The sequence below is a fragment of the Sporosarcina saromensis genome, from assembly GCF_033253735.1.
GTDB classification, from domain to species: Bacteria; Bacillota; Bacilli; order Bacillales_A; family Planococcaceae; genus Sporosarcina; species Sporosarcina saromensis.
Map to the genome: position 1 here is coordinate 1 of NZ_JAUBDI010000011.1, position 115,343 is coordinate 115,343.

The window sequence follows — 115,343 nt, forward strand, 5'->3', positions numbered from 1 at the left end:
GGCCATGAGGTCAGCTTTATTAACAAGCTGGCCTAGCCTGCCAAGGCTAACATGTCCGCCACTCCATGTAAAATCAGCTAAATTGTTGGCTATTGTGTGTTACACATACTTCTTGACGGTACCAAGTTTTGCTGTGTTCTAACCAGTTATGCGGCGTTTGACGGAGTTTTGCCGTGTTCCAGCCAGTTATGCGGCGTTTGACGGAGTTTTGCTGCGTTCCAACGGATTATGCTCCGTTCAGGAAATTTTTCCGTCGTTTAACCGCCTAAAACAGTATGCAGCACCCGCGGTGATCGCTTATTGGAACGTATCCATCCCCATCGCGCCGAATGCCTTTGACACATCAAAAGCAATTCAGTATTATACAGTTTTTTTCCACATAAAAACCCACTGGCATGATACCAGCGGGTTGAATCAATCTTATTCTTGGCCTTCTTCTTTGAAGCCATATTTCTTGTTGAAGCGGTCGATACGTCCGTCCGCTGCAGCGAATTTTTGGCGTCCAGTGTAGAATGGGTGGCATTCTGAACAAACTTCTACGCGAATGTCCTCTTTAACAGAGCCTGTTTCGAATGTGTTACCACATGAACAAGTGACAGTTGCAAGTTTGTAATTTGGATGAATTCCTGCTCTCATCGGTCTCTCTCCTCTCGCCCTGAACCATCTGGAACAGAGTATGTTTTAAAGGTCTTGCATAAGACTGATGCCTTACACGGTCCGTATATGTCAACCGTATATGCAGCAAATTTATTGAAACCTTACTCAAATAGTATAGCAAATCTGCTTGGACGACGCAACTGTTTCCTCTTTTATTCAGAAAAGCATGTTTGCCTAATTACAACAAACCTTTGCCGTTCCGGTGCGCTTTCATTTCTTCATTCAACTTATCGAAGAACTCCTCATTCGACTTCGATTGGCGCAACTTTTTCAAGAAACGCTCTGCAAAATCGGATGCATCTGAGAACGTTTTACGGATCGCCCAAAGTTTTTCAAGTTGATTAGAAGGAATAAGCAGCTCTTCTTTACGTGTGCCCGAACGACGGATGTCGAGTGCCGGGAAGATACGACGCTCTGCCAGGCTCCGATCTAGATGCAACTCCATATTACCCGTTCCTTTGAATTCCTCATAAATGACTTCATCCATCCGCGAGCCCGTATCGATCAACGCTGTCGCCAGAATTGTCAAACTGCCGCCTTCTTCAAGGTTACGTGCAGCCCCGAAAAATCTCTTTGGACGGTGGAACGCCGCAGGGTCAATCCCGCCTGAAAGTGTCCGACCACTTGGTGGAATGACCAAGTTGTACGCACGCGCAAGACGCGTAATCGAGTCCATAAGAATGACGACGTCCCGTTTATGTTCAACGAGGCGCATCGCTCGCTCCAAAACGAGTTCCGCAACTTTCACGTGATTTTCCGGCACTTCATCAAAAGTCGAACTCACAACGTCCGCCTTTACAGACCGTTCAATGTCCGTCACCTCTTCCGGTCGTTCATCGATCAGGAGAACGATCAGTTCAGCTTCGGGATGGTTTGTTGTAATCGCGTTCGCAATTTCTTTCAACAGCATTGTTTTCCCCGCTTTTGGAGGTGCCACAATCAAGCCACGTTGTCCGAAACCTACAGGCGAAACAAGGTCCATGATCCGCGTAGATAGTTTTGAAGGAATCGTTTCCAAATTGATGTGCCGCTCTGGATAAAGTGGTGTCAACGCCGGGAAGTGAACGCGTTCACGGGCAACTTCGGGATTTTCTCCATTGACCGCTTCCACTTGCAATAACCCATAATATCGTTCGTTTTCTTTCGGCGGGCGCACTTTTCCAGTTACCTTGTCCCCGTTACGCAAGTCAAAACGTCTAATTTGCGATGCAGAAATATAAATATCCTCTGAACTCGGTGAGTAGTTGATGGGGCGTAAAAAGCCATACCCTTCCGACTGGATGATTTCTAAAATCCCTTCCATGAAAAAGAAACCTTCTTGTTCTGCTCTTGATTTTAGGATGGCAAAAATGAGTTCTTTTTTCGTAAGTTTACTGTAATACGTAATCTTGTATTCCTTTGCTAGCTCGTATAACTCTTTAAGAGTCATATTTTCCAAACTGGCGATTGTTAATATCGACATATTCCGTTATGCACCACTCTTTAGTAAATTTAGTTTTTTGAGGTCTTATCGAGTATCGGGTAGGTGAAGCTCACTAGAAGTGTGTCCGGGGATTACCGGACGATGAGGCAAGCTAGTATTGTTTTGTGTATAGTGTTTCGTTGTTTGTAAGATTTCATACGTTTCGTTACTATATTATCATTTCGGGAAGAATATAAGTAGTTATTTTTTAGAGGGCATCCGTTTGGAATGCCCTCCTTTATTATGTTGGATCGTCGCGGCTAAACGCCGCCCTCCGCTTTTGTTATCATCCAGCTGCGGGCGCTAGACTCTCGGGGTCATAAGCCCGCTTCGCTGTACGGCAAAGGGCGCCGTTTCGCGAATCCGTCTTATGCCTGTCGAGTCTGAGCAAGCGCCCTCCGCTTTTGTTATCATCCAGCTGCGGGCGGCAGGCTCTCGGGTCGCTTCAGAATTGAAATAAAGGCAAAGTGCGCCTTTTTTCAATTCTTCCGACGTACACGATGTACTAGTGCCGACGTTGCCACAGGACGTGGCGCACTTAGTCGGCCAGCGCCTGTCGAGCCTAAACGCCGCCCTCCGCTTTTGTTAGCATCCAGCTGCGGGCGCTAGCTGCTCGGGTCATAAGTCAGCTCTGCTGCATGGCAAAGAGCGCCATTTCGCATTTCTGTCTTATGCCTGAGGCCGGCACGATGCCGGTCATGCAGTCGTTGCCACAGGACGTGGCGCACTTAGACTGCAAACCTCTGTCTGAGCAAGCGCCCTCCGCTTTAGTTATCATCCAGCTGCGGGCGCTAGACTCTCGGGGTCATAAGCCCGCTTCGCTGTACGGCAAAGGGCGCCGTTTCGCGAATCCGTCTTATGCCTGTCGAGTCTGAGCAAGCGCCCTCCGCTTTAGTTTAGTCTTCCATTACCAGGTTCGGTTTTTTCTTGAGGCTGTGGCGGCCTTCTACGAATCGGATGGTGCCGGATTTGGAGCGCATGACGAGTGAGTGGGTTTCACTGTAGCCGCCTTTTAGTTGGACGCCGCGGAGGAGTTCTCCGTCGGTTACGCCGGTTGCAGCGAAGATGGCGTCGTCGCCTTTGACGAGGTCGTCCATGTATAGGATTTTGTTGACGTCGATGCCCATTTTTTCGCATCGCGCACGTTCTTCATCGTTTGATGGAACGAGACGTCCTTGGATTTCGCCGCCTAGGCATTTGAGTCCAACCGCTGCGATAACGCCTTCAGGAGCACCACCGAGGCCGAAGAGGATATCTACGCCCGTATTGTCGAATGCTGTGTTAATTGCAGCTGCAACGTCTCCATCATTGATGAGCTTGATGCGTGCGCCTGCTGCTCGTATTTCTTCAATAATTTTTCCATGACGTTCACGGTTGAGGACAGTTGCCACAACTTCATCAATCGATTTGTTTTTCGCTTTGGCTACGGCATGCAGATTTTCGGTGACAGAAGCGTCGATGCTAATCTTTCCTACCGCTTCAGGACCTACTGCGATTTTGTCCATGTACATGTCTGGTGCGTTGAGCAAGTTGCCTTTGTCCGCAATCGCGATAACTGCGAGTGCATTCCAGCCACCTGAAGCAACGATGTTCGTTCCTTCAAGCGGATCGACTGCAACGTCAACTGCCGGACCATGTCCTGTCCCTAATTCTTCACCGATATATAGCATCGGTGCTTCATCCATTTCGCCTTCACCAATAACGACGACTCCTTGCATCGGAATCGTATCAAACACAGTACGCATCGCTGTCGTCGCGGCGTCATCCGCTTCGTTTTTCAAACCGCGTCCCATCCAGCGTGATGCCGAGATAGCTGCTGCTTCTGTTACACGTACCAATTCCATCGATAAACTGCGTTCCATTATGATTGTTCCTCCCGTTATACGCTTTACAACTACAAGCTAAATAATTTGTCATTGTTCAGTATAGCATATTGTGAACGTGCCGTTTTTTGTCAATTCGCCAAGTTTTCAGCTGTTCATTCACACGAAAAACTCGACATGTTCTTTATTCGGTAATGACGGCATTTTCGGCAACGGTTTCTTTGCGAATATCCGCTCCAATGCCACGAAGCTTTTCGATAATCGAACTATAGCCTCGTTCGATGTGTACAATTTCCTGAATTTCCGTTTCCCCTTTAGCAATCAACCCTGCGATGACAAGTGCTGCGCCTGCTCGTAAATCGGAAGCACGGACGGTTGCCCCTTCCAATGGGGTTGGTCCGCTCAATAACACCGATTGGCCTTCCACTTTCCCGTCGGCATTCATTCTACGTAATTCGTCGATTTGTTTAAAACGGGCTGAATAGATGGTGTCGGAAATGACGGAAGAACCTTCTGCCTGTGTCAGTAAAACGGAGAATGGTTGCTGAAGATCGGTCGGAAACCCTGGATAGACAAGCGTTTTCACATCGACTGCCTGTAATTTATTCGCCTTCGGAATGAAGATCTGTTCTTCGCGCTCTTCAACAGTAACACCCATTTCACGAAGTTTTGCGGTCAATGCTTCGACGTGGAATGGAATGACATTATCGATTGTAATGCCGTCACCCGCAGCAGCTGCCATGATCATGAACGTTCCTGCTTCGATACGGTCCGGTATAATCGTATGTTTTGTACCGTGAAGCTTCTCCACGCCTTCGATTCGGATGACATTCGTCCCTGCGCCTTTAATGTTTGCGCCCATATTCGTTAAGAGCGTTGCCACATCAATGATTTCAGGTTCTTTTGCCGCATTCTCGATAATGGTGCGTCCTTTGGCAAGTACAGCTGCAAGCATAATATTGATCGTCGCGCCTACACTAACGACATCCAAATAGATTTTAGCTCCACGAAGTTCGTCGGCACGTAAATAGATGGCACCGTGCTCGTTTGTCACTTTTGCCCCTAACGCTTCAAACCCTTTAATATGTTGGTCAATCGGACGAGGACCTAAATGACAGCCACCTGGTAACCCGATTGCCGCATGTTTGAAACGGCCTAACATCGCACCCATTAAATAATACGATGCTCTCAGCTTTTTCACTTTACCGTTAGGAAGTGGCATTGCAATCATTTCAGTTGGGTCGATCGTCATGTTCCCATTTTGGAAATCCACTTTACCGCCAATGTCTTCAAGGAGTGCTTGAAGGGTGAAGACGTCCGAGATTTCAGGAAGTCCATCAATTGTTACGGGAGAATCTGCCAAGATGGATGCCGGGATTAAAGCGACGGCGCTATTTTTTGCACCGCTCACTTTGATAGTTCCTTGTAAAGGGTTACCGCCTTTAATTTTATAAACGTCCATGTCAGTCTCCTTTAATGAATCACTTGTTCTTTCTTGCTTCCCAGTCTGCGAGGAATTGTTGGATACCTTTGTCTGTCAACGGGTGATTGAACAATTGCTTGAGCACGTTGAAAGGAGTTGTTGCAATGTGCGCTCCAGCTAATGCTGAATCTGTAATATGTTGCGGGCTACGGATGGACGCTGCAATAATTTGTGTATCGATGTCATGGATTGTGAAGATGTCCGCAATCGTGCTAATTAGTTGGATACCTTCTTGACCGATATCATCTAATCTGCCGAGGAATGGAGAGACATACGTTGCGCCAGCGCGTGCAGCAAGCAATGCTTGGTTCGCACTGAAAATGAGTGTAACGTTCGTTTTAATGCCCTCTTGCGCGAAAACTGAACACGCTTTTAAACCTTCCGGTGTCATTGGGAGTTTCACTGTAATATTTGGGGCGATTTTTGCTAGCTCTCGACCTTCTTTAATCATACCTTCTGCGTCTAACGCAATAACTTCTGCACTGACAGAACCGGGTACGAGTGCAGTAATTTCACGTAGTCTGTCGTGGAATGAAATATTCTCTTTCGCTACTAAAGATGGGTTCGTTGTAACACCTGATAGAATTCCCCAACTATGTGCTTCTTTTATTTCCTCAAAGTTTGCTGTATCAATAAAAAATTTCATTTTTAACTTCCTCCTTCATGAATGGAAAGAAGGAGAATGCACCGATGATTCGATGCCTCTCCTCTTTTCGGACAACGTTTCTGTTCGAAAAAGCGATTATGCTTTACCTGAGCTACCAAATTCACGCATTTTGCCAATGACTGTCTTTTTAATTGCTTCGCGCATTGGTGTCAAATACTTGCGTGGATCGTATACGTTCGGATCTGCGTTCAATGTTTCACGAACCGCTTTCGTTCCTTCGATTTGATTTTCTGTGTTGACGTTGATTTTTGCTGTTCCTAATGAGATGGAACGTTGGATATCTTTCGTTGGAATCCCTGTTCCGCCGTGAAGAACGAGTGGAAGGTCAGACTGACTAGAGATGATCTCCATCTCTTCAAACCCTAAGTTCGGCTCGCCTTTGTAAGGGCCATGAACGGATCCAAGTGCAGGTGCTAAGCAATCAATGCCTGTGTTGTCGACAAGTTCTTTACACTCTGCAGGATCTGCGTAAATGACGCCTTCTGCGACAACATCGTCTTCTTGTCCACCGACAACGCCTAATTCCGCTTCTACAGAAACACCTTTTGCATGTGCATATTCCACAACTTTTTTTGTAATTTCAATGTTTTCTGCGAGTGGTTTGGATGAAGCGTCAATCATGACAGACGTGAATCCTGCGTCAATCGCTTCTTTACATTTTTCAAAACTTGATCCGTGGTCAAGGTGAATGGCTACCGGCACGGTAATTTTATAATCATGCATGAGTCCTTTTACCATGTTGACGACAGTTGTGAAACCGCCCATATAACGACCTGCACCTTCAGAGACACCAAGAATGACAGGTGAATTTTCTTCTTGCGCAGCTTGTAAAATCGCTTGCGTATATTCTAAATTATTTAAGTTAAATTGCCCGATTGCATATCCTTCTTGCTTACCTTTAATCATCATTTCTTTCATTGAAACAAGTGCCATGAAAAAATCCTCCTCTGGATTGTTGAGATGAATTGATTTATCACTATGTTATTTACCTCTTTTATCATAACAAAAACAGACAGTATTTACTACTGTCTGGCTGTCCGTCAAGCATATTCACATTTTCATGCTAACGAGTTGTTTTGTTAATTGTTTCGAGGACAGCATCGCGCACTTCATAAATGTTGAAGGGTTTCGTAAAGTACCTGATTGCTCCATGCTCCATTGCGTCTTTCGTTAAATCGATTTCACCATATGCCGTCATCATGATTACAGGAATCTCCGGCCAGTCTTTTTTTATACGTTTTAGCACTTCTACCCCATCGATGCCCGGCATTTTCATGTCCAGCAAAACACAATCCGGTTGTACTTCTGCTACCGATTGCATTGCTTCGGCACCATTCGCGGCCAACCTCGTTGCAAACCCTTCTTTTGTGAAGACTTCATTCAATAGAAGACGTATTCCGGTTTGGTCGTCTACAATTAGCAAGGTCTTCAATTGGCCCACCCCTTTTTATTAAAATAACTTATAAAGATTGAATTCAACATAAATTGATGATATCCTTCTTTTTTCTCTCGTTATTGTAAGATAACTTCCAAGATTTTAGTTTACACCGTCTAATTTGGTTTTATTTTCGATAAAAATTATAATGAATGACGAGGTGATTGAACAGATGAAAATATTGACGACACAAACCGGCGGACTTCTACAACGGGCTGGTTCAAATAATGAAGAAGCTATTGAAGAAACTGCACGTTTATTGGCGCAGGCTACAATTGGACAAGGTCGAGTCATTTTTGCAGGTTTTGATGAAATGCAAGGCGTCGCATTGAATGCCGCTCATGGCGCAGAGCCATTTAAAGGGGCAATTCCATATGAACAAGGAATGGACATTCAATCTGCAGATCGGATTTGGCTATTTGCGCGATCCGCTGCGGATGAACGTGCACTGCAATTGGCTAGAGAGCTCGCTGACCAATTCATTCCATTCGCTGTTGTTGCGGGTGAAAAGGCAGTTGAAGGGAATGAATTGGCGGAGTTGGCGTATACGTATATGGCTACTGGATTAGTGAAAGGAATTTTGCCGGCGGATGATGGATCAAGAATCGTCCAGCCCCATTTGCTCGTTGCTTTGTTTTTGTATGAAGCGGTGAAGATGGCGTATGATGAGATGATTTTTGAAGAGGATTGAGTAGGTTAATGCGGTGTTTGGAGGAGTTATGCGGTGTTCGCGTGATTTATGCGGAGTTTTGAGGAGTTATGCGGCATTCGCGTGATTTATGCGGAGTTTTGAGGAGTTATGCGGCGTTTCGAGAAGTTATGCCGCTTCCGGAAGATGTTTGCCGCGTTTCGAGAAGTTATGCCGTGTTCGGACGAAGTTTGCCGCGTTTTGAGAAGTTATGCGGCGAACGGAAGAGTTATGCCGCGTTTTGAGACGTTATGCCGTGTTCGGAAGTAGTTTGCCGCGTTTCGAGGAGTCATGCGGCGAACGGGTGACTTTTGCGGCATTGTGATCCGCGGGAGAGATTCTGTAAGGGAATGCGCTTGTCGCGCTGAATGCCTTTGACACATTAACGGTTTTGTTATCTTGCAATAATATGCTGAAGGAATGTCTTGTGTTCAGATGATGGATGTTCCTTTGGATTGAGTTATACTTATCTATCCTAGTTTTACTGCATTTTTGAAGATAAAAGACTTGATGAAAAAACAGGATTGATGTAAGAAAAAAACGGCACCGCCCTCACATTTGTTGGGCGGTGCCGTTTCTGTTTTACGCTTTTTGTGCTTCGAGTGATGCGCGAATGAATTCGCGGATTAGCGGTTGTGGGCGCGTTGGGCGTGACGAGAATTGTGGTTGGAATTGCGTGCCCATGAAGAATGGATGATCGTTCAATTCGATGATTTCCACAAGGTGTCCGTCTGGGCTTTCGCCTGCTACGACCATGCCTGCGCTCTCGAAACGCTCACGGAAAATGTTATTAAATTCAAAACGGTGGCGGTGGCGCTCGTACACAAGCTCATCGTTATAAGCTGCTTGTGCTTTCGTGCCTTCGATCAACTTACATGGGTGAGCACCTAGGCGCATATCGCCACTTGGTTGATCAACGCCGGCATGCGTTTCGAAATCATGATTGTTTTCAATGATTTGGTTTTCCGTTTCGCTGTCGAATTCAACAGAGTGCGCGTCTTGAATGCCAAGGACGTTACGTGCGAATTCCACAGCTGCTAGTTGCATACCAAGACCGATTCCGAAGAATGGAATGTTGTTTGTACGTGCATAACGCACTGCTTCCATTTTCCCTTCGATTCCGCGATCGCCAAATCCGCCTGGAACGAAGATTCCGTCTGCATCTTTTAAGGTTGCTTCAACATTTTCGCTCGTCACTTCTTCTGAATTAATCCAATCGAATTCGATATCCGTATCAAATTCGTACCCTGCATGGCGGAACGCTTCGACTGCAGAGATGTAAGCATCTTGCAATTCTACGTATTTCCCAACAAGCGCAATTTTTACTTTACGAGTTAAATGGCTTACACGGTTAACAAGTTCTTGGATTTCCGTTAAGTCTGCTTCTTTCGTTTCAAGTCCTAGGAAATCCACTACAATCTTGTCCATGTTTTGTGCATGCAAGCGAATCGGCACTTCGTATAATGTTTCTACGTCAAGCGCTTCAATGACTTCTTCCGGCTTGATGTTACAGAACAATGCAATTTTGTCTTTCATTTCTTGCGGAACTGGATATTCGCTTCGAACGACAATCATGTTCGGTTGAATGCCAAGGCTACGTAATTCTTTCACACTATGTTGTGTCGGTTTTGTTTTCATTTCCCCTGCAGCATGAAGGTATGGGATGAGCGTATTGTGGATGTACATGACATCATTTCTGCCAAGGTCTGTTTTCATTTGACGGATTGCTTCGAGGTACGGTAGGGATTCGATATCACCAACACTACCGCCGATTTCCGTAATGACGACATCTGCATTTGTTTCTTGGCCCGCACGTTTGATGAGGCTTTTGATTTCATTCGTAATGTGTGGGATAACTTGAACAGTTGCCCCTTTATAGTCGCCGCGGCGCTCTTTTCTTAACACGGAGGAATATACTTTCCCCATCGTGACGTTGGAGTATTTGTTACATTTAATGTCGATGAATCGCTCGTAGTGACCGATATCGAGGTCTGTTTCAGCACCGTCTTCCGTCACGAATACTTCACCGTGTTGGTAAGGACTCATCATACGTGGATCAAGGTTAATGTACGGGTCAAACTTTTGGTTCGTTACTTGGAGGCCTCTACTTTTTAATAGTCTGCCGAGTGATGCGGCATTGATGCCTTTCCCTAAAGATGAAACAACTCCGCCTGTTACAAAGATATATTTTGTCATGTGTAGCTCCTCCTTTTTGTTAGGGGTCGATCATGTAAATGAAAATCAAAAAAAGCGCTCCACTGTAGTCTATCTACAAGAGGAGCGCTTATACACGGATTCATGTGTCCTTTTTCAAGGAGCCCAAACAGTATCTTAAATCCTTGGACGCTCGAAGTCAAGTGGAAATGTTAAAGAATGTCTTCTTCCTCTTCTTCATCTTCCTCATCTTCGTCTTCATCATCTATATCCAGTTCATCGTCAGGTACGATTTCAAGCCCGTCTTCATCATCTTCGACAAGGTCTTCGTCGATTTCAAGGATGTCTTCTTCCTCGTCGTCTTCTTCATCCTCATCGTCATCAAGTTCGTCAAATTCTTCGTCGAACAACTCATCTTCATCAAGGAGTTCTTCTTCTTCTTCTTCTTCTTCCTCTTCGTCATCGTCATCGTAAGCCTTTTTCTTTTTCTTCTTACGAACTTTAACGACAGGAGCCGTTTCTTCCTCGATCTGGTCAACCGGGTACCATTCACGTAGTCCCCAACGGTTGTCATGAATCGCAAGGAATCTTCCATCGATATTCATATCTGTGTAAAATTGCAGAAGCTTGTCCTGTATTTGTTGTTCTGTCATGCCTGTCAGCTCGCGAATTTCAGCTAGTAATTGCTCGAGCGTCAAAGCTTCATGTCTGTCTGTTAATATGGCATAAGCGATGTCAATCATTGATTCTTCAAGGAGTTCTTCCTTCGTCAATTCATTAAGTTTCATCATACGCACATCCTTTCTCTGAACAAAAGCATACTTATCATTATATACAATGAAGTGCCTATTATGCTACCATCTTTTACTCTTCTTGACACGTTGAAATTCTTTGATGCTCAGATACCCGAGGTAAACGGATGCTAGCATGAAGGGAATTGCCCCTAAACCTGCGCCATACAGGAAAAACACGAGGGCGAGAAGCACTGCAATAATTAAAATATGGTGATACAGCTTCATCTCCCCACCCCTTTTTCGTCATTATGTCCATTATACGTTTGACCAACCATTAAAATCCACTCGCAACACGCTAGTTTGGCGTGATTTTTTTTCGGTACGTTGGAGTTCAGTTTACCTTTGACCTAACTACGTGCGTCAGTTGTTCAAGTACCCTCTCTAACTTCCTTGAAACGTGTACCAACCTTTTCATACAAAAACGAGCAGGCATGAGAAAAACGCTCTCTTTCTAGACCAAGAGCGTTTCTCTGATTTTACATATTTCTTCGGTATTGGCCGCCCACTTCGTAAAGCGCATGAGTTATTTGGCCGAGACTTGCCACTTTAACTGTTTCCATCAACTCTGCAAAAATGTTACCGCCCGTAACCGCCACTTCTTGCAATTTCCGAAGGGCTTCCGCCGAAGCGTCGCTATGTTTGGATTGGAACGCGCGTAAATTCGTAATTTGCGTTTCTTTCTCTTCTTGTGTCGCACGTGCAATTTCCATATTGTCAATGTCTTCTTCTGAAGGCGGGTTCGGGTTCAAGTACGTGTTCACACCGATAATCGGCAGTTCACCCGAATGCTTCTTCATTTCATAATGCATTGATTCCTCTTGGATTTTGCCCCGTTGGTATTGCGTTTCCATCGAACCTAATACGCCGCCACGGTCATTTAATTTATCGAATTCCTGCAGGACGGATTCTTCGACGAGGTCCGTCAATTCTTCGATGATAAATGAACCTTGAATCGGATTTTCATTTTTCGATAAGCCGTGTTCTTTCGTAATGATCATCTGAATCGCCATTGCACGGCGTACGGACTCTTCCGTCGGTGTCGTAATCGCTTCGTCATAGGCATTCGTATGGAGCGAATTACAGTTGTCTTGCAACGCCATGAGTGCTTGCAACGTCGTGCGGATGTCATTGAAGTCGATTTCTTGCGCGTGCAAGCTGCGTCCGGACGTTTGGACGTGGTACTTCAACTTTTGACTCCGCTCGTTCGCACCGTATTTCTCCCGCATTGCAACCGCCCATATGCGGCGAGCAACACGTCCGATGACCGTATATTCCGGATCAAGACCATTGGAGAAGAAGAAGGACAGATTCGGTGCAAAGTCATCGATGTTCATCCCACGGCTCAAATAATATTCAACATACGTGAAGCCGTTTGCAAGCGTGAACGCGAGCTGTGAAATCGGATTGGCACCTGCTTCTGCAATATGGTACCCCGAAATTGAAACCGAATAATAGTTCCGCACTTTTTTGTCGATGAAATATTGCTGGATATCGCCCATCATCCGAAGCGCAAATTCCGTTGAGAAGATGCACGTATTTTGTCCTTGGTCTTCTTTAAGAATATCCGCTTGCACGGTACCACGAACAACTTGTAACGTTGCATCACGCACTTCGGTAAATTCTTCAACTGTGAGGACACGACCGAGTTCTTCCTCTTTCAACTTCACTTGCTGGTCAACAGCTGTGTTCATGAACATCGCCAAAATGATCGGTGCCGGTCCATTGATCGTCATCGAAACCGATGTCGACGGTGCGCATAAGTCAAAGCCGTCGTATAGCTTTTTCATATCGTCAAGTGTACAAATGCTGACGCCTGATTCTCCAACTTTCCCGTAAATATCCGGGCGTTCATCCGGGTCTTCCCCGTACAACGTCACGGAGTCAAACGCAGTCGATAACCGTTTTGCATCATCATCTTTTGATAAATAATGGAACCGACGATTCGTCCGTTCAGGCGTACCTTCCCCCGCAAATTGACGCTTTGGATCTTCCCCTACCCGCTTGAACGGGAAAACACCCGCCGTGTAAGGGAACGAACCTGGCACGTTTTCTTTATACACCCAACGTAAGATTTCGCCGTAATCCTTGAAATTCGGCAATGACACTTTCGGGATTTTCAAACCGGATAAACTTGTCGTCGTTAACAGCGTCCGAATTTCTTTGTCACGGATTTTCGTGACAAATTCATCGCCCGCATACGACTCTTTCAACGTAGCCCAGTTATTCAGAATCCGCTTCGATTCGGCAGACAATTCATCTCGCACACCATCGGCAAGTGATTGAAGCGACGCAACCAGTGCGTCGTCCATCCCTTTTTCCTGAACCGCTTCCATTGCACCTTCCAGTTGGAATAAACGACGGGCAAGTTCCACTTGTCGCGTCGATTTCTTATGGTAATCGCGGATTGTACTCGCGATTTCACGTAAGTAATGTGTCCGGTCATTTGGAATGATGACGTTCTGTTTTTGTGTTTTTACGAAATCCGTATAGGACGTTTCCCAGTCTAGCCCACATTTTTCATTCAACTTGGCAACGAGCGCAGCGAATAAGGAGTTCGTTCCTTTATCGTTGAATTGGCTCGCAATTGTCCCGTAGACAGGCATTTTATCTAAGTCTTGATCGAACAATAGATGGCTGCGCTGGTATTGTTTTTGTACTTGGCTTCGGGCATCTTCAGAGCCTTTGCGCTCAAATTTATTAATGACGATCAAGTCTGCAAAGTCGATCATATCGATTTTCTCAAGCTGTGTCGGTGCACCGAACTCGCTCGTCATGACGTACATGGATACATCGGACACTTCCGTAATTTCTGCATCCCCTTGCCCGATCCCGCTCGTTTCAACGATAATCAAGTCAAACCCAGCCGTTTTCACAACGTCTAGTACGTCTTTGATCGCACCCGACAGTTCGGACCGTGATCCTCTTGTTGCAAGACTGCGCATGAACACACGCTCGTTAAAAATGGCGTTCATCCGGATCCGGTCACCAAGTAACGCTCCGCCCGTCTTTTGCTTCGTCGGATCAATGGATAGTATCGCGACTTTTTTGTCAGGCAGCTCCCGGAGGAAACGGCGGATTAATTCATCCGTAAGAGAACTTTTCCCTGCGCCACCCGTGCCGGTAATTCCGAGAACGGGTGTGTCTTTGGTCATCTTTCTTGCTTGCTCAATGAGCGCCTTCGCTTGTGGATCGTCTTCGTTATGCTTTTCTTCTGCATAGGTGATCAAGTTGGCAAGCACTTCCGGACATTCGGTGCTCACCTTCTCCAAGTTTGCCATTTCATCTTCCGCTTCTGTGAGGTAATCACATTCCTCTACCATGCGGTTGATCATCCCTTGAAGCCCTAGTTTACGTCCGTCTTCCGGTGAGAAAATCCAGGCGATTCCGTAATCATGCAGTTCTTTAATTTCCTTCGGTAAGATGACACCGCCACCACCGCCATAAATGCGAATGTGCGGAGCCCCTCTTTCTTGTAGCAAGTCGTACATGTATTTGAAGTATTCGACGTGTCCGCCTTGGTAGGAAGAAATCGCAATCCCTTGGACGTCTTCTTGGATCGCCGCATTGACGACTTCCTCAACGGAGCGGTTATGCCCTAAGTGAATCACTTCTGCGCCGGTCGATTGTAAAATACGGCGCATGATGTTAATGGACGCATCGTGTCCGTCGAACAAGCTGGATGCTGTGACGAATCGAACGTGATGCTTCGGTTTATAAATTTCAATTGTAGCCATTTATCACTCACCCCTTCTGTTTAAAGAACGACAACTTACGAACTTTTCACAATCCCATTCAATAACTGGTCCGTTTGAAGCGTGATGAACGCATCGATCGAGTACTGACTTTGAATCGCCCATCTTCTAAACGCCCACATTTGCCCTTGGATGACGACATGGTGCGCCGCGATGTCGACCGCCTCTTCCGTAATGCGCAGTTCCCCTGACTTCACGCATGCATGGATGAGCCGTTTAAAGAGCGACACCATTTCCATCTCTTTTTTCAGCACATATTGCAAGGCGTCTTTTGGCAATGACTTCGACTCTTGGTACATGACGACAAATTCGTCGGACATGTCGTCGATCAGATGGAAATACGTGTCGATCGCACTTCGTAATCCTTCGACATTGCCTTCTTGGTCCATCGACGTCGATAAGCGGCTTTGCACTTCATTGTAAATACTGTCACAAACAAGATAGAGAACATCCTCTTTCGTCCGGATATATTCATAGAGTGTGCCAATGCTGAATCCTGCCGCTTTCGCAATTTCTCTCGTCGTTGCACGGTGAAACCCTTTTTCCTTAAAGAGCTTCACCGCACCATCGATAATTTGTTCACGTCTTTTTTCAATTAAGTTCTCATCTTTGACGGATGATTGGACTTCGCGTTTGAACTGCATGTTGCACCCCCGATTATTTTGTTAGCATACGGGAGATGACGAGTCGTTGGATTTCTTGTGTGCCTTCATAGATTTGCGTAATTTTCGCATCGCGCATGAAACGTTCGACCGGATAATCTTTCGTGTAGCCGTAGCCGCCATACACTTGCACGGCCTCTGTCGTCACATTCATCGCCGTATCACCGGCCATCAATTTCGCCATTGCGGACGCTTTTCCATACGGTAAGTTGTTCGACTCGAGCCAAGCCGCTTGGTACGTCAACAGACGAGAAGCTTCCGTCGCTGTTGCCATGTCCGCAAGCTTAAAACCGACGCCTTGATTGGCCGCAATCGGTTTGCCGAATTGCACACGCTCTTTCGCATAGTCCGTCGCCGCGTCGAGTGCACCTTGCGCAATTCCAACAGCTTGTGCTGCGATGCCATTACGTCCACCATCCAACGTTTTCATTGCGATAATGAAACCTTCGCCTTCTGCCCCTAACAGATTTTCTTTCGGAACACGGCAATTGTCAAACATGATTTCCGTTGTCGGTGAAGAACGGATGCCGAGTTTCTTTTCTTTTTTACCGACCGAGAATCCTGGGAAATCCTTTTCGACGATGAACGCACTCGTTCCTTTATGCTTGGAATCCGGGTCTGTGACTGCGAACACGATGTAAATGTCTGCAATTCCGCCGTTTGTAATGAAAATCTTGGAACCGTTCAGTACATAGGCATCACCGTCGAGTTTTGCTGTTGTCCGCATACCACCCGCATCAGACCCTGAACCTGGTTCCGTCAAACCGTAAGCACCGATTTTCGTTCCTTCCGCCATTGGACGGAGGTATTTCTGCTTCTGTTCTTCCGTCCCATATTTAAATACCGGCCATCCGGCGAGGGACGTATGTGCGGATAACGTAACCCCCGTCGATGCGCAAACCCGTGACAATTCTTCGACTGCAATGACATACGCCAAATAATCGCTACCGATTCCGCCATACTCTTCCGGCCAAGGAATACCTGTCAACCCAAGCTCCGCCATCTTCTCGAAAATCTTCCTATCAAAACGTTCCTCTTCATCCCGTTCAGCCGCGGTAGGCGCGACTTCTTTTACCGCAAAATCGCGCACCATTTTACGAATCATTTCATGTTCTTCAGAAAGGTTAAAATTCATGTCATTTCCTCCTTGGGGTATGTAGACTTATTGCATCAACTGTTTGCTAATGACGATGCGTTGGATTTCACTTGTACCTTCGTAAATTTGTGTCACTTTCGCGTCTCGGAAATAGCGTTCTACCGGATAGTCTTCCGTATAGCCATATCCTCCGAATACTTGGACAGCTTCAATCGCGTTATCCATCGCCGCTTGGGACGCAAACAGTTTTGCCATTGAAGCTTCTTTGCCACACGGTTTCCCTTCTGCTCGAAGTTGTGCCGCCCGGTAAACAAGCAATTTGGCCGCCTCTGTCGCAGTTGCCATATCGGCTAATTTGAAGCCGACACCTTGGTTGACTGCAATCGGTTTACCAAATTGGACGCGCTCTTTTGCATACTCGGTCGCCGCTTCCAGTGCGGCTTCCGCAATGCCGAGTGATTGGGCTGCAATTCCGATGCGGCCGACGTCCAGATTCGCCATCGCAATTTTAAACCCTTCGCCTTCTTCACCGAGGCGGTTGTCCGCGGGCACTTTCATGTCTTCGAACGTCAACTGCACCGTTCGCGATCCGTGAAGACCCATCTTTTCCTCATCTTTTCCAATAATGAGTCCAGGTGTGTCTTTATCGACGATGAACGCTGTAATGCCGTATGTGCCTTGCGAAGGGTCGGTCGATGCGAAGACGATGTACACGTCTGCTTCCCCACCGTTTGTAATGAACATTTTGGAGCCGTTGAGGACATAATGATCGCCTTTGTTGACCGCTTTTGTTTTTAATGACCCTGCATCAGAACCTGAGGATGCTTCGGTCAGGCAGAAGGCGCCGATGTACTCGCCGGTCGCCATTTTCGGAAGGTATTTGGCTTTCTGCTCTTCATTCCCAAAATACATAATTGGATTCGTGCCGACGGAAGTGTGGACAGAAAGGATGACCCCCATAACTGCGCTCACTTTCGACAGCTCGTGAATGGCGATGATATACGACGTGAAATCCATGTCGGAGCCACCGTATTTTTCGGGGACGGTAATCCCCATTAACCCGAGTTCCCCCATCTTCTTTAAGATGTCACGTGGAAATTCTCCGGCTTCCATCCGTGGAATGAATGGCTCAATTTCCGCCTTGGCGAAATCCTTTACCATCGTGCGCATCATCTGTTGTTCTTCGGTGAACTGTAAATCCATATGATTAACCCCTTTGCTTGATGTGGTGACCTTCTAAACTGTAAATCCCTCCTGATTCCCCACTGAGGAAATTTCTAGCTAAAACTATGTGTAGCGTGAAGTGGCGTAGTTATCGATCATGTAGATGTTGTTATCGATTGGATAAACGTTTTTATCATTCGGATAGGCGAAGTTATCAATCGGATAAACAGAGTTATCGATCAGATAGCGAAAGTTATCGCCATTTCATGACCTTCTACCTACCATAAATCAATTGTATGTGTAAAAACCGCGTCCGGACTTTTTGCCAAGCCATCCTGCATTGACGTACTTCCGAAGCAACGGGCATGGGCGGTATTTCGAATCGCCAAATCCTTCGTGCAACGTTTCCATAATGTAGAGACACGTGTCGAGTCCGATGAAATCTGCAAGTTGCAACGGCCCCATCGGATGGTTCATGCCAAGTTTCATCACTTCGTCGATTGCTTCTTTCGTTGCGACGCCTTCGTACAAGGTGTATACCGCTTCATTGATCATCGGCATGAGTACGCGATTTGCGACGAATCCTGGATAGTCGTTCACTTCGACTGGTGTTTTTGAAAGTTTGTGCGTCATCGCTTCGACTGCCTCATACACTTCGTCTGATGTTGCAAGCCCTCGGATAATTTCAACGAGCTTCATGACCGGCACCGGATTCATGTAGTGCATGCCGATGACTTGTTCCGGACGTTTTGTGGCGGCTGCAATTTCCGTAATTGGCAAAGACGAGGTGTTCGTCGCAAGGATTGCATGCTTCGGCGCGATGCCGTCCAGTTTTGCAAAGAGTGATTTTTTCACGTCCATGTTTTCGACGGCCGCTTCAATGATAATGTCAACGTCCGCTGCGTCTGCTAAATCGAGTGACTTCGTAATTCTGTTGAGCACTGCTGTTTTGTCATCTTCCGTCATCCGTCCTTTGTCGACGTTGCGCGCAAGGTTTTTCGTAATGACGGCAAGCCCTTTTGCATAAGATTCCTCTTTAATGTCATTCAGTTTTACGTCAAATCCAGCTTGCGCACACACTTGCGCAATGCCGCCACCCATTTGCCCTGCACCAATGACCATTACTTTTTGTATATTCATGAGACCATTCCCTCCGTCTTCTTTTCTTTATTTCACTTCAATCATGACCGCGTCGCCTTGGCCACCACCTGAACAGATTGAAGCGATTCCGATTCCGCCGCCGCGACGTTTCAGTTCATAAGCAAGTGTCAAAATGATGCGTGCACCACTTGCACCAATCGGGTGACCAAGTGCAATTGCACCACCGTTGACGTTCACTTTCTCTGGATCCAGCCCTGCAATTTGCGAACTTGCGAGTGCAACTGCTGCGAACGCTTCGTTTATTTCAAACAGATCGATGTCTTCTAACGACTTCCCTGTCTTTTTCAGCAATTCCGTAATGACGAGTCCTGGCGTTTGCGGGAAGTTTTCCGGCTCGACTGCGACTTCGGCATGACCGATAATCGTTGCTAATGGTGTCTTTCCTTCTTTGGCGGCCCGCTCTTCATTCATTAGCACCAATGCACATGCCCCGTCATTGACCCCTGACGCATTGCCTGCTGTAATGGTGCCGTCTTTTCCGAATGCCGGCCGCAATTTTGCGAGTGATTCGAGCGATGTATCCCGTCGAGGGGCTTCGTCCGTTTCTATGATGAGCGCGTCCCCTTTCCGTTGGGGGATCTCGACTGTGATGATTTCGTCTTTGAATTTCCCTTCATCCATTGCAGCGAGTGCCCGTTCATGGCTGCGCAATGCCCATTCGTCTTGTTGTTCACGTGTTAATGAAAATTCGTCCGCTGTTGCGTTGCCGTACGTTCCCATATGGACACGGTCAGGTGAAAACGAACAAGAAAGGCCGTCATAGATCATGCCGTCCACTAATTGTGTATCGCCCATCTTCAATCCAAAGCGACCTTTCGGCAAATAGTACGGTGCATTCGACATGGATTCCATGCCCCCCGCAACGATCACTTCTTCGTCACCAAGCCGGATGAGCTGGTCAGCGAGTGTGACGGAACGCATGCCCGACGCACATACTTTGTTAACCGTTTCCGTTTTCACTGACCAAGGAAGCCCTGCTTTTGTCGCCGCTTGCCTGGACGGAATTTGCCCCTGTCCTGCTTGAAGAACCGTTCCGACAATGACTTCGTCCACTTCATTCGCATCCACACCTGCTCGTTGAAGCGCTTCTTTTATGGCAATGCCCCCAAGATCACTTGCCGATTTAGTCGATAAAACCCCTCCAAGTTTGCCAAACGGCGTACGTGCTCCGTCCACTATGACTGTTCGATTCATGCTAATTCCTCCCATTCTTCAAGATAACGTTTACATTTATGTGCTCACCAAGCGACTGAACGCTCGCTCGGCAACACATTGAAAGAAAAGGGAGTGCTCTGACTCCCTGGAAAGTGGAGACAAAGCCGGGTTAAGACTTTGTCTATGCTCTTATTGATGAAATTTGTCATGTATAGAAAATACTCGTTCACAAGAAACTCGTAATCTTGTAAACTCCTTAATTTTCTTAATTATATCGCTGTTCAGCGAATCACGCAATGAAAGGTGATTGTTTCTGTTATTTCGATGCTGCTTCTTCGGCCTCTTCCACTGGTGCTTGGCGCTCTTCACCGAAGATGGAACGTTCTAACAGTTCGGCGATATCATACGTGCCGACTTTCTCTTCCACTTCAATCGCTTTTGTACCGTCAGAAAGCATTGTTAAGCAGTACGGACAACCGGATGAAATGATGCCCGGGCTTACTTCCATCGCTTGTTCGGTACGTGCAACGTTGACGCGATGGCCTGTGTCTTCTTCCATCCACATGAGCCCGCCACCTGCTCCGCAACACATGCCGTCTTGGCGATTCCGTTTCATCTCGACAAGATTGACGCCTGGAATGGCTTTCAGAATTTCCCTTGGTGCATCGTAGACGTCATTGTATCGGCCCAAATAGCACGAATCGTGGAACGTGATCGTTTCATTAATTTCATGGACTGGTTTCAATTTCCCTTGCGATACAAGGTCAAACAACATTTCGGTATGATGCAGAACTTCCGCTTTGAAGCCGAAATCCGGGTATTCATTTTTGAAAATGTTGTACGCATGCGGGTCGATCGTGACAATCTTTGTAACCCCTGCTTTTTCAAATTCCGCAATATTCGCCGTCGCAAGTTCTTGGAAAAGGAATTCGTTCCCTAAACGACGTGGCGTGTCTCCGGAGTTCTTTTCTTTATTGCCAAGAATCGCGAACTTGATGCCCGCTTCATTCATAAGTCGTGCGAATGAAAGAGCGATTTTTTGTGATCGGTTATCGAACGCTCCCATGGAACCGACCCAGAATAGGTACTCGAACGCTTCGTCTGCTTTCTTCAATTCCTTCACTGTCGGAATGTGCAGTTCCGGACTAGCGTCACGCCAGTTTTCCTTCTCTTTTCGGTTCAGCCCCCACGGATTTCCTTGACGCTCGATGTTCGTCATTGCACGTTGCGCATCCGCATCCATTTTGCCTTCTGTCATAACGAGGTAGCGGCGTAGGTCGATGATTTTATCGACGTGTTCATTCATAACCGGGCACTGATCTTCACAGTTTCGGCACGTCGTACACGCCCAAATTTCCTCTTCGGTAATGACATCGCCGATAAGGGATGGATTGTAGATATCATCCATCGTCGCCCCTTCAAGTCCAGCGGCCAGTGCAATTTGGTTCCCTTTCGTGTTCTTGAAGGCAAACGTTGGTACCCATGGCTGTTTCTTCGTCACAAGAGCACCCGTATTCGTCAAGTTATCACGAAGTTTTGTAATTAAGTCCATCGGTGACAGCATTTTACCTGTCCCGGTTGCTGGACACATATTTGTGCAACGACCACACTCCACGCACGCATAGAAGTCAATCATTTGCTTTTGCGTGAAATCCGTAATTTTGCCGACACCGAGTGCTGGCATTTCATCTTCATCTTCGACTTCCTCTAATGCTTCAAAGTCGATCGGTGAAAGTTTCCCTCTGCGATCAAAGCGCATCATGTACGTATTGATCGGCCCAGCGATTAAGTGCGCATGTTTTGATTGCGGCACGTAGACGAGGAACGTTAGTAACGTAAGTAAATGCACCCACCATGCAATGAAGAAGACGACTGCCGCAGCGGTTGGCGACATGAAGCTGAAAACGCTTGCAATTGCAGACGCCATTGGCTCCGTCCAAGTCGTTTCATGCCCATGCCAGATCATGTTCATCCCATTCGATACAAGGGTTGACACCATGAGTAAACCGATGAAAATCAACACAAGCCCCGATTTCCATCCTCGTTTCAAGCGGACCAGTTTTTCGACGTATCGACGATGGAACGCCCATACGACGGCAACGAGAATCATGAAAACGACGATTTCCTGGAAGAATGTGAACGCACCATAGATTGGCCCTAATGGTAAATGCGACTCCGGCTTCAATCCTTTCCAGATGAGATCAATTGCCCCAAGTTGGACGAGCAAGAAGCCATAGAAGAACATAACGTGAATGATTCCACTTTTCTTATCCTTCAATAACTTTTTCTGCCCAAACACATTCACCCAAACTTCTTGTAAGCGGCGCGAAACATTGTTATCAAACTCTTCTTTTCTCCCCAATTTCACAAACTCTACACGCGTCCTAATTAAATACGTGAATAATGCCAATCCATACGCCACGACAGCTAAGAACAACACCCAGTTGGCGACTAATAATGCATTCATTGTCATTTCGCTCCTTCCCTAATTGCTACGATTATGAATAGTGTAGTAGATTTTAAATACTATGTCGATGTTCTACTTCCTAGTCTATGATATGAATGAGCATTCAGTCAACGGATTTTTTTATTTTGCTATACTTTTTGGACGGTTTTGCGATTTGCTGTTATATGCGGGGATTTGCTGTTATATGCGGCGATTTGCGGAGTTATGCGGCGTTTCGGAGAAGTATGAGTTGTTTGGGGCAAGTTTGCCGCGTTTGGCGGGATTATGCGGAGTTCCGGAGAGTTATGCTGCGATTCGCCGGATTCTAGGTAGTTTTCTTGAGACCGCGGGGAGTTTTTGTTGGTGGAGTTGTTGTCGCGCTGAATGCCTTTGACAAACTAACGGGTTTTATTTGCGGGGATGGATATGCGGCGATTGGTGGAGTTATGCGGCGTTTCGGAGAAGTATGAGTTGTTTTGAGCAAGTTTGCCGCGTTTGGCGGGATTATGCGGAGATTCAGAGAGTTATGCCGCGATTCGCCGGATTCTAGGTAGTTTTCTTGAGACCGCGGGGAGTTTTTGTTGGTGGAGTTGTTGTCGCGCTGAATGCTTTTGACAAACTAACGGGTTTTATTTGCGGGGATGGATATGCGGCGATTTGCGGAGTTATGCGGCGTTTCGGAGAAGTATGAGTTGTTTTGAGCAAGTTTGCCGCGTTTGGCGGGATTATGCGGAGTTCCAGAGAGTTATGCCGCGATTCGCCGGATTCTAGGTAGTTTTCTTGGGATCGCGAGGAGTTTTTGTTGGTGGAGCTGTTGTCGCGCTGCATGCTTTTGACAAACTAATGGGTTGCATTTGCGGGGATGGATATGCGGCGATTTGTGGAGTTATGCGGCGTTTTGGGCAAGTTTGCCGCGTTTCGGAGAAGTATGAGTTGTTTGGGACAAGTATGCCGCGTTTGGCGGTTTTATGCGGAGTTCCAGAGAGTTATGCCGCGATTCGCCGGATTCTAGGTAGTTTTCTTGGGATCGCGGGGAGTTTTTGTTGGTGGAGTTGCTGTCGCGCTGCATGCTTTTGACAAACAAAAGGTTTTATTTGCGGGCTGGATATGCGGCGATTGGTGGAGTTATGCGGAGTTTTAGGCAAGTTTGCGGCGTTTTGGGCAAGTTTGCCGCGTTTGGCGGGTTTATGCGGCGTTCCAGAGAGATTTGCCGCGATTCGCCGGATTCAAGGTAGTTTTCTTGGACCGCGGGGACTTTTTGTTGGTGGAGTTGCTGTCGCACTGAATGCTTCTGAAAAAGAAACGCGCACAATGTTGGGCGCGTTGTTAGCGTATGTGGAGTTTGTGGAGTGCGCCGTTGAAATGCTGTTGGGCTTGGTTGCGTTTTGTGCGCGGTACACCAACGATAACTGTTGTGGATGGGCCGGCGGAAGTATGGAGATCCAATGTGGATTGAAGTTCTATGGCTGGATCATTTGTTAGCTTCCTGAATTCCTTGAGAATGCCTGACGAGCCGACAGGCCACATTCGTTGGACGAATCCACGATGCATTGCTTCTTTGATGATGCGTAGCGAAGCGATTTCAGATTGGTTTTCGAGGACGGCCGCTCCGACAAGCGGTTTGCCGTAGGCGTACCATTCCAATTGTGAATCGTGATGATAATTGAATTTCTGTCTATCTAGGATTTCTTGATCTCTACATTGTTGATCTTTACATTCTTGATCTTTTAGGTCAATCGCATTCTCTGTTATTGTTCGCTGATGATTCTGTTCTGCAACCTCTTCGCTCACTTTTTCAGCTTCAGCTTTTCGTTTGCCGATAATGGTCACCGCCATGGCGGATTGTAGCAATTCCATATTCGTTTCCGTACTGCCGCTAATTGTCGGAACCGGACAATTTGCATCTGTGAACAGTTGTGTAACGCCATTGACGTAGGCTTTCCAGCTAGCAGGGCCACTGAAATTGTGGAGAAGCACAGCTAGCGGTTCTGCGTTGGCCGCCCATTGCTCCAGTAACGCGACACGTGTGGCGAAGTAGGCGGTCACTTCGTCGGGCACATTTACAACGTCTTCCGCTTTTTCGCCGATGCCGCCTGAATTGTCGGTCGTAACGATTAGACCATCGACTAGGTGAAGGGCGTTTCTCATTTCGACAACCTCAATCGGCCTTTTGCCACTTTCGCGAGGGCTGGCTGGACCGTAATGACGACGGCTGCATTCAGCACTGTCGCTAGCAAGATCGATGGCAACGCCGCTACAAAGAAGGCAGGAGACACGATGAAATAAAACGGAATGAGTGCTAGCACACCGTTCGCCACGATGAAGAACACCCATTTCCAAACGTGGCGCCCTGCTCTGTGCATGCGGGAAAATACATAAAGGATGATGAACATTTCAATCGCGATGACCACATGCAGAGGGCCTAGTGGGAAGCCCGCATACATGGCGGAGGCGATATGCCCGGTCATGGAGGCGAATCCGACGAACACGGGCGGCAAGAAAGATGCCGCCAGTAACGCAGGCACTGTGTCAAGCGCGAGTGAGCCGATGCCGGACGGGATTTTTATGTAGCCGCCGATGACGCAGAGGGCGGCGAATAGTGCGGTGAGTGTCAGTTTTCTAAGGTGCATGTCAGTCCTCTTTCTTTTTGTCCGTTCGGAAGACTTTGGCGCTACGGACATATTCGTTGTCTGGTACACCGAGGCGTGCATTGACGATACGTGCTGCGACGAAGAAGTAGTCGGAAAGACGGTTCAAATATTTTTGAACCGTGGCCGGGACATCTTCTTCCGCTTTCATAAGTGTGACTGTCAGGCGTTCCGCGCGACGTGTGATCGTTCGAGCGATATGCAACGTTGCGGAAGCCGGTGATCCGCCAGGTAAGATAAATTTTTCAAGTGGTGGCGCTTCTTCCATTAGGGCATCAATCCGCTTTTCAAGCACTTCAATCGGTTCGTCGGATAGTTTGTAGTGGCGCTCTTTCATGACGTTCGCCAAGTCACCGCCACCATCAAACAGTTCGTTTTGGATCGCTTCTAAGTCTTCAAGTAGGTCTGCAAATTTCTCGGCATCAAGTTCTGTCATCGCTTTCCCGACGAATGAATTCAGTTCGTCCATCGTGCCATACGCTTCGACGCGCAAACTGTCTTTATCGACGCGACCTCCGATTAAACTCGTTTTCCCTTTGTCACCTGTACGTGTGTAAATTTTCATATGCGTTCTCCCCTTTTCTTGATTGTTTGTGGTATGCCGTACCAAATTCTCGTTACTTCATCTGCACGGGCGAATAATTGCTGGTACAGCCGTCCGCACGTATCGCGCAATGCCCGTTGTTTCGCGTCCATCGGCACGATGCCTCGCCCGAAATCGGTGAGGATAAACAGCGTATTGCGTCCTTCAACAGCCGATAAAATGTGGTCAATCGCTTGTGCTTCTGGCAAATCCGTCTGTGCAAGCCACTGCTCAATCTTTTCAATTACAACAATGCCTGTTGGGTGCCAGTCCCCGAAACAATTCTCTGTATTCGAACAATTCACCCATTGGTGTGCTGTGTTGGCGAGCTGTTGCTGGACGTAGGTGCGTTTGCCGTTGTGGGCACCTCCGATAATGATGTGCATCGTCCGCCCTCCTTCATCGATGTTTCGTTTACCCACTCAAATTTCCACAGGGAGCCGTGCGGGATATGCCAAGACCAGAAATCGGCTGGTTCAGGTGAAAATCGATTGAGTGCAATACGGATTGGTCCGCCGTGGGTGACGACGAGAGAGTCGTTTGGCAAATCGTTTAACGCAGCCATCAACCGCTTTCCAACGTCCTCAAGCCCCTCTCCGCCTCTTGGTGCATGTTGAACCGGATTATCAAGCCAATTTCGGTAGTCCTTATCTTGTTCAAGGTCGGGGCATACGTTTTTCCTTCAAAATCGCCAAAATGACATTCACGAAAACGGCGATCTTCGTGGAAAATGGCATGCGGCAAGAAGAGGTTCGCGCTTTGTCGCGCTCTTCGCAAGTCGCTCCCGTAGACGATGTTCTGCTGCATACCTGACAGTCGAAATGTTTCTGGTTCAGCAATCGGTTCAATCGGTTCGTCTGTCCAACCGATATACTTTTTTGCTCGGTTTCCCGCTGTCGGCAAATGACGTATCAAATACAAAGTATGAGGACGAGCCATAACAACGCCTCCGTTCCTTCAATGAATGCACCGCATAAATCTCCCGTCACCCCACCGAATTGCTTGTAGGTCCAGTGTTGATAGATCACCATTGTACCAGCCAACACGACGGCGAATGCTACCGGGATGACAAGTGACTGAACCGCGATGCCAAGCGCTATGAGTGAAAGAAGTGCCATACTCCCTGACGTCGAAATGACCGTGCTTGTCGCTAATTTCTTCTTGAAGAAATGGGCAATTCCTTTTTCCTTTGCAAGGCGTGTCGTTGTAAAGTACACATTCATGCCGGCACGCGAGAGAAGCGGGATGGCTATGCTAACTGCCAGCAAATGTGGTGAGCGGAGCAGCAATTCGTGCACCAATGCCACTTTCCCGACGATGAGCAGAATGAGCGCCATTGTCCCGAACGCGCCGATACGCGGATCGTCCATAATTTCCATGCGCCGCCCCTTGTCGCGATACGAAAAAAACGCATCGCTCGCGTCCGCGAAACCGTCCATATGCAGGCCCCCTGTCAGCGCAATACCGACTAAAACAATTAGGAACGAGGCGAGCAGCGGACTGATGCCGATGCCTTCCGTGAGCAGTATGGCTGTGCCGTATAGGTTAAGCCCGATGACCGCGCCGATGAGCGGGAGTGCGCTGTACATGCGGGTGACGTCTTGCTTTTCCATCGGCAAGTTTTTCCGGATCGGAATGGCTGTGAAAAATTGTAGCGCCAGTAGAAATCCTGTCATTTCGGCCCACCTATGAGCGATTGGATGAACGGCCAATCGACGTGCGCTTTGACGTGCGCGGCCCATGCGTCATACACATCAATGCCAGCTGGGGCTTTTGCCGTTTCGCGATCGACGTCCTCCTCTTCGATGCCATGGTTCATCATATGCGGGAGCACCCCGACGACGCGAATGCCGGTGTGCTGTTCGAGGAACGTTACGCCCTCTCGGAATAGACCGACGTCTCCGTGGAATTTATTGATGAGAATGCCTTGAACGCGTGCGCGGTGTACCGGTTCCAATAAGGCAAGTGTTCCGACGATGGATGCAATGGCACCCCCACGATCGATGTCAGCGACGAGTAGCACGGGTACATCCGCTATGTCCGCGACGCGCATGTTGACGATTTCACGGTCATTCAAATTCACTTCCGCCGGACTGCCCGCCCCTTCGATAACAAGGACGTCAAACCGGTCAGCGAGCGTTTGTAGAGAGGACTTGATTGTTTTGATAGCTCGGTTGAAAAAACGCTCGCGATACGTCATACCATCGACCGTTTCAAAAAGTTCCCCGAGGAAACGGACTTCGGATTGCATGTTCCCGAGCGGCTTCAGCAAAATCGGGTTCATCTCAACAATCGGTTGCGTCCTCGCCGCCTCCGCCTGCAAAAATTGTGCGCGGCTCATCTCTTTGCCGTCTTTCGTTTTTTCGGAGAATCGCGACATGTTCTGCGATTTGAATGGGGCTACCCGCATGCCTTCATCGGCAAACAGCCTGCATAATGCGGTGCAGATCATCGTCTTACCGACATCTGAAGCCGTTCCCATTACCATAATGCCTTTCATCGGGTCGTCACCTGCCCTTCTTTTTTCCAGTAAAACGGCAAGCCATAGTCCATTTCAATCGCATCGTCTGCCATGTGGACGAGTTGCTGGTGTAGCAAGCCGATCCACTTGCTGTATTGTTGTGTTTCTGTAAACGGAGATGGGAGTTCGTCAAGCACTTCGTTTGAAACGATGGTGAAGTGTGCTGCTCGTTCTCTTATTTGCTGGACTGTCTCAAGTAGTTGTTTGGCTTTTTTCTCCATGCAACCTGGTACTTGGATACAAAACGTATTTGCTCGTTCTTCGTACATTTCGTTCGCAAGCCACGTTGTTAAACAGTCCCATAAGACAAAGTCGTTCGGTTGAATGAATGGAAGCACGTTTTCCAGGGAGACGGGCTGTTCAATTGTGGTCCATTGTTGGTCCGCTCGATCGTGTTGATGTTGCTCAATACGTGCTTGCATTTCCTTGTCAACAGCTCGTCCTGAAGCTATGTAGACGAGCCGTCCCCCTGCAACACACGCGCTTGCAACGAGCTGTCTCTCCGCAAACGCGCTTTTTCCACTCCGCACGCCACCGCTGATGAATGTCAACTGCCCATGCACTCAATCCCCTCCGTTTCTATGTATGGCGTATTTTTATATGTATTTGTAAATCCTAGCCTCGCTTACTAGTAGTGCATCTTTTATTCAGTAGTAAAACGCCGCATACTTCGTGAGATTGCGGCATAACTTTCGCAAACTCCGCATATCGGCATGAAACTCCTCATAACTCTGCATATTGCCGCATACTTGCCCAGAACTACGCATAAGTCTGCAAAACTCCGCATAACTAGACGAATCGCCGCATATCCCGTTTACAATTCCAAACCCTTAATGTGTCAAAGGCATTCTAGCGCGACGCATGCATTCCAATGTTGACTACTTCCCGCGAATCTAGTTTATTTCTATACCAATCAGATATTTGAAGAGCATCGTTTTCTGCTTGTAGGATAACCGCATAGTTTTGTAAAACGGCACATAGTTGCCCAGAACTCCGCATATCTCTGCAAAACGCGGCATACTTGCCCAGAACTCCGCATATATCTGCAAAACGCCGCATACTTGCCCAAAACTCCGCATAACTAGAGTAATCGCCGCATATCCCGCTCACAATTTCCAAACCCTTTATTGGTGAAAAGCATTTCTAGCGCGAAATGAGCGCAGGCAAACTCAACAATTACCCGCGACTCCCAGCAAACCAATCTGTTAGTTCGCGTTGCAACAAGGCCATATCCGTTGCACGTTTCATGCCTACTCTTAGCCAGCGGCCGTCCATGCCGTGGAAGTTTTCAGAGTGGCGGAGGACGATGCCGCGAGTGAGCAGGTCTTTATAGAGTTTGCGTGCATCTAGTCCTGCTGCCGGTTTGAATGAGAGAAAGTTGGCTTGTGCGTCAGTGACGGTGCAGTCGTGTTGCTTCAAGAATTTCTGTAATTGTTGACGTTGTTCAGTGGCATATTCAATAGCTCTTGTTCGATACCCTTCTTCGTGCAGGCATTGTGCGCCGATTGCAGCGGCGATGCCGTTGACGTTCCAATGAGGGGCGATTGCTTGTAACGCCTTAATCACATCCGGGTTTGCGATGGCGTACCCAAGGCGAATGCCCGGGATGGCGTACATTTTCGTCATGGAGCGGACGACGATGACGTGCGGGAAATCTTGCACGTTCGGGATGAATGATTTTTCTTCATCTACGAAGTCGATGAACGCTTCGTCTAGGATGACTTCGCAACCGGCTTCTCCTGCTTGCACGATGAGTGATAGGAGTTCTTCCCGGGACGGCAAGATGCCTGTCGGGTTGTTCGGTGTACACAAATACAATGCAGCTGCGTTCGGAAGTTTTTCTATGATAGTTGCTACGGGCAGTTTGAAACCGTCTTGTTCCGTAGCGAAAACACGTATTGGATCCACTCCTTTTGCCCGCAACGTCGCTTCGTATTCGGAGAATGTCGGATGGACGACGATTGCCCGTTTGCCGCGGTATCGTTCAGCCAAGAGCGATAAGAGCTCTGCTGCACCGTTTCCTGCGATGACAGCAGCAGGAGAAACGTGATGGTAAGCCGCTACTTCCGACAAGAACGGTTCGCCGGATGGATCAGGATAGGTAGGAATCGTCGACAACAGCGCCGGCCACATCTCGAGCACGTTTTTCGGCGGTCCTTCCGGATTGCAGTTTTCACTGAAATCAACGGTTCGCTCAGGTGGCTTAATGCCTAATCGCTTATACACATGGTGCGGGTTTGCGCCGTGTTCAGGTAATTGCATGTATGATCACTCCAATAGCTGTCAGTAACATCCAACATACAAACGATACAATGTGCATGTGGACGATGGTCGATTGGATATCGGGTGCAGTGAGCTTCCGGTGGCCAGGACCGATTTGAGGACGTTCAGATATAACGCCTCGATATGTACTTTTCCCGCCTAACGTGACACCGAGTTGCCAAGCGGTGGCTGCTTCTAAATAGCCGCTGTTCGGGCTAGGATGGCGTCTTGCATCTTGCCGCCAGCCGGCGAACCGTTGACGGAACGGGATGCCCCCTTCGTTCGGTGTCGTCAGTAAAATGAGCAACCCTGTAATTCTTGCGGGAATGAAATTTAGAACGTCATCGGCACGCGCTGAAAACTTGCCGAATTCATGGTAGCGGTCGTCTTTATACCCAACCATCGAATCGAGTGTGTTAACCGTTTTATACAACCAGATGCCCGGTGCACCAAACAGGAATGCCCAAAATAATGGTGCTGTCACCCCATCTGATGTGTTTTCTGAGACCGTTTCAATTGCTCCGCGGGCAATGTCGCTTTCTTGTAGCGTTGCAGTATCGCGGCCGACAATCCAACTCAGTTTCGTTCTTGCTTCTTGCATATCGCCAGCGATCAAAGGCTTGTACACTTCCGTCGCTGCATCCCGTAAACTTTTCTGGGCAAGACCAATGGCAATAAGGACGGCTTCAACGGCGATGCCTACTGCAATATGCGTTTGATAGGCGATCGTTACAATTGCCAGAACGATGCCCGTCACGATAACGATCATCATGAGCAGCAATCCCGCGCCTTTTAGTATGCGGGCACGTCCTTTGTTGAGGACCGCGGTCAATTTCGTAATTAACGTGCCAATCCAACGTATTGGATGTGGCCAGTTCGGGGGGTCCCCAATGAGGCGGTCAAGGAGGAACCCGATCGCGATTGCAACAAAATGGGTTTGAATCATGTGTGCCAACCTTTCGCTTGTTTGTACGCTTTGATGGCGCGGACGGTGCAATCGTAGACGCCGTGGCCAATCAGTTTGCCAAGGGGCGTAATCGGTCCTGCGTATGGCAACGATTCGCCTTCTTGTGTGGCGGCGACGAGTAGGCTGTCGGTCGATGTGCCAGTTGCTATTGTGCCGGTTAATGGGTCGGTGATCGCTTCGGTTTGGAGCGCTTTCGTTTTCGCTTCGGTCGCTGTAATCATCGCTTGGATGAAGGCTTCTTCGGATAAGTGGCCGTTGACGATGATCCATGTGTTGATGGTGCCGATGCGTTCCGGCCGATCCCGGTAAAGAGCTTGCGACACATCGACTGCGTTTCCGACGCCAGCAGTGACCATGATGAGGACGGTGCCGAAGTCTCCTTTATATTCACCAACTTCTGCGTGTTCGGTCGTGACCGCCGTCATCATGCCAACGGTTTCTGTCAGGTGGTAGCCACGTTGTTGAAGATATGCTTCGTTTTCAGCTTTGACATTGTCGATATTGTAGTCGGCGTCGACGTGACGGTTGACGAATGCGCGGTACCAGCCTGTGCCGGCGTTATGGACGGCGGATGAGACGGTTTTTAACGGCTTGTCGGTGCGCAGTCCGACGTGGTCCGCTGAAATGGTAATTTGTTCTTTCTTGACAATGAACGGTTTCGTATCCATTGTATCAGGCAACAACGTCATTTGCGGTTTCGGGAGCTCCGGGTGCGGCTGTGTCTTAATGCGCGCGTTATAGACGGAGCCGATGATCGTCTCTTGGATGACGTCTTGCGGATCACCGATTGCTGAGATAGCCCCTTTGTCCATGAGGAGTAAACGGTCGCAATATAATGATGCGAGGTTGACGTCGTGGAAAACGGAAATGACGGTCACTCCTTTTTCGACGGCGTGTTTTCGAATTGTATCGAGTAATTGCTGCTGGTGTGCGATGTCGAGATGGTTGGTCGGCTCATCCAGTAAGAGGATGGGTGCTTGCTGGGCGAGTGCTTGTGCGACGAAAACCCGTTGTTGCTCGCCGCCTGACAATAGCTCGATCGGCGTATGTTCATAGCGTGTTATGCCTGTGTACGCCATCGCTTCTTGGACGGCTGTTTCATCCGTTTCCGACCAGGTGGAAAAGAGACCGGACTGATGCGGGTACCGGCCAAGGGAGACGGTGTCTTTTACGGTATGGGAAAAGGCATGCGCATGGAGCTGTGGCAGGACGGCGACTTTCCGTGCAAATTCTTTTTGGGAATAAACCGCAGCGTCTTGCCCGTCGATATGGACGGTGCCTGTCAGTTTCGGCAAAATGCCTGAAATGATTTTGAGCAACGTCGACTTCCCGCTGCCGTTCGGCCCAAGAATACCGAGCACTTCCCCTTTTGCCACTTGGAACGTTACATCGCGAACAACCGGCTCTTTGCCATAGCCGCCCGATACGTTTTTCACTTGCAGCATGTCACATTGCCCCTTTCCTTCTCTGTCTGTAGAAAATATACGCAAACACCGGTGCACCGATAAATGCAGTAATGACGCCGACTGGTAGTTCTGTAGGAGAAATAATTGTGCGGGCGATCAAGTCACAGATGATGAGCAATGATGCACCGTTTAAGAATGATAATGTCAGTAAATGACGATGGTCAGACCCCCACATGAGTCTTGTCATATGCGGAACTACGAGGCCGACAAAGCCGATTGTACCGGATACTGCGACAGCGGAACCTGTTAAGATGGAGCCGCCGATAAGGATCATAAATTTTCGTTTTTTAACGTTTACGCCTAAATGATGGGCACGTTCTTCTCCGAATAGCATCGCATTTAATTCACGACGGTTCAACCAAAGAATGAAGGAGCCGATGACGACAAACGGCAGGATCATGAGAATGTAATTCCAACCGCGCATGGACACACTGCCTAGAAGCCAGCCGATAATTTGGCGGAGTTCTTCGCCGGTGAGGGCAATCATTAATGAAAGAACTGAGCCTAAGAAGGACCCGAAGATGATGCCTGTCAAAATGATTGTCTCCATTTTCATGGAACGGTCGACGAGACGTGCGAAGCCGATGACGAGAAACATTGTAATTGCTGCACCGGTCATGCTGAAAAACGGTAAGGTGTATGTGCCGACAATCGGAATGGACAAACCAAAAAAGAGTGTCATAACCGCACCAACAGAGGCGCCGGATGACACTCCGAGGGTGTATGGATCAGCAAGTGGGTTTTTTAATAAACCTTGGAATGCGGCTCCTGCAATGGCGAGCGAGGCGCCAACTAGTCCAGCTAAGATAACACGTGGCATTCGAATTTTATATAAAATGTTCGTTGCCGTCGTATCGGATGCATCCCAAAATGTGCTGATCGGAATATGTACCGTTCCGATTGAAACACCGAGCCAAACCGCCACGAGTAATGTGGCGGCGGACACGATGTAGGCAATGGTTGCTTTATTCACCAAAAGCCTCTGGATATACTGCTTTTGCTACTTCTTCTAGACCGAGTGCAAGACGTGGACCTGTACGGCTCGTCAAGTTTTCATCTACTTGAATGACTTGGTCTTCTTTTACGGCTGTAATGTCACCGAAGCCATCGCGGTTTTTCACGCTTTCGATAATGTCCGGCACATAGCTATACATGACGATAATAACGTCAGGGTTTTGGTTGACGATTTCTTCAGGGCTGATCATCACCCAACCTTCTTCAGTGACAACGTTTTCCGCACCGATCATGTCCAAGATTTCTTGCATGAACGTGTTTTTACCCGGTGCATAGATGGAAGGTGCATCGGATGTTTCGATGAATACACGCTTTTTGTTTTCAACTTTTTCTGTTTTCTCGATCACTTCAGCGACTTTCGCTTTCATGTCTTCGATAATTGTTGTCGCTTCTGCTGTTTTTCCAGTCGCTTGACCAATTTGTTCAATCGTTGTGTATGTTTCTTCAAAGTTCGTTGCGTTTTTCACGACAAACACTTGAACGCCCGCATCGCGGATTTGTTGTAAGCCTTCTTCACCAGTGCTCAGACCGGATTCGTGTGCGAAGACAACATCCGGTTGCATCGCTACGATTTTTTCGACGTTAAACTCCATGCCACCGATCTTTTCTTTTTCCAATGCTTCTTCAGGGTAATTATCATAATCGTTGACCCCAACGATTTCTTCGTTCAAACCAAGGGCAAAAAGGATTTCTGTGTTACTTGGCATCATGGACACAATTGTTTTTGGTGCTTCTTCAAACGTGATGTCATTGCCGACAGCATCTGTCAAGGTGACAGGGAATGCTGCTTTTTCAGACGCTTCTTGTCCGTCTGCTTGCCCGTTTTCAGTTACAGGCGTTTCTTCTTTTTTCGACTCGTCCGCTGTACCACATGCCGCAAGCATGAATGTCGCGAGCACGGCCATGAGTAGTAATTGCAAAAACTTCTTCATTGCTCGTTCCTCCTGTTTTGTCCAAACAAAAATCCCCCGTTTGGTGACGGAGGAATGTGCTCAGTAAAAATCCGGTACCACGTTTCTAACTTGCTTGTACCGATTTTCACCAAACCTATCCTCGTAGGGTACGGGTGATTCATGAAGGCAGGTCTCCTGGCTCGTGCGTAACGCTCGCTGCGCCTTCCCGGAACGATTCCAGTGGCACTTGCAGTTTGCTTGCACATACAGTGGCGGGACCGCGTCGGCATTGAACCGACTTCCCTTTTAACCCCGGCGTTGGAAGCGGGGCACCTTCATGTTTGGGTATGTAATTTTCAATTCTGATTCATTATACTATACATTTCGACAATGTCGAGAGTCCTATTTTTTTGGTGCCTGTCCCCGAAACAATTGTGAATTGTTTCGGGGACAGGCACCAACACGATTCAAAATATTCGCCCTTCCGTCTCGTGGACGGAAGGGCGAAATGGGGTTACATTTTTTCAGGTGCTGCGACGCCGATCAGTTTGAGGGCGTTGGCGATTGTTGTGCGTGTTGCCGTGATGAGTGCTAGGCGTGCTTCTGATAGATCACGGTTTTCCGGGTCGAGCACTTTTTCCGCATTGTAGAAGCTGTGGAATTCAGCTGCGAGTTCCTGGATATAGACTGTGATCCTGTGTGGTGAGCGTAGTCTTGCTGCGTCGCTCACAAGACGTGGGAAGTCCCCGATTTTTTTCAACAGTGACAGTTCTTTTTCCGTCTGTAAAAGCTCGACGTGATCTGTTGAAGCAGCAAGGTTTGCGTCGCCTGCTTGACGCAAGATCGATGAAATCCGTGCATGTGCGTATTGCGCGTAGTACACCGGGTTTTCGTTCGATTTGGAAATCGCAAGATCTAAATCGAAGTCCATTTGCGCATCGGATGAACGCATTGCGAAGAAATAACGAACGGCATCTAGGCCGACTTCTTCGACGAGTTCACGCAATGTGACCGCTTTGCCGGTACGCTTACTCATTTTAAATTTCTCGCCGTCTTTGTACAGTTGCACCATTTGTGTCACTTCTACTTCAAGCGTGTCGCGGTCGTAGCCTAATGCTTCGATCGCTGCTTTCATACGTGGAATGTAGCCATGGTGGTCAGCTCCCCAAATGTTGATCAGCTTATCGAATCCACGACGCAGCTTGTCTTCATGGTAGGCAATGTCCGGCGTTAAGTACGTGTAGGAGCCGTCGTTTTTAATAAGCACGCGGTCTTTGTCATCCCCGAAAGTTGTGGAGCGGAACCAAGTCGCCCCGTCTTCTTCATACACATGCCCGTTTGCACGCAATTTGTCGAGTGCAACTCCGATTTTCCCATCTGTATAAAGGGATGTCTCAGAGAACCAGTTGTCAAAAGGTACACGGAAGTCTTCAAGGTCCTTTTTCAACTTCCCTAATTCATAATCCAAGCCGTATTTGCGGAAAAAGTCTTGCCGTTCTTGTTCTCCAACATGGACATATTTGTCTCCGAATTCTTCCGCCAATTTCTTCCCAATGTCAATGATGTCTTGCCCGTGGTAGCCGTCTTCAGGCATGTCTTTGTCCATTCCAAGTGCTTGGAAGTAACGCGCTTCCACTGACATCGCCAAGTTGTTCACTTGGTTCCCTGCATCGTTAATGTAATATTCACGTGAGACGTCAAAGCCTGCAAAATCCAAAATGTTGCACAATGAATCCCCGATAGATGCTCCGCGTGCATGTCCTAGATGCAAGTCGCCCGTCGGATTTGCCGAAACGAATTCAACTTGGATTTTCTGTTGTTCACCGTAAGTCGAGCGGCCATAATCTTCTTTTTGGGCAAGCACCGTTTTCACGACATCTCCTAAATAATCGCTTTTCAGTCGGATGTTCATGAACCCTGGACCAGCAATCTCTACAGAATTGATGGACGTGGACGATGTATCGAGTTTTTCCAATATGGCTTCCGCGATTGCACGAGGAGGCTTTTTCGCAATTTTTGTGAGCTGCATTGCGATATTCGTCGCATAGTCACCGTTCTCTTTGTTTTTTGGTGTTTCGAGTAGGATGTCCGGGATGTCGGTTGCTTCCGCTAATTCTGCCGCGATGACGGCTTGGTGGAATGCTTCTTTAATTTCTTGTTGGATTTTTTCAACTGCGTTCATGCGTGTCCCTCCGTATATGTAATGAGTAGTTCATGTGTGCCGAGTCGTGCGCCGTCCGCATGCAATTCGTAGTGGGCGGTGAATCGACGATCTGTCACTTCCAGTTTTGTCGTTTTGACGAGTAGGTTAAACGCGACCTGTCCATTGCCGTATGTGCCAGGGCGAATGTCACCTGCTGTGAATGGCAAGCGCATTTGCACAGCGCCTTTGCGCATGATGAATGCGTCGTCTTTGTCCAATTTGACGATTGTTTTGACAGGTTCAGCGTGCCCGCCTTCTTCAAATTGCAAATACGTCTTACCCGCTTTTTTTATCAATATCCCCGCAGCTGTCAGTTCGTGCGGCTCTGCTACTTGTCCTTCATGCTGAATGGACGATTGGAGCCGGACGTCTACGGGCTGACCGTCCTTGATTGATTCCACAAGAACACTTCCTTACTCTATCGATTTCTACGTCCTGCTTTTGTCGAGCGTGCTCGTAAATACTATCCATTATAACTTTTTTCCGTTGTCGTTTCCATACATCTACTGATTGGAATGAAAAGTCGTGCTTTTTCATAGGAATGCCGTTTAATCTTCGCCTTGCTGTCGCATACTGACTGCATAAAGATTGGGGGATCGATTGCCAATGAAGAGAGCCGATTTTAAAAAGAAAAGGAAGATGCGCACAGCAACGCGGATGCTACTCCTATTGTCAGTCACAGCGTTGACCGCGTTTTTCACGGTGTTAATCAGTCTTCGTTTGTATGCGCAAATAACAGGCGCCCCTTCTTTGAGTGTGCCAAAGGCGAGTGTTTTCCTGGACAACAATGGTCGTCAGATTGGTGATAAGTTTTCAGCAGAGCGCAGGTATTGGGTCAGCTTGGACGACGTGTCGCCGTTTTTAATTGATGCGGTCATTGCAACGGAAGATCGTAATTTTTATGAACATAACGGTTTTGACTATAAAAGAATTGCCGGTGCAATATTAAAAGATATTAAGACGATGAGTAAGGCTGAAGGGGCCAGTTCCATTACCCAACAGTATGCCCGTAATTTGTTTTTGACACACGAAAAATCGTGGAGTCGAAAAATTAAAGAGGCATTGTATGCGTATCGAATGGAGATCTTTTACGAGAAAGATGTCATTTTAGAAGGCTACTTAAACACCGTTTACTTCGGACACGGGATGTATGGTGTCGAGGCGGCGAGCCGGTTTTATTTCGCGAAGGCTGCGAAGGATTTGACGCTTGAGGAAGCGGCCATCATTACGGCGATTGCTAAAGGACCTTCTGTCTATTCGCCCGTCGCCAATCCTGAAAAGTCGAGAGAGCGCCAATTGCTCGTTCTTTCATTAATGGAAAACCAGGGTTTCATCACAGAAGTGCAAGAATCACGTGCGAAAGAAACGGCGGTTGCGTTGAAAACGGAAGAATGGGCAGATATGAAACGAGCTGCGCCGTATTTTTTGGATGAAGTATGGCGGGAAGCAGAGAAAATATTAAGTAAAAAAGGGCGATATCCTGCTGAAGGTGGCTGGACAATCCGAACGACTTTGGATCCTCATCACCAACAGACGGCTGAAGAGTACATTGAAAAGTGGATGCCGGAAAACGAATTGCAGCTTGGATTCATTTCCATGGAACCTGAAACCGGTGCAATTACATCGCTCGTCGGCGGGACGAATTATGCGGAAAGTCCCTTTAACCGTGTAACGCAAGCGAAGCGCCAACCCGGATCGGCGATGAAACCGATTTTGTATGCAGCTGCGCTTGAAAGCGGCTATAACCCGTTGACGTTCATGTCGACAGAAAAGACGATCTTTACGTATGATGAAGGACGGTCGACGTATGAGCCGAAAAATGTGAACGGGAAATTTGCCGGACAACCGATTTCATTAGCTCAGGCACTTGCCATTTCGGATAATATATACGCGGTGAAAACGTTGGAAGATATCGGGTACAAAAAATTTAATAAGATGGCGAACCGTTTAGGGATCGACGTTGAATTTCAGGAATCCCCTGCTGTCGCTTTAGGGACGTCGGAAGTTTCTTTGTTGGAAATGACGAATGCCTATAACCGAATTTCATCAGCCGGATTGCTCGTAGAACCGACGACTATCATTTCCATCACAGACTCGGAAGGCAAGACGGTTTATGAACAACCGAAACTGACGACGAAGCGCGCGCTTACTGAACAAGATGCATTTGTCCTGACGCATTTATTGACAGGCATGTTCGACCCGGTGTTCAATGATTACTCGATTGCAACAGGACTGTCCATGCGTTCGAAGCAATCCAGGCCGTATGCAGCTAAATCTGGAACGACAATTTCTGATCAGTATTTAATCGGCTACTCCCCTTCCCTCACTGCAGGCATTTGGACGGGCTATGATGTCGGACAGCACTTGACGTCGCTTGAGGATAAAGCGGTATCGAAGAAAATCTGGATTGATTTCATGGAAACGGTGCATGCTGGTAAAGCGCCAGAGCCGTTCATTCCACCAAAAGGTGTGAGCAGCGCAATTGTCGATGTACAGACGGGTGGCATCGCTGTGAATGAATGTCCCAAACAACGGCTTATGTATTTGAAAGACAAGGATTTGCCGCAGCGGTTATGTACGGACAAGAACTTGCGGGAGCAATTGCACGGCGAGGAAGACGATGCCGATTTTGAACTGTTCCCTTTTTCGTTTTTTGAATGAAGGGCGATAGGACATGTTCGTGCACTGCCGGACGGGAATTCACGCAACATAGATTCATCTTCGCAGAATGGTAATACAGCAGGTACAAGTTCCAGTGCTTGCTTATTACCGTTCACAAGGCCAATCAAAAAAGCTTTGCACGCTGAATAATTCAGAAGTGCAAAGCTTTTTTACCGTTGCATGCGACCTATTTCATGCTCGTTCATTGCTTGGGTTTGTAATGAACAGCAGGCGAACAGGAGCGCACGTTTCGGTTGTCCTAGCTTACAATTGCAAGCTGTGAATTAAGTGTACTTCCTTTCCGGCTTACATTCAACCTCGGAAAGTGAAAGTGTGCACAAATGTCACATTTTGTTCATAATTCAGGTGAGTCCACACCTAAATCCACACGTAGTTTTGGTTCGCTATTGTCCCACATCTCTTGATTATGACTTGAAAGGAAATCAGCGAGAATCTTTTTGGACGTGTCATCCATGTGGTCAACGATGATTTGTCGTTTCATCGATTTGTCCATTCGATTGACGTGGTCCGCAAGAATTTTATAGCCGCGTCGTTTTTCACGGTTGACGATCATTTCGCACGCTGTCACTCCAGCATAATACGGTCCGTTGGCATTGAAATCGATGGTGACCCAGACGAGCCAATACGGTTTTCCGCCTTCAGAGTCTTCCCGATTGGTCGTAAATTTGATGCCGCGTTCCGTGTCACTCCGTGCGTGCATCGCCCCGATTTCAATACGCGCGACCCCTTCTTCGATATCAACGATGACCGGCGAGACGTTTTCCAATGACAAGGAACCGATACCGAAGCCTCCATGTCCATCAGTTGGATCATCTTTTATTATGGTGAATCCCATTTTCTGTTTTGGTTTCTGTTCATTCGACATTCCAATAACCCCTCCCACTCTGTTATTATATACACTATACATAAGTTTAAGCGAAAGGGGGAAATGGTATGCCATATGTAACTGTAAAAATGCTCGAAGGCCGCACCGAAGAGCAAAAACGGAACCTTTGTGAAAAAGTAACTCAAACTGTCGCGGAAACTACCGGCGCACCGATCGAGAACGTCGTCGTGTTCATCGAGGAAATGCCGAAAAACCATTATGCGGTAGCAGGACAGCGGTTGAGTGATAAGGAATGATTTGGGCGATGCGAGGAGGATGATCCTTGCATTGTTTTTTTGTGGGGTTATGCGGCGTTTGGAGGATTTCTGCGGCGTTTCGGAGAAGTTTGCCGCGTATGGAGATGTTATGCCGCGATTTGGTGAAGTATGCGGCGTTTGGAGAAGTTATGCCGCGATCAAGCTAAGTTTGCCGCTTTTGCTATTGTTCAATTAATGAGAACGCGGGTGGATATTTTTCAAAAGCGCTTCCTGCTCGCGCCTAATGCTTTTGACAAATTAACGGTTTTCTTAGAGGCGATTTGCCGCGTTTGGAGAAGTTATGCCGCGTTTCAGAGCAGTATGCGGCGTTTGGAGATATTATGCCGCGATCAAGCTAAGTTTGCCGCGTTTGCTATTGTTCAATTAATGAGACCGCGGGTGGATATTTTTCAAAAGTGCTTCCTGCTCGCGCCTAATGCTTTTGACAAATTAACGGTTTGCTTAGAAGCGATTTGCTGTGTTGGAGAAATTATGCCGCGTTTCGGAGCAGTATGCGGCGTTTGGAGAAATTATGCCGCGTTTCAGCGAAGTTTGTGGCGTTTGGAGAAGTTATGCCGCGATCCAGCGAAGTTTGCGGCTTTTGATATTGTTAAAATCCACGGGAACGCGGAAGGTGAATTTTTCATAATGATTCCTGATCGCGCCAAATGGCTTTTGACAAATTAACGGTTTGCTTAGAGGCGATTTGCTGTGTTTCGTAGCAGTATACGGCGTTTGGAGATGTTATGCCGCGATTGAGCGAAGTTTGCCGTGTTCTAGAGGCGTTTGCGGTGTTTCTGCCTCGTTATGCATTATTCGGAGGGAGTTTGCGGCATTGGCCTACAATGAATGCGGATTGCCGTAGCTAGTATGCGAGCCTATGACGCGATTGCAAAAAGAAAAGCCCTTCCCTGTGCTAGTAAAGGGAAAGGCTTTGTTCATGCACGGGTGCATGATTGTAGATCAGAGATGAAGGCGAAGGCGTCGGCCATTTCGGCTTCGGTGTAGTTGAGTTTGTTTTTGACGATGTGTACTTTTTCGATTTGCTCGGTTTGTGGGAGGTGATCGAAGTACAGGACGGTTGAGACGAGTTCGAGGAAGCGTGAGCTTTTGCCGTTGAGCTTTTCGATGCAGTCGTGCAGTTTTGCATGTGGGCTGTCGGCGGTCTCGAGGAATCGTTGGCCTTCGTCTGTGACATTGTAGCGATATTGAACGTAGGAGCCTTTGTCTGTGCAGTTTTCAGAGAGGAATCCCATTTCGCATAGTTCTTCGACGCGGAGGGTCAATTCCTCAGAATAAGGTCCGTACATATGTAGTTCGTATTTTTCGGCAAACGGGAAGTTCATCTTCTTGGCGATGTAAATCATTTTCTGCAACTTTTTGCGGCCGCTGACTTCGTTTGCTAGTGCGATAAATTGTACAATTTTGGCGTGTTCTTGCAGCAAGTATTCCCTCTCCTTCCTATTTTCGTAGCATTTCGAGAATCTGTTTATACAATGGCTGTTCCTCTTGTTTTGCTTCAAAGAGGTCTTCCGGGAAATAGATTTTATGGTCGGTCCGTCGTTTGCCGGAAATAGCATCGACGATCTCCGATGAACGGGATAGCTCGCGCAACTCACCGCTCGGCAATTGCAAGTAGATCGGCACTCTTTCATTCTCCTCGCCGGGACGATAGAAATCATACGGCAAATCCGACGAAGAATCGGTCACTAAATAGTATTCTGGTTCAATGCCCGCTTCTTTGAAAAGTTGCTCGAGCTCACCAATTTTGCGGTATTCCGTTGCAGGATCGAACTCCGCGTATTGAAAGAGTTTCCGATCGAGGAATCGATTGCATAGATCCGATAGAATCGCATCGTCCTCTTTTCGCCACCATTGAAAATAGGTCATGAGTACGTGTTCATCGAGCGCAATATAGTCTTCAAGCTCAATCGATCGGTCAAAAAATGATTGAAACGGCACCGGATCATATTTGAATGAATAGCCTGCCGCATGTAAATGTTTTGCGCGGTGCAAGATTTTCATTAAGATTACCTCCGCACTTCTTGACACCGGGTGGAAATAAACTTGCCAGTACATTTGGTATCGGCTCATAATATAATCTTCCACTGCGTGCATGCCGCTCGATTTAATGACGACTTGTTCTTCGTCTGGACGCATAACACGCAAAATCCGCTCCATATCGAAATGACCGTAAGAAACACCGGTGTAATACGCATCCCGTTGCAAATAATCCATACGATCTGCGTCAATCTGGCTTGAAATTAAACTGACGACGAGCTTATCCGGATAGATTTTGCCAATGACATCCGCCACTTTTTGCGGAAAATCAGGCGAAACATTTCGGAGGACCGCATTCACTTCCGTGTCCCCCGTTAAAATCGCTTGTGTAAAGTATTCGTGATCCAGTGTAAACACTTTTTCAAACGCATGCGAAAAAGGACCGTGCCCGAGATCATGCAACAAGGCGGCGCATAATGTTACTAACCGTTCTTCATCATTCCACTCCGCACGTCCACTGAAACCATCATCAATGATCCGTCTCACAATTTCATAGACGCCGAGCGAGTGTTGGAATCGAGTATGTTCAGCACCATGAAAAACGAGATACGTCGTCCCGAGCTGTTTGATTCTACGGAGACGCTGGAACTCCCTCGTTCCAATCACATCCCAAATTACTTTGTCGCGCACATGGATGTACCGGTGAACGGGATCCTTGAACACTTTCTCTTCAGCCAGTTTCTCATTCTTATAATCCATCGTGCCCCTCCGTCCATGCATTTTCTTAAGTATATCAAAAAGACTGCGGAACGGTAGATGAAAAAAGGACGGATTTCCTTGAAATAAAGTGATATTTTTTGGAAAGTGTTCCAGTTTGAATGAATAAAAGGTTCATTGTCTGTACACACTGACCGTAAGAAAGAGACTATTAACATGGCAGGAGGCAAGGAGATGGTGAAAGTTAGACAGGATGCATGGCTTGAGGAAAATGATATTTTATTAGCTGAGACGGTACTTCGGCATGTCCGTGAAGGCAGTACACAGCTTAGTGCGTTTGAAGAGGTCGGCGATGCGCTCAATCGGACCGCGGCCGCTTGTGGATTTAGATGGAACGCCGTCGTTCGCCGCGAATACGAAAAGGAATTGGCAGAGGCGAAAAAGGAACGGAAACAGGCAATGCGCGTTTTAGGGGCTGATTTCAAGCGTCGTACACAGCAACTATATAACCCTAGTCCAGGTGTGGAGCAGGATGAAAAAGCAGCTGTTCCGTTGTCCGCGTTATCACTTGATACGGTCATTGCGTATTTGATTCGTTTGCATCATTCGGGTGGCGGCGACTCTGAATCACTCAGATGGAAGCATACTGCTAAAATGGCAAATGATAAAGTCGAGAAGCTTGAGAAGGAGATTCAAAAACTCCGCCAAGAGAATGCGAATATCCGTAACGACTATGAACAGTTCGTGCAGATTATGAACCGTGCCCGTCGTCTCGTCACACTTGAAGAAGAAGACCGTACCGCGCCTGTATTCAAAATGGAGCGCAACGGAAATCTCGTATCAAAAGAACCGCCAGTCAACTGATCTGGCGGTTTTTTGTCGCTCATCGTGCGAGCATCTTTTGATTGCGCTCAACGACCCGTTTCAAATAAAACAAATACAATTCCATTTCATCAGACGTCAATCCACCCATTTGGACCTCTTTCTCCGATAAGACGTTCAACAACATTTGAATGCGAATGCAAACGTCACTGACCGTCAACGGCATGCCAAGCAACTCTGACAACGACGCCATCACTTCAGGTTGAATTGTTGGGTAGGTGAATTTCGTCTGCTCCCCTTGCAACCCTTTTTCGTATAAATCGCGAACGAGTGCTGCGCGTTCGGAACCACTGCCCTCCACGCACAAGTACACTTGAACCGCCACGCCCTGACGGAGTCGTCGTTGTGAAATCCCTGCAAACTTCCGCCCATTGATACTCAAGTCATATGTCCCCGGGCAATAGGATCCTACGATTTCATATGCTTCAATTTGGTCCGCAGCTTCCGGGAACAGCAAGCGAACAAATTCAAGCATCGCTTCATACCCTTCCGGAATATCAATCGATCCCTCTTGTTCAGAGAGGACGATTGAAACATTTAGCACACCTTCGTCAAGGACAACAGCTAATCCGCCTGAATTACGGACGATTGTTTGATAGCCCGCTGCATGTAAAATGGGCAAGGCCTCCTCAATATGCGGGAGACGATGATCTTGAATGCCTAAAACGACGGTGTTTCCGTGCACCCATGTTCGGACGGTTGGAACGGAGTCCTTCTGCCCGACGAGGTGGCAAAGCGTGTCATCCATTGCAAAGGATTCAAGGGCGGAACGGTCTACAGCGGTCATTGATTCATCAATAAAGCGCCATTTTGCTAATTGTAAATTGGACATTTCTTTCTCTCCTGAATGTATGTGCAACGATAGTATGCAGGCCATTCATTGCCATAGACACCTCGACAATGGACTGCACGCCTGATCGCTTTTCTTGTCTAGTTCTTTTCCGCTTTAAGCATACACTACAAACGAGTGAACGAACAACCTCGCCGTTCATGACGAATTGATGAATTAAACAGTTGATGAACATGTTTCTTAATGGGTTGTGCTACACTAAAGGAAGAAGTAAAACCATATATAAAGGAGTTTGATTTCACTTGAACGAAGCAGCGATTACACTCGATGGTTGGTATGTATTGCACGATTTACGGACGATGGATTGGGCGTCTTGGAAGTTAATTTCAAAAGAGGAGCGCCAAGCCGCTGTCGATGAATTTCTAGCTTTTTTAGAAAAGCTTCAACAAGCGGATGACAATAAAACAGGATCGCATGCATTTTATACAGTCGTTGGGCAAAAGGCGGATTTCATGCTCATGACGCTACGTCCGACGATGGATGAATTGCAAGAGCTTGAAACGGAATTCAATAAATTGACGATCGCGGACTACACGATTCCGGCGTACTCCTATGTGTCCGTTGTCGAACTGTCGAATTACCTTGCAGGCGAATCAGATGAAGACCCGTACCAAAATCCATATGTACGCGGCCGTCTGTACCCAGAGTTGCCACGCAACCAATATATTTGTTTCTACCCGATGGACAAGAAACGCGAAGGCAACGACAACTGGTACATGCTCGATATGGACAAGCGTAAGGAATTGATGCGCAGCCACGGCATGATCGGTCGCGGGTATGCTGGAAAAGTAAAACAAATCATTTCCGGTTCTGTTGGCTTCGATGATTTCGAATGGGGCGTCACATTGTTCTCGGATGATGTGTTGCAGTTTAAGAAATTAGTATACGAAATGCGTTTTGACGAAGTGAGTGCGCGTTACGGTGTGTTCGGTTCGTTCTTTGTCGGGACGTTGCTTGATGAGGAGAAACGCAAGTCGTTCTTTACGATTTAATGCGGTGTTAACGTATACGTGTTTGTAAACACGTTTGGGCTATTATAGCCAGAAAAGGTGAAAAGCAACAGGCGCTATCCCGTTCAATGGAGAATGGGATAGCGCCTTGTTTGCTTGCTATTTTATTTACTGCTTACGCTTAACAAACGCACTAACATAAAACACTACCAAACCACTAATCAAAATATAAAAAGATGAACTAAAAGCCGAGTGTTTTAAGTATGCATATAGAGAATGAATAGATAAAGCGACCACAAAGAAGATAAATCCTAATTCCACCGCTTTTGAAGTATTTTTCTTTTCTTCATCTGTCATTCTTCTAAAAAACATTCTTACACCCCTCAATCAATTGCTTGAACTTGAACAAGCTTATCGTCAGCTCCATCATAAACATTCCTGATTTTCTTCCAAACGTTTACGACTCCCATCATGATTCCTTTACCGAGTGCTCGAAAGTATCGTTTCGATGTCCAATCAGCTTGTAATAGACCAAGTAGAGTGATGGAATCATGACGAGTGTGAACAGACTGGAGAAGGCTAGACCAGCAATGATCGTGATGGCTAGTGCTTCAAACAGCGGATCACCCGTTGCCGCGACTGGAATGAGTGCAACAATCGACGTCAAGGATGTTAAGACGATCGGTTTGATACGTGCATAACCAGACTCGACGACTGCTTCCACGACATTCATATTGCCTTGCAAACGCCTCGCTTCCACGAAGTCGATGAGTACAACCGCGTTTCGTACGACGATACCGGTCAGCGACACAATACCCATGACGCCAAGGAAACTGAGTGGTGTTTGCGTGATGAACAATCCGAGGATTGCACCAGAAATCCCTAAGTACACCGCAAACAGCACAAGGAACGGCAATGTAAATGATTTAAATTGGAACGCAATGACGAGATAGACAAGCAAGATAACGACTAAGAATAAAATTCCGATTTCAGCAAAGAATGCTTGCTGGTCCGAATTCTCTCCACCTGTGGAAATTGTGTATCCTTCAGGTACATCTTGTTTTGCATCTTCTGCCGCCTCTAACATGGCATCCTTGAATCCATCTGCATCGCCGAATGCTTTCAATGTAATCGACCGCTCACCATTTTCGTGTGGTATTTGTGCTAGCAATGACGTTTCTTCAGTTGAAACCAATTCATCCAATGGGACAAATTGCGGTGGGCCCCCAGCTGCTGTCATCGAAGGTAGTTCAAACTGTGATAAGTCAATTGGCGCTCCACTTTCCACGCCTTGTTGTTTTAACACGACTTGATAAGGAATGTTGTCTTCATATAGTTTAAACAAAGGAACACCTTGCGTAAGTAATTGCAATTGGTTCGTCACCGTGCTTAACGCAATTCCATTGTCTTGAAGCGCTTGGCGATTTGGTACAAATTCATTTGCAGGAACGGCTGCCCCTAAATTATCTGTAACAATCGTTGCCCCGTTTGCCAATAAACGCTCTTTCAGCTCATCCCGTAACGACGCGAGCTCAGTAATGTCATCACCTGTCACAGTAACCGTTACCGGTGCACCGACTGGCGGTCCTTGAACGATTGTATCGAGGAAAATCTCTGCTTCTCCAAATCGCTCCCGCAGCTTAGGCTCCCATTTATCAATAAAGGCAGATGCACTTGTCTGTTCACGGTCAACACGGAATACTACCTGCCCAGTATTCGCCCCTACATTGTCCATAGATGCCGCAAACAAGCTCGGCAAACCGGTCCCTGTGAAAATGGCCGTTTCTTTTACATCTTTATCTTCTTGCTCAACTGTCGACACAATTTCTTTCAACACTTCATCAGTTTCCTCAATGGAAGTGCCTGCCGCCAGCCTAACATTCATCGTCACTTCTTCTTTATCCGCTGCCGGGAAAAATTCAAATGGCGTCAAAAATGCGAGGAACAACAACCCGGTCGCAATCCCTAATCCACCAAAGCCGACGAGTAACGGACGTTTCAATACAGACCGCAACACTTTTTCGGAATAAAAGACGGCAAGCTTCTCCAAAGGCTTCCCAAGGAACCCAGGAGTATCCGAGATTTTTTTATTGCGTCGCTTCGTTTTTACGTATTGCAACATCGGCACGAGTGTCACAGACAACACCGTCGATGCAATAATTGTTGTGATCAAAATGCTTGGCAATGCTTTGATGAATGCGCCATTTCCACCTGACAGCAATAATAACGGTGAAAACGTCACAACAATCGCAAGGCTCGATGAAATGATTGACGTGTACACTTCCTTAACGCCATTTACAGTACCAAGAAGTGGTGCATCCCCTAACTTATAACGACGCTGAATGTTGTCATTGACGACAATGCTGTCATCTACAAGTATACCGATGGCAATAATCAGACCGATGACGGAGATTTGATTCAAATCCACGCCCATATAAGGGATTGGAATCAGGCCAATTAACACAGAAGCAAGCACGGTGAGCGCTACCGCAAATGATCCGTAAATCGTCAACCCAGCAGTCGTTACAACTAAAACCGCCAACACTGCAATGAGTAGTGAAATGTACAAGCTGTCAAAGATCGTGTTGACGTTTTCAGCTTGTGATTCATAGTGTACCGCGGTGATCCCGTTCGGTAGGTCTTCAATGAAACGGTCCATTTTTTGCGCAACCTTTTTATCCATAGAAGGAATGTCTTTCCCCGGTTGCAAGAAAATCGTATACGAGATTGCAGGTTTACCTTCAAAAGTAATGAAGTCTTCCGCTTCCTTCGCCACTTCCTGGATGTCCGCAACTTCATCTAACGGAACCGCTGTTGCACCAACTTGGAGTTGTTTCAATTTCTCGATGCCTGTCGCCTGTTGGACTGTTAGCATGAGGTTTTCATTGCCATCATCATGCGTGCCAAGCGCAAGCGGCTGGTTCGCTTGTTGCAATGCACTCAGAACGTCACCTGGCTGCAAACGGTTTTGCACAAGTTTTTCGGTATTAATTAAAATCTCGATTTGCTTATCTGTAAACCCTTTGACCGTAGTACCTGCTACACCTTCAATGGATCGTATTTCATCAGAAAGTTTCACGAGCGATTGCTCTAAGTTAGCGAGTGCGACCTCATCTCCCGTGAACATATAGGAGGACAGCGGAAACGCCAAGTCCAGCTTTTTCACATCAGGGGTCTGTGCATTTTCCGGCAACTCCCCTGCTGAACGCTGAACTTCCTGCTGGATTTTGCTAATTGTCTGATCTGAATCAATTCCGTCTTTCAACGATAACGTAATGATTGAGGCGGAGTTTGCCGATACGGACTTCATCGCGTCGATGCCATCAAGCTTTTTCATCGCACGCTCCAACGGGTTCGTAACAGACGACTCGACTTCTTCAGGTTCAGCACCCGGTAGAATCGTAGACACCATGACGACATCTACAGGCGTTTCAGGAATTTCCCGTTTGGGCAACGTCAAAAATGTGTAGACGCCAACGAGCATTAATATGAAAATCAAAAAAATGAATAGTTTACTTCTCTTCAATATGAAGGCCAATGTCCTCATTCCTTTCCGTTCAACTGGCAATAAACCCCTTATGATGGATTTATTCTAATCATGTCATAGTATTCACGTATTCTCAATTCTGGAAACTTGCTTGCTACCAACTATTTTGTGTCTGAAGGTTATGCGAGCATCGATGAGCTTTATTGAAATGTGAGTGGTGATATTTGGGGGTGACAGGCTTTTAGAAGTTCTCTATTTGACCACGGGCGTTGATTTTCGAGAGTGACGGGCATTTAGAAGCGTTCTATTTGACCGCAAGCGTTGATATTCGGGGGTGACGGGCATTTAGAAGCCCTCTATTTGACCGCAAGTGACGATTTTCGGCGGTGACGGGCATTTAGAAGCGTTCTATTTGACCGCAAGCGTTGATATATGGGGGTGACGGGCATTTAGAAGCCCTCTATTTGACCGCAAGTGACGATATTCGGGGGTAACGGGCATTTAGAAGCGTTCTATTTGACCGCAAGCGTTGATTTTCGGGGGTAACGGGCATTTAGAAGCCCTCTATTTGACCGCAAGTGACCATTTTCGGCGGTGACGGGCATTTAGAAGCGTTCTATTTGACCGCAAGCGTTGATATATGGGGGTGACGGGCATTTAGAAGTTCTCTATTTGACCGCAAGTGACGATATTCGGAGATGCCGGGTATTTAGATAGCCTCTATTTGACCACGAGCCACAAAATTCAGGGGCAACGGGCATTTAGGAGTCACCTAATTAACCGAGAACGATAATAGCAGGACTCGCGGGTAATTAAGTAATTTATTATACTGCGAGTCCTGAACTTATAAGTGTATTCTATTTGGCATAACTTTTCTTTGCAGGCACTTATTTCTCAGCAAGCCAGTTCAAGATATCCGCTTTTAGATCGTTGCCGTTCCAAAAGGTCAATGCCTGTTCTTCGCCAAGCTTCTCAATGAGATGTTCCATATAATCAGTGCCAAGTAAGTACCCAATTCGGTTATACCCAAAATAAGTACCACCGGATAATCGGAACCACTCCCGTTCCTTCGCCATATCCCATTCCCCTGTTGCATCTTCTAAAAAGCGACGTTTTACTTCTGCTTTATTACGCTCATAGCACTCCACCCATGGTGCGCCTTCGTCATCGTACGTAAAATAGACCGGTTGTAGAAGGCCAGGAACCATTTTCTTTGATAAATAGGTCGCGGCTCCTTCTGTAAAAAGCGTCGTCAATCCATGCATCCAATCAATGGTCGACCAGTCAATCCCTTGACGTGTAGCCAGTGCGAAATGTGTGACATGACCGATTTCATGCGCCGTAATGACATGCAAATGTTCAGGTTTTGCCGATAACTTTTCTGCAGCAAAAAAGATCTTGCGGCGATTGTCTCTCGTGACGAATGCGTTAGAACCGAATGTACCAACCATTAGTACATGCGCTAAATCTAGGTCCAATTGATAAGTTTGTGCGAAAGCCTCTTCAATGTCTTCAATAATTGCTGGCAAGGTTTGTGAAATCGTACGAATATCCTCAATTTTACTGTCGTACTTATCAATCGCCAGTTGGATGCGCGCTTCGGTCTTTGGACAATGCATCGGAAAATAGTCTTTGAAAATTATTTCGTGTTCGTTGAAATATTGCTCAAGTTTATCGCGCGTAAGTGGCTTTTTCTCCTCGTAGAAAGATAGGAAACTTGGAATTCGGTTATCAATTTGCATGCGTGCTCTCCCCCTTTTCCTTAGTATAGATAAGTTTCTGTCATTTTCATAGAATGCAGAGCATATCGTTGAATTGAGGGGGTTATGCCGTGGCAGTCATTAAGGCCACTGACAAGGATGTTGATCTGTTAGCTCGATTAATGCGATCGGAAGCTGAGGGCGAAGGGCAGTTAGGAATGCTCTTGGTCGGTAACGTTGGGGTCAATCGGGTTCTGGGGGATTGTTTGGATTTCACGAAAATCCGAAACATACAAGACATGGTCTATCAACGTCCGGGAGGCTTTGAAGCGACGACAAAAAGCTATTTTTATCAACGGGCTCGTGAGGTGGATAAAAAGTTGGCAAGACGGGCAATTGCAGGGGAGAAATTCCACCCAGCAACCCGCTCACTTTGGTTTTTCGAACCATCTGGAGCTTGTCCTCCACAGTGGTACAATCAACCAAACACAGGCAGATACAAAGCACATTGCTTCTTTGCCCCTACCGTCGAAGATTGCCCACGCGTATAACCGTCAGTACCTGTGCGAATCGACAAGCATGCAGCAGCTCTCTTATATTCCACCCTTTTTAAGACGTGAAAATGAAGGGAAGTTGCGCGCTTCAGTCGTCTCCGCAACAACGACAGCCAGAGTACGAAAAATTGCCTCCATGGGAAAATTCAAACGCAATTACACCAAGGTGTAATTGACCACATGAAAGGATGAGTAAATCGTGCAATACTATTGGTATCCAGGATTTCAACCACAACAGCCAGGGACGACACCACCACAAGTAACCATTCCAAGCGGAGGACGACCGCCAGCTACGCCGTTTCGGGAAGAATCGTATATTGAGAACATTTTACGTCTGAACCGAGGAAAAATCGGTACATTCAACTTCTCTTTCGAAAATGCATTAGCTGCTGGAAAAAATACGCTCGCGATTCGAGGCATGGTCGAAGCTGCCGGTCGTGATCACGTCATTTTAAGTGAAAGTGGCACTGGGGATCGTTTTTTAATGCCTATGATTTACTTCGACTACGCAGAGTTCGACGAAGAGCTCAATTATTTTAATCAACAGCCCTAATACGTTATCCCCCATTGTTCTTTGAATAGTGGGGGTTTTTCTTTTTAATGGATGATCTTGGTATGTACCTATTTTGTAACGAGAAAACATATTGTTCTTATCTAACCTTTTTACGCGTGCACTTTAAACGAGGAGGAACATGAATGGACAAGTTTTTAAAATTTATCATTGCAGTATCGTTACTAACAATAGCAGTAAATAGTATGTTAATCAGTAGCTATTTAAAGAATATTGTTGAGTTAATAGGCGGTATTAGTATTCCTTAATCCCCTTAAAACAGCAATAACCTAATGGTTATAAAAAGTGATTCTGCTCACATGAAAACAGACACGTTACTAGAAACAACTTTTCCAGTAACCTGTCTGTTTTTGGCCTTAGTATCCCTATAATTTTTTAGAAAGTGTTTGTTTAAAACGTTCAAGATCATCCACACGAATTGCAGCTGTATTAAATTCCTTTTCCGCTCCTAAAAACAATGTTGCCTTCAATGGACGGTTAAAGTGGATAATACATTGCGGCTTTACATCTTCAAAATCTCTCGCAATGAATTCGATAAGATTTTTCTCTTTTAACGGGTAAGCCTCTGCATCCGTGCCCCAATCTACTTTCTTAATTGCTTCGTAAGGGATTTCCATTCGCTTGCTTAACCCTAACGATAGTTGAAGATGATCTTCATTCATTTTCAATGGATTAAGGCGTATTGCTTGGATATCCGCAATAAAATAGATGACCGAGTACACATTCAATACGAGTAAAACAACTGAAAGGATGAAGGATTTTTCGTGTAACCACCAATGGATTCCTATCGTTTCAATGACGATCGCATGAATGAGCATAATGTTTAACGCAAGCATGCTAGTTTTCCGGTGTAACGTGAACAAGTTCTGTCCAACTGGAGGTTGGCGCTTCCAAGATGCAACCGCATAGTAAAACATTAGTACTTCAGCGGCTATAATAGAAATAAGCGGATGCGCCGAAACTCTTTCCTTGACCAGTCTAGGAAATGCAAACAAACTACTCGAATTACTTTGCTTGAGATCTTTAATAATTGCAGGTAAATGTTTTGCTAGAAGGAAAAGAAGACCGATTTCAGCTAAAATAATCAAACCCTCAAAACCAATTGCAACATAAGGAAGCACTTTAAATGGAGCAAAATGTTCAGTAGGAATGATAAACCGAGCAGCGATTAGCCCCATCACCATAAATGTTAAGAAACGCTTTATCGTAAAGCCCTTTTTTCGCGTCAACGCTAAAATCAAAAGTGGTGCAACGATTGTAAAATCGAGCAGCGATCCAATGACAACTCCACGAGAATCAGCCGGAATTGGGATGGCAGGCAGTCGATAAGCTAAGAAATTACTAACAAGTACGAGAAGAAGTAATACAAGTAAAATGGCTTGTTTGGAGCGTGAACCGGTCAACACCATACAATCTCCCCCTTTTTATATAGTTTATCAAAAGAATAATCGGTGAACGAATAATTTTTCGACAATTGAGTGTACAGTGCATTGTTTTTGCAACCACTAGCCGTTACTTGTTGTTGGAGCTCTCTATTCGGACGTAGAGGACACGTTTCAAGCGTGGGTAACGCTTTTTGGAGCGGGACAGTCTCCTTTTTGAAAAGCGACGAACCGCTTTGGACTCTGCACGACTCGCTTTGGGTGCGGGACAAACCACTTTTGACCGAGGCGTATTCGTTTAAAGTTACCTCGCGCGAAGGGACACCATTCACGCGTAACCACGCCCATTTCTAGAACTCACGATGACGCGATTCCACAAAAAAGAGTTGAAGAATTTAGGCTCTTCAACTCGATCAAACGCTTATTATTTTCCAAATTTAACCGCTGCGATGATTAACATAATCCAGCCAGCAATGAATGCGACGCCGCCGATCGGGGTGATGGCGCCTAAAATTCCGATGCCTGACAGACTAAGGACGTAGAGGCTGCCGGAGAAAATGATCGTACCCGCGAGCAGTAAGTAGCCTGCCCAGCTCAGTTGTGTCGACGGTCCTAGGAGCGCGGAGCTCATGAGGATGCCGACTGCTAGGAGACCGATGGCGTGAAACATTTGGTATTGAACGGCCGTTTCCCAGATGTCGAGGTAATGCGCGGATAGGCGTTCTTTCAGTGCATGTGCGCCAAATGCGCCGAGGGCAACGGCGATGGCCGCGTTAACGGCACCAGCGATAATAAAAAATGGCATATGGTTTCCTTCTTTCTGAATGTGAATAAATGTTTCTATTTCTATGATAGCTCATTTCAACAAGTATTCCCGTTTCATGCTAGGCAAGTTTTCAACAATTAGAAATCGAAAATCGAACCGCCATTTGCGTCTTCTTCAACAAGCGGTTTGCTTTCCAGTGAATGAATTTGTGGTTGTTGGGCAAGCGGTACGGCCTGTTGGACAACTGGTTGCGTTGCTATCGTTTCTTCACCTAGTACGACTTCGCAAAGCGAGCGGATCGCTGCCAAAGCTTCTCGAATTGCTTGTTCATCATTCGTCGTTCGTGCCTGATGAAGTTGGCGTTCCATTTCTGCAAGTATTCGTTTCGTCGCAATCAACGTCGGATGCCCCCTTTTTTCGGTTCATATTTCATACATTCCATGCCGGAAGATCGTCGGACAACGATGGACGGTAGTTCGCGCGTTTTAAATCCATATGCCTTACAACCACGGGGGTGTTTGGGGTCCCATGTGACATAAAAATATTGACAGGTAAAGCAATTTACAGCCATGTCATCAACCTCTTTCCTATCAACTGTATCATGGCCTAACTGCGTACGCAATGACGCGCCCCAATGAGGTTTTCGCTTGTCGAGTCTCTACAGTTCACAAAAACTAAGGGTCATTCATTCCCATCAAATTCCCGCATCTGTCTTACACCACTCAATTGGGCGAACATTCCAAGCTTGTAAAATCGCATTTGTTTTCGAAAATGGACGACTGCCAAAAAACCCTCGGCTTGCACTCAAGGGGCTTGGATGGACCGATTCCACAATAGCGTTGTTCGAGAGGTCTATTAATTTCCTTTTCTCCTGAGCAGGACGCCCCCACAATATAAAAACTACCGGTTCTTCGCGCATGGCTAAGCGACGAATGACTTCATCCGTGAAAGTCTCCCACCCTTGTTTTCGATGAGAATGCGCTTCTCCTTCTCGGACGGTCAGAACGGTATTGAGCATAAGTACACCTTGTTTTGCCCAGCCTGTCAACGTACCGGTCGGAGGAACACCACAACCAATATCCGCCTGCAATTCTTTAAAAATATTACGGAGACTCGGTGGGAATTTGACATCCGGCTTGACGGAAAAACTGAGTCCATGTGCTTGTCCTGGCCCGTGGTACGGATCTTGTCCAAGTATGACGACTTGCACTTTATGGAATGGGGTCAGTTTAAAAGCAGTCCATACGTCTTCCCTAGTTGGATAGACTGTTTCATTTTCATATTCATCCGCAAGGTATTGCTGCAGGTTAGCAAAGTAGGGTTTTGTGAATTCTTCTTGCAATACGTCATCCCAGTCGTTGCCAAACACTTTATTCACCATGCTTCTCAGTCTCCTTGAACTCAATCGTCACGTCATAGCCAGCGAATGAAAACATTTCCTTTAAGGTCTTTTCTGCATTGAACTGCGCGGTTTTTAACACACCTTGTCCTGTCGCTTCTTCCAAAATGAGCGTCTTCGCTTCTGCTGCTAGATCATATGCTTCGTCAATGTCCGCTTTTTCGCGGAACACCCCTTCATACGAATAGATCTCAACGTCTTCAAAATAGATTTCTGCACCGCCTAAAAATTGAGCTGCTGGTAACGTTAGGTTGGCTGTTTTCTTCTCGTCATCGATGACAATATCGTTTTCAGTTACGCCGGATAAATCGACGCCCGCCTTTACGGAGCCTGGTATGACGACAAGTAGTTGCCGTTTTGTTCCAGGTACATTCATGCCGATACTTTGCCCGAACAATTGATTGTCCGACCGCTCGACAATTACTTTTGTAAACGCCTCGGCGGTTGCCATTTCATTTAAATCCTGTATTTGTTCCACGAAGACGCCTTTTTCTTCGGTGAACGTGCTTCCTTGTTTTAATACATAAAATGTGACGAACGGGATCGCGATAACTAGCAGGATAGCCAAGACCGCCATGAGGATAAACGAACGCTTCCATAGCTTGAACGATAGAAAAAGTTTGCCGATGCGCCAGAAACTCTTCCTTCTGCCCATTGCTTCCTCCACTGTGACAGCACTTTCCGATTCTGCCGCTTTCAATTCTTTTAACAGTTTCTCGATTTCTTGTATTTTTTTCTGATCTCCCATACTTTCACTCACCTTCCTTCGACACAATCCGTTACACTTCGAGTCTATTCTACTAAGTTGTACGTTTGGCTTATGAAAAAGTTTCCTGGCAAACTATACATCTGTGACAACTCCTTGCCAAATTGTTTTTTATTGCAAGGTAACCGGTTTAGTTGCGGGAGAATCACTTAGTAATTTATCTGAGGCCTGTGATGAACGGCTTTGAGTTAGAGACGTCCCGGTTTGGATGCGGGACTGGCCAACTTAGGTCACAAAACGGTCTACCACGGGCACTGGAGCTCTACTTCGAACGCACCGCACAGCTGCTTTACGTTAGCATCACTATTTTCAATTCCCGTTAATTGTATTTTACGTTTTTCTTCCTTACTATGAAAGGAAAGATTTTAATCCAACACGAAGGGGAATCACAACAATGACGATGAAAAAGACGTTGACGATTGCAGGTTCAGATACATCGGGAGGAGCTGGCATTCAGGCCGACCTGAAGACATTCCAAGAGCATGGCACGTATGGCATGACCGCTTTGACAGTCGTCGTGACGATGGATCCCGACAATCATTGGAATCACGGAGTCTACTCCCTTCCAATTGACGTGTTGCAAGCACAACTAAAAACGGCACTTTCGACAGGCATTGACGCCATTAAAACAGGCATGTTGAGCACGGAAGAAGTCATTCGGACGGCAGGCGAAGCAATTACGGCATCAGGACTTGATCATGTCGTCATTGATCCGGTGATGGTCTGTAAAGGAGATGACGAAGTGTTGAACCCTGGTACGGTCGATGCCATGGTGGAATACTTACTTCCTCATGCAGAGATTGTCACGCCAAACCTGTTTGAAGCAGGCCAATTGGCGAGCATGAAAACCCCGACAACGATTGAACAGATGAAATCAGTTGCCAAAAAAATTCATTCATTAGGAGCACGCAATGTTGTCATAAAAGGCGGGAAACAATTGGATCACGACAAAGCCGCCGATCTGTTTTATGACGGCGAGACATTCACCTTATTGGAAGCAGAAAAAACAGCGACGCCGTATAACCATGGAGCCGGATGTACGTTTGCAGCAGCGATTACCGCGAACCTTGCGAATGGACTTGCCGTCAAGGAAGCGGTCATTGAAGCAAAGCGTTTCGTCTCTGCAGCGATCGCTAACGGCTGGCAGCTGAATGCGTATGTTGGCCCTGTCATGCACGGTGCGAAAAATCGATTCGGTGCATCAGACATTACGACAACAACGATCTAATCGTCTGGATTGGCTAGGTGCCCTTAAGTAACGCGGGCATCTAGTTTTTTTAGGCGATTCACTCCGAAACTGCACTGGCCGTTTCATCGGCACCAGCATTTATACCATGTATATCCCACTACCGCTCGCCACCTTTCTGCTATGTCCACCCTCTTGATGATGAAGACTCCCCCTTCAAGCACGTCAATCGCATTCAATCATCGTTTTCTATATACTTAAACCATTGATAGTTTGCACGAAGGAGGATTCTGCATGGAAAAAGTTCAACCCGCGCATTTACAGGAATTGCTTAATTCCTATGCGAATAAAGATGTGTACATCCATCTTGAAACGACGAACGGCGCTTACGCAACGCATTTCAAAGAAGGTTTTTTTAATGCTGGTGCCTTTATCCGGAACGTTGTTGTGAAATATGAGCTCGGAAAAGTGGCTGGTGATTCGCCACATCGCATCGGCTTGAAATTGCCTTCCGGTTGGATTTATGCGCAAGGCATCACGCATTACACAGTCGACGAGCACGACCGTCTCCTCATGGCAGGCTTGGATCCCGACGGAAAATTGGCAGTCGCTCTTGAAATTAGTGAAACACCGTTTACATATTAAGTTGTAGCAATGGTAAGCTAAGGAGGCTTTTCGATGATAAAAAAAGAACGACACGTACTCGTCATTTTCCCACATCCAGACGATGAAGCTTTCGGCGTATCGGGTACCATTTCCACCTACATCGAGATGGGCGTGCCGGTTACTTACGCATGCTTGACACTAGGGGAAATGGGGAGAAATTTGGGCAATCCCCCATTCGCAAACCGCGAAACATTGCCACAAGTTCGTAAACAGGAACTGCAAAACGCAGCCGCTGCAATGGGCCTTACCGATTTACGGATGATGGGTTTGCGTGATAAGACACTTGAATTTGAAGACGACGAAAAGATGATTAAACTCATTACAGACTTAATTGAAGACACAAATCCATCGCTCGTCATTTCATTTTATCCAGGATTGGCCGTCCATCCGGATCATGATGCTACAGCGCGCGCAGTCGTCCGTGCAATTCGTCGGATGCCTGAAGACGAGCGGCCAACGTTGTATACGATCGCCTTTGCACACAATACGGTCGACGTCATTGGACAACCGGATATCGTTCATCACATAGAAGGTGCTGCACAAAAGAAACTTGCGACGTTGAATGCGCACGCTTCCCAAACCGTCTGGATGATGCGCGATATGGAAAAGCGTTTAGCTGAAAAGGATCCTGAAGCGATGAAATGGCTACACTACGAACGCTTCTATACGTATCAGTGGGATCGCGATTTTGAATGAACCCAAACAAAGCCCTGTCTGCATTGTTGACAGGGCTTTGTTTTATTCTTTAAAAATGAATACAGAAAACTACAACATTGTGATACGATATTTACATTAGGTCTTCATGCAGTTAAAATGTATAATTATACAAGAAAATTGATAGTTTATTCACAAAGGGGAGAAACAGCGTGAAAAAGCATAGCACATCGACATGGCTTTACTTTTTAGTACCATCAATACTCGGCATTATCTTGTTCATGATTCCTCTAAAATTCGGAGACGAATGGAAAGTGCCAATCGCAAAATTTGCAGCGATTCTTTCCGGTTGGGTAGAACCTGCAATGCCAATGGCTGCAATGATTTTGATTAGTATCGCGGCAATCGGTTCTTTAGTATTTCTATTCGTCCCGCGGTCCAGTTCAAAACCGTCGCTCATGGAATCCTTATTCAAAGTGACACCATTTTGGGCCATCACACGTCTTGTCGGGGCAATTTTCGCCATCATGGTAACGTTCCAAGTCGGACCGGAAGCCATCTGGAATGAAAACACAGGCGGCTTGCTACTGGCACCAGATGGTCTTGTATCATTCTTATTCACGATTTTCTTATTTGCCGGCTTGCTTTTACCACTTCTATTAAACTTCGGTTTACTAGAGTTTTTCGGCACAATGATGGTGAAAATAATGCGTCCATTGTTCAATTTGCCAGGCCGCTCTTCCATCGATGCACTCGCTTCATGGATTGGCGATGGAACAATCGGGGTTTTATTGACAAGCAAACAATATGAAGAAGGTCACTACACGCAACGTGAAGCAGCGATTATCGCTACGACGTTTTCAGTCGTTTCGATTACGTTCTCACTCGTTATTATCGATACAGTTGGCATGTCGCAATATTTCCTACCGTTCTATGCAACTGTTATTTTAACCGGTATCATCTTGGCATTAATCATGCCACGGATTTATCCGTTGCGCGGTAAAAAGACCGAGTATATCGACGGTCGAAAGTTTACAGGTTCAGACGAAAAGTTACCTGCAGGGTACAACGTTTTCAGCCACGGGTTGGAGTATGCGCTAGACACAGCTTCAAAAAATCGTTCCATCGGCAAAATCTTCACAGACGGCATGAAAAACGTGCTCGATATGTGGATCGGTGTTGCGCCAGTCGTTATGGCGTTCGGTACAATCGCCCTTGTTCTAGCTGAATATACAAGCGTGTTCACCATTTTAGGAAAGCCGTTCGAACCGATTTTAGCTGTACTCGGTATTCCAGAAGCTGCAGAAGCTGCACAAACAATGGTCGTCGGATTTGCAGATATGTTCTTACCTGTAATCCTCGCAGACGGTGTCATCACGTCCCCGATTACGTTGTTTACAATCGCTACGATTTCGGTCGTACAACTCATTTACATGTCTGAAGTCGGTGGCTTGATCCTCGGAACAAAAATACCACTGAACATTTTAGACCTGATCATCATTTTCTTATTACGTACGCTCATCGCCCTACCAATCGTAGCCGGCGTGGCACATCTGTTATTTTAATTTGTAATTTCAAAACCACCGTATCTGTTTGAGATATGGTGGTTTTTTGTTTGGGTTGAGGGTGTTTGTGGTGCGTCAAAGGTCCCGAAATGGCGATAACTTTGTGAATTCGATCGATAACTTTGTGAACTTGATCGATAAGTCGGCGGATTCAATCGAATAAATTGTGAACTTGATCGATAAGTTAGTTTATCCGATCGATAGCCTCCTTGTCTCAATTGAAAAGCTACTACTTTGCGAAGTTTGCATTTCAATAAATGCAAAAAAGGAACTGAACGGCAAACCGCTCAATCCCTTTCTCCCTCTATTACATAACCTTATTTACTTATCTTGCAACTTTTTGTATATAGCGATTTGCATACCTATAATAATTCCAATAGGTACGGTTAAACTGAAAATAGCACCCGTTAGATTTGAGGAAATATTTAAAATAATAAAAAGCACAGCGCTGATAAAGATACCCAATAATAGATACGGAATAATTTTCATAAGCTCTCTCCAAATCGTTAATTACGAACTTTCTTTCGCAACAAGAGTCGCTAATTATTGAACTTCATTACTTCTAAACTTCACTCGATAACCAATCATGAGAATTAAGAAAAGCACCGGTACCAATCCTAAATAAGATAACGGCGGACTCACGCTGGCTAAGTACAACGATATCGGCAGACTCGCAATTAAACACACGAACATGGCTGACCAAGAACGATTAATGACCGCGTAGAATAAAGAAATGAATAGTAGAATGATTGAGAATGACATGATGATCCTTAGTAATAAACCCACATTACATACCCCCATTCAATTCATTGAAAAAGCATTTAACTCACTTATTCGTACCAATCCGATTAATTACAAAAATGATGGCGAGAAGAATCAACAAACATACTAAGAGATACAACGTGAACTCTTTAGAGATGAGGAAAAAGGCAAGAACAGGAATGATACAAACAAAAATGATTCCATAAATAACATACTTCAAAAATACATCTCCTATGCTTTGTTACTAAAATTAGTAGTTATGATCAATATATTACATTGTAATAAAACTAATTAAATTTATCTACAAGTACACATTTTATTTATTCTGCAAATTCCACTTGCCAATAAATATAGTTGTCCGTTGAAGAGGTTCTGCTCATCCCGATCTTTTCAAGTACTCTCATTGACGCTGCATTTTCCGTCGCACATTCTGCAATGATTTTAGTCACTTGATTGGAAGCAAAAGCCCAATTCTTAATAGCATTTACCGCCTCCGTTGCAAAACCTTGATTTTGAAAATCCGACTGTATGCCATATCCTATTTCTACAGTTTGATGGTTTGGTTTCCCCTTGAAGCCAACATCCCCAATCACGATGTCGCTCTCACTGTGAATGACAAACCACACACCCCAACCTTTAGCATGACAATCAGTTTTCAACTCTTCTAAATGCATCTCGACATGCGGCCCCATTTTATACGTATCTGCTAAATCCTTATAGCTTTCTTCCGTACAAGGAATTATTAACAATCGATCAGTCTTAATGTACATTTTCGTTCCTCCAAATTACGACTCATTAGTTGTGGCAGAACAGATTCCTAACTTCCGTAAAGCGATTACTAAAACAGAATTTAGTTTCCATTCATGAATAATTGAATCTCATCAGACAAGATAGATGTGTCCCAAGGATACCAATAATAGGTGTTTCCGTCGAACTGCATGGTAAATTTATAAGCAATTGGATCTTCCGTATAGAAAACCATTTCGTAAAAAAGAGGATCCCCTTTTTCACTATTCGGCTGGAAGTTAGGATTTTCTTCACTCTCCACTAGTAGTTGAAGGAAGGTATTGACGTCTTCGCTCTTAGTCAATTTAGCAATTAATGTATCCTTCTCTGCCGGGACACTTTGATAAATCTCAATTAACTTAACCTTTTCAATGGGCATATCTTTAAAATGCCACTGATAGTCAAGGTCATCTCTTGAAAAGTATACTTGGTATCCATTTATGGCATGAGCATCCTTTACTGCGATTAAATGCGGTTGATCCTTGACTTGAAAAATCTCAGTTCCCTTTTCATGAAATGCAGCATCGCCATCTTTGATTTTATAGTTTGCATTTGTTACGTTATCTGCCACTCTAAAGTTAACCGTTCCAATTTTTTCTCCAATATCGTGTTCGTCTGCTAAAACCCCAGAATAAATTCCATTGTATTCTATTCCTTGGAGTTTAATAAAATCCACCCATTCAATTATACTTTCACCACCAAAAGCAGATGGCTGGCAACCCGTTAGTACGAATAAAATTACACCGAAGAAGAACATCCTCCGTTTCTTCATGAAATCCGCCTCCTTATTCAGTAGACGGAGATTTAAGACATTTCGTTACAATAAAATTGAAAACTGCTAACCTCCAACTAAAAAATACTCGATCATCGACTACTCTCCGTAAGAGGACAGCTTTTTATTACTTAAATCGTTTATTTCATCAAACAACGACAAAAAACCGTCAATCCCAAGTCGAATCAACGGTTTTCCTATATACGCTTATCGTTGTAACTTCACCTTTAACTTTTCAAGCATGTCAGCGGTCATTGCGTCCAAATCATATTGTGCTTTAAAGCCCCACTCCGCCACAGCTGCTGAAGGATCGATGCTGTCCGGCCAACTGTCAGCGATTGCTTGACGAGCAGGATCGACATTATACGATAGTGTAAAGTCCGGAATATGCTTTTGAATGGACGCTGCAATTTGGCTCGGTTCAAAGCTCATTGCCGTTACGTTAAATGCATTGCGGTGCACCAATTTCGCTGGGTCGGCTTCCATTAAGTCAACGATTGCTTGCAGTGCATCCGGCATATACATCATATCCATGTATGTACCTGCTGCAATGAAGGACTCGTACTTCCCTTCTTCGATCGCTTTGTAGTAAATATCTACCGCATAGTCTGTCGTTCCGCCACCTGGTTGTGCGACATACGAGATGAGTCCAGGGAAGCGCACACCTCTTGTATCGATGCCGAAACGGCTGAAATAGTAGTCACATAATAGCTCACCTGATACTTTATTGACACCATACATGGTCGTCGGACGTTGCAACGTATCTTGCGACGTATTCACTTTCGGTGTAGACGGCCCAAATGCACCGATTGAACTTGGCGTGAAAAATTGCATGTTTAATTCACGAGCAACTTCCAGTGCATTAAGAAGTCCTCCCATATTCAAATTCCATGCAAACATAGGATTTTTTTCTGCTGTTGCCGATAACAAAGCAGCCATGTGCATAATCGTATCTGCACCAAAATCCTTTGCCAAATCATGCATTTTCTTACCGTCTGTCACATCTAGCACTTCAAATGGACCCGCAATCGGATGTTCAGGTTTACGAATATCTGTCGACAAAACATTATTTTCGCCATATTCATTTTGTAGTTTACCAATTAATTCGGAACCAATCTGGCCAAGTGCACCCGTAACAATTATTTTCTTCAACACATACTCCTCCTAAAGATCAAATGTATTTATGGAAAGGACACAAATTATTCTAAGTAGTAAAAACTCTTTATTATCAATACATTACGATTATATTATGTTCTTTTCTGAAAAACAACTACCTGTTTCAGTTAGAAATCTTTTCCTCTCATTTTTCTGTTATACTAAAGAAAAACATTGAGGTGCATCATGTTTAGTAAATACGTTAATTACATAATTGTTATTGTCATCAGCGTCCTGCTCGCTTTGTCTTTATACATGGCGGGGTTACAGCCATGGCTCGTTTTTACAATCATCATGATTTTCACGTTCGTCTTAACGATGGGTTACCCATTCTATATCATATACAAATCCCGCAATTTGAAACTGATTAACCGGTATTTGACAAACCATCGCAGTAAACCGATTTTTGGATATGCTTATGCACTCGCTCATGGAACGGACGAGGAAGTTATTACTTCTTTACAGCGTGTGCTAAAAGCCTATGCAAATGCAGAAGTGCAACAAGTGTACAAAGCAAATTTATATTTCCACCAGAAAGAGTGGAGAAATCTCGTGGAGTTTTCAAAAACAATGGAAGACCCTGCTTATCGGAATTATTATAGCGGAATCGGGTATACTATGAATAACAATCTGGAAAGAGCTTCTGAATGTTTGGCCAAGCTTGGTACCCCGTGGATGGTACATTCATTGAAAGGGATCATTGCAGCAAAGCAAAAGAAGAGAGAGGTTTTTGAGAAAGAGATGGCGATGGCGACAAAACAAGCTGTCGGCATGCAAAGGCATGTTTTGCACTATACGTTGAAGAGAGTAGCTGAGAGGACATTTTCAACGAAGGAGGTGTGAGAAATGGACTTTGTGGAAGAGACATTTGTCGAATTAAAAGATGGCACCCGTTGCCTCATTGTCGCGGTTCGACCGAATGAACAGACGCAATATGACCTCGAACTTCCTAACGGTGAACTCACAACAGTCTTTCATGATGAAGTGGCAAGAGAAGTTCACATTCCAACTAAATAAACCACTTTGTAAACACAAAGCAAGCCCATCAATCAACGAAGGGCTTGCTTTTATCATTTAGCGAATCGAACAAATAATTGACCGTTCAACAGTGGACACTCCAACTGTCCACGCGCTTCCAAATCTATAACAATCGCTTCCATATACCACTGATTATTGCCGTCAAAAGGAGTTAATCGTTTCAACGTTCTTGTTGAAAGCTCTTCAAATGAAATAACACCGGCTTCTCTTATAATCATCAACATCGTCTTTTTAATCTTTTCATATCTATATTTAACAATCGACGCACCCGCTCTGCCGTTCGACTGCAATAACTGAATGCTCTCATTATATCGCATACTATCATCCTTCTTCGCATGATTTCTTCTCATCTATTACCCTTTTTACTAAAAAGTAATCATCCTGTAACGTTAAATAGTAAAAAAAGACTAGTTTTGTTACAAAGCCAATCGACCAATTGACGATAATGGCGAAAATTGAGAGCCTCTTATTCCGAGTCTAGTCGCTTTATGCGCGAAACTTCCGTCCCCTTCTCTTCAGATGTCTTTAATCATGTAAAGAACATCTATAGCACCTGCATCATTCAATAAAAAAACTACCGTACCAGCACAAAAGCCGATACGATAGTTGCTAAAATATTTTTATGAAATGACGCCTAACTCTTTCCCTACTTTTTCATATATCGCAAGTGCGTCATCGAGCATTTCCTTCGTGTGTGCTGCAGTCGGCATATTCCGAACGCGGCCTGTGCCTTTTGGAACTGTCGGGAAGACGATAGATTTTGCGTAAACGCCTTCTTCGATTAAGCGTGTAGAGAATTGCTGTGTCAACTTCTCTTCGCCAATAATGCATGGTGTAATTGGTGTTTCGGAAACACCGATGTCAAAGCCAAGGTTTTTCAACCCTTCCTTCAAATAACGGCCGTTTTCCCATAACTTATCGTGCAGTTCCGTAGATGCCATGATTTTATCTAATGCGCCCATAATCGCTGCAACATCGCCTGCCGGTAAAGCCGTTGAGAATAAAAACGGACGTGAGCGGACTTTCAACCAGTCGATTAAGTTTTGTGTACCTGCTACATAACCGCCGACAACACCAATCGCTTTTGATAACGTACCGATTTGGAAGTCGATTTCTTTTTCTAGACCGAAATGCTTCACAGTCCCTTTTCCTAGACCGGTAACGCCTGAACCATGCGCGTCATCCACATACGTGATCAAATCGAACTCTTTCGCGATTTCCACGATTTCCGGCAACTTCGCAATATCGCCATCCATCGAGAACACGCCGTCTGTAATGTACATGAGCTTACCGTATTGACCGGATTCTTTCGCTTCTTTCGCCTTCGCTCTTAAATCGTCCATATCTTGGTGTTTCACACGGATGATTTTTGCACCAGATAGACGACAGCCGTCGATAATGGATGCGTGGTTCAATTCATCTGAAAGAATCGCATCTTGTTTTGTCATGACCGCTGAAATCGCAGCCATATTACAATTGAAACCGGATTGGTATGAAATCGCTGCTTCCGTTCCTTTGAACTCCGCGAGTTTCTTTTCGAGTTCGATATGAATGTCGAGTGTACCGTTAATCGTACGGACGGCTCCAGCACCTACACCGTATTTTTCAGTTGCTGCAATCGCAAGTTTTTTCAAATCTTCGTCAGTCGCCAGACCTAAATAGTTATTGGAGGATAGATTAATTAAATCTTTTCCTTTGATTTTAATAAAAGGACCATTTGGACCTTCCACGGGATCAATAACATTGTACAATCCTTGGTCACGCAATTCTTGTAAATTTTGTTGTAAATACGTATCGAGAACTTTGGACAAATTGATCTTCCTTTCAATCAGGTGATGCCCCCATTTTAGCATATGGAAGCAAAACGCGCTGAAAGAACCGTTTCACTCATGAATGCATGCCCAAAACTGCTTCGCTTTCTCTTCGAATCGTTTCCGATCAATCGCCTTATCCATAACGTCACGGAGCTTGCTTTCAGACTGCGCAAATGCGTGCATATACCCGATACCGTCCATTATTTTTTCCTTGTAACGCCCTTCAATCTCTTGCACAGCCTCTTCCGCTTCTGCATTTTCAGCAACGAGCGAAACAAGGTCTAAAATTTCATCGCCTGGTCGTTCAGGGTCATATTCATGTGGCAGAGTTGCATCGAACAGACAAACCGAAAGTTCCGGAAACAACAACAGATCGACACTATTCGGATCTAATCCACACCAACCATACTGAACGTCAATTCCACGTTGTTCCGCTTCTTTCCCTAGCGTTTTCAACATCGTCGATTTCCCCGTACCCGATAAACCTTTCATAAGAATACGCCTTTTCACTCGGCTCGTAATGGACGGCAAATAATCACGCGATCCGCCCGGCGCAAGTGAGCCTGCGATACGATGGGCCACTGTCGATTTCTTGTGCAACTTCATCGTACCGAACAATTCCACTTTTAAGGATTCAAGCAATTCATCATGTTCTTTCCACATGACCCTCGGAATATTTAACGCTTCTTTTTCCTCATGAATGTGAATGGCATTTGTCATTGCTTGCAGCAGCTTCGTTCGTTGAAGATCCGATTCCTCTGCAATCTTTTTCAAGTCGGTTGTTTGAGCTTGTAGTTTGTTCTCATCGAACGTATCGTAAAAGCTGATGACACGATGACGTCCGCCGAACTCCGTCGGTTCCAAAGCGACTGGATGGGATGATTGGAGAATGAATAACCCGAATGCACTGATGAAAATGGCGTCAATTCGATCGACATCTACCGGGTTATGAAAACGGTCCACGTCAAATCCTCGTTTAATAAAATACGTTGTCGCTTCATTCAATAAATCAGACACTGTATTTGTAGGTGGTGCTTTTAACAACAACGTCTGCTCGGCGGTGGCAATCAATGTGTCGTATTTATGCGCAATCCCCCGTCCTGTATAGGCTGTCCCCATGTATTCGGTAATTGTTCCGTATATGATAACCATCCTTTCCCTTCGATTGACTTCTTGCATACATCTACCATATGCCTAACGGATAAAAAAAAGCACGGCTTGTCTTACATAAATTAAATCTTGGATAACAAATTAAAGACTTTTAAATTGACTAAAAGTACAACAGCAAAAAAACGCACAGCTCAATTCGTCTGTGCGTTTTACTCAACATAATTTCAAGTTTTTTTAAAGTACTCTCTACCCAAAATGATTAATCCAACGAGTGCTAAAACCCAACCTATAATAAGAGGCAATCCTAAAAACAACGAATCTACCCGATCCTCACCATACATCTCTCCGCCTATAATGGTAAACCAAAACTTTGACCTACCAGACCACCACGAAGTCGAATCAGGCACATAGATCGCACCTGCGATAATCACGGTTGCAGCCAGGAATAAACCACCCATCATGACGAATCCACCAATTACTACATTCTTCAAATGTCCCTCACTCCAGTGTTGCCAGAATATCCATTGACTACTAACAATAATAACCTACCAATCTTGTTGATGAACTAACGATTAAATTTCTTTCATCTGTTATATTTTACCACAACGGAGTTGCTTACTATCACTAAAAATGCAATTCAATCAAATGATTTTATTTAACTTCAGATTAATCCTTGCTCCAAATTAGAACGCATTAATGGCATTTCACTATCCATTCATTTTGCGAGCTTCTACTGCACATCTCGAGTACTCGGACAACAAAAAGGGACACAGTCCATATAGGAAGTGTGTCCCGTGCTAGGTTTCTTAGCGTACTCACTCAGCACCAAATCTACTTATGCCTTCTCCATCTTCTTAATAAACAATACACTTTCATCTTCTTGAATAATATTCAGCAATAATCTTCTGCATTGCGGAAGCGAATAATGGACAATTTGACCAATTAACAACGCAATGATGACCGTACCGACGCCAACCGGGCCACCTAATAACCAACCCGCAATGGCAACCGTCACTTCAATCATAGTGCGCACTTTCTTCACGCCGATTCCTAACTTATCGACAAGAATGAGCATTAAACTATCACGCGGCCCTGCTCCAACGTTCGGCGCAACGTAAATGCCAATTCCGTATGCGAGCACAAGCACACCACACGTAAAGATGCTCACTTGCCCCGTCATGGACGAAAAATCCGGTAATAACCAGTTGAACAAATCAATGAACAACCCGATTAACACCATATTCAACCATGTCCCGACTTGCGGCCATTGTTTCAACACAGCCGCGGTCACAAGAATAATGAGGAACCCCGTAATGATCCCCCACGTACCGATCGACAAACCAAAATTTTGATACAACCCGACATGCAACACATCCCACGGACCGATCCCGAGCCGTTGCCCTTTTATCGTCATCGAAATCCCTAGCGACATGACCATCATGCCGACGAGGAAGAAAATCCACCGCCACATAAAAATCTTTCTCATATGCATTCTTCTTTCTACTACTTATAATCTTACATCAGCGCAACTCTAAATAGCCTATTCTACCATTGTATCATGGAGTTTTAGCACAATACATGCCTAAATTACCCTTTTGTGAGATCGCAAAATGTAGCTCCTACTACACGGGCAAGATCCTGCGGCGACACTTTCATTTGCAAACCGGGCTTGCCAGCACTTACAACAATTGCTTCAAAATTCATAGACGTCGTATCTAACACCGTCGGATACTGCTTTTTCATCCCAACTGCGGAACATCCCCCACGTACATACCCGGTTTCCTTTGTTAAATCCTTTAACGGCAACATCTCAAGTTTTTTCACACCTGCCGCTTTCGCTGCCTTTTTTAAGTCCAATTCCTCATCGACCGGGATCAGAAATACGAATAATTCTTTCAAACTCGCACGTGAAACTAACGTTTTGTACACAAGTTCACTAGACGTCCCCGTTTTCTCCGCGACCGAAACCCCATCAACCAATCCATCATCAACTGCATATTCCATTAACACATACGGCACTTTTTCATTGTCCAAAATACGGACAGCATTTGTCTTCACGTTTTTCTTCTGTTTCCCCATATGCACACGCCCCTTCCACGAACTTCCGATACCATTTACTTTACCAGTTCCTGCTACATTGTACGTGACAGATGCTCTCGGCGTCCGAATTCTATACAAAAAAGCAGCAAGATTCCCTAGGGAGGTGGGATCTTACTACTTTTTCATCTACATTATGCGCTTCTTGAAAAACTTGGCCATGCAGTCATAAACCGATTTTGCTTCGCTTCCATTTGGATGGCGTATGCGGAGATTGCTTTCGCAAAACGCTTTTGTTCAAGAAGCAATTCCCGTTCTAGATCGGTAGGGAGATCCATGGATGCCACTTTGAACGTTTCCGCTTTTGCTCGATTTGCTTCTGCAACTTGTTGGGATTGTTCCCTCTTTTGCAACGCAAGTCGTGCTTCCGTATCCATGATTTTGGCTGAAGCCGTCGCTGCTAACTGATAATCTGCCGTTGTCGGATCTGTCGAAGCAATCGCTTCCCTTCTAACATCCCGCCACACGTCTATCGTTTCTTCCAACGTCTTGCCAACTGGAATCGCAACCTGCTTCACTTGCCCAGCACCAAGCTTTGTAAAATCCCGACGATCCAAATGCTCCGCTTTTCCTGTCAGCAGTGCTTCCAAGTCCGCCACTGTTTTTTGGTGCCGCCCGTTGTACTCGGCTTGGCGGTCATACGCTCGTTCTGCATGTCTGCGTTTCGTCGCGTCGTACCGTTGCACTTGATCCGCGGCCGATGCAAATAGCATACTGGCATTCATGCTCTCTCACCTCCTAAAGGATTCGCTTATTGATAAGTATATCCATTTTTCAGTTACAACTGTATCCTGTAAAAGAGCTAAAATCGAAGCGTAAAGTAGGTAATCATGACTGTCAATGGCAGCAAATGCCGCATTTATTCCTTCTCAAATAGTTTTTTCAGCGCATCCGCCATCGCATTATTCGTCGGTTCTTCCTGCTTTTTCATGAACTTCTGTACATCACGTTTGTCCGCTTTCTTACCGCCGGATTGGTTTCTCCGCTTTTCAAAAGCCGACAATTTTTCACGGTGTCCACATTTGCAGACGAAAATACGTCCGTCTCCTTCTCCACGCAACTCCAGTTTCTTTTTACAATTCGGGCAACGTGCATTCGTCAACTGAGAAACATTCCGTCTGTGTCCGCATTCTCGATCTTGACAGACAAGCATTTTACCTCGTTTTCCATTCACTTCTAGTAAAGGTTTGCCGCAATCAGGGCACATCTTCCCTGTCACATTATCATGACGGAATTTCTTCTCATCCGTTTTGATTTCATGGACTGTTTTCTTTGAAAATGCAATCATCTCTTTCATGAAGACCGCTTTTTTCATTTTCCCATTCGCAATTTTCGTTAAGCTTTGTTCCCATTCAGCTGTTAAAGCAGGGGATTTCAAGTCTTCTGGAACAAGTTCCAACAACTGTCTTCCTTTAGAAGTCGTATAAATATCGTTTCCTTTTTTCTCAATGACAAACGAACTGAACAACTTCTCAATTATGTCCGCTCGTGTCGCAACGGTTCCGAGGCCACCTGTTTCACCAAGGGTTTTAATCAAGTCTTTGGATTCTCCTGCCATAAATTGCGCAGGGTTTTCCATCGCTGCAAGCAACGTTCCTTCATTGAAACGGGCTGGTGGTTTCGTTTGGCCATCCGTCATGACCACAGCACGGATTTTCATTTCCTCCCCTACTTTGAAAGCTGGCAAGCGATCCGTTTCTTCTTCCTCGTCATCTGTGGAGTAAACCGTCTTCCATCCTTCATCCGTCACCGTTCTTCCTTTGGCTTTGAACGTCTCTCCGCCAACTTCCAGCTCAACCGTCACTTGGTCGTAACGGAACGGGCCGAAAAATACGGCAAGGAAACGTTTCACAATTAAATCGTACAACCGCTGTTCCTTGTCGGATAAGTTTTGAAGTACCGGCGTTTCCTCCGTCGGAATGATGGCGTGGTGATCCGATACACGCTTGTCGTCAATGACGCCTTTTTGCGGCTTCACACTGTTCGAACGCAGCAACACATTGACCGCTTTCCGATACGCGCCAACATCCACCGCTTTAATACGCTCTTTTAACGTTCCTGCCATATCGGTCGTCAAATGTTTGGAGTCTGTTCGAGGATATGTCACCGCTTTATGCCGTTCATACAAACCTTGTAATGTCGATAATGTTTCTTTTGCCGACCAAGACCATCTGCGGTGAGCTTCTTTTTGCAATTCCGTCAAGTCGAATAAAGGCGGTGCAGGCTGTTGCTTCGGCGTCGTCTTTACGTCCTTTACCTTTCCGACATGCACTCCATCCAATTGACTCAATAACTTTACAACTAGTTCTTTATTGAAAGATTGTGTCTGTCCTGTACTTTCTGCCCATGTGAACTTCGTCGTTTCCGTTAATGCTTGCATGCCATAATAAGACTTCGGTTTGAACTCTCGGATTTGTCTTTCACGTTCCGCAATCATGCTTAACGTCGGGGTTTGTACACGTCCTGTCGATAACTGTGCATTATATTTCACCGTTAACGCACGCGTCGCATTAATGCCGACGACCCAATCCGCTTCTGCTCGAGCGACTGCTGCTTCATACAAGTTTTCATACGCACGACCATCTTTTAAATTGTTGAAGCCGTCTTTAATCGCTTTATCGGTTACGGATGAAATCCAAAGACGTTTCACCGGCTTTCGATTTTTAGCCATTTCTAAAATCCATCGTGCGACTAATTCGCCTTCACGCCCGGCATCCGTTGCGATGATGACATTTGACACGTCATTGCGGCGTAATTGTGCTTTCACTGCATTAAATTGCTTTGTCGTCTGGCGAATCGGTGTTAATTTGAACGGTTCCGGTATGATCGGCAACAATTCCAATTTCCACTCTTTATATTCATTGCCGTACCCTTCAGGATCTGCATGCGTGACGAGATGCCCGAGTGCCCACGTTACAATATAGTTAGAACCTTCCAGAAATCCATTTCCTTTTTTATTACACCCGAGCACCCTTGCAATGTCGCGGGCGACTGAGGGTTTTTCGGCTAATACAACTGATTTGGACATAAAAAAATCCCCTTTCTACATACGTCAATTATACGGGAGTTCGGTCATTGTTGCATGCTAGATGACCAACTCCTCTACTTGCTTTACTACGTTTAATAGAAAAAACCTGCCGTTTCCTGTTGAAAGGTCGGCAGGTCTCCTATTGCTTATTTTTCATCCAACATGTCGTTGGCTAAGCCTTTACTCATTTCCGTATACTTTTCAAACACCCTTACCAATTCGCGTAAACGGTTGTGTACATCTTCATCGATAATCCGATTGTCTTGATCGAAATGACCGGCATGTGTGTATACGTAATTCGGCGTCACGAGGCAGCGGAAGTAATCTAAAATGGGCTTCAACTGATTTTCGACGACTAGGTGATGCTGATACGTTCCACCATTTGCAACAATGGACACTGGTTTGTAGCGCATCGCATGTGGGTGTAGCATATCAAAAGCGTTTTTTAATACGCCTGGAATGGATCCTTGGAAGATCGGCGTAGCAATGATATATCCATCCGCTTCTTCAAATTTCTTTATGAGTCGTTGCATATCTGCATTATATTGCGCTGACGGACGTCCATCTACGAATTGATGCTCATAATCCGCAAAATTCATCCGCTCAACTTCTATTGCACTGCCACTTTCTTTCACATACGTTTCGACCGTATCGAGCACTGCGCCCGTTTTGTTGCCGATAATGGTCCCGTCCACAAACAAAACTTTCAATGGTCATCCTCCTCAAAGCTGTTTCTCCATTTCCAATCGTACCATAACACTATGAGCAATACTGTTACAGCGCTCATTTGGCTTGGATCGTTGAAATTGGAGCAGCTCCAGGAATTTCAGGTTTGGATTGGGTCGGTTCCTCGGTGAACAGTTCTTCTAGTTTTTCATAAGGAACTTCACGATCTCCGTTTTCACCTTCCAAACGTTCTTTCACGCGTTCAATCGTTTTCGCCGGAGACGTCAATGCGACAATCGCATCGCCTGCGGACGCTTGCAATTCCACTTTCGGTGTAAAGAACTCAATCGAACCGTCCGCTCGTAAAATGTATAACAAAATCGCTTTGTCATCACGTTCACGCAAATACTGTGTATAACTATATTGCTTCGTCAATAACGTTTTTCGAATGACATGCCCCGTATGCATCCGTTCTTCCAAATCATAAATGGATATCGCAGGACTAAATAATGCCTGCCCGCCTGTAATCGTAAAGAATTCCTCGTCCTTACTTACTTGGAAGGCTGTTTGGAATAAATGATCACGCCCAAGATCCGGAGCAAAATCTGCACATACATGCGCGTTATATACATCCGTCTTTGTCATCGCCAACATGTATCGGTATGGCGTCAAGTCAATGTGGTATTCAATCTGTTCTGATAAAATATCGCCAACATAACTATTGATGCCACTCTTTCTTGCATCCGCCAATGCCGCCCACGACTGATCGATGAGCAGCACTTCATTACCCGTATCCTTAATGGACTGTGCAAGCTTTGCTGCAAATCGGCTTCCCCCGACAATTGCCACACCTGATTCATCCGTCGTTGTCAAATTCAGTTTTTTAGCAACAAATCCAATGGAAAAACCGTGAAGGACAACGGTCGATAACACTAATGCAAAGGTCAGAGCCGTGAGAAGTTCTGCATCCTCATAACCGTTTTCTAATAGAATCGTTGCAAAATAGCCTGAAACCGTCAAGGCGACAATTCCTCTTGGCGCAATCCAACCAATCAACAATTTCTCACGTGTCGTCAAATCCGTGCCAATCGTCGAAAGCCATATCGACAACGGCCGTACAATAAAAATCATTGCGGCAACATAAATGAGGATGGAAGGGTTGAAAACTTCTATTAACACTTTTGGATTCAGAGAAGCCGTCAACATGACAAAAATGCCTGATATGAGTAGGACTGAAATATTTTCTTTGAAATGACGCACGTCGTTTAGAGTCGTCAAACGCATATTCGCCATTTTCATCCCCATGGCAGTAACGGCTAATAACCCGGTTTCATGCATGATTTCATCTGAGAAAACAAAGGTGAACAATACTACAACAAACAGAATCGGCGCTTTTAAATATTCCGGAATGCTCCCACGCTCAAATGCATTTCCGATAACCAACGCGACAATCCATCCAAGAAAGACGGCAAAAGCGGAAGCTGCAAAAAACAGCATCAACGCGTTAAACGTCACTTCACTATTAATGAACTTAATAAATTCGAAAGCAAATACTGCTAGCAACGCACCAAATGGGTCGACGACAATCCCTTCCCACTTTAAGATCGCTGCCACACGCGGCTTCAACTTCGCCTGTCTCAACAACGGCAAAATAACTGTCGGTCCAGTAACGATGAACAATCCACCGATAATGAACGCCACTTCCCAAGACAGACCTGCTAAATAATGGGCCGCCAAAGAGCCTGCAATCCACGCAATGAACGCTCCGATGGTGACAATTCGTCCAACCGGTTTGCTGAACCCTCTAATTTCACGGACATCCAAGTTTAAACTACCTTCAAAAAGAATGATCGCAACCGCGAATGTAATAATCGGACCAAACAAATCCCCCATACTTTGTTGTGGATTAATCCAACCGAAAATCGGTCCGACAATTAGCCCAGCTACCGCCATGACAACGATGGCCGGCATCCGGTATTTCCATGCAACCCATTGGGAAAGCATCCCTATAAGAATGACAAACATGAGATCGAACAATAAAGAATCAAACATGGAAATACCCCATTTCCCTCTAGATTAGATGTTAGTTTACCACATTTCCATTCCCTTTCCACGCATTTGGACATAACTTGTTTGAACGAATCATAGGGTTAAGAGAAGCTTCATTGATTCATAGGAATAGAAAGGGTGATTCCAATCGAAAATTCAAAAAAGAAAGTGGTCGCATTTCATATTACGTGGACGGATGGAAAAGGTTCGTACCCTGCGAGAAGGGCAGCTGTACTTGCCGAATCGATCTCTCAACAAGCAGATGTGTTATTCATTGTCGGAGAAAATTCCCCTGCCCCACCCGAAGAATGTAAAGCCATTCAAATTGGCAAAAATACGAATCTGTTACAAACGTTGCACCTCCTCAAACCAGACTTACTCATCCGTGATACAGGTTCAACAGTCGCAGAGGAAGTTGAAAAAATACGGGAAATCGTCCCTTCCATTTTACACTTCGACGACTTTGGAGATGGTGGTTTACAAGCCGATTTCGTTTTACAAACGTTATTGGAAGATGCGAATGATGGCTATGCCGATCATTACATCGTAGATCGCCAACTGTTCATAGCGGATCCCGCAATCCGAACTTATGAAAAGGCCGGATTGACCAAGCCAAAGCCCGGCCCGCTCCCTCACCTCGTCATTTCATTCGGCGAGGAAGACGAAGTCAACTTGTCTTACCGTGCACTGCGCCATGTTTCACAACTTCATATCCCGCTAAAAGTGACACTTGTGATTGGAGAGCGTTATGCACACGACATTAGTACGCTCAAGATGATGGCACTCGGAAGAAGAAATACGTTTGTCCAACAGGCACCTTATCATCTACCGGATATCTTTTCAACCGCTGACATCATATTATGTGGCTCCGGTTATACACCTTACGAAATCGCAGTTATGGGCATCCCTTGCATCGTCCTTTCCCAAAATGATTTTGAGCTAGGACTCGCATTTCCGAAAGAGCATCATGGCTTTTCTCACTTAGGACTCGGTCGAAAAGTGAAACAATCCAATTTGCTAAACGCAATTATGGAGCCTTTATTGCACGAATCCTTGCGGAAACGTTCAATTGATCGACAGCTTGCACTCAATTTAGGGAATGGCAAAGACAAAGTGTTGGAAACCATTCTCTATTTACTTGAATACCCGAAACGCGGTGCGAGCGGAAAAGCACTGACGGATATGCTACACTGAAGGAAAACAGTGGAGGTTTTCCTCATGAATAAAAGACAACTGGAAGCAGCAATTGCAGAACTGAAAATGGAGTATACGAACCTTCAAGGGGATATTGAAAAATTGGAATCTACCGGAAACGCGGACTCCGTCCATAAAGCTGAAGCCCGCCTTGCCACGATGGAAGAACGACTCGCAGAACTGAACAAACAGCTTGCCACTGTAGCAGAATAACGGTATTCTCATGCTTACGTAGAATGAAATAGAGAGGCCGACTAAACGTAACCGGATTTTTGATGAATTGAGTACATGCAAAAATTAATTCGTCCAAGTAATCGGTATCTCGTATTCCAACATAAACGAAAGCGTGAAGCAACGGACATTTACCCGAGCTTCACGCTTTTAATTCGTTAAAGTTTCCCCTGCAAAATACTCAATATGTCGTCAGTTTTAACATTTCCTGCAACTGATAAATGCCACGTTGTAAAAATGTAAATTCACTTTGATATTCTTCCAGATCTAACGTATATAGCGCGTCTTCATTTTTCCATAACCGGTCAAAGTATTGCTCAATGTCATTTACAAGTTCACTGTCATTCGGTGCAATGATCCGCAAATTTGCTTCTAAGTTGTAATTGTTCAACGTCCTTCCAGTCAAATTGGCAGATCCATTTGTAATATACGTATCCTGCGCTGTCCGTACGGTTACAAGTTTCGTATGGTATTGACCAATAACGGTATTGTACCAACGCACGTCAATTTTCCCGTCCGTTTCGTCCATCATTTTCTGCACAACGGGACGATTTGGAAGTCCGGATTTTTCATTGCCAAATGAGTTTTCATTCGGATCTAAAATCATTTCAACTTTCACGCCTCTGTTCGCTGCATCCTCAACTGCCTCAACGACTTCCGGCATGGCAATGAAAAACATACCCATTCGAATTGTATCTCCTTCTTGCGCTGTCGCAATGTCTCCTACTAATGCTTGAAGAATCTTCTTTTCCGTCAAATATTGAACTGCATATTCCCCGTCAGCTGGCGCTTTCACGTCAACACGCGGCAAGGATCCGCCATTTGTATATTTCACAACCGCCTCTTCTGCTTCAAGAATGTCATTAATAACTGGACCGGACACCTTCATCGCTACATTTCCATGGAAACCGCTTGCGTTATGCGGGTTACTCGACGTGACCAATGCTTCCTTGTCCGTCACAATTGTTTTCCGGTGATTCGCTTTCACATTCATTAACACCATGTAAGAATGCAACGTCATTTTAGGCGCTTCACTCGCCATCGCGTTATCAATCCATCCTTTTGTCTCAAAATCGACCCATTTAAAAATCGTTCGATACAAACCGGAATAGATTGGTGTGGAATCCCGCAATGGATCCAACTCCGTATAGACGACTTCGATTCCTGCATCTTCTAATGCATCAAACCATTTTGACTCATATGATCCATATCCCGTGTTTAACGGATCAGTAATATAAATGATTTCCATGTCAGGATGGGCTTCCTTCTTTTCCACCAATTTCGCCGTTAACGTCTGAGCAATTTTAGGAAAGTCAACATCTTCATCCGAATAATGATCCATTAGAAAAAAGTCTAACACGATGAATGACTCCGCCTCTTCAATCATCTTATAAATTTCGTCGAAAATCGTCAGCTCATGCACCATGCCGTCACCTTCTTTGTTTTGAGCAAACGTCAGGTCCGTAAACATCTCCACATCATCTGTCCAGTGGATATCACCCTGATAGTTAAGCCCTTTCGGCAACGGCTTATATGTATGCCAACTGATGACGCCGACATAGACGAATAAAAACAACAAAACACCCATTAACACAAACCACTTCGGCCGTACCCACTTCCGTCTCTTCTTCATATTCATCAACCTCGTTTTCTACTCCACTCATACCCAACAATCAGGAGTTAGCAAACTAGCAATATAAAGAAAGTACAACCCAAATTAGTCAAAAGCATTGCTGCGCGACTTCAATCCCCTCAACAAATTCCACCCGCGGTACAAATCAACTCTAGCCAATCAAACGATTTCCGCATAAGTCATGCAAACAGCGCATAAAAACGCCAATAGCCGCATACATTCACCAAACAACGCATACTTCTCTCAAACGCGGCATACATAGGCTAAAACGCCGCATAGCTCCCGCAAACGGCTCATTTCGCATATCTACCAAACCCCTAATTTGTCAAAAGCATTGCTACGCGACTACACCTCCCTCAACAAATTCCGCCCGCGGTACAAATCAACTCTAGCCAATCAAACGATTTCCGCATAAGTCAGGCAAACGCCGCATAAATCCCGCAAACGGCGCATTTTGCTTATCTTCAAAACTCCTAATTTGTCAAAAGCATTGCTGCGCGACTACACCCCCTCAACAAATTCCACCCGCGGTACAAATCAACTCTAGCCAATCAAACGATTTCCGCATAAGTCGGGTAAACACCGCATAAATCCCCCAAACACGGAATAAAACCGACAGACAAAGCATACTTCTCTTAAACGCGGCATACATAGGCTAAAACGCCGCATAACTCCCGCAAACGCCGCATTCCATAAAAAAGCATAAAATTGCCCAAAAAGAAAAAGCATCGGCATGAAGCCGACACTTTTCGTTACGCAATAACATATTCCCGCACTGAAGAATCATCCATCATTAAATCTTTTAAATACTTTTTCGCGCGGAACAAGCGGGATTTCACGGTTCCGATCGATACTTTCATCATTTCTGCAATCTCAATTAACGAGTATTGATGGACATAAAAATACTCAATCGTTGTCCGATAAATCCCGTCTAACTCGCCAATCTTTTGTTGCACCATGCGTTGAATGTCACTTTGCTCAATCATTTCGACAGGCGTCGGATTATCGCTGGGAACCAAATCGAGAATCGGAACGTCCAATGTATCAGGTTGGTTCATAACGTGCTTACTTCTTCGCACATCTTTACGATAACGATCGCGGAATGTATTCATACAAATCGTTGTCAACCAAGCTTTCATACGATCAACACTGTCCATCTTTCCACTGTAACGGACAACTTTCACCCACACATCTTGCATGAGATCTTCCGCTTCTTCTTTATTACGTGTCAATTTTAAACATAAGTGATATATATAGCGGCCGTATTGTTCATACAGCTCTGTTAAATCCATTTTCATCAGTAACGCCCTCCGTTTTGTAACTGTTACCCTTATTATCAGCAAAAGCCTCCTTACAATCTATCGCTTTCCCTTTCACTTAACTTACAAAAATGTAAGTAATGAAAAGCGGAGAGTGGCGTTCAGCTGCGACAGGCGATGGAGGAAATGAACGAAAGGCGCTCTTTGCCTTTTGCTTCATTTCCGAAGCGACCCGAGCAGCTGCCACTCGGAGCTAGACACTGAAAAGCGGAGAGTGGCGTTCATTAGTAGTTCGCAGTCTAAAAGCGCCACATCGTGTGGCAACGACTGCATGACCTGCATCCTGCAGGCCTCAGGCATAAGGCAAACAACGAAGTGGGTGCACTTCCCACGTAGTTGGATGACTTATGACCCGAGCAGCTGCCACTCGGAGCTAGACACTGAAAAGCGGAGAGTGGCGTTTAGCTGCGACAGGCGATGGCCGACTAAGAACGCCACGTCCTGTGGCAACGTCGGCACTAACACATCCTGTATGTCGGAAGAAATGAACGAAAGGCGCTCTTTGCCTTTTGCTTCATTTCCGAAGCGACCCGAGCAGCTGCCACTCGGAGCTAGACACTTGAAAAGCGGAGGACGCTTGTTCAGCAATAGTACAAAAAAATCCCGCAAACTCAGCTTTCACCGAATTCACAGGATTCATCTATTATTCTTCGTCTGTTCGTTTCGTAATCTTCATCTTTACAATACGACTGCGATCCATTTCCATGATTTCAAAAAACAGATTTTCGAATGTAAAGCGCTCACCAGGCTCAGGTACGTGACCGAGTTCCTGCATGACAAATCCGCCAATTGTTTCATGGTCTGACGGTAATTCTACATCGAACATTTCAATGACATCCACGATTTCCAGTCGACCGTGACAAACAAGTACAGATTCGTCTTTTTCATAGACAAGCACCTCTTCGTCAAAGTCTGTTTCATCCTCGATATCCTGACCAATCATTTCTTCAATGATGTCTTCATGCGTCACAATGCCAAGCGTGCCGCCGTATTCATCCAAAACAATTGCCATATGCTTCTTTTTTGCTAACATCAACTTGAACACTTTCTCAACACTAGCCGTTTGAACAACAAACAACGGCTCGTTATCCATCAACTCGGACAACTTCTTTTCTGGATGGATTGACCATTCAATGAGCATTTTAGAATAAAACACGCCGACAATCCGGTCAATGCTTTCCTCGTAAATCGGATAACGGGTATAAAAGTGTTCGAGAATGGTGTCTCGCACTTCTTCGTACGTCGAGTCAATTGGCAAACCAATGACATCTGTACGGTGCGTTTCCATAACGTCCGATACATCTTTTTCAGGAAAATCAAGCACGCCTTTTAACCGTTGCGACTCTTCCTGTTCAAATGTTCCCTCCGTCGAAGCAATATCTACCATGGAACGAAGCTCTTCCTTCGTCAATGTCGCTTCCGTCACAGTCCCTTTTGAGATAATGCGGATAAACACATTTGTAAACATCGCAAGTAGCGCCGTTAACGGAATAAGTATTTTTACAAGGATTGTAATGACTGGAGCTACTATGTACGCGACCCGGTCTGCAAATGTTGCTGCTATTGTTTTCGGCAAGACTTCACCAAAGATAATGAGGACGACGGTTAATATCCCCGTCAACACACCGACTTTTAAATTCTTATCAATTGCAATCATCGTAACAATTGTCGGCATCATAATATTGGCAATATTATTCCCAATTAGAATCGCCGTAATCATACGATCTGGTTTCGCGATGAGGTTTCTTACGGTAATTGCTTTGCGGTCACCTTGCTCGGCACGAAGTTGTACCTTCATTCGGTTGACTGCAGTGAGTGCCGTTTCACTTCCTGACAGGAAGAACGACATGAATAAAAAGAACCCTAGTGCTATAAACAAAAGTAATTCCTCCAGGATTTTCTAGTCTTCAACAGCTTGTTCTTTTAGTAACTTTTACATATCATAACATACTTATCCGTCACTCGTCCGTTAGAATCACTCGAATCCTTTTCTACATGCTATACTGTTTCTATTCACGAAATAATAATTGAAATGAGGGATTAGAGTGGATCAATACCAACAACTTGATACGTACTTCACATCTAAGAGGGATGAGCATTTGCAACAATTAACAGATTTCCTTCGCATTCCTAGCATTAGTGCACTGTCTGAACACAAAGCGGACATGCAAAAAGCAGCTGAATGGTTACAGCATTCATTCGAACAAGCAGGCTTGGAAAACACTTCAATCGACGCTACTGATGGTCATCCAGTTGTGTACGGTGATTGGCTTCATGCGGAAGGCAAACCGACAATTCTCTTCTACGGACATTATGATGTCCAACCGGTTGACCCGTTGCATCTTTGGGAAAGCGGTCCTTTTGACCCCGAAATCCGCGACAATAAATTATATGCACGTGGAGCGAGCGATGATAAAGGCCAAGTGTTCATGCATATTAAAGCAGTTGAAGCGTTAATGCATGAAAACGGTAGCTTGCCAGTGAATATTAAATTCATTATTGAAGGTGAAGAAGAAGTCGGTAGTCCGAACCTCGAAAAATATATTGAAGAAAACAAAGAGAAATTGGCTGCGGACATCATCGTTATTTCTGATACAGGCATGTACGGTCCTGGCAAACCTGCAATTTGCTACGGGTTACGCGGTTTAGCCGGTGTACAGATTGATGTTAAAGGTGCAAAGGGCGACTTGCATTCAGGGCTTTACGGTGGTGGTGTGCAAAATCCGATTCACGCCATTTCTGAAATACTCGCGTCTTTCCATGACAAAGAAGGCACGATTGCAGTCGATGGCTTTTACGAGGATGTACGGCCGTTAGCGGATGAAGAACGTGCAGCGTATCAAGCTCTTAATTTCGACGAAGAGGCACTTAAGCAAGAAATTGGCGTGGAAGCATTATTCGGAGAAAAAGGCTATTCGTATTTAGAGCAAACGTGGACTCGCCCTACACTTGAAGTAAATGGCGTATTTGGTGGATTTGCAGGCGAAGGCATTAAAACGGTTTTACCATCCGAAGCGGGGGCAAAAATCACATGCCGGCTCGTTCCTGACCAAGATCCTGAAGATATCGTGAGAAAACTAAGAGCCCATATCGAAGCACATAAGCCTGCAGGCGTAACCGTAACGGTAAGTGAATTCGATAAAGGAAAGCCCTTCATCACACCATTCGACCATCCTGCAATTCAAGCAGCAGGCAAGTCTTACGAAAAAGTGTACAACGTCCCAACTGCATTCACACGCATGGGTGGCTCGATTCCAATCGTTGCTGCATTTGACGAAATTCTTAACTTGCCTGTCGTGCTCATGGGCTTCGGACTTGCAAGCGAGAACTTCCATGCACCAAACGAGCACTTCCATTTAGAGAACTTCGATAAAGGACTTCGTGTGATTGGGGATTACTATTGCGAGCTCGCACAATTCTCAAAAGACGCGTTAACAAAATAAGACTTTTCTTGAATTAACTAAAACCGCGTGCCAGCAAGTGAATTGCAACTTGTCTGCACGCGGCTTTTACACTTATTGTTCTACTTCAACGCTAGTCTCTTCATCTTCCATTCCATAATAGGTAACGATTTCTTCTAGTGGTGTACGTGTGCGGGGTTTAGGAATTTCATCAAAATACCCGAATTGCAACATGCTCATGATCCGTTCCCCCGGCTTTACACCGAGCTCTTCGCGGAATTTCGGGTTGTCCAAGAAAGGTGGTGTTTTCCAGCACGTACCGATTCCTTGATCCCACGCAAGAAGCATTGCGTTTTGAACAAGTGCGCTTGCTGCCGCAAAATCTTCAAGACGCTCTTTTTGACGCGCATCTTCTTGAACGATGACGAAAACGACCGCTCCGGCTGCGCTAAACTTCTTCATCTGTTTTTCTAAGTCCTCATCCGAAAGCTCTTTCCACTTTGGCACTCCGTATTCTTTCAGCACATCTAACACTTTGGCATATTGTTTATTCGCAGCGACGATGAAGCGCCACGGGTTGCGCAATCCATGAGTCGGTGCCCAAATTGCATTCTCTAAAATACTTGTTATATTTTCGAGATCAACCGGCTGACCGTTAAAGTTTTTAATCGAACGACGGTTAACAATTGCATCCCTAATCGACAATGCTTGTTCATTCATAATAAGAACTCTCCTTTAAAACATACTATTCACCATTATACATGATTTGAAGTTTCGTGGAAATGTAAGGGACGATTAGGATTTTCTCTACCAAAATGCCCAAATACTATTTCATGAAATTACTTTCTGTAGTATAGTAATGAAAGAAGTGAAAGTTTCGAAAAGGATGGCTGACGTAATGACAAAAAAACCATTAGCATGGATAACTGACAGCACTGCATTTATACCAGAAGAATTGAAGCAACACCCTGATTTTTATGTAATCCCGTTAAATATACATTTCGGGGAAAAGCAATTTATCGACGGAGTTGACCTTACTTCTGCAGAGTTATACGAGCAAATAAAAAACGCAACAGAGTTCCCGAAAACCTCTCAACCTTCAGCTGGAGAATTCGCGGAAAAGTTTAAGGAAATCGCGGAAAACTATGAACAGGCAATAGCCGTGCATTTATCGAGCGAATTGAGCGGAACATTGGCTTCATCTATCGCAGGGGCAGGAATTGCAGATTTCCCGATAACATTTGTCGATTCTCTTTCCCTCTCTTACGGTATTACTGGATTGTTGGAAAAAGGAATGGAGTTATACGAAGACGGCGCTTCTGTCGAAGACATTAAAGCACAACTCGACAAGATGGCAGGAACATTGAATAACTACATCCTCATGGGACAACTCGAGCAGTTGTACAAAGGCGGACGCATGAATGGCGTACAGTTCTTCCTCGGAAGTTTGCTTAAAGTCAAACCGGTCATTCAAATTACGTCTGAAGGGAAACTAGAAGCAACTGACAAGGTCCGTTCCGAAAAGAAAGCGCTTCAATACTTAGTCGATAAAGTGATCGAAGCGCATCCTTCCGGCCAAGGAAAAATTTATCTTATGCAAGGAAATGTATTAGAACAAGCAAACCAGTTAAAACAAATGATTCAAGAAAAAGCGCCTCAACTCGAAGTCGTTATCGGGGATATCAGTTCCACGCTCGCAGTACATGCAGGAGAAGGAACGCTTGCGGTATTGTGGTATTAAAATAAGACGGATGCCTGTTGAGGTATCCGTCTTTTCATTATGAAAACTGGTCGTTTATTTTAAAGAAAACGTACTTGGCATTTGGGGAGTATGCATAGGAGTCTTTGTAGTCCCATGTCCGATGAAACGCGTCATACGTATGTGCATTGACGAGTGGAACATTCCCCATTTTCGCCGTCACAATCGTTGTATGATCAAAACGACCGTCTCCTTGGAAATCGTAGCAAATGACATCTCCAAGATCCAACTTCTCCGCCGAACTGACTTGTTTAGCTGTTAACCCTTTTTTGGAGCCTGCTAAATACCAACGCATCGAATGAGCGACCGCCCAACTGAAACTCCAATTTCTGTTCCCACGTTGTAACCACCAGCCACGCTCTCGATTTGGCTGCCCGTACATCGGAGCACCTCCAGCGAGTAAACATTGCGAAATATAATTCGTACAATCCACATCGAACGACGGAAATGCCGGATTGCGACCATTCCACCATTCATCCGCATACCGAACCGCAGCCTCTCGATTGTACATATGCCTACCACCCCCTACTAACAGCGTATGAACATACATGTGAGCCCATGCAAAAAAAGACCCGTTTGCACGGATCTTCTTCTTGCACAGGCTAATCGACAGCTTATCGCAACATGATTGACCCACCGTCAACCATGATCGTTTGTCCTGTAATGTATTGGGAGTCTTCGGATGCTAAGAATACTGCGACACGACCGATGTCTTGTTCAATATCACCGAAACGACCCAATGGAATTTTACTTCGTACCGCTTCGTAATACTCAGGCTGCGCTTTCGCCCAAGCTTCAACGCCTGGTGTGTTTGCAATCGGGCTAATAATGTTGACGTTAATGCCAAATCTGCCCCACTCATTTGCCGCTACGCGAGACAAGCCACGGATCGCTTCTTTCGCAGCCGCGTAAACACCTTGTGTCTCATGTCCTGCAAGGCCTGCTCCTGACGCGAAATTGATGATATTCCCTTTTGTTTCTTTTAAGTATGGAAGTGCCGCTTGCATCAAGTAGAACGTCGGATAGAATCCTGTACCGAATGATAAGTCAAGGTCTGCTTGCGTTGCATCTTCAATCGTCATTTGCTTAGATGCATGCGCATTATTCACTAACACATCCAACTTACCGTATTGATCAATCACTTTCTCAACAATTTTACCTAAGTTTTGGTGATCCATTAAATTTGCTTGAATGAATGTGGACTTTGGAGAAATCGTTTGTAATTCAGCGACCGTCTTTTCACCGGCTTCTTCATTCAAATCGACAATCGCAATTATTGCGCCTTCTTTCGCCATTGCTGTTGCCATGCCGCTACCAATCCCACCAGCTCCGCCGGTAATGATAACAACTTTTTCTTCTAATTTACCCATTGTTCCATCTCCTTTTCAAACTGCTGTGGTTATTTTAACATTAAAAAGCATGACTTGTACATTACTCTAACTTGTAGTATGAAGTATGTGCTAGCTAATTTATTCATTACAAAAGCGTTTGTTCGAGTTCGTATAGGAAGGAGAGTAGGATGACTTCTAGACACTATCGTACTATTTTGAAGCGCACTTTTTTATCCACCTATTCTTTTCCCATCTGCAAGTGCAGCTCCAGCAATTAACCCGTTTAAGTAAATGGCTTTGGACACCGTCATTTTCCCCTCTCTCATTTCTTTCTCATGTTCATCAGAAGAAAATACGCCAAGCTCTCGTGCATATTGATACACATTCGCCAATTCTTCTCGTTGACGTTGGTTGAGTTCCAACATGATCTCCTCCTTCCCTATCGGCAGTACAATCGGTGGCGACGGCTTCTCTCTTTCAGCGATTTCTTTTGTCAGCTTTAATCTCGTCAAATGGTCTGCCACACCATTTACAGGCAATGACCTGCTCTTCTGATAATCCATCACGGCTTTCGTTGTACGATCCCCTTGAAGGCCATCCACCACCAATTGATAGCCCAATCGATTTAACTGATCTTGCACAACCTTAACTGTAGAATCGATGATATATAGAGCAGGGTTCACGTGATTGGCATAACCACCCGGCCACGTCCCTTTACTCATTTCAAAGTGCAGATGAACACCCGTTGAATTCCCAGTGCTTCCTTTCATGCCAATGTACTGACTTTGAGAAACGTATTGTTTGGTCGATACGGCTATTGTCTGTAAATGCAAATACGCGGTCTCCCATCCATTTGGGTGTCGTATGACAATATAATTGCCCGCAGTGGCATGTCCCCACCCAATATAGCGAACATAGCCACTAGCCGCTGCCCAGATTTTATTATTCGTCGCCGATCCGTAGTCAATTCCCCAATGCGGTCTCACACCTTTGTTCGTTACCGGATCCAAACGCGCACTACTATAAAGACTCGTAATATAGCCTTCGCATGGCTTCACAAACTGCATTGCTTCAACTCCTTCCATCCTTTTGATTTACTAAATGAAAGACTGTAATCTTTCACTATACTGCTATAGTATTTATTCACTACTGAATCGTGCCGGCTTTGTGGAATCGGTGACATATTTGGCTGAAGTTTTTAGTGAATGAGCAAGTTTAACCTTGATGCAATGGATTACACGAAGAAGATTTGCACAAAAAAAAGATCGCCAAAAGACGACCTTCTCTTGCTAAAAGATTGCGCACTATTGAAAGACAGCGCGCTCTTACTCCATATGTGAATCAGTAAGACCACTCACAATATCCCCAAAAGTAATCTTCATGTTTGGAGCACAAACCAACGCGGAATTTATGTTAAATACTTGAGAAAAAAGAAGCTCGGCTTCATATTGCTTCTGTGCTTCTTCCGATGTGACCCCTCGATTTATCAAGCCTCGAATAAAATTAAATTGAGTTGGAATTAATTTTATCACTCATAGCAAAAAGCAATTAGATAGTTCTCCGGTTAGCGGAGCATCCCATCTAGTAGATAACTAGCTAAATAAACGATCCATATGCTATTCACCATAATTTTTCTCGCTCAATCTTTCGGCAGCCATCCCCATACAGCGGCAATTAGATTTTCTCTCTCCATAAACTTAATGCCTTCATAGCCCACAGATTTTGCTCGGTCAACAATATTCAAAAGGAGTTGTTTATCCCGAGAGTAGACAATTACTTGTGCTGAATCACTGACGATTAACCCCAGTTTGCAGGTACTCTCCATGAACTCTTTTTCATCCGTAATTTCTACCACGCTTTCTAATGAAGGAAATGCTTTTATGTCGGCGAAAATTAACAGGTAGTCTTCACTAGAAATATGATTCATAAATGTCGATCCATCCATGATCGCATCTTTTTCTCCAAAAAAAGGAGCACCGAGTCCACTTACTGGATCAGCAAAATACGCTTCTTCCGGAGCAACTGACCAATACCAAGATGGGTCTACAACGCCCTCGAAAATCTCATACAATTGTTTACCGAATTCATTCCTTATATAAAACAATATCCCTTCCAATTTTCCATCCCCCTTTGGCTAAGTAAAGAGACTAAAAAGAACCTTACCAAACTTAACTTGAGAAGGTTCCTTCTATGAAGCGTACGGTTTGAACTGTTGGCTTTCACATAGTTAGTGAATTTGTTTTTCTTCTACGATTGTTTACTTCTCACAAGCCCATCCGTCATTGTCCCGATCATGTTTCTCAGCATAAGCCGGGTGACCTAGACGAACACCATATGGATAATACACACGCATTGCTGTACAGTTAGCAAATGTTGTTGGGGCATCCGGGATGACATACGTACCCGAACTTAAATCCGGCTGTGGCTCTGGCTTAGGTATAGCAGGCGTTGTAGGTTGAGTTGGTTGTCCTCCTTGCATTGCACGCGCAAGAAAAGCTGATATTTGCCCTTTTGTTAGTTTTTCAGCAGGTCTGAATGTATGATCTGCGAAGCCTGTCGTGATTCTAGCTTGGATGATTTTTTTAACAGATGAATACGACGCAACGGAAGGTGACATATCTTTGAAACCGGTAGGAGATTCAACGCTTAGATTAAATGCTCGCGCTAAAAAGATTGCCATTTGACCACGGTCTACCAATTCGTCCGGTCGAAAAGTTCCATCTGAATAACCTGAAATGATTCCAGCTTTTACAGCCGAATTAATATAACCAGAAGCATTATGATCTGTTGGTACGTCTTTGAATTTTGTCGCTCGCTTAGTTCCATCCAACCCCACAGATTTGGAAACCATAACGGCTACTTCTGCCCGCGTTACCCGTTCGTTCACGCCATATATCTTACTTGCACTGACAACACCCTTGTCTAGCAAATATGAAATCTCTTGATAAAAACCATGTGATGTCGGCACATCAGAGAAGACTACGCTTGCCGCTTCTCCTTTAGAAAAATTCAGACCAGATAAAACCAAAATCAATAGTAAACTGGATAGTAAAAACTTTTTCACGCTGTTCCCCCTCCATTTATTTTGTTTATAGAAATTCTTGCTGTGTTCTTCCCTATTCTCCTCTATTCGCCATTTATATATATAGTCCTTCTTTCAAACTTCAAATATTTTCCACGGAGAGTGGATAAACTCAAACTTTCTCTTTGGTCAAACAAAAAACGCCCTTTATAGGCGTTCGTGTACTTATGACTTATTTATTACTTGCATGCTTTCTAAAATTGTTTTTGCGTCCTCATTAAGATAAGAAATAATTTCTTCTCTTAGCATTAAATCCACATTGTCTTTTATCAACATCTTCAATCCTCTAACATTAAAGTTAGAAGCATAACTGTTAATTGAGTAAATTATATTCATTTCTCGTCGAGTAATGGGTTCAGCTGTATTGTTAATGAGAAAATTGAATAGTTCCCTCGCATTCCTTCTAAGATGATGTTTATTCTCTTTTAGCATCTCCATATTCTCTTCCATGTATTTTCTGGCAGTAATAAAATCTAAATCATCCATACATTTATTAATGGACTTTAAAAGTTCTTGTTGAATCATAATAGACGCTCCTTTAAACCTATACTAGCTAGTAGTTATTATCGGTAAAAACGGACTATTATTTAGACCCAGCAAGAACTAGAGAAAAAACCAACAATCTGAACGTTAATGTATACGTTCTATCTAATCTTTCACATTCTAAACAATACCCAATTTATGCGGAGAGTTTTCCAGATAAGAAGGCTATTCAGATCGATCCTGTTGTACCCAATACCTTATAAACCTTATGGTATCTAATAAATTAGTTCGACTACACTTGTTGCAAAACTAACAAGTGTAGTTGTAAAATTTTCACTCAAAAAAGACACTTGGATATTCAATAATACCAGCTGCATGATCAAGAGAGCCTTCCAGTAATTCAATAGCCATTAAAGCTTCTTCTGGCACTTCAAACGGTGCTTTAATTTGCCATAAGGATGACTTCTTAAAACCGAATTTCGGATAATATTCGGGATGACCTAGTACTAATACTGACTGGAATTCAAGCTTTTTCGCCACTTCTAATGCCTTTCGGATTAATGACTTTCCAATACCTTTGTTTTGGTATTCAGGTAAAACTGAAACAGGTGCGAGTGCAAGTGACGCCGTTTTTTGATTGTTGGCATCACTAATGAACACTTTAGATAAAAGAATATGCCCCAATATTTTATTGTTTTCTTCGTCAACAGCTACCAAGGATAACTCTGGAATAAATGAATCGATTTGTCTGATTCGTGAAACCAATTTATGCTCATTTCGATCACTTTGAATTGCAGATGCAAATGCGGTTTCTACGACCTTCTCAGTTAATTCATAATCGCTTTCCTGTTCTTGTCTGATAATAAAATGCATTAATACAGCTCCTATTTCTTATAAATATCATGTTTGAAAAACGATGTTCAAACATGACTTTTGTATAACAATTCTTGTTAGTTGATGAATTTTATATGATGGTAACATAGTTCGCCCATTAGAGAAACTTTGGTAATAGGACCTTTCTGTTGTACATTATGCTCCGATTGTAATGTGAAAAACGACGACTTAACGGGAGTTATATTCATTCATCTTATAAATGTAAGAAAACGTATTCCCAAGCATTTTATAAAATTATCGTTTAACATATCTCAATACACCTTCTGCTGCACATGGAGCAGTCCAGGAGTCCACCCGAAAATAAGCTCAGAACGACTTGGACACTCAGATATTAAAATCGACATGAATACATACGGACACGCTTTGAGAGTAGCCGATAAAGCCGCAACAGATAAATTTGATTCTATTCTTAAAAAGAGTTGAAATGAAGAAAAAAAAATACATTTAACTTTATTCAAAGCAAGCTTGTTTTTCTGTTTAGTCGGCAAAATGTCGGCATAAAAATAGCGTTTCTTTTAAAGATTCGCTTGGAACCTTCAAGAAACGCCGTCCTATCAATGTTATTACTTATGGAGCATACCGGGTTCGAACCGGTGACCTTCACACTGCCAGCGTGACACTCTCCCAGCTGAGCTAATGCCCCGACTATCTGCTATACTATAAATTATAACAATGACAGTTGTAAAAGACAATAGATTGGGGGCTTTCTCCTTGCAACATGCTGAAAGGGAAATTACAGGTCCTGTTACACTCTGCGATAAGAAAGGAATGTTGAATCCTGAAGCAATCGGCTTCGCTCGACGTCCTTTTGTAGAGAGTAATTTGAAGGGACATTTCATGCGCAAAAAGAAGTGGAATTATTGGTGTGTGTTCGGTGAGGACCTTCTATTTTCTGCGTCCATCAGCCATTTTGATTATGCAGCAATCTGTTTGGTTTCTATTTTCGATTACGAGACACAACGTTCCTATGAAAAGCAGGTTGTGTTACCCGTTGGCCGGAAAGTGAAAATGCCGGATGATGTGCTTGGCAGCGTGAAGTTCATCAACGAACGGATTTCTGTTCAACTTGTGCATATTCAAGGAGAAACGCACTTATCTGTAACCATTCAGGATTTTGATAATGAAGTGCTGCATGCCGATTTGCATATCGAACATCCCGAACAAGATGATTCCTTGAATGTTGTCATTCCTCGGAAGCGAGATCTGTTCCAATTCACAGCCAAAATGCATAGCATGCCGACTACCGGTTTTGTAAAAATCGGGTCCCGACGCTATGATTTTAATCCAGATTATAGTTTTGCCGTTTTGGATTACGGGCGCGGTATATGGCCACGGAAATCAGAACGATACTGGGCTTTGGCTTCTCAACGGTTAGGCGGACGTCGAATCGGATTGAATTTGGGTGCAAAGTGGACAGAAGGTACTGGCATGACGGAAAATGCAGTCTTTGTCGATGGAAGGATGACAAAAATTCATGAAGATGTGATTTTTACGACCGACCCTCTACATTTCATGACACCCTGGATCATTCGCACAAAATTTACTTCGCAAGTGGATCTTTCCTTTACACCATTCTTTGAGCAAACGTCCAACTTGAATGCCCAATACGTCAAAAGGATCGCGAATCAATACGTGGGTTATTTTAACGGCACCGTACAGCTGCAAGATGGCTCTACGCTCCGCATCCGCCAAATGCTCGGATGTGTGGAAGACCATCGGGTAAAATGGTAAATGAACCAACTGGCTTCATGCTAGTTGGTTTTGTTTTGCTTTTTTCTCCATGAATCAAACACACTATTTTCTCAACTTCCACTGTGAGAAGTGCTTTGAGATGATTAAGAGCATTTAGTTAGATTTGCATGGTTAGGGTGTTACTCATTACTACACTTACTCGTCGTAACACAACGTAAACCCCGCGTATCACAACGTTTGCGTGTCGCATCACAACGTATAGCCGACGTATCACAATGCTCGCTCAGTATCACAATACTAAACCGATTCCCACATTAACAAAATTCATGAAGATGCATGCACTCTACTTTCATTGAGCCCATACATGCGGATTCAAATTAACTTCCCCGCCTTCTTTCATTCGCGATTCCCCAAAAAGGTCTTGAGGTGTTGGGTTTAATTTTCAAACGGGAAGGAAAATACTGAGGAGAGATTACTTTGGGAGGTTGCTTACATGAAGAACATAGTGAAGTATGGCGCAGTGTTGGTTTTTGCGTTGCTCGTGTTAGGGGCTTGTGGGTTTGGGAAGGATCCGGATGATCGGAACCGGGAGGATGCGACCGTTTTGCATGAGAATGAGAAGGAAGGCGGTTCGTTGGAGACGGGGAATGGGTATGGCTTTGATCAGTTTGAGCTCGAGATTGAGGTGGATGGGCATGATATGATTGAGGCGAAGTATAAGATGGATCGCAATATGGAGACCATTTATAAAAATCAGTTGGCCGGTATTGACTTGAAAGATGATGAGGCGATGGTGAAGTTGGATGAGATGTTTATTGATATCCTTTTCACGAAAGATACTTCCAAGCAGGAAGCGATTGATAAGCTGTTGGAGTGGTTCGGCGTGGATACGTATACGGAGTTTGACTTAGAAGTGTATTTTGATGATGGCACGATTTTAGATGTAGAAGAGAAGCACTGACACGAAACCCGCTTGCCGATGCTGTTCGGTTTAAGCGGGTTTCGTATGTAGTCGATGCTTTGCCTGTCAGGATGTTGCGTCCATGAGCATCGTATAGTACACACCTTTTCGTGCAATTAATGCTTCTTGCGACCCGGATTCTATGAGCTTCCCTTGCCCCATGACGTAGACCGTGTCTGCTTTTCGGACGGTGTTCAATCGATGGGCGATGACGAAGCTTGTGCGACCTTCCATCAGACGATCGAGTGCTTCTTGAATTTGGAGTTCTGTCACGGTATCGATGCTACTTGTTGCTTCATCCAACAGCAGTAAGACCGGATCGGCAACGAGGGCCCTTGCGATGGAGAGCAACTGCTTTTGACCTTGTGAGATTTCCCCGCCATCCGCTGTGAGCACAGTATTGTAACCTGCCTCCAAGCGTGAAATGAAGCTATGGGCATTCGCTTTTTTCGCAGCTTCAATTACTTCTTCGTCTGTTGCGTCAAGTTTTCCGTAGCGAATATTTTCCATGACGGTCGCTTCAAAGAGGAAAGGATCTTGAAGGACGAAAGCGGTTTGGCTCCGCAATGTTTCACGCGGCAATTCATTGATGGGAATGCCATCAATGAGGATTTGCCCTTCATTCGCCTCGTAAAAACGTGCAAGCAATTGCATAATTGTCGTTTTCCCCGCACCTGTCGCCCCGACAAACGCAGCGGTCTCGCCCGGTTTGACGTGAAATGAAATGCCGTCGACCGTATAGCCATCCGTATCCACTGCATAGCCGAAAGACACATTTCTGAATTCGACATCACCTTTTAGAACTGTTTCGGCATGCCCTGTCGCCTCATCTTTCTCGACTGGTTCATCCATAATTTTGAATACCCGCTCGGCACCAGCAATAGCCGAAAGCACCGTGTTGAACTGGTTCGATAGGTCGTTAAGTGGACGCGTAAATTGACGTGCGTACTCGGAAAAAATGACGATAGTTCCGATCGTGACGAGCCCATCCCCTTTCAATGCCAATAAACCTCCAACACCCGCTACAATTGCAAAACTCGCGTTGTTCAGCATGTTCATCACTTTTGGAATAAAACCTGAATAGGTGAGTGCCCAAAAACCGGTGCGGCGCAGTCGTTCACTCTTTTGTGCAAATTCCTCCATTACGCGTTCTTCTTGGGAAAATGCCTTGACGATTCGTTGTCCTGATATCGTCTCTTCAATCATGCCATTTAGCTCACCAACCGCTCGCTGTTGCTCTTTAAACAGCAAGCCGGTCCGACGTGTTATCCACCGGATGGCGATGAACATGACGGGAACGATTGTCATCGTCAGCAAGGTCAAAATCGGGCTCAGATACAGCATGACGGCAAATGTTCCTGTCAGCGTCAATATACTTGAGAACACTTGGATGAAAGACGAATTTAACGTTTGACTGACATTTTCAATATCATTTGTCACGCGACTCATGAGCTCCCCATGTTGCCGTTTGTCAAAGAACGTGACAGGCAGTTTTTGCAGGTGTGCGAACAAACTTGTGCGTAGACGGAAGACGGTTTGCTGTGCAATCCCGACCATCCAGAAACTTTGAAAATACAAGGCGAATGACAAAACGGCATAGATGGCAATGAGGAGAATAATTTTCCCTGCAAGTCCGTCGAATTGCATCGCGATAATATGGTTGTCGATGATTTTTCCAATCAAAAACGGTCCGAGTAATGATAGGACGGAGCTGACAAGAACAAGCGCAAGCACTGCGATGAGAAGTCCCCGTTGTTCATCGACAAGCTTCCAAATCCTCAACAATACAGACTTCCAATCATTGGCCCGTTCAGCTTTCTTTTTTCCTGGTCCCTTAATGTCTTCTTTCTTGATGATCGGGTCATATCCGAACGGTTTACGAATGCTCCTCACCATCGACGATCACCTCCTCTTCCGCTTGTGATTGTGCAATTTTTTGGTAGAGCTGTGACTGACGCATTAAGTCAGCGTGCGTTCCATAGCCGACAACTTTCCCTTCATCCAATAGAAGAATTCGATCGGCACCTTTAGCCGTTTGCACTTTTTGCGTCACGACTAGCATCGTCGCCGCCTCTTTCTCAAGCGCTTCCCAAAGAGCCATTTCCGTCTTCACGTCGAGCGCACTCGTACTATCATCAAGAATCAAGATGGATGGTTTTCGTACAAGCGCCCGCGCAATGGAAAGCCGCTGTTTTTGCCCACCTGACAAATTGACACCTTTTTGCCCGACACGCGTGCCATACTTTTGTGGGAATAAATCAATCGACTCATGGATTTGCGCCTTTTTCGCCGCTTCCTCCAATTCATCCGGCGCTGCCTCCGTATCTCCCCATGATAGATTGTCTAGTATGGAGCCCGTGAACAAAATGGATTGTTGAGGAACGAGCCCGATTGTATCGCGCAAATCCTTTAGCGACCACTCATTCACTTCAGTTCCACCGACAAAGATTTTCCCTTCTGTCGCCTCAAAAATACGAGGAATTAAATTTAATAACGTGGACTTTCCAGAACCGGTCGCTCCCATGATGGCGAGTTTTTCACCAGGTGCTACATGGAAAGAGATATCGTCTAAAATCGGTTCCGGTTTTCCTGGATACGTAAAGGAAACATGTTCAAAACGCAACTCGCCTTCAAGCTGGCTCAAGCCCGAGCTTTCAGACCGATTCAATTCCAAATCATCATTTGCCACAAGCACCTCTTCCATCCGCTCAGCTGAAGCTTTCGCACGCGAGAATGCAACGATGATGAACGCGAACATTGAAAAAGCACCTGTCATGCGCATCGCATAGTTGACGATGGCTACAAGCTCACCGACTTGTGCTTCCCCGTTGCCAATCTCGACAGCACCAAACCATAAAACCGCCATCAGACTGACGTTCATGACGAATAAAAGCACAGGGAGAATAAGTTCCATCATCCGCATCGCTTTCACTGTGTCATGACGCAACTTATCCGCGACTCTTGAAAAGCGACTCGCTTCGTACATGCCTCTCAAATACGCTTTGATTAAACGAACGGCTTGCAAATTTTCTTGAATGACTCGGTTCACCCGGTCCAATCTGCGTTGGACATTCGAGAAATAACCGACCCCTTTACGCGCCATAATGAATAGAAAAATAAGTAATATTGGTGCACCAATTACTAAATAAAATGCTAATTTCACATTCACGACGAAAGCCATGACCAAACTGCCGAGGACAAGTAACGGCGCGCGCATCATGATCCGAAGTCCCATGAACAATACGTTCTGCACCATCGTTACGTCACTCGTCAACCGTGTAATCAATCCCGCTGTTGGAAAACGCAGAAACGTCGCCATCGAAAAAGCCTGAACTTGACGAAATAAGGCTTGACGAAGATCAAACGCAAAACTTTGCGCAGCATGTGCAGCAAAATAGGAGTTAATCACCCCTGAGAAAAACGCGACGAATGCAAGCCCCATCATGACACTGCCCCACGTCCAAATGACCGTAACGTCTTCAGCTAAAATCCCTTCATCAATGATTTTTGCGATTAATAAAGGTTGAATGAGCTCTACGGAAAGTTCTGTAAGCATAAGGAATAGCGCAATGAAGATTGGCCATTTATATGGCTTTGCATAGGAAAAGACTGTTTTCAAAATTCCAGACCCCCAACAACTACTTCGTATTACGAATTATTTTTCTTTTGTCACTATTATGCCACACATCAAAAATTATGTATAGGGAGTAGGTCTTCTTGAATGTTCGTGTGATTCTCAAGGAGTAGAACGGGGATTTCGGAATATTTTTGCGAATTGCGGGGGATATTTTAACTTGGAGAGGAACTTTTAAGTTCATTTGGGATAAAAATGCATTTTACTTACCGTGGAGCGCGTTTCGAGGTTTGTCAGGCAATTAGACGGGGTCTATTTGACAGCGGGGATCGCTTTTCTCATCTGACGGGCATTTAGAGCATTTCTATTTGACCGTCAGGCTCCGGTTTCACGGGTGACGGGCATATAGAGCATTTCTATTTAACCGTGGGAGCCGTGTTTCGCGGGTGACGGGCAATTAGACGGGTTCTATTTGACCGAGGGCGCCGATTTTCTCCTCTGACGGGCATATAGAGCATTTCTATTTGACCGTCATGCGCCGGTTTCGCGGGTGACGGGCAATTAGACGGGGTCTTGACCGCAGGAGCCGTTTTTCTCCTCTGACGGGCATATAGAGCATTTCTATTTGACCGCTAGGCGCAGATTGCGCGGGTGACGGGCAATTAGACGGGGTCTCTTTGACCGCAGGAGCCGATTTTCTCCTCTGGCAGGCATATAGAGCATTTCTATTTGACCGCCAGGCGCCGGTTTCGAGGGTGACGGGCAATTAGACGGGGTCTATTTGACTGAGGGCGCCGATTTTCTCCTCTGGCAGGCATATAGAGCATTTCTATTTGACCGCCAGGCGCCGGTTTCGAGGGTGACGGGCAATAATTATGCTAAAACTATGTTTAATGACACGCTAGATTCATTTTTCATGCCTACCGCGTCATTAAATCACTCTTTATTACGCGCAAGCTTCATTTTTCATTCCTACCGCGTCATTAAAACACTCTTTATGACGCACAACCTCCAAATTTCCTCCCTATCGCGTCATTAAAACACTCTTTATGACACGCTAGCTTCAATTTTCATTCCTATCGCGTCATTAAACCACTCTTTATGACGCACTAGCTTCAATTTTCATGCCTATCGTGTCATTAAATCACTCTTTATGACACGCAAGATTCATTTTTCTTGCCTATCGCGTCATTAAACCACTCTTTATGACGCGCTAGCTTCAATTTTCATGCCTATCGTGTCATTAAATCACTCTTTATGACACGCAAGATTCAATTCTCATGCCTACCGCGTCATTAAACCACTCTTTATGACGCGCAAGATTCAATTCTCTTGCCTACCGCGTCATTAAAACACTCTTTATGACGCGATAACTACAAATCCCCTCCCTATCGCGTCAATAAAACATTCTACTTGAAACCACGCCTCATTAACCCCACACAAACAAAAAATAAAAAGTGAAATCAGGCCGCCCCGATCTCACTTTTTCTCGCTCTGCAAATCACTATTCTCGTAACCAACCGCTATTCTTTTTTCACTTTACTACCCGCGACAGACAGACCCGTCACACCTAGTAGCATGATTAGCCCGCCGACAATTTGCCAAAAGCCTAATACGCTTCCGAACCAGATGACCGAGATAATCATCGCTGTCAGCGGTTCAAAACTGGATAAAATACTTGTTTCAACAGGTGAAATGTATTTCATGCTCCCTAAGAAGAGTAGGAATGCGACCGTTCCGATTACGATGACGAGGAATAAAACAAAAGTTGTATTCCATTCTGTCAATGCACCGATTTCCTTGCCGACTCTTCCGATATTTACAATAAGAAGCGTGACGCCACCAATGAGCATCCCCCATCCGACTGCCAGGAGGACGCCCCATTCATTCATCAGGCGCACGGGGTATAGTGTGTAAAAGGCAAATGCAAAACCAACGGCCACTCCCCAGAAAACTGCTTCCTTACTAAGCGCAAAGCCTGATAATGTGCCGTTCGTTAATAGAAGGAAGAGGCCGCCCATTGTAACAATCATGCCAATGATTTGCGCTGCTGGAGGCGTCGCTTTCTGTCTCATGGATACGAATAAGATAATATAAATTGGCGCTAAAAATTGAAAAAGTGTAGCGATGACGGCATTACTTGAATCAATCGATCCTGCAAAAGTAAATTGGACGCCAAGCATTCCAAAGACGCCAAAGAGGATCATTTGACGCAACCACACTTTATAACGAAGGGGCTTTAATACTTTTACGCCTTTTATTTTCAAAATGAGTAAAACGACCGCTCCTGCCAATACTAAACGGACGATCAGCATGAAAGATACGGACATAGTGCTTGTGTTCAATATCCATTCCATCATAGGTCCTGTGGCACCCCACATCATCGCACCAATGATAATCATGAAAATCCCTTTAGCTCTTTCCATGACGCTACACCACCTTTATATGATTTTGGTCTTAGTCTAAGATGTGCTAATATCTTCATAAAAGATGTACTGTTTATTTATCAATCTTCCTATATAATAAAGTACATATAACATCCGAAAGGAGACAGATAGATGGATTCGGCTACTTTAATCGAAAAAACCGAATTACCGTATATCATGGACAGTCTCGTGCAATTCTTTATGGTAACACGTACGGATGGTGAAGGACTAATTACTTATACAAATCAAAACTTCTTGGTTACAAGTAACTGGACACCTAAACGTATAATCGGAAAATCCTTTTGGCAAATGTTTTCCGAAGATGAAGAAAAACAAGCGCAGGCGCATGCAATATGGAACTTTATCACCAACGGCAAGCCGTGGTTTGGTACTGCAGAAAAAACAAGTCGAAACGGTGAGCCTTATTTCGTAAAGATGATGGCAATCCCAACAATGAACGAGGAAGGTTCCCTCGAATCAGCTATGTTTTTAGAGCTCGATATTACAGCGGACGTTGAGTTGCAAGAAAAACTCGAACAAATCGCATTCATCGACTTTGAAACTGGACTGATGAGCCGTCACAAGTTAGAAACGATGGTAAACGAAAACATTGCTGAAAACAAGCATTTTTCATTCGTTTACATTGCAATCGATCACTATTATACACTGAAAGATTTGCAATCCTATGATTCAGAATCTATTTTCATTCAGGAATTTACGAATCGTCTCAAACGATTTTTCCAAGGAGATCCGATTGCTCGCATTGGCGTCGGGCAATTTGTTGTGCTTACATCATTCGGTGAATGGTTTGTACAAGGCTTCTTGCCATTTTTGAAAGAGCAACCCATCTACATCAATCATCAGTCATTGCCGTTATCAATCAGCGGTGGAATTGTGCGTTATCCAGAGGACCAACAATCCTATACACACCTTATTAAAGCAGCATTGGCAACGACAAAAACGATCCGCGAGCAAGGAGGCGGACGCATTTCTTCATTATCTGTCGAATCACACAAAGATTTAAATCGTCGTTCGATTATTGATAAAAAAATGCTAACCGCACTAGATCATCGCAATTTGCAAGTCGTGTATCAACCACAATTGGATATCGCCACCGGAAAAGTACATGTGTATGAAGCACTCGTCAGATGGGAAGACGAGGAACTTGGTCAAATCTCTCCGGATGAGTTAATTCCAATCGCGGAAGAAAACGGTTTGATCCATGCCATTGGTGCGTACGTCATCGAAGAAGCTGCAAATCTGGCAGTGAAATTGACGACCGAGAAACCGGATATTAGCATCTCTGTCAACACATCTGTGCGTGAATTCAGCAACTCTTCGCAAATGCGAGAGAAGCTTTCTACAATTCTTGAACAAACGATGTGTCCACCAGAGAAAATTCAGCTGGAGATCACGGAAAAATTTGCATTTCAGGCTGAACAAGAAAAAGCGATTGTCAATGAGATGAAAGCGCTTCAAGAAACTGGAATCCAATTCATCCTTGATGACTTTGGAACAGGATACGCTTCGTTCCGCTACATGCAAAACTTGCCGATTTCCAAAGTGAAAATTGATAAGATCTTTATTCAATCGTTAACGACGATGCCAAAAACGCGACAACTCGTTGAAGGCATGATTTTATTCGGTAAATCGATGGGCTTATATGTCATTGCAGAAGGTGTTGAAACCGAAGAACAGTTTGAAACGTTGAAAGAAATGGGCGTCGATGCAGTACAAGGCTATTACATCGGTGTCCCAATGAAGGAAACTGACATCTAATCGTAAAACGGAGCATCTCAATTCGTTGAGGCGCTCCGTTTTTAATGTACACTAAACAGCTTGTAAATTTTTAAAGATCACGAGCATGAGTAAGAAAATCAATACACCAACGAGCATATAGCCATATTTTTTGTTCAACTTGCTCTCCCCCTTCTACACCGGTCGATTGTCATTGAACAGCTGCTGTGCTTGTTTTTTCTTGAATCGCGACCGGAAGAGTAGTTGTATAAATACTTCCGCAAAAACAAGTCCCATCGCAATGGCCCCCGATACCATGAAGGCTTTCACCGCAAAGGAAATGGCCGTCAAATTATCATTTTCCACAAAGTGACGCATTGCATTATACGCGGTTCCTCCTGGCACAAGGGGAATAATGCCGGCGACACTAAATATGATCATCGGCGTTTTAAAGCGCTTCGCAAACATGTGAGCGAATAACGCGACTGCAAAAGCACCGAGGAAAGAAGCTTGCACGGCATCCCCCGAATAAAATTCAAACAAACTGTAAATCATCCAGCCTGCCATGCCGACAAATCCACAATAAAACAGCATTTTACGTGGCGCATTAAAAATAACACCGAACCCTACCGCGGCGAGAAAACTGAGTACGGCTTGCACAATCCAATCCATTTCGTGTCACTCCTTTCAAAACGACAAGACGAGTGCAACACCCGCTCCAATGGCAAATGCGGTCAGAAACGCTTCCGCTCCTTTTGATAAACCAGACATAAAGTGTCCTGCCATTAAGTCCCGCACCGCATTTGTAATGAGCAAACCCGGTACAAGTGGCATGACGCCTCCAATGATAATTTTGTCCAGTTCGGTTCCTAAGTCCAGGCGCACTGCAAGGAAAGCAACAAGCGCTACGCTTAACGCGGCGAGAAATTCAGCGAAAAACTTCACTTTCGTCAATTCATGAAGTACTGTAAGGACAAGAAAACCAGCCCCTCCTGCCGCCACTGCAGCAACAACATCAGACCAATAGCCCCCGTACAACAGTAGAAAGCAACCACTCGCTACACTTGCTGCTACGAGCTGCAGCCCTATCGGAAACATAACATTTGCGCGTTGTATGTCCTGCAAACGCGCATAAGCTTCTGCTACAGTATAATCACCAGCAGATAATTTTCGAGACACGTCATTGACGAGTGCAATTTTTTCAAGATCCGTTGATCGGTTTTTGATGCGTACCAATTTTGTATGATGAGGACTACCTGGCGATAGGAGAATGCCCGTTGGCGTCACAAAACTTTCTACCGCAGACAGCTCCTGTGTCCGAGCCATCCGCTCCATTGTATCTTCCACTCGATACGTCTCCGCACCTGCTTCCATCATAAGGCGTCCCGCAAGCAAACAACAGTCAATCGCCAACTCTTTGTCAGTCACCTTCATGTCCCCACCTCCATCCGCTTTTCCTTCATTTTAGAGGACACAGTTTGAAAAAACAATTTGTAGGAAGATGATAAGGTGCTGCATTTACCTCACTTAATTTACACACATTTCGTATTTGTAGAAATAAGGCAAGAAGTTTAGTAACATGTTACTAAAGAAAGTTTTATAGCTTTCAACATTTTTCTACTTATAAAACTTGAAATCATGACATAAATTCTACTTTCATTTCATTCAACAGGAAGGAGTGTCCAACAATGAAGAAAAAAATACTGATGTATTTATCATGTGGATACGGATACTCCACTGCTGTTTTTTTCTAGATTGACCTACAAAGGGTGAAGTGTGTCTAATTGTAGGCTGTCTTGAAGTACAGCAGAATAAAATTGAATGGAATGATTAATTTTGGAGAGCACTAAAATTACAAGAAAAAACCCGTCAAGCATGCCAGCACCCGTCGGGAATTATGCACATATTACTAAAACTCCTAGGAATGCAGAGTTGTATGTGACATCTGGTCAAGTGGGGATAGATGGAAATGGCCAATTCCCACAAAGTTTAAATGACCAAGTGCAAAACACATTCACCAATATTATGGCAGTGTTGGTATCCGAAGAATTACTTGCTGAAAACATTATAAAAGTCAACATATGGGCAACCGAAGAAATTGATTGGAATTTCTTTGATGAACAATGGGAGCAATTATTTCATAAGGACTATCCCTCTATGACCGTTGGGTATGTAGATAAATTAGGCTTACCTGAAATAAAAATTGAAATAGAAATCTGGGCAGCCAAAGTTTAAAACACACACACTTCATTCAAAAGACCATGGAATCTATTGCGATTGCATGGTCTTCTATCTACTTAAGCTAAGCATATTGAGAGTAGGGTTTTACCTCTGTTTCGTCTGCAGCTTACTAATCTCCTCAAAATCTTTCAGGTCATAACTAATGATTTCCTCTCTCGCGACTGTAAACAAATTGTCTCCGCTATAGATAATGCGCTCGATTTGCTTTTCCCATTCTTCATATTGTTGGCCTTTCGCTAAACCTTTCACCAAATCCCCTTTTAACACAATGCCTTTCTCAGGTGTAATTTCGTAAATGAGCGCCCCTGAGCCTTTATAGTCCAACTCAAATTCTTTCGATGTTTCTTCATAGACGCTTACCGGGAAGCCGTACAAGTTCCGATTTTTGTGTTGGAACAAAGCTTTATGGTCATATTGGATCGGAGAATACGTGCCTTGCCCTCCGATGATTTCTGTGAACTTCTCTTTTGGATTATGGAAATCAGACACATCGAACAAGGAAATCTTCATACCTTTTGTAATAATCAACGGTTCGCCACCAGACGGATTCTTTTTGGCAACGGTGTCGTATCCGAAGCCGATCAGATGGTTTTCATCGAGTGGATGCAAGTAGTTCGAGAAGCCTGGGATCTTTAATTCGCCTAATACTTCTGGCTTGGATGGATTCGCGACATCGATAACGAAGAGTGGATCTGTTTCCCTGAACGTTACCATGTATGCTTTATCCCCCATGAAACGCGCGGAGTAGATGCGTTCTCCTTTCGCAAGGCCTTCAACGGAACCGGTCAGTTCCATGCTTTCATCGAGAATATACAAATGGTTTTTTGATGGATTACTGTCATCCCACATATTTCCTTCCGTCATGACGACCCGGAAATGCCCTTCGTGTTCATCCATGGAAAATTGGTTCAAGATTCTACCTTTCAACGCAGCATGACTAAAATAGTCCACTTTTGTGCCGTTCAGCTTGAACTTAAAGAATTCTGTTTGGACGTTGGCAGGATTCCAAATTGTCGTCCTTGACGCCTTATTGGACTGCTCCACGTCATAAGTGGTAGCTGTTAAGTAAAGATGGTTCTTCGTCATATACAGTTGCTCGCTACTGCCGAGAAACCCTTTCGTCTCGAGCTGACTACTTTCCGGTGAAGATACATCAATGGCTGTAATGACGGAGTAGCTTGGTTCCGTAGCCCCGGGCAAAATCGATATATCGTCAAAGTTCATATAAGACGTATCCTCTTCGTTTGAGGAATCAAAAACTTTCGGACGCAAAGCATCTTCTTCGAGTTCGTCCATCGCCCAGAAATGCGGATGGACATTCGTTACAACATACAACATATTCTCTGTTTTTCGTGCGCTGTTCAAGTAGCCTTCCGCCCCTACTTCACGAATGAATTCAGGTTGTTGTGGATTGCTTACATTATAGAAACGGACTGTAGTAAAACTAGTGGACGGTGCAAAATGCTTTGCCTGCGCTGCATCTCCAGTAATTACTTCGCTCTTACTACCGATGACAATGAGTACATCATCATGAAGAAATAGCTGTGATGGATAATAGTTCGTATCCATTTTAATTCGTGAAGCTATCTTCATACTTTGAGGATCTTGAATATCAAGGACTTCGACTGCATTTTCTCCGAATACAGAGTACACGAATCGCCCGTCTGTCTTGACAATATCCGACTCGTCGATCCCTTCCACTTGTACATTCGTTGTAGAATAATCGCCGTCACTCGCAACTTTGGAGGATTCCTTGGAGGATTCAGCGGAAGTATCACTCTCCATCGCACTTTCCTCAAACTCCATATCCGCTCGTATAAGAGTCATGTGATCTTTTGCCCGTTTGAAATAGGTCAATAAATCTTCGTTCGAACGAATTGATTCAATCTCGTCGTACACAGTAAATTCGAGGTTCTCGGTCTTCATCACTTTGTAGAAATTTCCGCTCACGGCTTTCTTGTTCATGTGTAACGTGTACGTACCCGGTTTTAAACCGCCTACTTGCAGTTTTTTATTCCCTGCAAGCAGTTCAAATTCAGGCTGCATCTTCTTCCCATGCTGATCCGTTACATAGAGATGCCCCGCTTCAACTGAGTCGCTCGCTAACGGTTCCGAAAAATACACTTGCCAACCGCTCTCCGTCAGTGCGGTTTCTGTCGCCAAGACGGTCACCTTCTCAATAAAAAATGCAAATGTCAGCGCCATTACGCCGATAACAGCTGATACGCCAAGCCAAATGACTGGTTTCCGCATTTGAAACACCCTTCCTTTTCTGTCCCTTTACAAGAGTAGACTGTTGTATTTAAATTTCGTTTCATTTTTCTAAAAAAAAACATATCTACTAACTGAGTTAAATATGATAGTCTTAAATCGAGGGAAATAGGAGGGAGAATTGGAAATGAAAACACTCACACGGTTTTCGAATACGATTATGGAACGTTATTTACCAGATCCGTACATATTCGTAGCGATTTTAACGGTCATCGTATTCGGACTAGGCATTGTATTTACTGACTCAGGACCACTAGACATGGTCGTCCACTGGGGAGATGGCTTCTGGGAATTGCTCGCATTTACGATGCAAATGGTCATTGTTCTCGTCGCGGGACATGTGTTAGCCAGTAGTCCTGTGTTTAAAAAACTATTAAGTTCGTTGGCTAGTTTGGCGAAATCCCCCGGTTCGGCAATTTTACTTGTCACCGTCGTATCGTTAATTGCTTGTTGGATTAACTGGGGCTTTGGACTTGTCATTGGTGCTTTATTCGCAAAAGAGATTGCACGAAAAGTGACCACGGTCGATTATCGACTACTAATTGCAAGCGCTTACTCTGGATTTATTATTTGGCATGGAGGCCTTGGTGGATCAATTCCGTTGACAATTGCAACAGCTGACCACAAATTTGAATCTACGATGGGTATCATCCCGACGTCAGAAACTATTTTCTCAACATATAACCTAGTCATCATAGCGATTTTATTCATTACAATACCGCTATTGAATCGTTTCATGATGCCTAAGCCGGCAGACACCGTATCGATTGATCCGAAGTTATTGGAAGAGAGAGTGGAAGTAGAACAGGAGCAGACCCTTACACCTGCTTCACGGCTTGAGAATAGCTTCATTCTTTCCATGCTTATAGGTGCTTTAGGTATTATCTATCTTGTACAGCACTTTATCGGCAAGGGCTTTGATTTAAACTTGAATATCGTCAATTTAATGTTCTTAATCCTAGGTATCATTTTCCACGGCACACCGAAACGTTTTCTAGCTGCAGTTGCTAATGCCGTGAAAACTGCTGGTGGCATCATTATACAATTTCCATTCTACGCAGGGATTATGGGCATGATGGTCATGTCAGGTCTTGCCGAAGTAATGTCCGAATGGTTCGTTAGTATTTCTACAGAAGCGACGTTCCCTGTGCTCACCTTTTTTGCTGCCGGGCTCGTTAACTTCTTTGTTCCGTCAGGCGGTGGACAATGGGCGGTGCAAGCACCGATCATGCTGGATGCTGCACAAACGCTTGGCGTGAGTTATTCCAAGACGGCGATGGCAATCGCTTGGGGAGATGCATGGACGAATATGATCCAACCTTTCTGGGCTTTACCAGCTCTTGCAATTGCAGGCTTGCGTGCAAAAGATATTATGGGCTATTGTGTGTTCGTGTTAGTGTTAAGTGGGATTGTTGTAAGTCTAGGACTGTTCTTCTTATAAGTTTTTGATCCGTAATCTCGCAGTTGAGGTTACGGATTTTTATGGTTTGTGTAGGGGGATTCTTTGACGAGTAAGCGACTTGTGGTAAAATATAGAAAATACAAGCATTTGTGTTTTCATTTGCTACGTGGAGGTGTTTGTCATTACGAATCGGTCAAAGAAAAAGCGGCTACCGATCATTATTGGGATTCTCGGATTGGTCGCATTTGTAGCAGCACCATTTATTACGATTTATTTTTTGAACAATGGTAATCCCTATCATAAATACCTCGTCAATAAATATATCCCTCAGCACTTGGAAGAGGCAGGGTATACGGATAGCGACATACAATGGCAAAGCTATGCTCAACCCAAACACACGATTTCAAAAGATGTCTATCACGGTCATTATGCAGTCACTTTTCACGACGAACCTGACCTGCAATATTATTATGGCGTAACGAAAAAAGGTAAGAACGTCGTACAGTTTTGCAGCAAACATCATGCAAGTGGCGAGTCCATTACGACGGAGACAAAACATAGCGAAAAGAATTGTATCGATCAGTTTAGCAATAGATAGCTTACGCGAATAAATCCGTGTAAAAAAAAACGCCAATCGTGCAGTGATTGCACTTTGGCGTTTTGTTTTATTCACCTAAAACTTCAATACATGCAATGATGCCACGCTTTAAATCCGCATGTGACCAACTCGGTACGCGGCCATGTTCGACGGCGAGTTCGTGCGAGGCTGGAATATGGATGAAACCTGCAAGCATTCCTCGTTGTTGAACGTGCGCATAGTGTAGCGCGCGGTACATGACGTTGTTGCACAAGTAAGCCCCAGCTGTATTGGAAATGGCTGCTGGCAACTCTTCTTGCTTCAAACGATCCACCATTTTTCGAATTGGCATATTCGTAAAATACCCATCCGCACCATCTTCCATAATCGGCTCGTCAACAGGCACATGTCCACTATTGTCTGCCGGCCCATCATTCACATTAATTGCAATACGCTCTGGTGTTATTTTGAATCTCCCACCAGATAATCCTAATGACAGAACAGCATCCGGTTTTACTTCTTCGATATGCTCCACAAGTCGGTCGCCCGACACACTGAACTCCACCGGCAAAATCTCGCTATGGATGCGGTATCCGCCAATCTCCATTCCATGCAGTTCCTGTGCAATCTTCATAGTCGGATTCACAGGATACTTCAAAAACGGTTCAAATCCTGTCAGTAATAATGTCTTCACAATCATCAACCCCCTCCGATTCATTATAACGGATTTACAGCATGCACTTGTCACTTCACATTCTTTTCCCTAAATTCGTGAACGTTTACGAACAATTTCAGAGGGAATACTTGAAGCAGACATTATTCAAGGAGGAGACTTTCGATGAATAATAAATATGAAAAAACAGATGAACAAGTTACACCACAGACGCAACAACACCAACCAGGCATTGAAGCAGAAATGGATCCTGCTCCGATTTATGACGATGAAAATTACAAAGGCTCAGGAAAATTGAAAGGGAAGAACGCATTAATTACTGGTGGAGATAGCGGGATTGGACGAGCAGTAGCGGTCGCTTTCGCAAAAGAAGGTGCAAACGTCGCCATTGCGTACTTGGATGAGGAAGAAGATGTCGATGCGAATAAAACCGTGGAGCTCATTGAAAAATATGGTGGCAAAGCTAAAAAGTTTCGGATTGATATTAGTGAAGAAGAAAATTGTGAGTCGTTAATCGACGACGTGGTACGCGAATTTGGAAGTTTGAACATATTAGTTAATAACGCTGGGAAGCAATTCCCTCAAGACGACATTGCGAACATCTCGAGCGACCAACTGCGCGAAACATTCGATACAAACTTCTTCGGCTTATTTTATTTGTCAAAAGCTGCATTGGCACATATGCAAAAAGGCGATACGATTATCAATACGTCATCCGTCACCGCGTACAACGGCTCGCCAGGCTTAATCGATTACTCGGCAACTAAAGGGGCCATTACCACTTTTACACGCTCACTTGCATTAAACTTAGCCGACAAAGGCATCCGCGTAAACGCAGTGGCACCGGGACCTATTTGGACACCACTCATTCCTGCTACATTTGACGCAAAGCAAGTGGAGCAGCACGGCGCGGATACCCCGGTCAAACGTCGAGGACAGCCAGCCGAAAACGCACCGGCTTATGTATTTCTTGCATCAACTGACTCCAGTTATATGACAGGTCAAACGATTCATGTGGACGGCGGCGATTTTGTCGGATCTTAAAGTGGTTGAATATTTGAGTAGAGCGGTTCGGGTAAGCGAGCCGCTCTTTTTTTCGCGTGGATTTCGCTTGGTTGAGCGCGGGACTCGCTAGCTTGAGCGCGGAGCACTTCACTTTAGACGCGGAGCAACACCTACTCCCAATACGCGGACCGTTCAATCTCTCTCCACGCACCATCCTAACGCGATTCAAAAAAGCGATCCTCCGAACTTATCCGGGGATCGCTTTTGCTTATGCTTCTACCGTTTCTCTGGAATACCGTTTTTTGAACAACAGCGCGAAATAGCCAAATGTTAACGCAAGGCATGCGACCATGAAGCCGATCATAATGCCGTTGCTGTTCCATAAATGTGTGAAATCGCCTGTTGAAATCGCTGCTTTGAACGCTTGAACCGAATACGTCATCGGCAAGATCGTATTAAACACTTGCAGCGGTTCAGGAATTAATTCCAATGGGAACGTTCCTGCACTTGTCGTTAATTGCAAGATCAATACGATGATCGCCATAAAGCGGCCCGGGTCACCAAAGATCGATACGAACATTTGGACGATCGCGATGAACGTATAGCTCGTAATGATTGCCGTCAAGATGAACAACGGTGTGCTGACAGTTTCCATCCCGAGTCCGTATTTAATGATGACAACCGCAACAAGCGCTTGTATCAAACCGACGACTGCTAACACGGATACTTTACTTGCCAACCATCTGAATGCGCCAGTCGGATGAATGGCCGGTTCGACGAGCGGGAAGACGATCGATAATAACAACGCACCTACGAATAAACCGAGTGACAAGAAGTACGGTGCAAAACCGGTACCGTAGTTTGGCACTTCGTTTATCCCCTCTTTGTCGACATCGACTGGAGCGGCTGCCATGTCGTACGTTTTTTCATTCGGATTCACTTCACTCGCAGTTTCGTTCGCTTCTTTTAATTTCTCCTGCAAAGTGAGCGTCCCTTCGTCCAACTCTTTCATGCCATCTGTCAACGTTGTTGATCCATCGGCGAGCTCCTTAGACTTCGTAGCAAGTGTGCCTGTTCCCTCTTTCAACGAACCTGTTCCTGCATTTAATTCATTTAATCCAGCAACAAGACTGGATGATCCAGCTTGCGCCTTATCTGCACCATCCGCAAGCTGTGCAAGACCTTGCGCCAAAGCGGTGTTTCCTGTTGCAAGTTTTTCCGAACCATTTACCAATTGGCTAGATGATTCATCCAGTTGATTGATTCCTGCAAGTGCTTGCCCATGTGCGCCACTCAACTGTCCAGCTGCGTCACGCAATTGTGTCGTTCCTTCATGAAGCGCCGCCGTTCCTGCTGATAGCTCTTGCATGCCGCCTGTCAATTCCGCACTGCCTTGTTGCAATTGAGCAAGTGCATTTTTGAGCGCCGCCTGCTGTTCCTCAGGGAGTGAAGCGAGCACGGGGCTTAATTGATCAGACAAGTTCGTAATGCCCGTTTGGACATTTTTAGAGCCGGCTGTTAGTTTTTGTGCCGCCCCGTTTAACGTACCTGTCTTCTCGTCAACCGTCGCAACCGCTTGGCCAAACTCTTGCTCTTTTTGACCGATTTGTGCATAACTGTCCTTTAATTTTGCAACTGCAGCTGTATAATTTGTAATGCCGTTCTGCAAATCAGTTGCTCCGCCAGAAGCTTGTTGAGCACCTGCCTCCAGCTCTTTCGCACCAGCAGCTAATGTGCCAATCCCTTGATTCAATTCAGTTGCGCCTTTAGCAGCGTCTGCAGTTCCTTTTGCTAATCGATCAGAACCGTCCTTCAACGTCACTGTACTCGACGCTAATGTTTCCAAGTATCCTTTCAAATCGTTGGCACCATCCGCAAGCTTGCTCGCCCCATCATGCAACGCACCTGCACCGTCCGCGGCTTCGCCAAAACCGTCACCCATTGTTGCGATCGAGTCAAACAACTGCTCAGCGTACGTCGAAGCAACTTTCTCGTTCACCTCAGCCCGAATGCGATCCATCGCCGTCTCACCGATTTGAGCGGAAAGGAAATTATACCCCTCATTCGGTTTGTAAATGATCGTTAGCTTCTCAGGATTTTCATCCAACAACGTTGTTGCATGCTCCGAGAAGTTCTCCGGTATTTCAATCGCGATATAGTATTCTTGCCCTTTCAAGCCTTCTTCCGCATCCATTTTGGATACAACTTGGAAGTTGAAATTCTTACTCTCCATCAGTTTATCCACAAGCTCGTCACCGATCGCAAGCTGTTTGCCTTCCAACTCAGCACCTTCATCCGAATTGACGACCGCCACAGGCAATGCATCCATATTCGCATACGGATCCCAAAACGCCCATAAGAACATACCTGCATATAAAACAGGGATAAATAGAATTGCAATTAGTGGTACGAGCATTTTTCTCGTCCGAAACAACTGCTTCCATTCAGCACCTATCATTGATTTTTTCATTTACAATTCCTCCATTTAATACGAATTGACCAAAATGCTCAATTGGTCATTTTAGAATAAAAAAAGAGTCTCAAGCTAAGAGACATTTAAAAATTGTACCACTTAATAAGCCCGCAATCCGTTCTTCCGTCAATTCCTCGTCATGCGTTTTTCCCCAGTCGACGACTAACGCCATATACGATTTAAAGAGAAGATAAGCAACGAGTTCGCTATCACAAGGTTTTAATTCACCTTTATGGATGGCCCGTTCGATTTTCGCTTGGATGGTGGAGACGATTTCACTTTCTATGTTCGCTAATACTTCTATGACCGCAGGCGTACGAAGCTCTTTTTCTTCTTCAATCAGCTTTGCATACAATTGATGCGTCTTCCTGAATGTTAAGATTTGCATGAGACGTGCATGTGCATTTTGTGCAAACGGCGCGCCTTCAACTGTTACAGCATCTGTAGAAGCTTGCATCTCAGCAATCATTTTCAACACAATCGCATTGAACAATTCTTCTTTATTTGAAAAGAACGTGTAAATGGTTCCCTTGCCTACATTCGCGATTTTCGCCACCTGGTCCATCGTCGTCGCCTTATACCCAAACAAGGAAAATGATTTAGCGGCTGCTTCCATAATTTCTTGTCTACGATTCACTTCCTCACCTCTTCTACCGTTATGACTAAAATACGTTTTCGGTCATCTAGTCATTATCATACGCCCTTGCGTTAATCTTTGCAAGTGTTTTTCTTAACTAACGACACTTTGACGGCTAGTATGACTTGTGGATCATTACTCCGTATCCAAGTTCATCTTCTTAGAGTATCCTAGCTCGCTAAAGTAGTCTTCTACCAATCCTCTAGCAGCGTCAATCGGAATCATAGAATCAGTTGAGGTATCCACATCCCATAGTGACTTACAAGCTTCGACTAATTGGATGGTTTCCTCACACCATTTTATGTACTGCATTTCCTGCTCCAACCCTCTACGTAACACAGCAGAGGACACGAGAATCCTAGGTGTCATGATGTTTCGCTCTTTAATTGATTTCCATGCTTCTTTTACCGTACGCTGCATCTCGTCGAATCGTTTTTGCCGGACTCCTTGATAATATTTTAGTTGAAAGATGACCTCATCTGCAGAAATATTGTCCATGAAAAACACTTGCATTAAAAAAGAATCTTTCATTTTTGGAAGTTCAGGTGGTGACGCCACCCAGTTGGTGATTTCATTTATACCTTCATTGGATATGGAGTATACTTTTTTTTGCGGTTTCCCATCTTGCGAAACAAGCTTACTTGTAACAAGCCCTTCAACTTCCAGCTTATTTAGTTCAGGGTAAATTTGCGAAAGATGTGAGTGCCAAAAAATGCTCATGAAATCATCAAATTCCTTCTTTATATCATAGCCTGTAGCATCCCATTTACTTAACAAGCCTAAAATTGCATGTTTTAATGTCATTCGAATTTCATCCTTTCTATGATGTTGCACTTTTGGCGGCTCCCTTTCCTAATTGAGGAAAAACAAAGCATCCGATAATACCTAGCACGAACAATATGCCAGTCATCACTTGTATCGTATGAATTGTTTCAATTTCCCTTAGCAAAAGTCCTGTGATAACAATGCCAGGTAACGCTACAGAAGTAGTAATCATTTGATACAGACTGAAAGTGCGTGTGTAATAGTCATTATGGACTTCATCTTGTAAATAGGTGACAAGCGTCACATTAAATCCACCTAATGCAATACCTTGCAAAAAGAAAAACGGGAGGATCCATTGCCAATTTGTTATAAATAGCAGGCCACCAACACTGCTACCTAAAGCAAATAACGGTGGAATCAGCAGCCATTTTCTATCCAACTTCGGATAAAACTTGGGAGCCATGTATGCCCCAAGTAGGATACCCATGAGAGAAGCCGCCCCTATAAAACTCAGATTCTCCACTCCGACATGCAAAACATTTGTCAAAAAAGAGAGTAGCACTAGATCTACAGACGTCGCAACGAACATTGCTAGGGTCAAAAAGGTAAAAAGCGTTTTGAATGTAGAGTGGCTCCATACATAGAGTAACCCATCTTTTATCATTTGTAACTTTCCACGTCGAATGACTTGATTATTTTTACTATACGGTCGAACTGCACGGATAAAAAGAAGTGACAGTACGAGCAACCCTGCTGCAATGAAAAGCAAAACTGGGATAGGAAACAGCAATTTGATAAGCAAGGTCGTACTGATTTGACCAATAATCTTAGTTACTGTAAACCCCATTTGAAACAAACTGTTTGCCTTTGCCCGCTCCTCAGTACTCACAATACTGGGAAGTAAGGCTTGATTGGCAGGGATAAAGAACAGTTGTAAAGCGCTTAATAAAAATAATAGCAAATAAGCCCAATGGTATGGCGCAACGTACAGAATTATAGGAAAGATACAGAGTATAACGACCCGCAAGGCATCCGAAACAATCATTACCTTCTGAAGTGTTCGCCCTTCAATCCAACTTCCCACAGGAATTCCTAAAATAGCAAAAGGGATGTAGTAAGCAATGAAGAACAGTGTTAAAGAGTCAGAACTACCAGATTGCAACTCTATCCATTTTAACAAGGCATAGAAAATCATCGCATCTGCAAAGACACTTAAAAGTCTGCCGAAAAATAGGTTACGAAATGAGCT

108 protein-coding genes, 1 tRNA gene, 1 pseudogene and 1 riboswitch (1 of these 111 running past the window's edge) are annotated in these 115,343 nt (G+C 45.0%); of the genes and pseudogenes, 26 read left to right on the plus strand and 84 right to left on the minus strand.

All coding sequences use genetic code 11. The features are described from left to right. Positions 1–420: 420 nt before the first annotated feature. The 7 genes from rpmE to QT711_RS11905 all read right to left on the minus strand — a co-directional run bounded on the left by rpmE (position 421) and on the right by QT711_RS11905 (position 7,524). Positions 421–636: a 50S ribosomal protein L31 gene (gene rpmE, locus QT711_RS11875; RefSeq protein ID WP_317944522.1), complete on the minus strand. Its 216-nt coding sequence runs from the start codon at positions 634–636 to the stop codon at positions 421–423. Positions 637–835: 199 nt separating this feature from the next. Then, positions 836–2,119 (minus strand): transcription termination factor Rho, encoded by a 1,284-nt coding sequence (gene rho / locus QT711_RS11880; RefSeq protein ID WP_317944524.1) that lies wholly within the window; start codon positions 2,117–2,119, stop codon positions 836–838. Positions 2,120–3,015: 896 nt separating this feature from the next. Continuing rightward, entirely contained in the window at positions 3,016–3,981 is a 966-nt protein-coding gene (gene glpX / locus QT711_RS11885) for a class II fructose-bisphosphatase (RefSeq protein WP_317944526.1), read from the minus strand. Positions 3,982–4,126: 145 nt separating this feature from the next. Further along, positions 4,127–5,404, minus strand: coding sequence for a UDP-N-acetylglucosamine 1-carboxyvinyltransferase (locus QT711_RS11890; RefSeq protein WP_317944528.1), 1,278 nt, complete (start codon positions 5,402–5,404; stop codon positions 4,127–4,129). Positions 5,405–5,423: 19 nt separating this feature from the next. Then, entirely contained in the window at positions 5,424–6,071 is a 648-nt protein-coding gene (fsa, locus tag QT711_RS11895) for a fructose-6-phosphate aldolase (RefSeq protein WP_317944530.1), read from the minus strand. Between the two features lie 96 nt (positions 6,072–6,167). After that, positions 6,168–7,025: a class II fructose-bisphosphate aldolase gene (locus QT711_RS11900; protein WP_317944532.1), complete on the minus strand. Its 858-nt coding sequence runs from the start codon at positions 7,023–7,025 to the stop codon at positions 6,168–6,170. Positions 7,026–7,155: 130 nt separating this feature from the next. Then, a complete protein-coding gene (locus QT711_RS11905) occupies positions 7,156–7,524 on the minus strand; it encodes a response regulator (RefSeq protein WP_317944534.1) in 369 nt (122 codons plus the stop codon). A 151-nt stretch (positions 7,525–7,675) separates the two neighbouring features. On the opposite strand from QT711_RS11905, the gene QT711_RS11910 reads away from it, so the two are divergent. Beyond that, on the plus strand, positions 7,676–8,218 hold the full coding sequence (locus QT711_RS11910; RefSeq protein WP_317944536.1) for a DUF2529 family protein: 543 nt from the start codon (positions 7,676–7,678) through the stop codon (positions 8,216–8,218). A gap of 579 nt (positions 8,219–8,797) precedes the next feature. On the opposite strand, the gene QT711_RS11915 is transcribed toward QT711_RS11910, so the two are convergent. From QT711_RS11915 to QT711_RS12035, 26 genes and pseudogenes are all read right to left on the minus strand, one after another. Beyond that, positions 8,798–10,411, minus strand: a complete 1,614-nt coding sequence (locus tag QT711_RS11915; RefSeq protein ID WP_317944538.1) for a CTP synthase — start codon at positions 10,409–10,411, stop codon at positions 8,798–8,800. Positions 10,412–10,581: 170 nt separating this feature from the next. Then, positions 10,582–11,157, minus strand: a complete 576-nt coding sequence (rpoE, locus tag QT711_RS11920) for a DNA-directed RNA polymerase subunit delta (RefSeq protein WP_317944540.1) — start codon at positions 11,155–11,157, stop codon at positions 10,582–10,584. A 66-nt stretch (positions 11,158–11,223) separates the two neighbouring features. Further along, on the minus strand, positions 11,224–11,388 hold the full coding sequence (locus QT711_RS11925; RefSeq protein WP_317944542.1) for a hypothetical protein: 165 nt from the start codon (positions 11,386–11,388) through the stop codon (positions 11,224–11,226). Positions 11,389–11,639: 251 nt separating this feature from the next. After that, positions 11,640–14,897 carry a fused isobutyryl-CoA mutase/GTPase IcmF gene (gene icmF, locus QT711_RS11930; protein ID WP_317944544.1) on the minus strand — a complete coding sequence of 1,086 codons (3,258 nt, stop codon included), beginning with the start codon at positions 14,895–14,897 and terminating at the stop codon, positions 11,640–11,642. Positions 14,898–14,932: 35 nt separating this feature from the next. After that, a complete protein-coding gene (locus QT711_RS11935) occupies positions 14,933–15,559 on the minus strand; it encodes a TetR/AcrR family transcriptional regulator (protein WP_317944546.1) in 627 nt (208 codons plus the stop codon). Between the two features lie 13 nt (positions 15,560–15,572). Further along, the gene (locus QT711_RS11940; protein ID WP_317944548.1) at positions 15,573–16,712 is read right to left on the minus strand and encodes an acyl-CoA dehydrogenase; all 1,140 of its coding nucleotides are present in this window, start codon (positions 16,710–16,712) and stop codon (positions 15,573–15,575) included. Positions 16,713–16,739: 27 nt separating this feature from the next. Further along, positions 16,740–17,876, minus strand: coding sequence for an acyl-CoA dehydrogenase (locus QT711_RS11945; RefSeq protein WP_317944549.1), 1,137 nt, complete (start codon positions 17,874–17,876; stop codon positions 16,740–16,742). A 249-nt stretch (positions 17,877–18,125) separates the two neighbouring features. Continuing rightward, positions 18,126–18,977, minus strand: a complete 852-nt coding sequence (locus QT711_RS11950) for a 3-hydroxybutyryl-CoA dehydrogenase (RefSeq protein ID WP_317944551.1) — start codon at positions 18,975–18,977, stop codon at positions 18,126–18,128. 27 nt (positions 18,978–19,004) lie between these two features. Beyond that, positions 19,005–20,192, minus strand: coding sequence for an acetyl-CoA C-acetyltransferase (locus QT711_RS11955; protein ID WP_317944553.1), 1,188 nt, complete (start codon positions 20,190–20,192; stop codon positions 19,005–19,007). A 277-nt stretch (positions 20,193–20,469) separates the two neighbouring features. After that, a complete protein-coding gene (locus QT711_RS11960; protein ID WP_317944555.1) occupies positions 20,470–22,620 on the minus strand; it encodes a (Fe-S)-binding protein in 2,151 nt (716 codons plus the stop codon). A gap of 1,305 nt (positions 22,621–23,925) precedes the next feature. Further along, on the minus strand, positions 23,926–24,747 hold the full coding sequence (locus QT711_RS11965) for a hypothetical protein (RefSeq protein ID WP_317944557.1): 822 nt from the start codon (positions 24,745–24,747) through the stop codon (positions 23,926–23,928). Further along, entirely contained in the window at positions 24,744–25,310 is a 567-nt protein-coding gene (locus QT711_RS11970; protein WP_317944559.1) for an ECF transporter S component, read from the minus strand. Before QT711_RS11970 ends, QT711_RS11965 begins: the two co-directional genes overlap by 4 nt. Next, positions 25,231–25,812, minus strand: coding sequence for a cob(I)yrinic acid a,c-diamide adenosyltransferase (locus tag QT711_RS11975; protein WP_317944560.1), 582 nt, complete (start codon positions 25,810–25,812; stop codon positions 25,231–25,233). The genes QT711_RS11970 and QT711_RS11975 overlap by 80 nt, the downstream gene beginning before the upstream one ends. Then, positions 25,809–26,216, minus strand: a complete 408-nt coding sequence (locus QT711_RS11980) for a bifunctional adenosylcobinamide kinase/adenosylcobinamide-phosphate guanylyltransferase (protein ID WP_317944561.1) — start codon at positions 26,214–26,216, stop codon at positions 25,809–25,811. Before QT711_RS11980 ends, QT711_RS11975 begins: the two co-directional genes overlap by 4 nt. After that, positions 26,132–26,425 (minus strand): annotated as a pseudogene (locus QT711_RS19595) (histidine phosphatase family protein); the annotation flags it as partial. The gene QT711_RS11980 and the pseudogene QT711_RS19595, both read right to left, overlap by 85 nt. Then, a complete protein-coding gene (locus QT711_RS11985) occupies positions 26,395–26,769 on the minus strand; it encodes a histidine phosphatase family protein (RefSeq protein ID WP_317944563.1) in 375 nt (124 codons plus the stop codon). The gene QT711_RS11985 and the pseudogene QT711_RS19595, both read right to left, overlap by 31 nt. Next, on the minus strand, positions 26,742–27,506 hold the full coding sequence (gene cobS / locus QT711_RS11990) for an adenosylcobinamide-GDP ribazoletransferase (RefSeq protein WP_317944565.1): 765 nt from the start codon (positions 27,504–27,506) through the stop codon (positions 26,742–26,744). The genes QT711_RS11985 and cobS overlap by 28 nt, the downstream gene beginning before the upstream one ends. Then, complete coding sequence (locus QT711_RS11995; RefSeq protein WP_317944567.1) at positions 27,503–28,330, minus strand: cobyric acid synthase; 828 nt, start codon at positions 28,328–28,330, stop codon at positions 27,503–27,505. The genes cobS and QT711_RS11995 overlap by 4 nt, the downstream gene beginning before the upstream one ends. Next, on the minus strand, positions 28,327–28,914 hold the full coding sequence (locus QT711_RS12000) for a bifunctional adenosylcobinamide kinase/adenosylcobinamide-phosphate guanylyltransferase (protein ID WP_317944569.1): 588 nt from the start codon (positions 28,912–28,914) through the stop codon (positions 28,327–28,329). The genes QT711_RS11995 and QT711_RS12000 overlap by 4 nt, the downstream gene beginning before the upstream one ends. Positions 28,915–29,527: 613 nt before the next feature. Next, positions 29,528–30,613, minus strand: a complete 1,086-nt coding sequence (gene cobD / locus QT711_RS12005) for a threonine-phosphate decarboxylase CobD (RefSeq protein ID WP_317944571.1) — start codon at positions 30,611–30,613, stop codon at positions 29,528–29,530. After that, positions 30,600–31,559: an adenosylcobinamide-phosphate synthase CbiB gene (cbiB, locus tag QT711_RS12010; RefSeq protein WP_317944572.1), complete on the minus strand. Its 960-nt coding sequence runs from the start codon at positions 31,557–31,559 to the stop codon at positions 30,600–30,602. Before cbiB ends, cobD begins: the two co-directional genes overlap by 14 nt. Then, positions 31,556–33,025: an adenosylcobinamide amidohydrolase gene (locus tag QT711_RS12015; protein WP_317944574.1), complete on the minus strand. Its 1,470-nt coding sequence runs from the start codon at positions 33,023–33,025 to the stop codon at positions 31,556–31,558. Before QT711_RS12015 ends, cbiB begins: the two co-directional genes overlap by 4 nt. 1 nt (position 33,026) lies before the next feature. Continuing rightward, complete coding sequence (locus tag QT711_RS12020; RefSeq protein WP_317944576.1) at positions 33,027–34,019, minus strand: FecCD family ABC transporter permease; 993 nt, start codon at positions 34,017–34,019, stop codon at positions 33,027–33,029. Next, positions 34,012–34,992, minus strand: a complete 981-nt coding sequence (locus tag QT711_RS12025) for an ABC transporter substrate-binding protein (protein ID WP_317944577.1) — start codon at positions 34,990–34,992, stop codon at positions 34,012–34,014. The genes QT711_RS12020 and QT711_RS12025 overlap by 8 nt, the downstream gene beginning before the upstream one ends. A 129-nt stretch (positions 34,993–35,121) precedes the next feature. Beyond that, a riboswitch (cobalamin riboswitch) is annotated at positions 35,122–35,305 on the minus strand. 162 nt (positions 35,306–35,467) lie between these two features. Next, positions 35,468–37,135, minus strand: coding sequence for an arginine--tRNA ligase (gene argS, locus QT711_RS12030; protein ID WP_317944579.1), 1,668 nt, complete (start codon positions 37,133–37,135; stop codon positions 35,468–35,470). Next, positions 37,132–37,557 (minus strand): DUF1934 domain-containing protein, encoded by a 426-nt coding sequence (locus QT711_RS12035; protein ID WP_317944581.1) that lies wholly within the window; start codon positions 37,555–37,557, stop codon positions 37,132–37,134. Before QT711_RS12035 ends, argS begins: the two co-directional genes overlap by 4 nt. Positions 37,558–37,762: 205 nt before the next feature. On the opposite strand from QT711_RS12035, the gene QT711_RS12040 reads away from it, so the two are divergent. Further along, positions 37,763–39,817, plus strand: coding sequence for a transglycosylase domain-containing protein (locus QT711_RS12040; protein ID WP_398296069.1), 2,055 nt, complete (start codon positions 37,763–37,765; stop codon positions 39,815–39,817). A 355-nt stretch (positions 39,818–40,172) separates the two neighbouring features. On the opposite strand, the gene QT711_RS12045 is transcribed toward QT711_RS12040, so the two are convergent. Next, positions 40,173–40,703 (minus strand): YwhD family protein, encoded by a 531-nt coding sequence (locus tag QT711_RS12045; RefSeq protein ID WP_317944583.1) that lies wholly within the window; start codon positions 40,701–40,703, stop codon positions 40,173–40,175. 68 nt (positions 40,704–40,771) lie between these two features. Here QT711_RS12045 and QT711_RS12050 point away from each other — a divergent pair, with 68 nt between their 5' ends. Together QT711_RS12050 and QT711_RS12055 are read left to right on the plus strand one after the other, a co-directional pair. Further along, complete coding sequence (locus tag QT711_RS12050) at positions 40,772–40,960, plus strand: 2-hydroxymuconate tautomerase (protein WP_317944584.1); 189 nt, start codon at positions 40,772–40,774, stop codon at positions 40,958–40,960. Positions 40,961–41,098: 138 nt separating this feature from the next. Then, a complete protein-coding gene (locus tag QT711_RS12055; RefSeq protein WP_317944585.1) occupies positions 41,099–41,647 on the plus strand; it encodes a hypothetical protein in 549 nt (182 codons plus the stop codon). 251 nt (positions 41,648–41,898) lie between these two features. Here QT711_RS12055 and QT711_RS12060 read toward each other — a convergent pair whose 3' ends face one another. Then, positions 41,899–42,405, minus strand: coding sequence for a YwgA family protein (locus QT711_RS12060; RefSeq protein WP_317944586.1), 507 nt, complete (start codon positions 42,403–42,405; stop codon positions 41,899–41,901). A 16-nt stretch (positions 42,406–42,421) separates the two neighbouring features. Beyond that, positions 42,422–43,720 carry an HD domain-containing protein gene (locus QT711_RS12065; protein WP_317944587.1) on the minus strand — a complete coding sequence of 433 codons (1,299 nt, stop codon included), beginning with the start codon at positions 43,718–43,720 and terminating at the stop codon, positions 42,422–42,424. A 192-nt stretch (positions 43,721–43,912) separates the two neighbouring features. On the opposite strand from QT711_RS12065, the gene QT711_RS12070 reads away from it, so the two are divergent. Next, positions 43,913–44,542, plus strand: coding sequence for an RsfA family transcriptional regulator (locus QT711_RS12070; protein ID WP_317944589.1), 630 nt, complete (start codon positions 43,913–43,915; stop codon positions 44,540–44,542). Positions 44,543–44,561: 19 nt separating this feature from the next. Here the strand turns inward: QT711_RS12070 and QT711_RS12075 are convergent, their stop codons facing one another. Continuing rightward, entirely contained in the window at positions 44,562–45,392 is an 831-nt protein-coding gene (locus tag QT711_RS12075; protein WP_317944590.1) for a lipoate--protein ligase family protein, read from the minus strand. Between the two features lie 260 nt (positions 45,393–45,652). On the opposite strand from QT711_RS12075, the gene hemQ reads away from it, so the two are divergent. After that, positions 45,653–46,402, plus strand: coding sequence for a hydrogen peroxide-dependent heme synthase (hemQ, locus tag QT711_RS12080; protein ID WP_317944592.1), 750 nt, complete (start codon positions 45,653–45,655; stop codon positions 46,400–46,402). Between the two features lie 126 nt (positions 46,403–46,528). Here the strand turns inward: hemQ and QT711_RS12085 are convergent, their stop codons facing one another. From QT711_RS12085 to QT711_RS12095, 3 genes are all read right to left on the minus strand, one after another. Then, the gene (locus QT711_RS12085; RefSeq protein ID WP_317944594.1) at positions 46,529–46,717 is read right to left on the minus strand and encodes a hypothetical protein; all 189 of its coding nucleotides are present in this window, start codon (positions 46,715–46,717) and stop codon (positions 46,529–46,531) included. Positions 46,718–46,829: 112 nt separating this feature from the next. Then, entirely contained in the window at positions 46,830–49,907 is a 3,078-nt protein-coding gene (locus QT711_RS12090) for an efflux RND transporter permease subunit (protein WP_317944595.1), read from the minus strand. A gap of 827 nt (positions 49,908–50,734) precedes the next feature. Further along, positions 50,735–51,589, minus strand: coding sequence for an aminopeptidase (locus QT711_RS12095; protein ID WP_317944597.1), 855 nt, complete (start codon positions 51,587–51,589; stop codon positions 50,735–50,737). An 89-nt stretch (positions 51,590–51,678) separates the two neighbouring features. Here QT711_RS12095 and QT711_RS12100 point away from each other — a divergent pair, with 89 nt between their 5' ends. The 3 genes from QT711_RS12100 (at position 51,679) to QT711_RS12110 (ending at position 52,920) form a co-directional block, all read left to right on the plus strand. Beyond that, positions 51,679–52,098, plus strand: coding sequence for a cell wall hydrolase (locus QT711_RS12100; protein WP_317944599.1), 420 nt, complete (start codon positions 51,679–51,681; stop codon positions 52,096–52,098). A gap of 199 nt (positions 52,099–52,297) precedes the next feature. Next, a complete protein-coding gene (gerQ, locus tag QT711_RS12105; protein ID WP_317944725.1) occupies positions 52,298–52,654 on the plus strand; it encodes a spore coat protein GerQ in 357 nt (118 codons plus the stop codon). 143 nt (positions 52,655–52,797) lie between these two features. Then, positions 52,798–52,920, plus strand: coding sequence for a hypothetical protein (locus QT711_RS12110; RefSeq protein ID WP_317944601.1), 123 nt, complete (start codon positions 52,798–52,800; stop codon positions 52,918–52,920). Positions 52,921–53,037: 117 nt separating this feature from the next. Here the strand turns inward: QT711_RS12110 and QT711_RS12115 are convergent, their stop codons facing one another. From QT711_RS12115 to QT711_RS12140, 6 genes are all read right to left on the minus strand, one after another. Further along, positions 53,038–54,081 carry a beta-carotene 15,15'-monooxygenase gene (locus QT711_RS12115; RefSeq protein WP_317944603.1) on the minus strand — a complete coding sequence of 348 codons (1,044 nt, stop codon included), beginning with the start codon at positions 54,079–54,081 and terminating at the stop codon, positions 53,038–53,040. 397 nt (positions 54,082–54,478) lie between these two features. Then, complete coding sequence (locus QT711_RS12120) at positions 54,479–54,859, minus strand: DUF423 domain-containing protein (protein WP_317944605.1); 381 nt, start codon at positions 54,857–54,859, stop codon at positions 54,479–54,481. A gap of 98 nt (positions 54,860–54,957) precedes the next feature. After that, positions 54,958–55,218 (minus strand): YwdI family protein, encoded by a 261-nt coding sequence (locus QT711_RS12125; protein ID WP_317944607.1) that lies wholly within the window; start codon positions 55,216–55,218, stop codon positions 54,958–54,960. Further along, on the minus strand, positions 55,215–55,391 hold the full coding sequence (locus QT711_RS12130) for a uracil-DNA glycosylase (protein WP_317944609.1): 177 nt from the start codon (positions 55,389–55,391) through the stop codon (positions 55,215–55,217). Before QT711_RS12130 ends, QT711_RS12125 begins: the two co-directional genes overlap by 4 nt. Positions 55,392–55,514: 123 nt before the next feature. Next, on the minus strand, positions 55,515–56,201 hold the full coding sequence (locus tag QT711_RS12135) for a uracil-DNA glycosylase (RefSeq protein ID WP_317944610.1): 687 nt from the start codon (positions 56,199–56,201) through the stop codon (positions 55,515–55,517). Further along, positions 56,191–56,967, minus strand: coding sequence for a DUF4230 domain-containing protein (locus tag QT711_RS12140; RefSeq protein ID WP_317944612.1), 777 nt, complete (start codon positions 56,965–56,967; stop codon positions 56,191–56,193). The genes QT711_RS12135 and QT711_RS12140 overlap by 11 nt, the downstream gene beginning before the upstream one ends. A gap of 412 nt (positions 56,968–57,379) precedes the next feature. Here QT711_RS12140 and thiD point away from each other — a divergent pair, with 412 nt between their 5' ends. From thiD to QT711_RS12160, 4 genes are all read left to right on the plus strand, one after another. Then, complete coding sequence (gene thiD, locus QT711_RS12145; protein WP_317944614.1) at positions 57,380–58,213, plus strand: bifunctional hydroxymethylpyrimidine kinase/phosphomethylpyrimidine kinase; 834 nt, start codon at positions 57,380–57,382, stop codon at positions 58,211–58,213. A 252-nt stretch (positions 58,214–58,465) separates the two neighbouring features. Continuing rightward, positions 58,466–58,816 carry a YojF family protein gene (locus tag QT711_RS12150; RefSeq protein ID WP_317944616.1) on the plus strand — a complete coding sequence of 117 codons (351 nt, stop codon included), beginning with the start codon at positions 58,466–58,468 and terminating at the stop codon, positions 58,814–58,816. A gap of 33 nt (positions 58,817–58,849) precedes the next feature. Then, positions 58,850–59,533: a bacillithiol biosynthesis deacetylase BshB2 gene (gene bshB2, locus QT711_RS12155; protein ID WP_317944618.1), complete on the plus strand. Its 684-nt coding sequence runs from the start codon at positions 58,850–58,852 to the stop codon at positions 59,531–59,533. Positions 59,534–59,703: 170 nt separating this feature from the next. Continuing rightward, the gene (locus tag QT711_RS12160) at positions 59,704–61,056 is read left to right on the plus strand and encodes a YjiH family protein (RefSeq protein ID WP_317944620.1); all 1,353 of its coding nucleotides are present in this window, start codon (positions 59,704–59,706) and stop codon (positions 61,054–61,056) included. Positions 61,057–61,599: 543 nt separating this feature from the next. Here QT711_RS12160 and QT711_RS12165 read toward each other — a convergent pair. The 5 genes from QT711_RS12165 to QT711_RS12185 form a co-directional block, all read right to left on the minus strand. Further along, positions 61,600–61,842, minus strand: a complete 243-nt coding sequence (locus QT711_RS12165; protein WP_317944622.1) for a hypothetical protein — start codon at positions 61,840–61,842, stop codon at positions 61,600–61,602. A gap of 40 nt (positions 61,843–61,882) precedes the next feature. After that, positions 61,883–62,038: a hypothetical protein gene (locus QT711_RS12170; protein WP_317944623.1), complete on the minus strand. Its 156-nt coding sequence runs from the start codon at positions 62,036–62,038 to the stop codon at positions 61,883–61,885. Positions 62,039–62,138: 100 nt separating this feature from the next. Then, positions 62,139–62,588: a GNAT family N-acetyltransferase gene (locus tag QT711_RS12175; RefSeq protein WP_317944624.1), complete on the minus strand. Its 450-nt coding sequence runs from the start codon at positions 62,586–62,588 to the stop codon at positions 62,139–62,141. Between the two features lie 80 nt (positions 62,589–62,668). Next, a complete protein-coding gene (locus tag QT711_RS12180; RefSeq protein ID WP_317944625.1) occupies positions 62,669–63,376 on the minus strand; it encodes a hypothetical protein in 708 nt (235 codons plus the stop codon). A gap of 207 nt (positions 63,377–63,583) precedes the next feature. Further along, positions 63,584–64,528: an L-threonine 3-dehydrogenase gene (locus QT711_RS12185; protein WP_317944626.1), complete on the minus strand. Its 945-nt coding sequence runs from the start codon at positions 64,526–64,528 to the stop codon at positions 63,584–63,586. A 189-nt stretch (positions 64,529–64,717) separates the two neighbouring features. Between QT711_RS12185 and QT711_RS12190 the strand changes: the two genes are divergently transcribed. Both QT711_RS12190 and QT711_RS12195 read left to right on the plus strand, forming a co-directional pair. Continuing rightward, positions 64,718–65,374 (plus strand): hypothetical protein, encoded by a 657-nt coding sequence (locus tag QT711_RS12190; protein WP_317944628.1) that lies wholly within the window; start codon positions 64,718–64,720, stop codon positions 65,372–65,374. 3 nt (positions 65,375–65,377) lie between these two features. Then, on the plus strand, positions 65,378–65,548 hold the full coding sequence (locus QT711_RS12195; RefSeq protein ID WP_317944630.1) for a hypothetical protein: 171 nt from the start codon (positions 65,378–65,380) through the stop codon (positions 65,546–65,548). A 53-nt stretch (positions 65,549–65,601) separates the two neighbouring features. On the opposite strand, the gene QT711_RS12200 is transcribed toward QT711_RS12195, so the two are convergent. The 10 genes from QT711_RS12200 to QT711_RS12245 all read right to left on the minus strand — a co-directional run bounded on the left by QT711_RS12200 (position 65,602) and on the right by QT711_RS12245 (position 76,336). Beyond that, a complete protein-coding gene (locus QT711_RS12200) occupies positions 65,602–65,886 on the minus strand; it encodes a DUF6958 family protein (RefSeq protein ID WP_317944632.1) in 285 nt (94 codons plus the stop codon). 303 nt (positions 65,887–66,189) lie between these two features. After that, complete coding sequence (locus tag QT711_RS12205) at positions 66,190–67,380, minus strand: glycine C-acetyltransferase (RefSeq protein ID WP_317944634.1); 1,191 nt, start codon at positions 67,378–67,380, stop codon at positions 66,190–66,192. Between the two features lie 72 nt (positions 67,381–67,452). Next, on the minus strand, positions 67,453–68,562 hold the full coding sequence (locus QT711_RS12210) for a hypothetical protein (protein ID WP_317944635.1): 1,110 nt from the start codon (positions 68,560–68,562) through the stop codon (positions 67,453–67,455). A gap of 155 nt (positions 68,563–68,717) precedes the next feature. Further along, positions 68,718–68,984, minus strand: a complete 267-nt coding sequence (locus QT711_RS12215) for a hypothetical protein (RefSeq protein ID WP_317944636.1) — start codon at positions 68,982–68,984, stop codon at positions 68,718–68,720. 344 nt (positions 68,985–69,328) lie between these two features. After that, on the minus strand, positions 69,329–69,979 hold the full coding sequence (locus QT711_RS12220; RefSeq protein WP_317944637.1) for a YczE/YyaS/YitT family protein: 651 nt from the start codon (positions 69,977–69,979) through the stop codon (positions 69,329–69,331). Positions 69,980–70,080: 101 nt separating this feature from the next. Then, positions 70,081–70,572: a Cys-tRNA(Pro) deacylase gene (gene ybaK, locus QT711_RS12225; protein WP_317944726.1), complete on the minus strand. Its 492-nt coding sequence runs from the start codon at positions 70,570–70,572 to the stop codon at positions 70,081–70,083. Between the two features lie 152 nt (positions 70,573–70,724). Beyond that, positions 70,725–71,315 (minus strand): hypothetical protein, encoded by a 591-nt coding sequence (locus QT711_RS12230; protein ID WP_317944639.1) that lies wholly within the window; start codon positions 71,313–71,315, stop codon positions 70,725–70,727. Positions 71,316–71,449: 134 nt separating this feature from the next. Beyond that, positions 71,450–73,618, minus strand: a complete 2,169-nt coding sequence (locus QT711_RS12235; protein WP_317944641.1) for a DNA topoisomerase III — start codon at positions 73,616–73,618, stop codon at positions 71,450–71,452. A gap of 146 nt (positions 73,619–73,764) precedes the next feature. Further along, the gene (locus QT711_RS12240; RefSeq protein WP_317944642.1) at positions 73,765–74,328 is read right to left on the minus strand and encodes an NADPH-dependent FMN reductase; all 564 of its coding nucleotides are present in this window, start codon (positions 74,326–74,328) and stop codon (positions 73,765–73,767) included. 73 nt (positions 74,329–74,401) lie between these two features. Continuing rightward, positions 74,402–76,336 (minus strand): cation:proton antiporter, encoded by a 1,935-nt coding sequence (locus QT711_RS12245; protein ID WP_317944644.1) that lies wholly within the window; start codon positions 76,334–76,336, stop codon positions 74,402–74,404. A gap of 135 nt (positions 76,337–76,471) precedes the next feature. On the opposite strand from QT711_RS12245, the gene QT711_RS12250 reads away from it, so the two are divergent. Both QT711_RS12250 and QT711_RS12255 read left to right on the plus strand, forming a co-directional pair. Continuing rightward, entirely contained in the window at positions 76,472–77,527 is a 1,056-nt protein-coding gene (locus QT711_RS12250; protein ID WP_317944646.1) for a PseG/SpsG family protein, read from the plus strand. Positions 77,528–77,551: 24 nt separating this feature from the next. Next, a complete protein-coding gene (locus QT711_RS12255) occupies positions 77,552–77,740 on the plus strand; it encodes an SE1832 family protein (protein WP_317944648.1) in 189 nt (62 codons plus the stop codon). A gap of 199 nt (positions 77,741–77,939) precedes the next feature. Here the strand turns inward: QT711_RS12255 and QT711_RS12260 are convergent, their stop codons facing one another. The 3 genes from QT711_RS12260 to QT711_RS12270 form a co-directional block, all read right to left on the minus strand. Then, positions 77,940–79,391: a phospholipase D-like domain-containing protein gene (locus tag QT711_RS12260; protein ID WP_317944650.1), complete on the minus strand. Its 1,452-nt coding sequence runs from the start codon at positions 79,389–79,391 to the stop codon at positions 77,940–77,942. Positions 79,392–80,143: 752 nt separating this feature from the next. Next, complete coding sequence (locus QT711_RS12265) at positions 80,144–80,689, minus strand: RNA polymerase sigma factor (RefSeq protein WP_317944651.1); 546 nt, start codon at positions 80,687–80,689, stop codon at positions 80,144–80,146. A 664-nt stretch (positions 80,690–81,353) separates the two neighbouring features. Continuing rightward, complete coding sequence (locus QT711_RS12270; protein ID WP_317944652.1) at positions 81,354–82,589, minus strand: hemolysin family protein; 1,236 nt, start codon at positions 82,587–82,589, stop codon at positions 81,354–81,356. A gap of 166 nt (positions 82,590–82,755) precedes the next feature. Here QT711_RS12270 and QT711_RS12275 point away from each other — a divergent pair, with 166 nt between their 5' ends. After that, positions 82,756–84,153, plus strand: a complete 1,398-nt coding sequence (locus QT711_RS12275) for a dipeptidase (RefSeq protein ID WP_317944653.1) — start codon at positions 82,756–82,758, stop codon at positions 84,151–84,153. 72 nt (positions 84,154–84,225) lie between these two features. On the opposite strand, the gene QT711_RS12280 is transcribed toward QT711_RS12275, so the two are convergent. Beyond that, complete coding sequence (locus tag QT711_RS12280; RefSeq protein WP_317944655.1) at positions 84,226–84,831, minus strand: nitroreductase family protein; 606 nt, start codon at positions 84,829–84,831, stop codon at positions 84,226–84,228. A gap of 178 nt (positions 84,832–85,009) precedes the next feature. Here QT711_RS12280 and QT711_RS12285 point away from each other — a divergent pair, with 178 nt between their 5' ends. Further along, positions 85,010–85,852 (plus strand): DegV family protein, encoded by an 843-nt coding sequence (locus QT711_RS12285; RefSeq protein ID WP_317944657.1) that lies wholly within the window; start codon positions 85,010–85,012, stop codon positions 85,850–85,852. Positions 85,853–85,889: 37 nt separating this feature from the next. Here QT711_RS12285 and QT711_RS12290 read toward each other — a convergent pair whose 3' ends face one another. The 8 genes from QT711_RS12290 to QT711_RS12325 all read right to left on the minus strand — a co-directional run bounded on the left by QT711_RS12290 (position 85,890) and on the right by QT711_RS12325 (position 92,303). Further along, positions 85,890–86,381, minus strand: coding sequence for an amidase domain-containing protein (locus tag QT711_RS12290; protein ID WP_317944659.1), 492 nt, complete (start codon positions 86,379–86,381; stop codon positions 85,890–85,892). 103 nt (positions 86,382–86,484) lie between these two features. After that, the gene (locus tag QT711_RS12295) at positions 86,485–87,240 is read right to left on the minus strand and encodes an SDR family NAD(P)-dependent oxidoreductase (RefSeq protein ID WP_317944661.1); all 756 of its coding nucleotides are present in this window, start codon (positions 87,238–87,240) and stop codon (positions 86,485–86,487) included. Positions 87,241–87,431: 191 nt separating this feature from the next. Beyond that, complete coding sequence (locus QT711_RS12300) at positions 87,432–88,286, minus strand: peptidoglycan DD-metalloendopeptidase family protein (RefSeq protein WP_317944663.1); 855 nt, start codon at positions 88,284–88,286, stop codon at positions 87,432–87,434. Positions 88,287–88,840: 554 nt separating this feature from the next. Continuing rightward, complete coding sequence (locus QT711_RS12305) at positions 88,841–89,317, minus strand: DUF2691 family protein (protein ID WP_317944665.1); 477 nt, start codon at positions 89,315–89,317, stop codon at positions 88,841–88,843. 141 nt (positions 89,318–89,458) lie between these two features. Continuing rightward, positions 89,459–90,265: an S-layer homology domain-containing protein gene (locus QT711_RS12310; protein ID WP_317944667.1), complete on the minus strand. Its 807-nt coding sequence runs from the start codon at positions 90,263–90,265 to the stop codon at positions 89,459–89,461. A gap of 183 nt (positions 90,266–90,448) precedes the next feature. Next, positions 90,449–90,808, minus strand: coding sequence for a hypothetical protein (locus tag QT711_RS12315; protein WP_317944669.1), 360 nt, complete (start codon positions 90,806–90,808; stop codon positions 90,449–90,451). A 291-nt stretch (positions 90,809–91,099) separates the two neighbouring features. Continuing rightward, entirely contained in the window at positions 91,100–91,639 is a 540-nt protein-coding gene (locus QT711_RS12320) for a GNAT family N-acetyltransferase (RefSeq protein WP_317944671.1), read from the minus strand. Between the two features lie 591 nt (positions 91,640–92,230). Continuing rightward, positions 92,231–92,303: transfer RNA gene (locus QT711_RS12325), tRNA-Ala, on the minus strand. A gap of 29 nt (positions 92,304–92,332) precedes the next feature. Between QT711_RS12325 and QT711_RS12330 the strand changes: the two genes are divergently transcribed. Next, the gene (locus QT711_RS12330; protein WP_317944673.1) at positions 92,333–93,391 is read left to right on the plus strand and encodes a DUF2804 domain-containing protein; all 1,059 of its coding nucleotides are present in this window, start codon (positions 92,333–92,335) and stop codon (positions 93,389–93,391) included. A gap of 454 nt (positions 93,392–93,845) precedes the next feature. Beyond that, entirely contained in the window at positions 93,846–94,313 is a 468-nt protein-coding gene (locus tag QT711_RS12335) for a YusW family protein (protein WP_317944675.1), read from the plus strand. 66 nt (positions 94,314–94,379) lie between these two features. On the opposite strand, the gene QT711_RS12340 is transcribed toward QT711_RS12335, so the two are convergent. The 3 genes from QT711_RS12340 to QT711_RS12350 form a co-directional block, all read right to left on the minus strand. Beyond that, entirely contained in the window at positions 94,380–96,209 is a 1,830-nt protein-coding gene (locus tag QT711_RS12340; RefSeq protein WP_317944677.1) for an ABC transporter ATP-binding protein, read from the minus strand. After that, complete coding sequence (locus tag QT711_RS12345) at positions 96,190–97,932, minus strand: ABC transporter ATP-binding protein (protein ID WP_317944679.1); 1,743 nt, start codon at positions 97,930–97,932, stop codon at positions 96,190–96,192. Before QT711_RS12345 ends, QT711_RS12340 begins: the two co-directional genes overlap by 20 nt. Before the next feature lie 1,478 nt (positions 97,933–99,410). Further along, the gene (locus QT711_RS12350) at positions 99,411–100,313 is read right to left on the minus strand and encodes a DMT family transporter (RefSeq protein ID WP_317944681.1); all 903 of its coding nucleotides are present in this window, start codon (positions 100,311–100,313) and stop codon (positions 99,411–99,413) included. A 132-nt stretch (positions 100,314–100,445) separates the two neighbouring features. Here QT711_RS12350 and QT711_RS12355 point away from each other — a divergent pair, with 132 nt between their 5' ends. Continuing rightward, positions 100,446–102,092 carry a sensor domain-containing protein gene (locus QT711_RS12355; protein ID WP_317944683.1) on the plus strand — a complete coding sequence of 549 codons (1,647 nt, stop codon included), beginning with the start codon at positions 100,446–100,448 and terminating at the stop codon, positions 102,090–102,092. A gap of 153 nt (positions 102,093–102,245) precedes the next feature. Here the strand turns inward: QT711_RS12355 and QT711_RS12360 are convergent, their stop codons facing one another. Both QT711_RS12360 and QT711_RS12365 read right to left on the minus strand, forming a co-directional pair. Further along, entirely contained in the window at positions 102,246–102,722 is a 477-nt protein-coding gene (locus QT711_RS12360; RefSeq protein ID WP_317944685.1) for a threonine/serine exporter family protein, read from the minus strand. Positions 102,723–102,737: 15 nt separating this feature from the next. Continuing rightward, positions 102,738–103,484, minus strand: a complete 747-nt coding sequence (locus QT711_RS12365; protein ID WP_317944687.1) for a threonine/serine exporter family protein — start codon at positions 103,482–103,484, stop codon at positions 102,738–102,740. Positions 103,485–103,925: 441 nt separating this feature from the next. Here QT711_RS12365 and QT711_RS12370 point away from each other — a divergent pair, with 441 nt between their 5' ends. Next, positions 103,926–104,285: a RidA family protein gene (locus QT711_RS12370; RefSeq protein ID WP_317944727.1), complete on the plus strand. Its 360-nt coding sequence runs from the start codon at positions 103,926–103,928 to the stop codon at positions 104,283–104,285. A gap of 90 nt (positions 104,286–104,375) precedes the next feature. Here the strand turns inward: QT711_RS12370 and QT711_RS12375 are convergent, their stop codons facing one another. Further along, positions 104,376–106,544, minus strand: coding sequence for a beta-propeller domain-containing protein (locus tag QT711_RS12375; RefSeq protein ID WP_317944689.1), 2,169 nt, complete (start codon positions 106,542–106,544; stop codon positions 104,376–104,378). 145 nt (positions 106,545–106,689) lie between these two features. Between QT711_RS12375 and QT711_RS12380 the strand changes: the two genes are divergently transcribed. Both QT711_RS12380 and QT711_RS12385 read left to right on the plus strand, forming a co-directional pair. Continuing rightward, positions 106,690–108,003, plus strand: a complete 1,314-nt coding sequence (locus tag QT711_RS12380; RefSeq protein WP_317944691.1) for a short-chain fatty acid transporter — start codon at positions 106,690–106,692, stop codon at positions 108,001–108,003. A 127-nt stretch (positions 108,004–108,130) separates the two neighbouring features. Further along, the gene (locus QT711_RS12385; protein WP_317944693.1) at positions 108,131–108,562 is read left to right on the plus strand and encodes a DUF3139 domain-containing protein; all 432 of its coding nucleotides are present in this window, start codon (positions 108,131–108,133) and stop codon (positions 108,560–108,562) included. 67 nt (positions 108,563–108,629) lie between these two features. On the opposite strand, the gene QT711_RS12390 is transcribed toward QT711_RS12385, so the two are convergent. Further along, on the minus strand, positions 108,630–109,235 hold the full coding sequence (locus tag QT711_RS12390; RefSeq protein WP_317944695.1) for a pyroglutamyl-peptidase I: 606 nt from the start codon (positions 109,233–109,235) through the stop codon (positions 108,630–108,632). Positions 109,236–109,379: 144 nt separating this feature from the next. Between QT711_RS12390 and QT711_RS12395 the strand changes: the two genes are divergently transcribed. After that, positions 109,380–110,258, plus strand: a complete 879-nt coding sequence (locus QT711_RS12395; protein WP_317944697.1) for an SDR family oxidoreductase — start codon at positions 109,380–109,382, stop codon at positions 110,256–110,258. A gap of 229 nt (positions 110,259–110,487) precedes the next feature. On the opposite strand, the gene QT711_RS12400 is transcribed toward QT711_RS12395, so the two are convergent. The 4 genes from QT711_RS12400 to QT711_RS12415 form a co-directional block, all read right to left on the minus strand. Continuing rightward, positions 110,488–112,689, minus strand: coding sequence for a YhgE/Pip domain-containing protein (locus QT711_RS12400; protein WP_317944698.1), 2,202 nt, complete (start codon positions 112,687–112,689; stop codon positions 110,488–110,490). A gap of 70 nt (positions 112,690–112,759) precedes the next feature. After that, positions 112,760–113,329 (minus strand): TetR/AcrR family transcriptional regulator, encoded by a 570-nt coding sequence (locus QT711_RS12405; RefSeq protein WP_317944699.1) that lies wholly within the window; start codon positions 113,327–113,329, stop codon positions 112,760–112,762. A 135-nt stretch (positions 113,330–113,464) separates the two neighbouring features. Further along, positions 113,465–114,133 carry a PadR family transcriptional regulator gene (locus QT711_RS12410; protein ID WP_317944701.1) on the minus strand — a complete coding sequence of 223 codons (669 nt, stop codon included), beginning with the start codon at positions 114,131–114,133 and terminating at the stop codon, positions 113,465–113,467. Between the two features lie 16 nt (positions 114,134–114,149). Then, positions 114,150–115,343: the 3' portion of an MFS transporter gene (locus QT711_RS12415; RefSeq protein ID WP_317944703.1), read on the minus strand. 18 nt of this gene lie beyond the right edge of the window; the window shows 1,194 of its 1,212 coding nt (coding positions 19–1,212); the start codon falls outside the window, past its right edge — the gene reads right to left on this strand; its stop codon occupies positions 114,150–114,152.

Excerpts from the sequence above, each read along its gene's own strand:
- rpmE (WP_317944522.1), bottom strand. The coding sequence starts at position 636 with ATGAGAGCAGGAATTCATCCAAATTACAAACTTGCAACTGTCACTTGT.
- rho (WP_317944524.1), bottom strand. The coding sequence starts at position 2,119 with ATGTCGATATTAACAATCGCCAGTTTGGAAAATATGACTCTTAAAGAG.
- glpX (WP_317944526.1), bottom strand. The coding sequence starts at position 3,981 with ATGGAACGCAGTTTATCGATGGAATTGGTACGTGTAACAGAAGCAGCA.
- QT711_RS11890 (WP_317944528.1), bottom strand. The coding sequence starts at position 5,404 with ATGGACGTTTATAAAATTAAAGGCGGTAACCCTTTACAAGGAACTATC.
- fsa (WP_317944530.1), bottom strand. The coding sequence starts at position 6,071 with ATGAAATTTTTTATTGATACAGCAAACTTTGAGGAAATAAAAGAAGCA.
- QT711_RS11900 (WP_317944532.1), bottom strand. The coding sequence starts at position 7,025 with ATGGCACTTGTTTCAATGAAAGAAATGATGATTAAAGGTAAGCAAGAA.
- QT711_RS11910 (WP_317944536.1), top strand. The coding sequence starts at position 7,676 with ATGAATGACGAGGTGATTGAACAGATGAAAATATTGACGACACAAACC.
- QT711_RS11915 (WP_317944538.1), bottom strand. The coding sequence starts at position 10,411 with ATGACAAAATATATCTTTGTAACAGGCGGAGTTGTTTCATCTTTAGGG.
- rpoE (WP_317944540.1), bottom strand. The coding sequence starts at position 11,157 with ATGAAACTTAATGAATTGACGAAGGAAGAACTCCTTGAAGAATCAATG.
- QT711_RS11925 (WP_317944542.1), bottom strand. The coding sequence starts at position 11,388 with ATGAAGCTGTATCACCATATTTTAATTATTGCAGTGCTTCTCGCCCTC.
- icmF (WP_317944544.1), bottom strand. The coding sequence starts at position 14,897 with ATGGCTACAATTGAAATTTATAAACCGAAGCATCACGTTCGATTCGTC.
- QT711_RS11935 (WP_317944546.1), bottom strand. The coding sequence starts at position 15,559 with ATGCAGTTCAAACGCGAAGTCCAATCATCCGTCAAAGATGAGAACTTA.
- QT711_RS11940 (WP_317944548.1), bottom strand. The coding sequence starts at position 16,712 with ATGAATTTTAACCTTTCTGAAGAACATGAAATGATTCGTAAAATGGTG.
- QT711_RS11945 (WP_317944549.1), bottom strand. The coding sequence starts at position 17,876 with ATGGATTTACAGTTCACCGAAGAACAACAGATGATGCGCACGATGGTA.
- QT711_RS11950 (WP_317944551.1), bottom strand. The coding sequence starts at position 18,977 with ATGAATATACAAAAAGTAATGGTCATTGGTGCAGGGCAAATGGGTGGC.
- QT711_RS11955 (WP_317944553.1), bottom strand. The coding sequence starts at position 20,192 with ATGAATCGAACAGTCATAGTGGACGGAGCACGTACGCCGTTTGGCAAA.
- QT711_RS11960 (WP_317944555.1), bottom strand. The coding sequence starts at position 22,620 with ATGAATGCATTATTAGTCGCCAACTGGGTGTTGTTCTTAGCTGTCGTG.
- QT711_RS11965 (WP_317944557.1), bottom strand. The coding sequence starts at position 24,747 with ATGAGAAACGCCCTTCACCTAGTCGATGGTCTAATCGTTACGACCGAC.
- QT711_RS11970 (WP_317944559.1), bottom strand. The coding sequence starts at position 25,310 with ATGCACGCCTCGGTGTACCAGACAACGAATATGTCCGTAGCGCCAAAG.
- QT711_RS11975 (WP_317944560.1), bottom strand. The coding sequence starts at position 25,812 with ATGAAAATTTACACACGTACAGGTGACAAAGGGAAAACGAGTTTAATC.
- QT711_RS11980 (WP_317944561.1), bottom strand. The coding sequence starts at position 26,216 with ATGCACATCATTATCGGAGGTGCCCACAACGGCAAACGCACCTACGTC.
- QT711_RS11985 (WP_317944563.1), bottom strand. The coding sequence starts at position 26,769 with ATGGCTCGTCCTCATACTTTGTATTTGATACGTCATTTGCCGACAGCG.
- cobS (WP_317944565.1), bottom strand. The coding sequence starts at position 27,506 with ATGACAGGATTTCTACTGGCGCTACAATTTTTCACAGCCATTCCGATC.
- QT711_RS11995 (WP_317944567.1), bottom strand. The coding sequence starts at position 28,330 with ATGAAAGGCATTATGGTAATGGGAACGGCTTCAGATGTCGGTAAGACG.
- cobD (WP_317944571.1), bottom strand. The coding sequence starts at position 30,613 with ATGCAATTACCTGAACACGGCGCAAACCCGCACCATGTGTATAAGCGA.
- cbiB (WP_317944572.1), bottom strand. The coding sequence starts at position 31,559 with ATGATTCAAACCCATTTTGTTGCAATCGCGATCGGGTTCCTCCTTGAC.
- QT711_RS12015 (WP_317944574.1), bottom strand. The coding sequence starts at position 33,025 with ATGCTGCAAGTGAAAAACGTATCGGGCGGCTATGGCAAAGAGCCGGTT.
- QT711_RS12025 (WP_317944577.1), bottom strand. The coding sequence starts at position 34,992 with ATGAAGAAGTTTTTGCAATTACTACTCATGGCCGTGCTCGCGACATTC.
- argS (WP_317944579.1), bottom strand. The coding sequence starts at position 37,135 with ATGAACGCAGTTGAAAAAATCCAACAAGAAATTAAAGAAGCATTCCAC.
- QT711_RS12040 (WP_398296069.1), top strand. The coding sequence starts at position 37,763 with ATGAAGAGAGCCGATTTTAAAAAGAAAAGGAAGATGCGCACAGCAACG.
- QT711_RS12045 (WP_317944583.1), bottom strand. The coding sequence starts at position 40,703 with ATGTCGAATGAACAGAAACCAAAACAGAAAATGGGATTCACCATAATA.
- QT711_RS12050 (WP_317944584.1), top strand. The coding sequence starts at position 40,772 with ATGCCATATGTAACTGTAAAAATGCTCGAAGGCCGCACCGAAGAGCAA.
- QT711_RS12065 (WP_317944587.1), bottom strand. The coding sequence starts at position 43,720 with ATGGATTATAAGAATGAGAAACTGGCTGAAGAGAAAGTGTTCAAGGAT.
- QT711_RS12070 (WP_317944589.1), top strand. The coding sequence starts at position 43,913 with ATGGTGAAAGTTAGACAGGATGCATGGCTTGAGGAAAATGATATTTTA.
- QT711_RS12075 (WP_317944590.1), bottom strand. The coding sequence starts at position 45,392 with ATGTCCAATTTACAATTAGCAAAATGGCGCTTTATTGATGAATCAATG.
- QT711_RS12085 (WP_317944594.1), bottom strand. The coding sequence starts at position 46,717 with ATGACAGATGAAGAAAAGAAAAATACTTCAAAAGCGGTGGAATTAGGA.
- QT711_RS12090 (WP_317944595.1), bottom strand. The coding sequence starts at position 49,907 with ATGAGGACATTGGCCTTCATATTGAAGAGAAGTAAACTATTCATTTTT.
- QT711_RS12095 (WP_317944597.1), bottom strand. The coding sequence starts at position 51,589 with ATGCAAATTGATAACCGAATTCCAAGTTTCCTATCTTTCTACGAGGAG.
- QT711_RS12110 (WP_317944601.1), top strand. The coding sequence starts at position 52,798 with ATGGACAAGTTTTTAAAATTTATCATTGCAGTATCGTTACTAACAATA.
- QT711_RS12115 (WP_317944603.1), bottom strand. The coding sequence starts at position 54,081 with ATGGTGTTGACCGGTTCACGCTCCAAACAAGCCATTTTACTTGTATTA.
- QT711_RS12120 (WP_317944605.1), bottom strand. The coding sequence starts at position 54,859 with ATGCCATTTTTTATTATCGCTGGTGCCGTTAACGCGGCCATCGCCGTT.
- QT711_RS12130 (WP_317944609.1), bottom strand. The coding sequence starts at position 55,391 with ATGGCTGTAAATTGCTTTACCTGTCAATATTTTTATGTCACATGGGAC.
- QT711_RS12135 (WP_317944610.1), bottom strand. The coding sequence starts at position 56,201 with ATGGTGAATAAAGTGTTTGGCAACGACTGGGATGACGTATTGCAAGAA.
- QT711_RS12140 (WP_317944612.1), bottom strand. The coding sequence starts at position 56,967 with ATGGGAGATCAGAAAAAAATACAAGAAATCGAGAAACTGTTAAAAGAA.
- thiD (WP_317944614.1), top strand. The coding sequence starts at position 57,380 with ATGACGATGAAAAAGACGTTGACGATTGCAGGTTCAGATACATCGGGA.
- QT711_RS12150 (WP_317944616.1), top strand. The coding sequence starts at position 58,466 with ATGGAAAAAGTTCAACCCGCGCATTTACAGGAATTGCTTAATTCCTAT.
- bshB2 (WP_317944618.1), top strand. The coding sequence starts at position 58,850 with ATGATAAAAAAAGAACGACACGTACTCGTCATTTTCCCACATCCAGAC.
- QT711_RS12175 (WP_317944624.1), bottom strand. The coding sequence starts at position 62,588 with ATGTACATTAAGACTGATCGATTGTTAATAATTCCTTGTACGGAAGAA.
- QT711_RS12180 (WP_317944625.1), bottom strand. The coding sequence starts at position 63,376 with ATGAAGAAACGGAGGATGTTCTTCTTCGGTGTAATTTTATTCGTACTA.
- QT711_RS12190 (WP_317944628.1), top strand. The coding sequence starts at position 64,718 with ATGTTTAGTAAATACGTTAATTACATAATTGTTATTGTCATCAGCGTC.
- QT711_RS12195 (WP_317944630.1), top strand. The coding sequence starts at position 65,378 with ATGGACTTTGTGGAAGAGACATTTGTCGAATTAAAAGATGGCACCCGT.
- QT711_RS12200 (WP_317944632.1), bottom strand. The coding sequence starts at position 65,886 with ATGCGATATAATGAGAGCATTCAGTTATTGCAGTCGAACGGCAGAGCG.
- QT711_RS12210 (WP_317944635.1), bottom strand. The coding sequence starts at position 68,562 with ATGCAAGAAGTCAATCGAAGGGAAAGGATGGTTATCATATACGGAACA.
- QT711_RS12220 (WP_317944637.1), bottom strand. The coding sequence starts at position 69,979 with ATGAGAAAGATTTTTATGTGGCGGTGGATTTTCTTCCTCGTCGGCATG.
- ybaK (WP_317944726.1), bottom strand. The coding sequence starts at position 70,572 with ATGGGGAAACAGAAGAAAAACGTGAAGACAAATGCTGTCCGTATTTTG.
- QT711_RS12230 (WP_317944639.1), bottom strand. The coding sequence starts at position 71,315 with ATGAATGCCAGTATGCTATTTGCATCGGCCGCGGATCAAGTGCAACGG.
- QT711_RS12235 (WP_317944641.1), bottom strand. The coding sequence starts at position 73,618 with ATGTCCAAATCAGTTGTATTAGCCGAAAAACCCTCAGTCGCCCGCGAC.
- QT711_RS12245 (WP_317944644.1), bottom strand. The coding sequence starts at position 76,336 with ATGTTTGATTCTTTATTGTTCGATCTCATGTTTGTCATTCTTATAGGG.
- QT711_RS12255 (WP_317944648.1), top strand. The coding sequence starts at position 77,552 with ATGAATAAAAGACAACTGGAAGCAGCAATTGCAGAACTGAAAATGGAG.
- QT711_RS12260 (WP_317944650.1), bottom strand. The coding sequence starts at position 79,391 with ATGAAGAAGAGACGGAAGTGGGTACGGCCGAAGTGGTTTGTGTTAATG.
- QT711_RS12265 (WP_317944651.1), bottom strand. The coding sequence starts at position 80,689 with ATGAAAATGGATTTAACAGAGCTGTATGAACAATACGGCCGCTATATA.
- QT711_RS12280 (WP_317944655.1), bottom strand. The coding sequence starts at position 84,831 with ATGAATGAACAAGCATTGTCGATTAGGGATGCAATTGTTAACCGTCGT.
- QT711_RS12285 (WP_317944657.1), top strand. The coding sequence starts at position 85,010 with ATGACAAAAAAACCATTAGCATGGATAACTGACAGCACTGCATTTATA.
- QT711_RS12290 (WP_317944659.1), bottom strand. The coding sequence starts at position 86,381 with ATGTACAATCGAGAGGCTGCGGTTCGGTATGCGGATGAATGGTGGAAT.
- QT711_RS12295 (WP_317944661.1), bottom strand. The coding sequence starts at position 87,240 with ATGGGTAAATTAGAAGAAAAAGTTGTTATCATTACCGGCGGAGCTGGT.
- QT711_RS12300 (WP_317944663.1), bottom strand. The coding sequence starts at position 88,286 with ATGGAAGGAGTTGAAGCAATGCAGTTTGTGAAGCCATGCGAAGGCTAT.
- QT711_RS12315 (WP_317944669.1), bottom strand. The coding sequence starts at position 90,808 with ATGATTCAACAAGAACTTTTAAAGTCCATTAATAAATGTATGGATGAT.
- QT711_RS12320 (WP_317944671.1), bottom strand. The coding sequence starts at position 91,639 with ATGCATTTTATTATCAGACAAGAACAGGAAAGCGATTATGAATTAACT.
- QT711_RS12330 (WP_317944673.1), top strand. The coding sequence starts at position 92,333 with ATGACAGTTGTAAAAGACAATAGATTGGGGGCTTTCTCCTTGCAACAT.
- QT711_RS12335 (WP_317944675.1), top strand. The coding sequence starts at position 93,846 with ATGAAGAACATAGTGAAGTATGGCGCAGTGTTGGTTTTTGCGTTGCTC.
- QT711_RS12340 (WP_317944677.1), bottom strand. The coding sequence starts at position 96,209 with ATGGTGAGGAGCATTCGTAAACCGTTCGGATATGACCCGATCATCAAG.
- QT711_RS12350 (WP_317944681.1), bottom strand. The coding sequence starts at position 100,313 with ATGGAAAGAGCTAAAGGGATTTTCATGATTATCATTGGTGCGATGATG.
- QT711_RS12355 (WP_317944683.1), top strand. The coding sequence starts at position 100,446 with ATGGATTCGGCTACTTTAATCGAAAAAACCGAATTACCGTATATCATG.
- QT711_RS12360 (WP_317944685.1), bottom strand. The coding sequence starts at position 102,722 with ATGGATTGGATTGTGCAAGCCGTACTCAGTTTTCTCGCCGCGGTAGGG.
- QT711_RS12365 (WP_317944687.1), bottom strand. The coding sequence starts at position 103,484 with ATGAAGGTGACTGACAAAGAGTTGGCGATTGACTGTTGTTTGCTTGCG.
- QT711_RS12370 (WP_317944727.1), top strand. The coding sequence starts at position 103,926 with ATGCCAGCACCCGTCGGGAATTATGCACATATTACTAAAACTCCTAGG.
- QT711_RS12375 (WP_317944689.1), bottom strand. The coding sequence starts at position 106,544 with ATGCGGAAACCAGTCATTTGGCTTGGCGTATCAGCTGTTATCGGCGTA.
- QT711_RS12380 (WP_317944691.1), top strand. The coding sequence starts at position 106,690 with ATGAAAACACTCACACGGTTTTCGAATACGATTATGGAACGTTATTTA.
- QT711_RS12395 (WP_317944697.1), top strand. The coding sequence starts at position 109,380 with ATGAATAATAAATATGAAAAAACAGATGAACAAGTTACACCACAGACG.
- QT711_RS12400 (WP_317944698.1), bottom strand. The coding sequence starts at position 112,689 with ATGAAAAAATCAATGATAGGTGCTGAATGGAAGCAGTTGTTTCGGACG.
- QT711_RS12410 (WP_317944701.1), bottom strand. The coding sequence starts at position 114,133 with ATGACATTAAAACATGCAATTTTAGGCTTGTTAAGTAAATGGGATGCT.